Annotated in this window: 103 protein-coding genes and 3 tRNA genes (1 of these 106 running past the window's edge); 52 read left to right on the forward strand and 54 right to left on the reverse strand. The window is 64.9% G+C overall.

The features are described 5' to 3' along the window. Positions 1–529 precede the first annotated feature (529 nt). The 4 genes from sphst_RS15900 to sphst_RS15920 all read right to left on the reverse strand — a co-directional run bounded on the left by sphst_RS15900 (position 530) and on the right by sphst_RS15920 (position 3,959). Entirely contained in the window at positions 530–1,081 is a 552-nt protein-coding gene (locus tag sphst_RS15900; RefSeq protein ID WP_107045822.1) for an FxDxF family PEP-CTERM protein, read from the reverse strand. Positions 1,082–1,938: 857 nt separating this feature from the next. Beyond that, positions 1,939–2,014, reverse strand: a tRNA-Ile gene (locus tag sphst_RS15910). 123 nt (positions 2,015–2,137) lie between these two features. After that, the gene (locus sphst_RS15915) at positions 2,138–2,404 is read right to left on the reverse strand and encodes a hypothetical protein (RefSeq protein ID WP_031393308.1); all 267 of its coding nucleotides are present in this window, start codon (positions 2,402–2,404) and stop codon (positions 2,138–2,140) included. Positions 2,405–2,558: 154 nt separating this feature from the next. Then, positions 2,559–3,959, reverse strand: coding sequence for a M20/M25/M40 family metallo-hydrolase (locus tag sphst_RS15920; protein ID WP_107045824.1), 1,401 nt, complete (start codon positions 3,957–3,959; stop codon positions 2,559–2,561). Between the two features lie 104 nt (positions 3,960–4,063). On the opposite strand from sphst_RS15920, the gene ettA reads away from it, so the two are divergent. The 3 genes from ettA (at position 4,064) to sphst_RS15935 (ending at position 7,913) form a co-directional block, all read left to right on the forward strand. Beyond that, a complete protein-coding gene (gene ettA / locus sphst_RS15925; RefSeq protein ID WP_031439507.1) occupies positions 4,064–5,743 on the forward strand; it encodes an energy-dependent translational throttle protein EttA in 1,680 nt (559 codons plus the stop codon). A 196-nt stretch (positions 5,744–5,939) separates the two neighbouring features. Beyond that, a complete protein-coding gene (locus sphst_RS15930; RefSeq protein ID WP_234387710.1) occupies positions 5,940–7,133 on the forward strand; it encodes a sensor histidine kinase in 1,194 nt (397 codons plus the stop codon). An 18-nt stretch (positions 7,134–7,151) separates the two neighbouring features. After that, positions 7,152–7,913 carry a DUF3108 domain-containing protein gene (locus sphst_RS15935; RefSeq protein WP_159043682.1) on the forward strand — a complete coding sequence of 254 codons (762 nt, stop codon included), beginning with the start codon at positions 7,152–7,154 and terminating at the stop codon, positions 7,911–7,913. A gap of 17 nt (positions 7,914–7,930) precedes the next feature. On the opposite strand, the gene sphst_RS15940 is transcribed toward sphst_RS15935, so the two are convergent. The 4 genes from sphst_RS15940 to sphst_RS15955 all read right to left on the reverse strand — a co-directional run bounded on the left by sphst_RS15940 (position 7,931) and on the right by sphst_RS15955 (position 11,689). Next, entirely contained in the window at positions 7,931–8,701 is a 771-nt protein-coding gene (locus sphst_RS15940) for an NYN domain-containing protein (protein ID WP_031439510.1), read from the reverse strand. Positions 8,702–8,711: 10 nt separating this feature from the next. Next, positions 8,712–9,092 carry a DoxX family protein gene (locus sphst_RS15945; RefSeq protein ID WP_031394250.1) on the reverse strand — a complete coding sequence of 127 codons (381 nt, stop codon included), beginning with the start codon at positions 9,090–9,092 and terminating at the stop codon, positions 8,712–8,714. Positions 9,093–9,189: 97 nt separating this feature from the next. Beyond that, the gene (gene greB / locus sphst_RS15950; RefSeq protein WP_107045825.1) at positions 9,190–9,666 is read right to left on the reverse strand and encodes a transcription elongation factor GreB; all 477 of its coding nucleotides are present in this window, start codon (positions 9,664–9,666) and stop codon (positions 9,190–9,192) included. Positions 9,667–9,685: 19 nt separating this feature from the next. Continuing rightward, positions 9,686–11,689: a lytic transglycosylase domain-containing protein gene (locus sphst_RS15955; protein WP_107045826.1), complete on the reverse strand. Its 2,004-nt coding sequence runs from the start codon at positions 11,687–11,689 to the stop codon at positions 9,686–9,688. A gap of 79 nt (positions 11,690–11,768) precedes the next feature. Between sphst_RS15955 and dapA the strand changes: the two genes are divergently transcribed. From dapA to sphst_RS16010, 11 genes are all read left to right on the forward strand, one after another. Continuing rightward, positions 11,769–12,668, forward strand: coding sequence for a 4-hydroxy-tetrahydrodipicolinate synthase (dapA, locus tag sphst_RS15960; protein WP_107045827.1), 900 nt, complete (start codon positions 11,769–11,771; stop codon positions 12,666–12,668). 115 nt (positions 12,669–12,783) lie between these two features. Continuing rightward, complete coding sequence (gene smpB / locus sphst_RS15965) at positions 12,784–13,266, forward strand: SsrA-binding protein SmpB (protein WP_031395420.1); 483 nt, start codon at positions 12,784–12,786, stop codon at positions 13,264–13,266. A gap of 78 nt (positions 13,267–13,344) precedes the next feature. Continuing rightward, the gene (locus sphst_RS15970; RefSeq protein ID WP_051916534.1) at positions 13,345–13,830 is read left to right on the forward strand and encodes a DUF2062 domain-containing protein; all 486 of its coding nucleotides are present in this window, start codon (positions 13,345–13,347) and stop codon (positions 13,828–13,830) included. Between the two features lie 92 nt (positions 13,831–13,922). Next, on the forward strand, positions 13,923–16,010 hold the full coding sequence (locus tag sphst_RS15975; RefSeq protein ID WP_107045828.1) for a M13 family metallopeptidase: 2,088 nt from the start codon (positions 13,923–13,925) through the stop codon (positions 16,008–16,010). A gap of 127 nt (positions 16,011–16,137) precedes the next feature. Continuing rightward, positions 16,138–18,189, forward strand: a complete 2,052-nt coding sequence (locus sphst_RS15980) for a M13 family metallopeptidase (protein WP_107045829.1) — start codon at positions 16,138–16,140, stop codon at positions 18,187–18,189. 80 nt (positions 18,190–18,269) lie between these two features. Further along, positions 18,270–20,654 carry a hybrid sensor histidine kinase/response regulator gene (locus tag sphst_RS15985; RefSeq protein ID WP_056408362.1) on the forward strand — a complete coding sequence of 795 codons (2,385 nt, stop codon included), beginning with the start codon at positions 18,270–18,272 and terminating at the stop codon, positions 20,652–20,654. A gap of 48 nt (positions 20,655–20,702) precedes the next feature. Then, on the forward strand, positions 20,703–21,053 hold the full coding sequence (locus sphst_RS15990; RefSeq protein ID WP_031396103.1) for a response regulator: 351 nt from the start codon (positions 20,703–20,705) through the stop codon (positions 21,051–21,053). Positions 21,054–21,170: 117 nt separating this feature from the next. Beyond that, entirely contained in the window at positions 21,171–22,892 is a 1,722-nt protein-coding gene (gene ilvD, locus sphst_RS15995; RefSeq protein WP_031440068.1) for a dihydroxy-acid dehydratase, read from the forward strand. Between the two features lie 106 nt (positions 22,893–22,998). Then, on the forward strand, positions 22,999–23,274 hold the full coding sequence (locus sphst_RS16000) for a hypothetical protein (protein WP_234387711.1): 276 nt from the start codon (positions 22,999–23,001) through the stop codon (positions 23,272–23,274). Further along, positions 23,271–24,755, forward strand: a complete 1,485-nt coding sequence (locus tag sphst_RS16005) for an NAD(P)H-hydrate dehydratase (protein ID WP_107045831.1) — start codon at positions 23,271–23,273, stop codon at positions 24,753–24,755. The genes sphst_RS16000 and sphst_RS16005 overlap by 4 nt, the downstream gene beginning before the upstream one ends. Continuing rightward, positions 24,752–25,948, forward strand: coding sequence for a class I SAM-dependent RNA methyltransferase (locus sphst_RS16010; RefSeq protein ID WP_107045832.1), 1,197 nt, complete (start codon positions 24,752–24,754; stop codon positions 25,946–25,948). Before sphst_RS16005 ends, sphst_RS16010 begins: the two co-directional genes overlap by 4 nt. A 12-nt stretch (positions 25,949–25,960) precedes the next feature. Here the strand turns inward: sphst_RS16010 and truA are convergent, their stop codons facing one another. Both truA and fmt read right to left on the reverse strand, forming a co-directional pair. Next, the gene (gene truA, locus sphst_RS16015; RefSeq protein WP_107045833.1) at positions 25,961–26,701 is read right to left on the reverse strand and encodes a tRNA pseudouridine(38-40) synthase TruA; all 741 of its coding nucleotides are present in this window, start codon (positions 26,699–26,701) and stop codon (positions 25,961–25,963) included. Further along, positions 26,698–27,624: a methionyl-tRNA formyltransferase gene (fmt, locus tag sphst_RS16020; protein WP_107045834.1), complete on the reverse strand. Its 927-nt coding sequence runs from the start codon at positions 27,622–27,624 to the stop codon at positions 26,698–26,700. Before fmt ends, truA begins: the two co-directional genes overlap by 4 nt. 52 nt (positions 27,625–27,676) lie before the next feature. Between fmt and recR the strand changes: the two genes are divergently transcribed. The 3 genes from recR to rmuC all read left to right on the forward strand — a co-directional run bounded on the left by recR (position 27,677) and on the right by rmuC (position 30,786). Continuing rightward, entirely contained in the window at positions 27,677–28,273 is a 597-nt protein-coding gene (recR, locus tag sphst_RS16025; RefSeq protein ID WP_031393413.1) for a recombination mediator RecR, read from the forward strand. A 58-nt stretch (positions 28,274–28,331) separates the two neighbouring features. Continuing rightward, positions 28,332–28,856, forward strand: coding sequence for a peptide deformylase (gene def, locus sphst_RS16030; protein WP_031393412.1), 525 nt, complete (start codon positions 28,332–28,334; stop codon positions 28,854–28,856). A 466-nt stretch (positions 28,857–29,322) separates the two neighbouring features. Further along, on the forward strand, positions 29,323–30,786 hold the full coding sequence (gene rmuC, locus sphst_RS16035; RefSeq protein WP_031393411.1) for a DNA recombination protein RmuC: 1,464 nt from the start codon (positions 29,323–29,325) through the stop codon (positions 30,784–30,786). A gap of 9 nt (positions 30,787–30,795) precedes the next feature. Here rmuC and sphst_RS16040 read toward each other — a convergent pair whose 3' ends face one another. From sphst_RS16040 to sphst_RS16070, 7 genes are all read right to left on the reverse strand, one after another. Next, positions 30,796–31,593: a TrmH family RNA methyltransferase gene (locus sphst_RS16040; protein ID WP_031393410.1), complete on the reverse strand. Its 798-nt coding sequence runs from the start codon at positions 31,591–31,593 to the stop codon at positions 30,796–30,798. 99 nt (positions 31,594–31,692) lie between these two features. Then, positions 31,693–31,968, reverse strand: a complete 276-nt coding sequence (locus tag sphst_RS16045) for an HPr family phosphocarrier protein (RefSeq protein WP_031393409.1) — start codon at positions 31,966–31,968, stop codon at positions 31,693–31,695. Further along, the gene (locus sphst_RS16050) at positions 31,965–32,372 is read right to left on the reverse strand and encodes a PTS sugar transporter subunit IIA (protein ID WP_031393408.1); all 408 of its coding nucleotides are present in this window, start codon (positions 32,370–32,372) and stop codon (positions 31,965–31,967) included. The genes sphst_RS16045 and sphst_RS16050 overlap by 4 nt, the downstream gene beginning before the upstream one ends. A gap of 16 nt (positions 32,373–32,388) precedes the next feature. Further along, entirely contained in the window at positions 32,389–33,306 is a 918-nt protein-coding gene (rapZ, locus tag sphst_RS16055) for an RNase adapter RapZ (RefSeq protein ID WP_031393407.1), read from the reverse strand. Then, positions 33,303–33,770, reverse strand: coding sequence for an HPr kinase/phosphorylase (locus sphst_RS16060; protein ID WP_325049507.1), 468 nt, complete (start codon positions 33,768–33,770; stop codon positions 33,303–33,305). The genes rapZ and sphst_RS16060 overlap by 4 nt, the downstream gene beginning before the upstream one ends. After that, positions 33,748–35,331: a sensor histidine kinase gene (locus sphst_RS16065; protein ID WP_051916274.1), complete on the reverse strand. Its 1,584-nt coding sequence runs from the start codon at positions 35,329–35,331 to the stop codon at positions 33,748–33,750. Before sphst_RS16065 ends, sphst_RS16060 begins: the two co-directional genes overlap by 23 nt. Before the next feature lies 1 nt (position 35,332). Beyond that, a complete protein-coding gene (locus sphst_RS16070; RefSeq protein ID WP_031393404.1) occupies positions 35,333–36,040 on the reverse strand; it encodes a response regulator transcription factor in 708 nt (235 codons plus the stop codon). A gap of 202 nt (positions 36,041–36,242) precedes the next feature. On the opposite strand from sphst_RS16070, the gene sphst_RS16075 reads away from it, so the two are divergent. Then, positions 36,243–37,853, forward strand: a complete 1,611-nt coding sequence (locus sphst_RS16075; RefSeq protein ID WP_031393403.1) for a phosphoenolpyruvate carboxykinase — start codon at positions 36,243–36,245, stop codon at positions 37,851–37,853. 112 nt (positions 37,854–37,965) lie between these two features. On the opposite strand, the gene sphst_RS16080 is transcribed toward sphst_RS16075, so the two are convergent. Further along, a complete protein-coding gene (locus sphst_RS16080; protein WP_031393402.1) occupies positions 37,966–38,403 on the reverse strand; it encodes an NfeD family protein in 438 nt (145 codons plus the stop codon). Then, a complete protein-coding gene (locus tag sphst_RS16085) occupies positions 38,403–39,395 on the reverse strand; it encodes an SPFH domain-containing protein (RefSeq protein WP_031393401.1) in 993 nt (330 codons plus the stop codon). The genes sphst_RS16080 and sphst_RS16085 overlap by 1 nt, the downstream gene beginning before the upstream one ends. A gap of 120 nt (positions 39,396–39,515) precedes the next feature. On the opposite strand from sphst_RS16085, the gene guaB reads away from it, so the two are divergent. The 3 genes from guaB to sphst_RS16100 all read left to right on the forward strand — a co-directional run bounded on the left by guaB (position 39,516) and on the right by sphst_RS16100 (position 42,867). Beyond that, the gene (guaB, locus tag sphst_RS16090; protein WP_031393400.1) at positions 39,516–40,973 is read left to right on the forward strand and encodes an IMP dehydrogenase; all 1,458 of its coding nucleotides are present in this window, start codon (positions 39,516–39,518) and stop codon (positions 40,971–40,973) included. A gap of 173 nt (positions 40,974–41,146) precedes the next feature. After that, positions 41,147–42,334 carry an RsmB/NOP family class I SAM-dependent RNA methyltransferase gene (locus sphst_RS16095; RefSeq protein ID WP_031393399.1) on the forward strand — a complete coding sequence of 396 codons (1,188 nt, stop codon included), beginning with the start codon at positions 41,147–41,149 and terminating at the stop codon, positions 42,332–42,334. Positions 42,335–42,366: 32 nt separating this feature from the next. Then, positions 42,367–42,867: a tetratricopeptide repeat protein gene (locus tag sphst_RS16100; RefSeq protein WP_031393398.1), complete on the forward strand. Its 501-nt coding sequence runs from the start codon at positions 42,367–42,369 to the stop codon at positions 42,865–42,867. A gap of 11 nt (positions 42,868–42,878) precedes the next feature. Here the strand turns inward: sphst_RS16100 and rsmA are convergent, their stop codons facing one another. The 4 genes from rsmA to sphst_RS16120 all read right to left on the reverse strand — a co-directional run bounded on the left by rsmA (position 42,879) and on the right by sphst_RS16120 (position 48,470). After that, positions 42,879–43,730, reverse strand: a complete 852-nt coding sequence (rsmA, locus tag sphst_RS16105) for a 16S rRNA (adenine(1518)-N(6)/adenine(1519)-N(6))-dimethyltransferase RsmA (protein ID WP_031393397.1) — start codon at positions 43,728–43,730, stop codon at positions 42,879–42,881. Beyond that, positions 43,727–44,737, reverse strand: coding sequence for a 4-hydroxythreonine-4-phosphate dehydrogenase PdxA (gene pdxA / locus sphst_RS16110; protein WP_031393396.1), 1,011 nt, complete (start codon positions 44,735–44,737; stop codon positions 43,727–43,729). Before pdxA ends, rsmA begins: the two co-directional genes overlap by 4 nt. Positions 44,738–44,744: 7 nt before the next feature. Beyond that, positions 44,745–46,088 carry a peptidylprolyl isomerase gene (locus tag sphst_RS16115; RefSeq protein WP_414711869.1) on the reverse strand — a complete coding sequence of 448 codons (1,344 nt, stop codon included), beginning with the start codon at positions 46,086–46,088 and terminating at the stop codon, positions 44,745–44,747. 138 nt (positions 46,089–46,226) lie between these two features. Beyond that, entirely contained in the window at positions 46,227–48,470 is a 2,244-nt protein-coding gene (locus sphst_RS16120) for an LPS-assembly protein LptD (RefSeq protein WP_031393394.1), read from the reverse strand. A 221-nt stretch (positions 48,471–48,691) separates the two neighbouring features. Here sphst_RS16120 and sphst_RS16125 point away from each other — a divergent pair, with 221 nt between their 5' ends. The 4 genes from sphst_RS16125 to sphst_RS16140 all read left to right on the forward strand — a co-directional run bounded on the left by sphst_RS16125 (position 48,692) and on the right by sphst_RS16140 (position 51,721). Further along, entirely contained in the window at positions 48,692–50,170 is a 1,479-nt protein-coding gene (locus tag sphst_RS16125) for a leucyl aminopeptidase (RefSeq protein ID WP_031393393.1), read from the forward strand. Positions 50,171–50,253: 83 nt separating this feature from the next. Next, on the forward strand, positions 50,254–50,691 hold the full coding sequence (locus sphst_RS16130) for a DNA polymerase III subunit chi (protein WP_031393392.1): 438 nt from the start codon (positions 50,254–50,256) through the stop codon (positions 50,689–50,691). A gap of 89 nt (positions 50,692–50,780) precedes the next feature. After that, a complete protein-coding gene (gene ndk / locus sphst_RS16135) occupies positions 50,781–51,203 on the forward strand; it encodes a nucleoside-diphosphate kinase (RefSeq protein WP_031393391.1) in 423 nt (140 codons plus the stop codon). After that, positions 51,203–51,721 carry a GNAT family N-acetyltransferase gene (locus sphst_RS16140; protein ID WP_031393390.1) on the forward strand — a complete coding sequence of 173 codons (519 nt, stop codon included), beginning with the start codon at positions 51,203–51,205 and terminating at the stop codon, positions 51,719–51,721. The genes ndk and sphst_RS16140 overlap by 1 nt, the downstream gene beginning before the upstream one ends. A gap of 24 nt (positions 51,722–51,745) precedes the next feature. On the opposite strand, the gene sphst_RS16145 is transcribed toward sphst_RS16140, so the two are convergent. From sphst_RS16145 to purM, 3 genes are read right to left on the reverse strand one after another with little or no spacing between them, the layout of a single operon-like run. Further along, positions 51,746–52,348, reverse strand: a complete 603-nt coding sequence (locus sphst_RS16145) for a hypothetical protein (RefSeq protein WP_031393389.1) — start codon at positions 52,346–52,348, stop codon at positions 51,746–51,748. 25 nt (positions 52,349–52,373) lie between these two features. Next, complete coding sequence (gene purN, locus sphst_RS16150) at positions 52,374–52,946, reverse strand: phosphoribosylglycinamide formyltransferase (protein ID WP_031393388.1); 573 nt, start codon at positions 52,944–52,946, stop codon at positions 52,374–52,376. After that, the gene (purM, locus tag sphst_RS16155; protein WP_031393387.1) at positions 52,939–54,042 is read right to left on the reverse strand and encodes a phosphoribosylformylglycinamidine cyclo-ligase; all 1,104 of its coding nucleotides are present in this window, start codon (positions 54,040–54,042) and stop codon (positions 52,939–52,941) included. The genes purN and purM overlap by 8 nt, the downstream gene beginning before the upstream one ends. Positions 54,043–54,106: 64 nt before the next feature. Between purM and sphst_RS16160 the strand changes: the two genes are divergently transcribed. The 4 genes from sphst_RS16160 to sphst_RS16175 are packed head-to-tail and all read left to right on the forward strand — an operon-like array spanning position 54,107 to position 59,696. Continuing rightward, entirely contained in the window at positions 54,107–55,351 is a 1,245-nt protein-coding gene (locus sphst_RS16160) for a heavy-metal-associated domain-containing protein (protein WP_031393386.1), read from the forward strand. Between the two features lie 11 nt (positions 55,352–55,362). Continuing rightward, on the forward strand, positions 55,363–56,007 hold the full coding sequence (locus tag sphst_RS16165) for a DnaA ATPase domain-containing protein (RefSeq protein ID WP_031393385.1): 645 nt from the start codon (positions 55,363–55,365) through the stop codon (positions 56,005–56,007). 15 nt (positions 56,008–56,022) lie between these two features. Then, positions 56,023–58,188, forward strand: coding sequence for an RNA degradosome polyphosphate kinase (locus sphst_RS16170; protein WP_031393384.1), 2,166 nt, complete (start codon positions 56,023–56,025; stop codon positions 58,186–58,188). Further along, a complete protein-coding gene (locus tag sphst_RS16175; RefSeq protein WP_056408315.1) occupies positions 58,185–59,696 on the forward strand; it encodes a Ppx/GppA family phosphatase in 1,512 nt (503 codons plus the stop codon). The genes sphst_RS16170 and sphst_RS16175 overlap by 4 nt, the downstream gene beginning before the upstream one ends. Positions 59,697–59,720: 24 nt before the next feature. On the opposite strand, the gene sphst_RS16180 is transcribed toward sphst_RS16175, so the two are convergent. Together sphst_RS16180 and rnd are read right to left on the reverse strand one after the other, a co-directional pair. Continuing rightward, positions 59,721–60,026 carry an I78 family peptidase inhibitor gene (locus tag sphst_RS16180; RefSeq protein ID WP_031393381.1) on the reverse strand — a complete coding sequence of 102 codons (306 nt, stop codon included), beginning with the start codon at positions 60,024–60,026 and terminating at the stop codon, positions 59,721–59,723. After that, complete coding sequence (rnd, locus tag sphst_RS16185; protein ID WP_031393380.1) at positions 60,023–61,198, reverse strand: ribonuclease D; 1,176 nt, start codon at positions 61,196–61,198, stop codon at positions 60,023–60,025. The genes sphst_RS16180 and rnd overlap by 4 nt, the downstream gene beginning before the upstream one ends. Positions 61,199–61,385: 187 nt before the next feature. On the opposite strand from rnd, the gene aspS reads away from it, so the two are divergent. The 5 genes from aspS (at position 61,386) to sphst_RS16210 (ending at position 66,495) form a co-directional block, all read left to right on the forward strand. Beyond that, entirely contained in the window at positions 61,386–63,209 is a 1,824-nt protein-coding gene (aspS, locus tag sphst_RS16190; RefSeq protein ID WP_056408312.1) for an aspartate--tRNA ligase, read from the forward strand. A 74-nt stretch (positions 63,210–63,283) separates the two neighbouring features. Continuing rightward, positions 63,284–64,057, forward strand: a complete 774-nt coding sequence (locus sphst_RS16195) for a polyphosphate kinase 2 family protein (protein WP_031393379.1) — start codon at positions 63,284–63,286, stop codon at positions 64,055–64,057. Positions 64,058–64,238: 181 nt separating this feature from the next. Further along, positions 64,239–64,943: a PAS domain-containing protein gene (locus tag sphst_RS16200; RefSeq protein WP_081877460.1), complete on the forward strand. Its 705-nt coding sequence runs from the start codon at positions 64,239–64,241 to the stop codon at positions 64,941–64,943. A gap of 152 nt (positions 64,944–65,095) precedes the next feature. Further along, positions 65,096–66,019 (forward strand): lipoyl synthase, encoded by a 924-nt coding sequence (gene lipA / locus sphst_RS16205; protein ID WP_031393377.1) that lies wholly within the window; start codon positions 65,096–65,098, stop codon positions 66,017–66,019. After that, positions 66,019–66,495, forward strand: a complete 477-nt coding sequence (locus tag sphst_RS16210; RefSeq protein WP_031393376.1) for a type II toxin-antitoxin system RatA family toxin — start codon at positions 66,019–66,021, stop codon at positions 66,493–66,495. Before lipA ends, sphst_RS16210 begins: the two co-directional genes overlap by 1 nt. On the opposite strand, the gene sphst_RS16215 is transcribed toward sphst_RS16210, so the two are convergent. From sphst_RS16215 to sphst_RS16225, 3 genes are read right to left on the reverse strand one after another with little or no spacing between them, the layout of a single operon-like run. Next, on the reverse strand, positions 66,438–66,956 hold the full coding sequence (locus sphst_RS16215) for a CinA family protein (RefSeq protein WP_031393375.1): 519 nt from the start codon (positions 66,954–66,956) through the stop codon (positions 66,438–66,440). The genes sphst_RS16210 and sphst_RS16215 overlap by 58 nt on opposite strands. Next, positions 66,956–67,483: a hypothetical protein gene (locus sphst_RS16220; RefSeq protein ID WP_031393374.1), complete on the reverse strand. Its 528-nt coding sequence runs from the start codon at positions 67,481–67,483 to the stop codon at positions 66,956–66,958. The genes sphst_RS16215 and sphst_RS16220 overlap by 1 nt, the downstream gene beginning before the upstream one ends. Next, entirely contained in the window at positions 67,480–68,667 is a 1,188-nt protein-coding gene (locus sphst_RS16225; protein WP_031393373.1) for a bifunctional 2-C-methyl-D-erythritol 4-phosphate cytidylyltransferase/2-C-methyl-D-erythritol 2,4-cyclodiphosphate synthase, read from the reverse strand. Before sphst_RS16225 ends, sphst_RS16220 begins: the two co-directional genes overlap by 4 nt. Positions 68,668–68,808: 141 nt before the next feature. Between sphst_RS16225 and dusB the strand changes: the two genes are divergently transcribed. From dusB to hflX, 7 genes are read left to right on the forward strand one after another with little or no spacing between them, the layout of a single operon-like run. Continuing rightward, a complete protein-coding gene (gene dusB, locus sphst_RS16230) occupies positions 68,809–69,807 on the forward strand; it encodes a tRNA dihydrouridine synthase DusB (RefSeq protein ID WP_056408302.1) in 999 nt (332 codons plus the stop codon). Further along, positions 69,794–70,858, forward strand: coding sequence for a two-component system sensor histidine kinase NtrB (locus sphst_RS16235; RefSeq protein WP_031393371.1), 1,065 nt, complete (start codon positions 69,794–69,796; stop codon positions 70,856–70,858). Before dusB ends, sphst_RS16235 begins: the two co-directional genes overlap by 14 nt. Next, a complete protein-coding gene (gene ntrC, locus sphst_RS16240; RefSeq protein WP_031393370.1) occupies positions 70,855–72,300 on the forward strand; it encodes a nitrogen regulation protein NR(I) in 1,446 nt (481 codons plus the stop codon). The genes sphst_RS16235 and ntrC overlap by 4 nt, the downstream gene beginning before the upstream one ends. A 52-nt stretch (positions 72,301–72,352) precedes the next feature. After that, positions 72,353–74,602 (forward strand): sensor histidine kinase, encoded by a 2,250-nt coding sequence (locus sphst_RS16245; protein WP_043156502.1) that lies wholly within the window; start codon positions 72,353–72,355, stop codon positions 74,600–74,602. A gap of 4 nt (positions 74,603–74,606) precedes the next feature. Beyond that, positions 74,607–75,983, forward strand: coding sequence for a nitrogen assimilation response regulator NtrX (ntrX, locus tag sphst_RS16250; protein WP_031393368.1), 1,377 nt, complete (start codon positions 74,607–74,609; stop codon positions 75,981–75,983). A gap of 50 nt (positions 75,984–76,033) precedes the next feature. After that, positions 76,034–76,633 carry an RNA chaperone Hfq gene (gene hfq, locus sphst_RS16255; RefSeq protein WP_442800411.1) on the forward strand — a complete coding sequence of 200 codons (600 nt, stop codon included), beginning with the start codon at positions 76,034–76,036 and terminating at the stop codon, positions 76,631–76,633. Positions 76,634–76,657: 24 nt separating this feature from the next. After that, positions 76,658–77,950 carry a GTPase HflX gene (gene hflX / locus sphst_RS16260; RefSeq protein ID WP_107045835.1) on the forward strand — a complete coding sequence of 431 codons (1,293 nt, stop codon included), beginning with the start codon at positions 76,658–76,660 and terminating at the stop codon, positions 77,948–77,950. On the opposite strand, the gene mazG is transcribed toward hflX, so the two are convergent. From mazG to sphst_RS16295, 7 genes are all read right to left on the reverse strand, one after another. Then, complete coding sequence (gene mazG, locus sphst_RS16265; RefSeq protein WP_107045934.1) at positions 77,931–78,665, reverse strand: nucleoside triphosphate pyrophosphohydrolase; 735 nt, start codon at positions 78,663–78,665, stop codon at positions 77,931–77,933. The two genes, hflX and mazG, sit on opposite strands and share 20 nt — an antisense overlap. 133 nt (positions 78,666–78,798) lie before the next feature. Then, positions 78,799–79,563, reverse strand: a complete 765-nt coding sequence (locus sphst_RS16270) for an MBL fold metallo-hydrolase (protein ID WP_031393365.1) — start codon at positions 79,561–79,563, stop codon at positions 78,799–78,801. Then, positions 79,560–80,366: a TatD family hydrolase gene (locus sphst_RS16275; protein ID WP_031393364.1), complete on the reverse strand. Its 807-nt coding sequence runs from the start codon at positions 80,364–80,366 to the stop codon at positions 79,560–79,562. The genes sphst_RS16270 and sphst_RS16275 overlap by 4 nt, the downstream gene beginning before the upstream one ends. Further along, positions 80,366–81,928 carry a methionine--tRNA ligase gene (metG, locus tag sphst_RS16280; protein WP_031393363.1) on the reverse strand — a complete coding sequence of 521 codons (1,563 nt, stop codon included), beginning with the start codon at positions 81,926–81,928 and terminating at the stop codon, positions 80,366–80,368. The genes sphst_RS16275 and metG overlap by 1 nt, the downstream gene beginning before the upstream one ends. A 55-nt stretch (positions 81,929–81,983) precedes the next feature. Continuing rightward, entirely contained in the window at positions 81,984–82,961 is a 978-nt protein-coding gene (locus sphst_RS16285) for an AAA family ATPase (protein ID WP_107045836.1), read from the reverse strand. Between the two features lie 52 nt (positions 82,962–83,013). Then, positions 83,014–84,183: a D-alanyl-D-alanine carboxypeptidase family protein gene (locus sphst_RS16290; protein ID WP_031393360.1), complete on the reverse strand. Its 1,170-nt coding sequence runs from the start codon at positions 84,181–84,183 to the stop codon at positions 83,014–83,016. Between the two features lie 166 nt (positions 84,184–84,349). Further along, positions 84,350–85,396: a lytic murein transglycosylase gene (locus tag sphst_RS16295; RefSeq protein ID WP_056408273.1), complete on the reverse strand. Its 1,047-nt coding sequence runs from the start codon at positions 85,394–85,396 to the stop codon at positions 84,350–84,352. 213 nt (positions 85,397–85,609) lie between these two features. On the opposite strand from sphst_RS16295, the gene sphst_RS16300 reads away from it, so the two are divergent. Beyond that, positions 85,610–85,686: transfer RNA gene (locus tag sphst_RS16300), tRNA-Pro, on the forward strand. Positions 85,687–85,723: 37 nt separating this feature from the next. On the opposite strand, the gene sphst_RS16305 is transcribed toward sphst_RS16300, so the two are convergent. Together sphst_RS16305 and sphst_RS16310 are read right to left on the reverse strand one after the other, a co-directional pair. Then, positions 85,724–86,428: a DUF4893 domain-containing protein gene (locus tag sphst_RS16305; protein ID WP_081877464.1), complete on the reverse strand. Its 705-nt coding sequence runs from the start codon at positions 86,426–86,428 to the stop codon at positions 85,724–85,726. Beyond that, positions 86,425–87,210 (reverse strand): 3-hydroxybutyrate dehydrogenase, encoded by a 786-nt coding sequence (locus sphst_RS16310; RefSeq protein ID WP_031393357.1) that lies wholly within the window; start codon positions 87,208–87,210, stop codon positions 86,425–86,427. Before sphst_RS16310 ends, sphst_RS16305 begins: the two co-directional genes overlap by 4 nt. Positions 87,211–87,379: 169 nt before the next feature. Here sphst_RS16310 and ypfJ point away from each other — a divergent pair, with 169 nt between their 5' ends. Continuing rightward, on the forward strand, positions 87,380–88,312 hold the full coding sequence (gene ypfJ / locus sphst_RS16315; protein WP_031393356.1) for a KPN_02809 family neutral zinc metallopeptidase: 933 nt from the start codon (positions 87,380–87,382) through the stop codon (positions 88,310–88,312). 41 nt (positions 88,313–88,353) lie between these two features. Here the strand turns inward: ypfJ and sphst_RS16320 are convergent, their stop codons facing one another. Next, a complete protein-coding gene (locus sphst_RS16320; protein WP_031393355.1) occupies positions 88,354–89,355 on the reverse strand; it encodes an NADP-dependent oxidoreductase in 1,002 nt (333 codons plus the stop codon). Between the two features lie 281 nt (positions 89,356–89,636). Here sphst_RS16320 and sphst_RS16325 point away from each other — a divergent pair. After that, a tRNA-Ala gene (locus tag sphst_RS16325) sits at positions 89,637–89,712 on the forward strand. A 33-nt stretch (positions 89,713–89,745) separates the two neighbouring features. Continuing rightward, positions 89,746–91,347 (forward strand): site-specific integrase, encoded by a 1,602-nt coding sequence (locus sphst_RS16330; RefSeq protein ID WP_159043683.1) that lies wholly within the window; start codon positions 89,746–89,748, stop codon positions 91,345–91,347. Positions 91,348–91,667: 320 nt separating this feature from the next. Here sphst_RS16330 and sphst_RS16335 read toward each other — a convergent pair whose 3' ends face one another. From sphst_RS16335 to sphst_RS16350, 7 genes are all read right to left on the reverse strand, one after another. After that, positions 91,668–92,501, reverse strand: a complete 834-nt coding sequence (locus sphst_RS16335; RefSeq protein WP_159043684.1) for a hypothetical protein — start codon at positions 92,499–92,501, stop codon at positions 91,668–91,670. A gap of 556 nt (positions 92,502–93,057) precedes the next feature. Then, the gene (locus sphst_RS16340; RefSeq protein WP_031393352.1) at positions 93,058–93,570 is read right to left on the reverse strand and encodes a hypothetical protein; all 513 of its coding nucleotides are present in this window, start codon (positions 93,568–93,570) and stop codon (positions 93,058–93,060) included. Positions 93,571–93,606: 36 nt separating this feature from the next. Further along, positions 93,607–93,876 carry a hypothetical protein gene (locus sphst_RS20750; protein WP_159043685.1) on the reverse strand — a complete coding sequence of 90 codons (270 nt, stop codon included), beginning with the start codon at positions 93,874–93,876 and terminating at the stop codon, positions 93,607–93,609. 1,164 nt (positions 93,877–95,040) lie between these two features. Further along, positions 95,041–95,616 carry a recombinase family protein gene (locus sphst_RS16345; RefSeq protein WP_031393351.1) on the reverse strand — a complete coding sequence of 192 codons (576 nt, stop codon included), beginning with the start codon at positions 95,614–95,616 and terminating at the stop codon, positions 95,041–95,043. Between the two features lie 333 nt (positions 95,617–95,949). Beyond that, positions 95,950–96,330 (reverse strand): hypothetical protein, encoded by a 381-nt coding sequence (locus sphst_RS20755; RefSeq protein ID WP_159043686.1) that lies wholly within the window; start codon positions 96,328–96,330, stop codon positions 95,950–95,952. Continuing rightward, positions 96,327–96,866 (reverse strand): hypothetical protein, encoded by a 540-nt coding sequence (locus tag sphst_RS21380; protein ID WP_234387712.1) that lies wholly within the window; start codon positions 96,864–96,866, stop codon positions 96,327–96,329. Before sphst_RS21380 ends, sphst_RS20755 begins: the two co-directional genes overlap by 4 nt. Before the next feature lie 442 nt (positions 96,867–97,308). Then, positions 97,309–98,607, reverse strand: a complete 1,299-nt coding sequence (locus sphst_RS16350; protein ID WP_051916269.1) for a DUF4153 domain-containing protein — start codon at positions 98,605–98,607, stop codon at positions 97,309–97,311. 322 nt (positions 98,608–98,929) lie between these two features. Between sphst_RS16350 and sphst_RS16355 the strand changes: the two genes are divergently transcribed. The 3 genes from sphst_RS16355 (at position 98,930) to sphst_RS16365 (ending at position 101,936) form a co-directional block, all read left to right on the forward strand. Further along, the gene (locus tag sphst_RS16355) at positions 98,930–99,547 is read left to right on the forward strand and encodes an OB-fold-containig protein (RefSeq protein ID WP_031393350.1); all 618 of its coding nucleotides are present in this window, start codon (positions 98,930–98,932) and stop codon (positions 99,545–99,547) included. A gap of 26 nt (positions 99,548–99,573) precedes the next feature. Next, on the forward strand, positions 99,574–101,310 hold the full coding sequence (locus sphst_RS16360; protein WP_234387713.1) for a flotillin family protein: 1,737 nt from the start codon (positions 99,574–99,576) through the stop codon (positions 101,308–101,310). Between the two features lie 362 nt (positions 101,311–101,672). Next, positions 101,673–101,936, forward strand: coding sequence for a hypothetical protein (locus sphst_RS16365; RefSeq protein WP_159043687.1), 264 nt, complete (start codon positions 101,673–101,675; stop codon positions 101,934–101,936). 17 nt (positions 101,937–101,953) lie between these two features. Here sphst_RS16365 and sphst_RS16370 read toward each other — a convergent pair whose 3' ends face one another. Continuing rightward, positions 101,954–102,166 (reverse strand): hypothetical protein, encoded by a 213-nt coding sequence (locus tag sphst_RS16370; protein WP_159043688.1) that lies wholly within the window; start codon positions 102,164–102,166, stop codon positions 101,954–101,956. A 235-nt stretch (positions 102,167–102,401) separates the two neighbouring features. Between sphst_RS16370 and sphst_RS16375 the strand changes: the two genes are divergently transcribed. The 3 genes from sphst_RS16375 (at position 102,402) to sphst_RS16385 (ending at position 103,935) form a co-directional block, all read left to right on the forward strand. Beyond that, positions 102,402–102,695, forward strand: a complete 294-nt coding sequence (locus tag sphst_RS16375; RefSeq protein ID WP_051916268.1) for a hypothetical protein — start codon at positions 102,402–102,404, stop codon at positions 102,693–102,695. Positions 102,696–102,743: 48 nt separating this feature from the next. Continuing rightward, complete coding sequence (locus sphst_RS16380) at positions 102,744–103,160, forward strand: secondary thiamine-phosphate synthase enzyme YjbQ (protein WP_031393345.1); 417 nt, start codon at positions 102,744–102,746, stop codon at positions 103,158–103,160. A gap of 154 nt (positions 103,161–103,314) precedes the next feature. Further along, positions 103,315–103,935 carry a CC0125/CC1285 family lipoprotein gene (locus sphst_RS16385; protein ID WP_183937588.1) on the forward strand — a complete coding sequence of 207 codons (621 nt, stop codon included), beginning with the start codon at positions 103,315–103,317 and terminating at the stop codon, positions 103,933–103,935. Between the two features lie 139 nt (positions 103,936–104,074). Here the strand turns inward: sphst_RS16385 and secA are convergent, their stop codons facing one another. Next, positions 104,075–106,813: a preprotein translocase subunit SecA gene (gene secA, locus sphst_RS16390; RefSeq protein ID WP_031393343.1), complete on the reverse strand. Its 2,739-nt coding sequence runs from the start codon at positions 106,811–106,813 to the stop codon at positions 104,075–104,077. A 97-nt stretch (positions 106,814–106,910) separates the two neighbouring features. Next, positions 106,911–107,162, reverse strand: a complete 252-nt coding sequence (locus tag sphst_RS16395; RefSeq protein WP_031393342.1) for a hypothetical protein — start codon at positions 107,160–107,162, stop codon at positions 106,911–106,913. Positions 107,163–107,417: 255 nt separating this feature from the next. Between sphst_RS16395 and argJ the strand changes: the two genes are divergently transcribed. Then, positions 107,418–108,638, forward strand: a complete 1,221-nt coding sequence (argJ, locus tag sphst_RS16400) for a bifunctional glutamate N-acetyltransferase/amino-acid acetyltransferase ArgJ (protein WP_031393341.1) — start codon at positions 107,418–107,420, stop codon at positions 108,636–108,638. Between the two features lie 59 nt (positions 108,639–108,697). On the opposite strand, the gene trxA is transcribed toward argJ, so the two are convergent. From trxA to addB, 3 genes are all read right to left on the reverse strand, one after another. Continuing rightward, positions 108,698–109,021 (reverse strand): thioredoxin TrxA, encoded by a 324-nt coding sequence (gene trxA, locus sphst_RS16405; RefSeq protein ID WP_031393340.1) that lies wholly within the window; start codon positions 109,019–109,021, stop codon positions 108,698–108,700. Between the two features lie 65 nt (positions 109,022–109,086). Further along, entirely contained in the window at positions 109,087–112,515 is a 3,429-nt protein-coding gene (addA, locus tag sphst_RS16410) for a double-strand break repair helicase AddA (RefSeq protein WP_199849020.1), read from the reverse strand. After that, positions 112,502–115,343, reverse strand: partial view of a double-strand break repair protein AddB gene (addB, locus tag sphst_RS16415; protein ID WP_107045838.1) — the 3' portion only. Its footprint extends 101 nt past the window's final position; only the last 2,842 of its 2,943 coding nucleotides appear in the window; its start codon lies off the right edge, out of view; the stop codon is at positions 112,502–112,504. Before addB ends, addA begins: the two co-directional genes overlap by 14 nt.

Genomic DNA, 115,343 nt, shown 5'->3' on the forward strand with positions numbered 1-115,343 from the left:
ATGGGTCCTGACCCTAGCCCGCGCATTGCCGACTACGGTATATGCGCCGGATCGACGCAGCTGCCGAGGCCGTCACACTCTGGCACCGACCGATTTCGCTATCCTGCTGCGCGGCTTCCCAAAAAAACACGAGGGGCCGGCGCTCGGGGCAGTGATGTCAGAGACAGCGCAGGGTTAGGCGGACCGCTGGTGTGTCTACGCGACCGTTGACGGTCTCGCGAAGCGCGGCTCTTATTGGATTTTCTGCATTGTCACTCCGTCGACGTTTGACCACTTAAACCCGACCCATGCCGTCCCCGGGTATCCGGACCATAGATGTGATCCGTGGCTGTGGACGACATAAGGAAGTCGACTTCGACCAGTTCGCGCCTGACCGTACGCTTAGGTGTCGGTCAATGGCGGTCGTCGCGCCACATCAATCCCTCCGCAGCCTCAATCGCGCTGGATTCAAATGAAAACAGCCGCCAACCTCGAAAGGTTGGCGGCTGCCTTCACACGGCCGGACACTGGGACCGGCTGTGAAATCTCCTTAGGCGAATGCGATCTTCGCCTGGCGACGACGAACGCGCATCGATGAGCCGATACCGCCGATACCGAACAGCATGATTGCCCAAGTACCGGCCTCGGGAACTGCTGCCGTCGGCTCAAAGGTTGCGGTGCCGGCATAGGAACCGTTACCACGCGAGAGGCCGTTCACGACGATCTGGTTCGTCGCACCTTTTGCGATCGCCACGTTGTTGATCTCGAAAAACTCGGCCTTGCCGACAACAGTCTTCGACGCTGCGAAGCCATTGATGAACACCGACAGGATATCAAGATCTGTCGGGCTGAAGAACCGCGTCGTGCTCGTGCTGAGCGTACCGCTAGCCAGACCGGCCTGATCGATGATGAAATTGAACGTATCCGTGAATGCACCACGCTTGATGCCCGCCCGGCCGAAATCTGCCGAAACGGTACCATTCTTTATATCGCCGCTGACGGTGAACTCCGGGTCGTTCGGAGTGAAGTTAACTGCGTGAGCCGCTGGGGCCATCGCGAATGCAGATACGAATGCCATTGTCGAAAGAAGTAAGCGCTTCATGATGGTCCCTTTTTACGTGTTCCTTGGAAAAAAAGTAAAGGGGGCCAGAGAGTTATGCAATTGCCTGAAAACGGCCACCACCCAACCATTGTGTGGTTTCGGGACAATCGTGCATCGTGAGCGGAGTGCGATGAGCGTCATGAATTCGCGCGGCCGGATCGTTTGCATCCGGGGGCATTTTCCACGGTAGAAGCGTGCAATAGGCCCTGCTCAAAATTGGTTAACAAGACAAGAAGAATGACCTAAATCTTCAATAGTTGTTGACGGGCACACTGTTCTTCCAGCGACATTCAAACCCCCCCGAGTTACGAGGTTTTCCGAACTATCCCGTGCCTCGTTCCGCCCGGCGATGGCAGGCAGGTTGAGAACAAAAAAGGAGCAGTATAGCTCGGGCGCTACCCTGATTCGTTGTTTGGATGCGCCCAATGAGTATGCAAACGCCGCGAGTTCGACTGCCGAGCTCGCCAAAGAGCAAGGCAGGAGCCTCGCTAGCCTCTCTACGATGATAGGGCGTAACGCCGCCGATCTAAAGCGGTTCGTCACTCGCGGTTCGCCGCGACTTGCACCGCGGCGTGCGCTGCGGCGGGCATTGCCGAGATCATCGTCGCAATGCCGCCCAGCATGATCATCGACACCCTCAAACCAGGTGCTTCCGCCGAAGCCGGAGCGGCTCCGCAAGCCGCAGAAATCCGGGCCGAATCATGACATCTGGGGGGCAGAAAATACCATTTGAAAAATACCCCCAAATATCCCGCACTCTCAGTTCGCCGTATGGAACGTGTGAGAAGGAAAACCCCCACAAACGACGCAATTCTGCGCATTCCTGACGAGGTAAGGTTAGTCACTATTTTAGATATTGGTGGGCCCGGCAGGAATCGAACCCGCAACCTAGCCGTTATGAGCGGCCAGCTCTAACCGTTGAGCTACAGGCCCCACCGCCGCCTGCGTTAGCGCAAGCGTTTCCAAAGAAAAAGGGTGCCAAAGAAAAAGGGCGCTCCCGAAGGAACGCCCTTTCCGACTCCAAAACGCTGTCGAGCGCAAGCGCCCGACAAGGTCTTAGTTCATGTTGTCGGTCTTCTCGTCGGCAGCATCGCGGACGTTGTCTGCTGCTGCGTTCATGTTGTCGGCTGCGTTCTCGAGCACGTCGGTTGCGACAGCGTTCGAGGTGTTGTCCGCCATGGCGTCCATGTTGTCAGCCTGCATTTCCATGTTGTCAGCCAGCATGTCCGCGTTGTTCTCAACTGCGGCGGCTTCTGGCGACTTGCTGCAGGCTGCGACGGACATCAGGCCGGCGGCAGCAGCGATCAGAACGATCTTCTTCATTCGAATGCTCCCAAGCATAGTTTCACTCGCGGCCGACCCGATTGCCGTCGCGAAGCCCCGTCAAATAGCGGCCCCCGACCGGCGGTCAATCCGCTAAATTCATCGCCCAGCAAGCTTTGCGACAGTCCGATGACGGGCGGGTTGCCGCAACTGGTCACTTTCTTGGCACGACCGAGCCGATTTCCTCGGGCGCATTGGCCACGATCGCCAGCATCGTCGTCCACGCCGCGACGTTCTGGCGAAGCTGCTCGGGATCGACCCGGTCGAGCGTGTCGTCAGGCGTGTGATGCGTATCGAAATAGCGCGTACCCGACTGGTTGAGGTCGATCGCCGCGACGCCAAGCGCCATCGTCGGGCCGACATCGGTGCCGTCACCGCCGACCCCTGCGCCGCGCGCGATGCCGAGCGGGGCGAGCGCGGAGGCGAGGCGATCGGCGACCGGCTTCGCGCTGTCGGGCAGGTTGGTCTCGAACCGCCAGACGCGATCCGCGCCGAAATCGGATTCGCCCGCGGTCGCGTGCCGCTCGGTCTTGTGCGCCTCGGCATAGGCCTTGCCGCCAAAACCGCCGACTTCCTCGGCACCGAACCAGACGACGCGGATCGTCCGCCGCGGGCGCGGGCCGTCGAGGATCCGCTTGGCCGCCGCCGCGGTGATCGCCACGCCGCTCGCATCGTCGATCGCGCCCGTGCCGAGATCCCAGCTGTCGAGATGCCCGCCGACCAGTACGATCCCCGCCTTGGGATCGGTCCCCGGCACTTCGGCGATCACGTTCCCCGATTCGTGCGTGCCGGTCATCCGCGGGGTCAGGACGAGCGTCATCGTGATCGGCTTGCCGCGCATCGTGATCCGTTCGATCAGCTCGGCATCGGGCACCGACAGCGCCGCCGCCGGGATCGGCGTGACGCCCTCGGGGAAGTTGGTCGTGCCGGTATGCGGATTGCGGTGATGATCGGTACCGATCGAGCGGATCACGATCGCGGCCGCGCCCTTGCTCGCCGCCATCGCCGGCCCCACGAACCGTGCAGGCCCGAACGCGCCATAGCTCGACCCGTCCTGCGTCGGCTCCATCGCATTGCCGACATAGGCGATCTTGCCGGCGAGGCTCCCGGCAGGCGCCGCGGCCAGGTCGCCATAGGTCTTGAACACCACCACCTGCGCGGTCAGGCCGCCTACGGGCGTCGCGCCCGAATTGCCGAGCGCGGTCAGCTTCAGCGCCTGCGGGAAGGGCGACAGGATCGAGCCCGTCTCGACGCCGCGCACCCAGACGGGCATCTGGTACGGCTCGATCCGCACGTTCTTGAACCCCAGCGCCTTCAGCTTGGTCACCGACCAGGCACGCGCACGCGCCTCCGCCTCAGTCCCCGCCAGCCTGGGGCCGATCTCGGTCGTCATCCCCTCGACGATGTCATAGGCGACGTCGTCCTTGAGCGCGGCATCGCGGAGGGCTGCGACCTTCGCATCGACCGGGGCAGGGGCGGGTGGTGCGGTCCGCTGTGCCATGAGAGGAACGGACAGGGTGGAGGCGGCCAATACCGCGAGCGTGTGCTTCATCATCCGCGACAGCCTATGTCGCCGCTCCCCGTTTGCCAACGGCCCGCCGCATCGCTATCTGCGCACGTCAAATCCCGCCTCATTCAAGCATGGAGCTCGGCACCCACATGGCCGTCCAGTATACCTACGTCATGAAGGGTCTGACCAAGACCTTCCCCGGTGCCGCAAAGCCCGTCCTCAACAACATCCACCTCCAGTTCATTCCGTCCGCCAAGATCGCGATCATCGGCCCCAACGGGTCGGGCAAGTCGACGCTGATGAAGATCATGGCGGGCATGGACCCTGATTTCACCGGCGAGGCCTGGGCGGCCGAGGGCGTCAATGTCGGCTATCTCGCGCAGGAGCCGCAGCTCGATCCGACCAAGGACGTGATGGGCAACGTCAAGGACGGCGTCCGCCCCGTCGCCGACCTCGTCGACCGGTTCAACGCGATCTCGGCCGAGATGGGCGATCCGAAGGACGACACCGATTTCGACGCGCTGATGGAGGAGATGGGCGATCTCCAGGCCAAGATCGACGCGGTCGACGGCTGGGCGCTCGACAGCCAGCTCGAACAGGCGATGGAAGCCCTGCGCTGCCCGCCGGGCGATGCATCGGTCGAGAATCTCTCGGGCGGCGAGAAGCGCCGCGTCGCGCTCTGCAAGCTGCTGCTCGAGAAGCCGCAGATCCTGCTGCTCGACGAGCCGACCAACCATCTCGACGCCGAAAGCGTGTCGTGGCTTGAGAACTACCTCAAGGAATATACCGGCAACGTCATCCTCGTGACGCATGACCGCTATTTCCTCGACAATGTCGTCAACTGGGTGCTCGAGCTCGATCGCGGCCGCTACTACACCTATGAGAGCAACTATTCGGGCTATCTGGAGAAGAAGGCCCAGCGCCTCAGCCAGGAAGAGCGCGAAGAGGCCGGCAAGCAGAAGGCGATCGCCGACGAGCTCGCTTGGATGCGCCAGACCCCCAAGGCGCGCCAGACCAAGTCCAAGGCCCGTATCCGCGCGTTCGACGAGCTGATGGAGAAGCAGGAGAACCGCGTCGCCGGCAAGGCCGCGATCCTCATCCAGCTGCCGTCGCGTCTCGGCGGCAAGGTGATCGAGGCGAAGGGCCTGACCAAGTCGTACGGCGACAAGCTGCTGTTCGACGGTCTCGACTTCACACTGCCGCCGGGCGGCATCGTCGGCGTGATCGGCCCCAACGGCGCGGGCAAGTCGACGCTGTTCAAGCTCATCACCGGTCAGGAAACCCCGGACACGGGCACGATCGAGGTCGGCTCGACCGTCAAGCTCGGCTATGTCGACCAGAGCCGCGACGATCTCGATCCGAACAAGAACGTCTGGCAGGAAATCTCCGACGAGCTCGAGATCTTCCGCTTCGGCAAGCAGGAGATGGGCACGCGCGCCTATGTCGGCGCGTTCAACTTCCGCGGGCAGGACCAGCAGAAGAAGGTCGGCCAGCTGTCGGGCGGCGAGCGCAACCGCGTCCACATGGCCAAGATGCTCAAGGAGGGTGGCAACGTCCTCCTGCTCGACGAGCCGACCAACGATCTCGACGTCGAGACGCTGCGTGCGCTCGAAGAGGCGCTCGAGACGTTCGCCGGCTGCGCGGTGGTCATCAGCCATGACCGCTTCTTCCTCGATCGCCTCGCCACGCACATCCTCGCGTTCGAGGGCGACAGCCATGTCGAGTGGTTCGAGGGCAATTACGCGTCGTACGAGGAGGACAAGCGCCGCCGCCTCGGCGACGCCGCCGACCGCCCGACGCGCCTGGCGTACAAGAAGCTCACACGCTGAGCGTCTGAGACCCGCCGCGGCCCATGTTCCCGGGCTGCGGCGGACGTGCACCTACCATCCAAACTCCGTCATCCTGACGTTCGTCAGGATGACGAGGGCGGTGTAGGACCGAGCTGGTGCCTGCCACGCAAGCGCCATGTTGATCCCCTAACCGGGGTCGGTAGGAGACATATTGGTCCCCACGAACGGAGCAGGCGTGACAGTCATCGAACACTCCCCCGGTGGAGATGCCCCCCCGGGTGCGGGGGAGCTGCAATACCGGCTTCGCCAGCAATCGATACTGGCCGATTTCGGGATCGAGGCGCTGCGCGCGCGCGATCTCGAACCGATGCTCCAGCGCGCTACCGAATTGTGCGGCGAGGGGATGCGCTCGAAATACTGCAAGTTCCTCGAATATCGCCCCGAACAGGACAGCCTACTCGTGCGCGCGGGGATCGGCTGGGCGCCGGGCGTGGTTGGATCGGCCGAGATGCGCACCGATCTCGCCTCGCCCGCGGGCTTCGCGCTTGAGACCGGCCAGCCGGTGATCTCCAACCATCTCGAGAATGAGGAGCGGTTCCGTACGCCCGCCTTCATGGCCGAGCACCATATCCGCCGCGCGATCAACGTGCTGGTCGAGACGTCGGGCAAGCGCTTCGGCGTGCTCGAGGTCGACAGCCCCGACGAGGGCAAGTTCGAGCCCGCCGACCTCGCCTTCATGCAGGGGTTCGCCAATCTGATCGGCGTCGCGATCGAGCGGCAACAGGCCGAACAGCGCTTGAGCGACGCGATGGAGCATCAGGAGCTGCTCACGCGCGAGGCGAGTCACCGCGTCAAGAACAGCCTCGCGCTCGTCTCGGCGATGCTCAACCTCCAGATGCAGGAGGATGACGACCCGCGCATCACGCGGCTGCTCGGCGACGCGCAGGCGCGCATCACCGCGATCGCACAGACGCACGACCAGCTCTGGCGCGGCGAACAGGTCGGGATCGTCGCGCTCGACGACCTGGTCTGCGGAATCGCGACGGGGCTTGCCGAACAGGCGCCGCTGCACCGGATCGACTGCGACATCGACGCGATCCGGATCAGCGCGGATACCGCGATCCCGCTCGGCCTACTCGTCACCGAGCTTGTCACCAACGCGATCAAATATGCGTATGGCGAGGGTGGCGGCGTCATCGCGGTGACGATTCGCAACGCCGACGGCCGGATCCTGCTGACCGTGTCCGACGACGGCGTCGGGCTGCCCGCCGATTTCGACCTCAAGGCCGCCTCGCGCAAAAGCCTCGGCATGCGGATGATCGGCAGCCTTGCCCGGCAGTTGCGCGGCACGATCGCGATCGAGAATGCCGCGCGCGGCACCTGCGCGGTCCTCGACATTCCCGATCCGAGGATCGTGCTTCCGGACTGATCGCTTGACGCGTGTATGATGTCCGTAGCACACCTCTCCTACAACGACGGGGTGGGGATGATGGACATGCTGATGATGCTAGCGGCCGCGGCGGCTGCGGTGACCGCGCCGCAGGGCGACAGGGTCAAGCCGATCGACCAGTGTTTCGCGATCTACCGCCCCGGCTCCCCCGCAGGCACGCAGGCCGCCGGAGCACCATCCGACCAGCCCGTCATCGGCGCAACCCGCCAGGTCATCCGCGCCATCCGCGTCGGCGGTCGGCCGGCCTGGGATATCGTCGTCCATCAGCGCGTACCGATGGCGAATTTCGCGATGCGCGATCACTTCGTCCTGAACCGCGACGATCTGACGCCGATCACCTTCGACAACAGCCGGAGCGGGGTCGAGCATGTCGCGCTGCGCTACAGCCCCGGTCGCATCGTCGGAACGAAGACCGACAAGGCCGTCATCACGCCGATCGACGTCGCGGTGGCGGGACCGATCTGGGAGGGCAATCTCTGGGGCGTGACGTTCGGCGCGTTGCCGCTCGCGATGGGCAAGAGCTTCTCGCTGCCCTTCTACCAGTATGACGGCGGCATCGGCCGCTTCACGCTGACCGTCACCGGCAGTCAGAGCGTCGCGACCCCGACAGGGCCCGTCGATGCCTGGACCGTCGCGGTTCTCAAGGACGGCAAGCCCAGCGCCACCACGCTCATCGCGAAACGCGACGCGCGCGAACTGGGCAGCTTCGCCGCGCGGGGCGGGACGAAGCTTGGCGGCGACTGCACCGGTCTCGACTGAGCGACCGGCGCCCCCGCTCAGCGCACCCGCTTGACGTAGATCCGACCGCCGTCACGGCGTTCGGTCTGGAAATTGGGCACCGCCTCGATCAGCTCGGACAGATGGTTGAAGCCATAGTTGCGCGCATCGAAGCTCGACCGGTTGCCCGCACGCTGCCCGAGCTCTGTCAGGCTCTGATAGCCCTTCTCGTCGCGCTTGCCCGCATTGTACGCGTCGATCAGCAGTTTGATCAGGTCCGACCCGATCGGCTCGCCGCCGCGCGACCGGCGCGCGGCCGGCGCGGCGGGGGCAGGGGCCTTCTCGCCACCGATCGCGGGCGGCAGCGACAGCGGCATCGGCTCGGATTCGTCGTCGAGCGCGCTGACGTCGATGAAGCGCGTGCACGCCTGGCGGAACCCCTCGGGCGTGCGGCTGGTGCCAAAGCCATAGACCGGCACGCCGTCCTGGCGGATCCGCATCGCCAGTGGCATGAAGTCGCTGTCCGACGACATGATCCCGAACCCGTCGATCCGGCCGCGGAACAGCAGGTCCATCGCGTCGATCGTCATCTTCATGTCGGTCGCGTTCTTGCCCTTGGTCAGGTCGAACTGCTGCTGCGGCTCGATGCCGTGCTTGATCGACATGTCGCGCCAGCCTTTCAGCGCGGGCTTGGACCAGTTGCCATAGACGCGCCGGACGTTGACCGTCCCGAGCTCGGCAAGAACGGTCAGCACCGGGTCGAGCGTCGCCGACGAGGCGTTGTCGGCGTCGATGAGAAGGGCGACGTTGCGGGTTGTGGTATCGGCCATACCGCCGGGATTAGCCGCGCCCGCGCCCGGCGTCCACGCTCCACGCGCCGCCACCCGCTGCAGCGAGATAGAGGAACACGAAACAATAGAGCACCGCCGCCTCGCCGCCATTGGCGATCGGGAAGGGCCCCTGCGGTGCGTGCGCAAGGAAATAGGCCGCCGCCGACATGCCCGACAGCAGGAACGCCACCGGCCGCGTGAACAGCCCGACGATCAGCAACGCGCCGCCCACAACCTCGATTATGCCCGCGACGTACAGCAACGGGGTCATCGCCATCGGGAAGGGCGGCAGCCCGAAGAACTTGGAAATACCGTGGCTGAAAAAGACCAGCGCCACGACGATGCGCATCACGCTGAGCAGGCGGGGGGACCAGGTGGCGGGTATCGGCATGGGATCATCCTGAACGTCGTTGCGGTCCCGCTACGTCCTATGCGCGCGTGTCTGCGTCAACGCGCCGGATCGAAACGGATCGTTCAGCGATGGGATGTCAGGGATAGGCGATCGCCACGACCTCATATTCGCGCTCGCCCGCGGGCAGGTCGACGCGGCGGACATCACCGATCGCGGCACCCCGCAGCGCGCGGGCGAACGGCGAATTCCAGCCGATCCGCCCGTTGCCCGCATCGGTCTCGTCGTCGCCGACCAGCGTGAGCACGCGTTCCACATCCTCCTCGTCCGCCACCGTCACGCACGCGCCGAACCAGACGCGGCTGTGGTCCTCCTGTGCGGCGGGATCGACGACCTTGGCCGCCTTCATCCGCCGCGACAGCCAGCCAAGCCGCCGGTCGATCTCGCGCAGCCGTTTGCGCCCATAGATATAGTCGCCATTCTCCGACCGGTCGCCATTGCCCGCCGCCCAGGAAATCACCTCGACCAGCTTCGGCCGCTCGCTGCCGAGCAACAGCTCATATTCCTCGCGCAGCACCGTATAGCCTGCCGGGGTGATGTAATTGGGCCGATCCATCCGCGCCGTCTCGTCCGGTTCAGCCGGGCCGGGTCTTGCCGAGATACCAGGACGTGCGCGCCACGCTGTGGCTCTTGGCGCGGGCGGGGTTCATCAGGTCGTAGACGACCGCATTCTCGATCACGCGCTGCACATAGTTGCGCGTCTCCTGATACGGGATCGCCTCGATCCAGTCGATGATGTCGACCGCCCCGGTCCGCGGGTCGCCATTGGCGCGCAGCCACTTGTTCACATTGCCGCCGCCCGCATTATAGGCAGCGATTGCAAGCGGATAGCTGCCATAGTTCGCATAGATTCGCTGGAAGTAACTCGACCCCAGCATGATCGACAGATTGGGATCCGTCGTCAGCGACGCCTGGTTGTAGGCCAGCCCGATCTTGCCCGACTGCTCGCGCGCGGTCGCAGGCATCAGCTGCATCAGCCCGCGCGCACCGGCATGGCTGACCGCGGCGCGATCGAACTGGCTTTCCTGCCGCGAGATCGCGTGGATGATCGTCCAGTTGTCCTCATAGCCCGCCGGCACGCTGACGGTCGGGAAGCCCGCTGCGGAATAGTCGCTGAGCCCGTTCGCCCGCGCGCTGCGCCCGACCATCACGCCCAGATCGGGGCGGTTGATCCGCGTCGACAGTTCGGCGGCGAGCGCGTGGTCGGTGTCGGTCGTCGCATCCGCGGCGATCTGGCGGACGAACGCGGTCTGGTCCTGCCAGTCGGCGATCTGGCCGAGGAACTTGACCGCGCGCACCGTCTCGCGCTGCTCGAACGCGGCGCGCACCGCAGGCGCGATCGCAAGGCTGGCCATCGGCGGTGGCGGGGTCAGCGCGCGGCCCATCCGCTCGGTCGCGAGCTGCCCGTAATATTGATCGCGGTAGCCGGCCGCCTGCGTGTAGAAGGCGGTGGCATCGGCCTGCCGGCCCGCCGCCTCGGCCGCGCGTCCCGCCCAGTAATAGCCTCGCGCCCGCACCACCGGCGAATTCGACCCACGCGCATAGCGGTCGAACAGCGTCATCGCATCCGCCGGCCGCCCGAGCTGCTTCATCGCCGCCTGCCCGCCGAGCCAGGCGAGATTGGTATATTCGTCGCGCTCGGCATAGGATTTGGCCGAGATGTTCGCCCCCGCCGGATAGGCATCGTCGATCTGCCGCGCGATGTCATAGGCGACCTGCCACTGGCCGTCATTCGCCGCGCCGCGCGCATTGGTCACCAGGATCTCGTACCATTCGCCCGCATTGCCCGGCCGGGTGGTCAGCGCCCGCGGCCGCGCGAGCCAGGCGCGCGCGCTCGGGCTCGCGCCGCTGTTGCGCAACCACACCGCGCGGTCGGCGACATAGCCGGCGTCGCCGCGATAGGTCTCCATCGTCGCCGCGGACAGATCGGACGCGTTCGGTGCATTGGTCCGGAAGGCGAGCCGCGCCTCGAACAGCGCGCGCTTGGCGGGACTGACCAGCAGGATCTGGCGCTGCGCTGCGCTCGTCTGCCCCGACCAGAGCAGCGCGTCCATCCGCGCATCCTGATCGTCCGGCGACAGCGCGCCGGGAAAGCCCGTCGTCACCGCGACCTGATCGATCGGCGTCAGCCCGCCCGATCGCCAAGCGGTGCGCACCGCGGCATAGGCGCGGTCGCGCTGCCCGGTTGCCTGCAATGCGCGCGCATAGGCAAGATTGCCCGCCGCGGACTGCGGCGGATAGCGCGTGAAGAACGCGACGACGCTGCCCGCCGCACCGCTGCCGATCGCCGCCTGCCGCTCCGCCGCGCGGCGATTGGCGGTCTCGTTGGGCCAGCCGGGATGCGCCATCAGGAACCCGGCATAGCTGTCGAACGGCAGTGCGTCGGTCTGTTGCAGCGCGCGCCACTGCGCGATCGTCGAGGCGATCGCGCCGTCGCTCGCCATCGGCTGCGCCTGCGGGCCGATATTCGAAAGCTGCGTCCGGTACCGGTCGAGCGTTTCCTGTCCGACCCCTGAAGATACCGCCGTGCCGGCCAAAGCCGCCAGGACGATGCTCGATTTGAACGCCAATGCTACCATGTGGACAGAATAGCAGTTCAACCCGTATCTGTCCTGAACGAAACTCCCGAATTCAGCGCGGCAGGAGCGCAATATACCGATGTTTGCAGGTTTTTCCTTTGCCGGGTCGATCCCGGCGCTCGTCACGCCGTTCGCCGCGGACGGCAGTTTCGACGAGCAGGCCTATCGCGATTTCGTCGAGTGGCAGATCGCCGAGGGCTCGTCCGCGCTGGTCGCGTGCGGCACCACCGGCGAGGCAGCGACCCTGTCCTATGACGAGCATTTCCACGTCGTCCGCGTCTGCGTCGATCAGGCGAAGGGCCGCGTCCCCGTGATCGCCGGGGCAGGGTCGAACGACACCCGCGTCGCCTCGGCCAATCTGCGTGCGGCACGCGAGGCTGGCGCCGATGCCGCGCTGATGGTCCCGCCCTATTACAACCGCCCGAGCCAGGAGGGGATCTTCCGGCATTTCGAGGCGCTCGCCGCCGACGCGCCGCTGCCGATCATCCTCTACAACGTGCCCGGCCGCACCGTCACCGACATCCAGCCCGCGACGCTGGCGCGGGTCGTCACCGCCTTTCCAAAGGTGTTCGTCGGCGTGAAGGACGCCAGCGGCGTGCTCGCGCGCGTCTCGCAGCACCGCGAAGCCTGCGGGCCAGACTTCTGCCAGCTGTCGGGCAATGACGACCTCGCGCTCGCGTTCAACGTGATGGGCGGCACCGGCTGCATCTCGGTCACCGCCAACGTCGCGCCGAAGCTCTGCGCCGAGTTTCAGGCGGCCTGCCAGGCGGGCGATTTCGTCACCGCGCTCGCCTATCAGGACCGTCTCTATCCCCTGCACGACGCGCTGTTCACCGACGCGTCGCCGGGCCCGGTCAAATACGCCATGGCGCGGGTACGGGCCGGCTTCCCCGAGACGCTGCGCCTGCCGATGACCCCCGCGGGCGACGCCTCGCGCGCCGCGGTCGACGCGGCGCTGGCACACGCCGGCCTGGTCTGATCCCCGTCCGTCATCCTGACGCACGTCAGGATGACGGGGGGACCGACAATTAACGTCCAACGCGATACGACGCCCGCTTCCCCTTCGCCCTCCGACCTCCTACATCGCGCATCCCATGGCACGCCCCAAACCCCCGACCTTCGAAAAGACCAAGATCGTCGCCGAGAACCGGCGCGCGCGGTACGACTATTATATCGAGCAGGTGTTCGAGGCGGGGATCGCGCTGACCGGCACCGAGGTGAAGGCACTGCGCGGGGGCGAAGGCTCGATCGCGGAGGCCTATGCCGAGGTGAAGGGCAGCACGGTCCAGCTCGTCAATTCGAACATCCCCGAATTCAGCCACGGCAACCGCTTCAACCATGAGCCCAAGCGGCCGCGCAAGCTGCTGCTGCACGAGCGCGAGATCAACAAGATGTTCGGCGCGGTCGCGCGTCAGGGCATGACGCTCGTGCCCTTGATGATCTATTTCAATTCCAAGGGCCGCGCGAAGGTCGAACTCGCGCTCGCCAAGGGCAAGCAGAACCACGACAAGCGCGATTCGGTGAAGGAACAGGACTGGAAGCGCGAGCAGGGCCGGATCATGCGGGATCGTGGATAGGCCGTGACCAGGGCGCCGGTCGGTCTCTTCGGGCGCCTCGCGGCGTGGTCGCATCGCAATCTGCCGACCCGCGATTCGATGGAGCGCAACCGCCTGTTGCGCCCCGTCGCGCACCGCGTGCTCGCGCCCGAACTGTGGCGCTTCACGCGGCGCTCGGTGCCGCGCGGCGTTGCGCTCGGCATGGTCGCGGGGATCCTCGTGCCGGTCGCACAGACCCCCGTCGCCGCGTTGTTCGCGCTGCCGTTCCGCGCCAATGTGCCGACCGCTGCGCTGACCACCTTCATCACCAATCCGCTGACGACTCCGCCGCTCTGGATCGCCGCCTATTGGATCGGGTCGTGGATGCTGCGGATCGACGCGCATGTCCCCGGCCAGCCGGTCGCCGAAGCCGCCGCGCAGGCCGACTGGATCCCCTGGCTGATGCAGGCCGGCCCCGCCACCGCGCTCGGCCTCCTTGCCATCACCATCGTCGCCTCGATCGGCGGCTATGCGCTCAGCGCGCTCGGCTGGCGGCTTTGGATTGCCCGCAAGTGGCGGCACCGCCACGATAATCGCGGATCGTAACAATCGTCACTATCTGTCGCCCGACGAATTGACGGAGCGTCTTATCGGCGTAGAACACACCGCATCCTGAAGTTCTTCCCCGAGGGTCCTTGATGCGTACGTCGATTGTCACCGCCATTCTGCTCGCCTCCGCCGCAACGGTCTCGGCCCAGACCAGTCAGACCCCGGCCCGACCGCCCGCCCCGTCGCCCGCGCTCGCAGGCGCGGCCAGCGGTCCTGTCGCGCCGAAGGATGCGAACAAGCCGCAGATCGGCGATTTCGGCTTCGACATGGCCGGGCGCGATACCGCGGTGAAGCCCGGCACCGACTTTTTCGACTATGCCAATGGCGGCTGGGAGAAGGCGACGCCGATCCCCGCCGATCGCTCGTCCTACGGCATGTTCCACGTCCTCCAGGACCTGTCGCTCGAGCGCACCCGGACGATCCTCGACGCCGCGACCGCGAAGCCCGGCGACAAGGTCGGTGACTTCTACGCGAGCTTCATGGACGAGGCTGCGGTCAACGCGAAGGGTGCGGGGCCGGTGAAGCCGATGCTCGCCGCGCTGAAGACGACCACCGACAAGACCGCGCTCGTCACCCAGATTGCGAAGCTGCAGCGCCAGGGGGTCGGCGGGCTCGTCGGCGTCGGCGTCCAGCAGGACGACAAGGACCCGACCACCTATGTCGTCGGCTTCGGCCAGAGCGGCCTCGGGCTGCCCGACCGCGATTATTATCTGAAGGACGATGCCAAGCTCGCCGCGGTCCGCACCGCCTATCAGGCGTATCTCGCGCAGATGCTGACGCTCGCGGGTGAGCCCAACGCGGCCGCGCGCGCCGCGGCTGTCTTCGCGATGGAGAAGGGCCTCGCCACCGCGCACTGGACGCGGATCGAGAGCCGCGACGCGGACAAAACCTACAACAAATGGACCGCCGCCGACTTCGCCGCCAAGGCGCCGGGCTTCCCCTGGGCGCAGTACATGACCGCGATGGGCGTCACCGGCCGTCCCTTCTACCTCGTCGCGCAGCCGAGCGCGCTGACCGGCGAGGCGAAGGTCTTTGCCGACACGCCGGTGAACGTCCTTCAGGACTATGCGATGCTCAAGGTGCTGCGCGCCTATGCGCCCTATCTCTCGAGCGATTTCGACAAGGCCAATTTCGGCTTCTACGGCACCACCCTGTCGGGCACGCCCGAGCAGCAGGTCCGCTGGAAGCGCGGCGTCTCGACCGTGTCGGGCGCGATGGGTGAGGCGATCGGCGAGCAGTATGTCGCGAAATATTTCCCGCCGGAATCGAAGGCGGCCGCCGATCAGCTCGTCAAGAACGTCATCGCGGCGATGGGCGACCGGTTGCGAAACCTCGCCTGGATGGCGCCCGAGACCAAGACCAAGGCGCTCGCCAAGCTCGCCGCCTTCACCCCCAAGATCGGCTATCCTGATACATGGCGCGACTATTCCGCGCTCCAGGTCCAGCGCGGCGACCTCGTCGGTAACGTCGGGCGCGCCAACGCCTTCGACTATGATCGCGACCTCAAGAAGCTCGGCCAGCCGATCGATCGCGGCGAATGGTTCATGACGCCGATGACGATCAACGCCTATGCCAATCCGACGATGAACGAGGTCGTCTTCCCCGCCGCGATCCTTCAGCCGCCCTTCTTCGATCCGAAGGCGGACCCCGCGATCAACTATGGCGGCATCGGCGCGGTGATCGGTCATGAGATCAGCCATCATTTCGACGATCAGGGCCGCAAATACGATCAGAACGGCAAGCTGACCGACTGGTGGACGCCGCAGGACGTCGCGCGCTTCAAGGTCTTCACCGACGCGCTGGTCAAGCAGTACGACGCCTATGAGCCCTTGCCCGGGCTGCACGTCCAGGGCGGCCTGACGCTCGGCGAGAACATCGCCGATCTCGCCGGGCTGACGGTCGCCTATGACGCCTATCATCGCTCGCTCGGCGGCAAGCCCGCGCCGGTGATCGACGGCACCACCGGCGACCAGCGCTTCTATTATGGCTGGGCCGGCGTCTGGCGCAGCAAGTTCCGCGAACCCGCACTGCGCCAGACCTTGCTGTCTGATCCGCACTCGCCGGGTCACCAGCGCGTCCTCACCGTCCGTAACCTCGACCCCTGGTACGCGGCGTTCGGCGTGAAGCCCGGCGAAGCCAGCTACCTCGCCCCCGCAACCCGCGTCCGCATCTGGTAAGCTGCACGCCTACCGCCCCACATAGCCCCGTCATCCTGGACTCGACCCAGGATCCAGAGCCACGCGCGCGGACGCCGGTGGCTCTGGATCCTGACTTTCGTCAGGATGACGTAGTTTGGAGAGAAACATGAAGACCTACATCGCCGCCGGCCTGCTCGCCGCCACCGCGATCACCGGCGTCACCGCCGCAATCTCGCAGACCGCCGAACCAACCGCCGCGCCCGCCGCGCCCGCCTCGACCGGCGCGCAATATGGCAGCTTCGGTTTCGACGAGAAGGGCATGGACAAGAGCGTCCAGCCCGGTGACGATTTCTACGCCTTCGCCAATGGCAATTGGGCGAAGACCACGCCGATCCCCGCGGACAAGTCCAATTACGGCGCGTTCAACTTCCTCTCCGACCTGTCCGAGACGCGCACCCGCGGCATCCTCGACACTGCGGCCAAGGACCCGAACTCGAAGATCGGCCGCGCCTATGCAACCTTCCTCGACACCGGCACGATCGAGGCCAAGGGGCTGGCACCGATCCGCCCATGGCTCGCGAAGATCGCCGCGCTGAAGGACCGGTCGGGCTATCCCGCGCTGCTCGCCGAGGCGGATCGCGCCGGGATCGGCGGCCCGTTCGGCAGCGGCGTCGGCCAGGACGACAAGATACCCGAGCAATACGCCCTCTCGCTCGGCCAGTCGGGGCTCGGCCTGCCCGACCGCGACTATTATCTCAGCACCGACGCCAAGCTGGTCGAGGCGCGCACCGCCTACCGCGCGCACATCGCGAAGATGCTGACGCTCGCCGGCGAACCCGATGCCGAGGCGCGCGCCGCCGCTTTGCTGGCGTTTGAGACCGAGATCGCCCGGGTCAGCTGGACCCGCGTCGACAGCCGCGACGCGACCAAGACCTATAACAAGATGTCCGTCGCAGAGCTCGCCAAGCGCGCGCCCGGCTTCGACTTCGCGGGCTATTTCAAGGCGACCGGCACGCCCGTACCGACCGTCATCGTCGCACAGCCCTCGGCGATCACCGGCATTGCAAAACTCGTCGCGACCGCGCCGATCGGCGTGCTCAAGGACCAGCTGATCCTGCGTTCGCTCGACGGCTATGCGGACGTGCTGCCCAAGGCGTTCGACGCCGAACAGTTCGCCTTTTACGGCACCGTGCTCGGCGGCACCCCCGAGCAGGAGGCCCGCTGGAAACGCGGTGTCCAGTTCACCAGCGGTGCGCTCGGCGACGAGGTCAGCAAGCTCTACGTCGCACAGTATTTCCCGCCCGAGACCAAGGCGGCAGCGGACGTGCTGGTGAAGAACGTGCTCGCCGCGATGGGCCGCCGGATCGACAAGCTCGACTGGATGGCGCCCGAGACCAAGCAGAAGGCGCATGCCAAGCTCGCCGCCTTCACGCCCAAGATCGGCTATCCCAGCCAGTGGAAGGACCTGTCCGCGCTGACGATCACGTCCGGCGACGCGTTCGGCAACGAATGGCGCGCCAATGAATGGCAGCATCAGGACAATATCGCCAAGCTCGGCAAGCCCCTGCAGCGCTGGGAATGGGGCATGACGCCGATGACGGTCAACGCCTATGCCAATTTCGGCATGGTCGAGATCGTCTTCCCCGCCGCGATCCTCCAGCCGCCCTTCTTCGATCCCAAGGCCGACGACGCGGTCAATTATGGCGGCATCGGCGCGGTGATCGGCCACGAACTGAGCCATCATTTCGACGACCAGGGTTCGAAATACGATGCCAAGGGCCAGCTCACCGACTGGTGGACGCCCAAGGACATCGCCGGGTTCAACGCACTCACCGGCAAGCTCGGCGCGCAGTACGACGCCTATGAGCCATTGCTGGGCATGCATGTGAAGGGCCAGCTGACGATGGGCGAGAACATCGCCGATCTCGCCGGGCTGACGGTCGCCTATGACGCCTATCACACCGCGCTCGGCGGCAAGGCGGCCCCCGTGCTCGACGGCTTCACCGGCGACCAGCGCTTCTATCTGGGCTGGGCGCAGGTCTGGCGTCGCAACTACCGCGAGGCGAATCTGCGGCAGCGGCTGCTGACCGATCCGCATTCGCCATCGCAGCAGCGCGCCTCGGTCGTCCGCAATCTCGACCCCTGGTACGCCGCCTATCAGCCCAAGCCGACGCAGCGTCTGTATCTCGCACCCGAACAGCGCGTGCGCATCTGGTGACCGGCCGCGTCCCTGCCCGGGAAACCGGGCGGGGACATGATGCTTGACCCCAAACCCCCGAACAGCGGAAGAGGCATCGCATGGTTTCGCTTCCGCCCCAGACCGGCCTCGGGCCGAACCGCCGCGCCGCCCTCGTCGCGGCGGTGACGGGGATCGCCGCGTCGGGGCTGGTGCTCGGCATGATCGGCGACATCGTCGTCGCGGCGGCCTTTCTCGCCGCGGCGATCATCGTCATCGGCGCGGTGATCGTCTGGCGCGTGCTCGCGCGCGCCGGCAGCGCCGAACTGCGCACGATCGACTGGGACTTCACGCGCGCCGTCGCGCAGGCGAGCGGCGATGCGATCGCGGTGACCGATCGCGCGGGCCGGCTGGTCTGCGCGAACGATGCCTATGACGCGGTGTTCAGCGGCTTTCCGACCCCGCCGGGGCTGCCGCTCGACGCGAGTGGGGTCGTATTGCTCGCCGAGGCCGGACGCACCGCGTGGCGCGACGGTCACGCGCAGGCGGAGCGGCTGGTCGCCAACGGGCTGCGCATCTCGGCATCGATCACCCGCGCCGGCGACGAGGCGGACATGCTCGTCTGGCGGTTCGTCACCGCGCCCGACTATGACCTCGCGCAGACCGCCGAGCGGCTGATCGACGGGCCGACCGGCGACCGGCTCGGCGGCAGCGGGATCATGGCGGCGTTGCTCAGCGCCGACGGCCGAGTCCGCGCGACCAACCGCGTGCTCCGCGTCCGCGCGATCGGCGACGAGCATGAGGCGATCGAAGGCCGCGACTTTGCGCGCTTCCTGATCACCGACAATCGCGGCCTCGTCCGCTTCGCGCGCGAGGGCGGCGCGGGGACGCCGCTGCGCGTGGTGCAGGTGCCCTTTGTCGAGGGCGACGACGCCCCCGTCCTCGTCATCCTGCTCGACGACGAGGAGGATGCGCCCGCGATCGGCGCGTCCGCCTCCGCGCATGTCCGCAGCCTCGTCAGCCTGATGCCGTTCAGCATGGCGCTGGTCGATCGCGAGGGCCGCTTCATCCAGATGAACGATTCGTTCCTGCGCGCCGCCGGGGTCGTCGGCGCCGCGCCGCCGCTCTACCCCGGCGATCTCGTCGTGCGCGAGGACAAGACCGCGGTCGCCGATGCGATCCGCCGGTTCGCGGGCGGGCAGACCCACTCGACCGACATGGCGGTCCGGCTGAAGGATCATCCCGACGAGCCGGTCGCGCTGACCATCGCCGGCGCGCGCGGGCTCGGCGACGCCGCGGTCCTGCTCAGCCTCAAGGACAATAGCGAGGAATCGCGACTGAAACGCGAGGTGGCGCAGGCGACCAAGATGCAGGCGGTCGGCCAGCTCGCCGGCGGCGTCGCGCATGATTTCAACAACATCCTGACCGCGATCATCGGGCACTGCGACCTGATGCTGATGCGCCATTCGCCCGGCGACAGCGATTATGACGACATCCAGCAGATCCGCACCAACTCGAACCGCGCCGCCGGGCTGACCCGCCAGCTGCTCGCCTTCAGCCGCCAGCAGACGCTGCGCCCGCAGATCCTGCAGCTGCCCGACGTCGTGTCTGAGGTCTCCAACCTGCTCAAGCGACTGATGGGCGAGACCGTCCGGCTCGACATGATGCACGGCCGCAATCTGGGGCCGGTCCGCGCCGATCCGGGGCAGCTCGAACAGGTCGTCGTCAATCTCGCGGTCAACGCCCGCGACGCGATCCTGTCCGCCAACCCGCTCGGCGGCGGCACGCTGACCATCACCACGCGCTCGGTCTCGGCGACCGAAGTGCGGCAGATGGCCTCCGACATCCTGCCCGTCGCGGACTATACCGCGCTGATCGTCCAGGATACCGGCACCGGGATCCCGCCCGAGGTCCTGCCGAAGATCTTCGAGCCGTTCTTCACGACCAAGGAATTCGGCAAGGGCACCGGGCTCGGCCTCTCGACCGTCTACGGCATCGTCAAGCAGTCGGGCGGCTATATCTTCGCCGAATCGCAGCCGGGGCAGGGGGCGACCTTCACCATCTTCCTCCCCGTCCATGCCGCGCCCGCCGCGCCGCGGCTCACCGCGCCCAAGCCCGCGGCGAAACCCGCCGACCTGTGGGGCACGGGGACGATCCTGCTGGTCGAGGACGAGGACATGGTCCGCGCGGTCGCCGAACGCGCGCTCACCCGCCAGGGATATAGCGTGCTGACCGCGGAGAATGGCGAGGTCGCGCTCGAGATCATGGCGAAGAACGGCCGCCCCGATCTGTTGATCACCGACGTGGTGATGCCGACCATGGACGGCCCGACGATGGTCCGGCACGCGCGGGAGAAATATCCGGACCTGCCGATCGTCTTCATGTCGGGCTATGCCGAGGAACAGCTGCGCAAGTCGATCGACCTCGACAATGTCGAGTTTCTTCCCAAGCCTTTCTCGGTTCAGCAGCTTGCCGAAGCCGCGCGCGACGTTCTTGCGGCACGTTAAGCAACAAGATGTTGGCGCTCGGGGAAATTGCCGCCTAAGGTACAAAATATGAACGTGCCACAGCAGATCCTCATCGTAGAGGATGAACCGTTGATCGCCATGATGCTCGAGGATTTTCTCGAGGTGCTGGACAAGGGCGTGGCAGGGTCCGTCGACACCGTCGCCGATGCCCTGCACCGCATCTCGGCCGGGGGTGTCGACGCCGCGATCCTCGACGTCAACCTGCGTGGCGGTGAGAAGAGTACTCCGATCGCCGAACGGCTTGCCGAAGGCGGCATTCCCTTCGTATTCGCGACCGGCGGTGGCGATGACGGCCTCGATCCCCGTTTCCGCGACCGGCCCCGCCTGCAGAAGCCGTTCACGATGGACGGCGTCGCCAAGGCGCTCGAAAGCCTCTGACGGTCCGCCGCGCGGGCTCTGCGGTCCTCGTCGGGCCGCGGCCGCGGCGGATAAAACTGCAAATCCATACGCAACTCTCTTGCGTAAAGGCCCCGTCTCGCGACATAGGCGGTCGCCATGACCCGTATATTCGATAAATCGCGCCTGCCGAGCCGGCATGTCTCCGTCGGTCCAGAGCGTGCGCCGCACCGCAGCTATTACTACGCGATGGGTATTCCCGAAGAGGATATCGCGCGTCCGTTCGTCGCGCTCGCATCCGCCGGCAACAACTCGGCCCCCTGCAACACCACGCTCGACGCGCAGGCCGATGCCGCGCAGGCCGGCGTCATCCAGGGCGGCGGGATGCCGCGCCGCTTCAACACGATCACCGTCACCGACGGCATCGCGATGGGGCATCAGGGGATGAAGGCGAGCCTCGTCAGCCGTGAAGTCATCGCCGACTCGGTCGAACTCTCGGTCCGCGGCCATTGCTACGACGCGCTGGTCGGCTTTGCCGGCTGCGACAAGTCGCTGCCCGGCATGATGATGGCGATGCTCCGCCTCAATATCCCCTCGGTGTTCGTCTATGGCGGGTCGATCCTGCCCGGCCGCTATCAGGAGCGCGACGTCACCGTCGTCGACGTGTTCGAGATCGTCGGCAAATATGCCGCCGGTGCTTGCCCGCTGTCGGAGGTGCATGCGCTCGAGAAGGTCGCCTGCCCGGGCCACGGCGCCTGCGGCGGCCAATATACCGCCAACACCATGGCCTGCGTCGCGGAAGCGATCGGATTGTCCATTCCGAATAGCAACATGGTGCCCGCGCCTTACACGACGCGTGAACAGATCGCGGTGGCCGCGGGGGCGCAGGTCATGGAGTGCCTGGCCGACAATATCCGCCCGCGCGACATCTGCACGCGCGAGGCCTTTATCAACGCCGCGCGAGTCGTCGCCGCGACCGGCGGCTCGACCAATGCCGCGCTGCATCTGCCCGCCATGGCGTCGGAAGCGGGGATCGAGTTCGACCTGTTCGACGTCGCGGAGATCTTCAAGACGACGCCGTACATCGCCGACCTCAAACCCGGTGGGAAGTATGTCGCGAAGGACATGTATGAGGCGGGCGGCGTCTACATGCTGATGAAGACGATGCTCAGCGGCGGGTTCCTCGACGGCAGCTGCATGACCGTCACCGGCAAGACGCTGGCCGAGAATATCGATCAGGTGACGTGGAACCCCGATCAGAAGGTCATCTACGACATCAGCACCCCGCTGACCCCGACGGGTGGCGTCGTCGGCCTGCGCGGCAGTCTCGCCCCCGATGGCGCGATCGTGAAGGTCGCGGGCATGCACCGGCTTCAGTTCAGCGGCCCGGCGCGCGTGTTCGACTGCGAGGAGGACACCTTCGCCGCGGTCGAGGCGCGCGCAATCAACGAGGGCGAGGTCATCGTCATCCGCTACGAAGGTCCCAAGGGTGGCCCGGGCATGCGCGAGATGCTCTCGACCACCGCCGCGCTCTATGGCCTCGGCATGGGCGAGAGCGTCGCGCTGATCACCGACGGCCGTTTCTCGGGCGGCACGCGCGGCTTCTGCATCGGCCATGTCGGCCCCGAAGCCGCCGATGGCGGCCCGATCGCGCTCGTCGAGGATGGCGACATCATCCATATCGATGCCGAGGCGGGGACGATCGATCTTGATGTTCCCGAGGACGTGATGGCGGCACGCCGCGCGGTCTGGGTCCCGCGCAAGACCGATTACGGCTCGGGCGCGCTGTGGCGCTATGCGAAGACCGTCGGTCCGGCGTACAAGGGCGCGGTCACGCACCCGGGAGCCGCAGCCGAAACGCATGTCTACGCGGATATCTAGACGATCGCAGTATCTTGTCGGGCTTGTCTCACTCCCGCTCGCAGCCTGCGGGAGCGGCAAGCCCGACGCCGGTGACACGGCGTCGCGCCGTGAGGACGCTGCCGTCATGCATGTCCCCTGCGCCAAGGGGGCCGCCGCTTTGGCCCCCGACTGCACGATCGAGCAGGCGCGCGGCGCAGATGGCGTGATCCTGACCCTCCGCCACGCCGATGGCGGCTTCCGAAGGTTGCGCGTCGCCCCCGACGGCCGCAGCGTCATCGCCGCCGACGGGGCCGAGCGGGCGCGCGTTACGGCATCCGCGCCCGGCAGCATCGACGTCGCATTGGGCACCGACCGCTACCGCCTCCCGGCGACGGTCCAGCCGGACGCGAACGGCTCGTGATCCGGATCGAGGGCCAGCCCGTCCTGACCGCTGCCGCCATGCGCGCGGCCGAGGATGCGGTGATCGCAACCGGCGTCTCGGTCGAGACGCTGATGGACCGCGCGGGCACCGCGATCGCGCACGCGGTCCGCCGTCTGGCGGGATCGAACGCCATCCTGATCCTCTGCGGCCCCGGCAACAATGGCGGCGACGGCTATGTCGCCGCGCGCGTGCTCGCCGAACTGGGTGCAACCGTCCGCGTCGCCGCGCTGTCCCAACCCCGCACCGACGCTGCCAGGGCGGCAAGGGCAGGGTGGCCCGGCCCCGTCGAAGCTCTCGCCGAAGCGAAGCCCGCTCCCGTCCTGGTAGACGCCCTCTTCGGCACCGGCCTGAAGCGCCCTTTGGATGCTGGCATCGCCACCCCCAACGCAAGTTCCCCCGCGGAGGCGGGGGCCCAGCTGAATCCCGCGCGCGCGCCTGATGGCTCAGTCTGGGCCCCCGCCTCCGCGGGGGAACATTCGGTTGCAGACCGCCTCCACACCGTAACCACCGCCGCCACCCTCGCCATAGCCATCGACCTCCCCAGCGGCCTCGCCACCGACTCCGGCCGCGCGCTCACCACACCGCCCGTCTTCCACCTCACGCTCGCGCTCGGCGCACTCAAACCCGCGCACCTCCTCCAGCCCGCCGCACGCTATTGCGGCGAGGTCCGCCTCCTCGACATCGGCGTCCCCGTCACCAGCCAGATCGAAGTGCTCAAAAGCCCCCACCTCGCACCCCCCGGACCTGATGCGCACAAATACACCCGCGGCATGGTCGCGGTCATCGCCGGCACGATGGCAGGCGCGGCCGACCTTGCCGCGCTCGCCGCGATGCGCGCGGGCGCGGGCTATGTGACGCTGCTCGGCGACAGCGCGGGCCCGCCGCACGCACTCGTCCGCGCGGCATTCTCCGACCACGCGCTCGGCAACGACCGGATCGGCGCGCTCGTCATCGGCCCGGGCCTCGGCCGCGACGACACCGCAAGCGCCCGACTCGATGCCGCGCTCGCCGCCGGCCACCCGCTCGTCCTCGACGGCGACGCGCTCCGCCTGCTCGATCCCGACCGGATCCGCGCGCTCACCGTCCCGGTCATCCTCACCCCGCACGCCGGCGAGTTCGACGCGCTCTTCGGGCGATCGGACGACGACAAGATCACCCGCGCCCGCGACGCCGCCGCCCGCACCGGGGCGGTCGTCGTCTTCAAGGGTGCGGACACCGTCATCGCCGCGCCCGACGGCCGCGCCCGGCTCGCCCCCGGCGCGAGCGACTGGCTGTCCACCGCGGGCACCGGCGACGTCCTCGCCGGCGCGATCGGCGCGATGCTCGCCGCAGGGCTCGATCCGCTCGCCGCCGCCGGCGCGGGCGTGTGGCTTCACAGCGAGGCCGCGCGTCGATCCGGGCCGGCGTTTATCGCCGATGACTTGGCGGATGCGCTCCGGTCGGCCAGAGCGTCCTTATGACCAGTGACCCAACGACCGACACCATCGTCCGCGTCGCCGCGCGCGGCGACGGCATCACCGCCGACGGCCGCCACGCCGCCTTCACCGCGCCCGGCGACACGCTCGCGGCCGACGGCAGCGTGACCCACGGCCCGCACCACCAGACGCCGCCCTGCGTCCATTTCCCGACCTGTGGCGGCTGCCAGCTCCAGCATCTCGACGACGAAAGCTACAGCGCCTTCGTCACCGACCGGATCGCCTCCGCGCTCGACGGGCAGGGCCTGTCCGCGCCGATCCGCACCCCGCATATCTCGCCGGTCCGCAGCCGCCGCCGCGCGACGCTGCATGCCGAGGCGAAGGGCGGCAGGATCACGCTCGGCTTCACCGCCGAGAAGGCGCATCTGATCGTTGACATCAAGGAATGCTGGATCCTCGATCCGCGCCTGTTCGCGCTCGTCCAGCCGCTGCGCACCCTGCTCAAGCGCCTCAACTTCCGCCGCCGCGCCGACATCCACCTGACGCTCGCGGACCAGGGCGCCGACATCCTCATCACCGGTTTCGCGCCCGAAGGCCTCCCCGCCGCCGAAGCGCTCACCCGGTTCTGCGAGGAGCACGGCATCGCCCGCGTCGCGTTCGACGACGGGCTGGGGCCGGAGACGCGCTGGGAGCCCGATGCGGTGACGATCACGCTGGGCGGCGTCCCCGTGCCGCTGCCACCCGCCTCGTTCCTGCAGGCGACCCCCGACGGCGAGGCCGCGCTCACCGCCGCGGTGCTCGAGGCGATCGGTACGCCCGCCACCGTCGCCGACCTGTTCGCCGGGCTCGGCACCTTCACGCTCGCGATCCCGGCGAAGGTCTATGCCGCGGAGGGCGCGCGCGACGCGCTCACCGCGCTGAAGGCCGCCGCGCACCGCCTGCAACGCCCGGTCTTCCCCGAGCACCGCGACCTCTACCGCCGCCCGCTGACGGTAGCCGAGCTCGACCGGTTCGACGCGGTGGTGATCGATCCGCCCCGCTCGGGCGCGCGCGAACAGGCCGGCGCGCTCGCCGCGTCGAAGACCCCGGTGATCGTCTACGTCTCGTGCAACCCGGCGAGCTTCGCGCGCGATGCCAAGGAGCTCTGCGACGCCGGCTGGCGGATCGACTGGATCCAGCCGGTCGGCCAGTTCCTCTGGTCGACGCATGTCGAACTCGCTGCGAAGTTCGTCCGCTAAGGTGTTAATTCCTCAGGGATAAACCGCGGTCACGAAGAACAACCCATCGGGCGGTGCATTGAGCCCCAGCATCGCCCGATCCTTCGCCGCCAGCGCGTCCGCGACATCGCCGACCGCCCAGCGCCCCATGCCGACCAGCGCCAGGCACCCGACCATCGAGCGCACCTGATGATGCAGGAACGACCGCGCCGCCGCGTAGACGAACAGCCGCTCGCCCTCGCGTACCACATCCAGCCGGTCCAAAGTCCGCAACGGACTGTCCGCCTGGCAATGCGCCGACCGAAACGTCGTGAAGTCATGCCGCCCGACCAGCGCACGCGCCGCCTCCGCCATCGCCTCCGCATCCAGCGGCTGCGGCACCTGCCACGCCAGCCCCGCCTCGAAGCTCAGCGGCGCGCGCCGGTTGACGATCCGGTACTCATACGACCGCCCGATACACGAGAACCGCGCATGCCAGTCGTCAGGCACCACCTCGCACGCCAGCACCGAGACCGGCGCCGGTTTGACCAGCGCGTTCAGCCCCTCCATCAACCGAAACGCCGCCAGTGGCTTCTCGATATCGACATGCGCGCGCATTGCGATCCCGTGCACCCCCGCATCGGTCCGCCCCGCCGCCTGCACCGCCACGGTCTCGCCGGTCATCTTTAGCACCGCCGCCTCGAGCGCGGCCTGCACGCTCGGCCCATGCTTCTGTCGCTGCCAGCCCATGAACGGCCGGCCGTCAAACTCCACCGTCAGCGCGAACCGCGTCAAAGCTGGGTCCCCGAGAGGATCGCAAACCCGCGCAGCAGCTCCTCGGCCGATGTCACGCCGCGCCCGGCCCGCTGTACCAACGTCGGCCGGATCGCGCCGTCGCCGCACCCGATCGTCAGCTCGGCGTTCACGGTCAGCCCCTCGCACCCCAGGAAGCTGAACGGCAACACGTCCGCCGCGAGCACCTTCACCCGCTCGCCGGCGACCTCGAACCACGCGCCCGGCGCCGGGTTCATCGCGCGCACCAGCCGCTCGACCTCGACCGCCGACCGCTCGAAATCGATCCGCGCCTCCGCCTTGTCGATCTTGGCCGCATAGGTGACGCCCTCTTCGGGCTGCGGCCGGGCAGGGTAGGCGTCGAGATCGCCCAGCACCTCGACCATCAACCGCGCGCCCATCACCGACAGCTCGGTGGTCAGATCGCCCGCGGTCTTCCCCGCGACCGGCGTCCGCCCCTCGAGCCTGACCGGCCCGGTATCGAGCGCGGCCTCCATCTGCATGATCCCGACGCCCGTCTCGGCATCGCCCGCGAGGATCGCGCGCTGCACCGGCGCCGCCCCGCGCCACCGCGGCAACAGCGAGCCATGGACGTTGAGGCACCCGAGCCGCGGCGCATCGAGCACCGCGCGCGGCAGGATCAGGCCATAGGCGGCCACGACCGCGACATCCGCCTCCAGCGCGGCAAACGCTTCCCGCGCCTCAAGCCCCTCGGGCAGCGACGCCTTGAACGACACCGGCGTCCGAACCTCGATGCCCAGCGCCTCCGCCCGGACCTGGACCGGCGACGGCACCAGCTCGCGTCCGCGTCGCCCGCCCGGTCGTGCCGGCTGGCAATAGGCCGCCACCAATTCGTGCCCCGCCGCGACGAGGGCCTCCAGCACCGGCACCGCGAAGTCCGGCGTTCCCATGAAGATGATCCGCATGCCCCTCTCGAACACGCTGGCGGGGAGCGACGCAACCCCCTATCTGGTTGCGATGGCATCCCCCGAGATCGAGGCGCTGACGCAGGCGCTGGCCCGGCTCCCCGGCCTCGGCCCCCGGTCCGCACGCCGCGCCGTGCTGCATCTGCTCAAGAAGCGCGACGCCGCGCTGGGGCCGCTGCGCGAGGCGCTGACCGCGGTCGACGAGCGGCTGGAAAATTGCAGCGTCTGCGGTAATGTCGACACCACCAACCCGTGCGCGATTTGCGCCGACCCGCGCCGCGACCAGCGCTCGCTCTGCGTCGTCGAGGAGGTCGCCGATCTCTGGGCGCTCGATCGCTCGCGGCTGTTCCCCGGTCGCTTCCACGTGCTTGGCGGTCGCCTGTCCGCACTCGAAGGCATCCGTCCCGAGGATCTCAGCATCGACAATCTCGTCCGCCGGATCGAGGCGGGGGGGATCGACGAGGTCGTGCTCGCGATGAACGCGACGCTCGAAGGCCAGACCACCGCGCATTACATCGCCGAACGGATCGAACGCTTCCCCGTCCGCGTCACGCAGCTCGCGCACGGCCTGCCGGTGGGCGGCGAGCTCGACTATCTCGACGAGGGCACGCTCGCTCAGGCGCTGCGCGCGCGTCGCCCGATGGCCTGATCGTTGCGGCCTAACCCAAATGCTTGACGGCTCAACCCGCGGAACCTAGCTGCGCAGCATGACCGTCATGACCGTTCTCGAAGTCCCCGATCCCCGCCTGCGCCTCGTCGCGGAGCCGGTGGCGTCGGTGGACGATTCCACCCGTACGCTCGTTGCCGACATGATCGAGACGATGTACGACTTCAACGGCATCGGCCTCGCCGCGACTCAGGTCGGCGTGCAGCAGCGCGTCCTCGTCATCGACCTTCAGGAAGAGAAGGACGAAGAGGACAAGCCGATCAAAAATCCCAAGGCCTATATCAACGCCGAGATCCTTTCGGTCAGCGAAGAGATGTCGACCTATAACGAGGGCTGCCTTTCGATCCCCGAGCAATATGCCGAGGTCGTCCGCCCCGCCCGCTGCCGCGTGAAGTGGCTCGACGAGACCGGTGCCGCGCATGAGGAAGAGCTCGACGGCCTGCTCTCGACCTGCATGCAGCACGAGATCGACCATCTCGACGGCGTATTGTTCATCGACCACATCAGCCGCCTCAAGCGCGACATGGTCCTCAAGAAACTCGCCAAGGCCCGCAAGCTCGGCTGACCCGGCGCCGGTCGTTACCTCGACCGGCTAACCCACCGACTCCCCGGCGAAGGCCGGGGCTCAGGCAGGGAAGCCCCCCGTAATCGCGGGCGGCACACGCCAAGAACACTGCCCAGCAAACACCGGCGCCCACCTGCGATAGCTCCGCCGCGAGGGGCGGTGCACCCCCAAAAACACCACCCCGGCGAAGGCCGGGGCCCAGTTGGCACGTCCCCGGCGATACCTCACTACCGCCCGCAAAGCCCCGTTCGCTCCCGTAGCGACCAAGGCCAACGCCCGAAGGTAGGAAAATCCCTCTGTCCTACCCACGTCGTTCGTGCTATGTTCCAACGATGACCTTCCAGACCGTGTCCCCCCAGTCGCCCGCGCCCAAACCCTGCATGGCCGGTCCCGCGGCCGGAAATTGTACGAATCTCGGCGCAAAACCCGCTTATCGTCTCAACATTCGCAACATTGGGACGCTGGCATGACCGAACTCGTGATCGTCGCGCTGCTCGCCGCCGCCGCCGGGCTGCTGCTCGGCTGGCTGCTGGCCTCGCGTCGTGCCAGCGCACTCGCCAGCGATCTTGCGGTCGCCAGGACCCGTGCCGCTGACTTCGATCTCGTCCGTACCGCGCGCGATGCGGTCGAGCAGGAGCGCAATGCCGCGCTCCAGGATCTCGCCACGCTGCGCGCGCAGAATGCGGAACGCGCCGGGGACGCGGACCGTCTGCGCACCGATCTCGCGACGATCCGCGCCGACCGCGACGCCGCGCGCACCGAACTCGCCACCGAGCATGCCCGCAGCGAAGCGTTCGAGGCCCGGCTGGTCGAACTCCGCGACGCCAAGGACGTGATGGCCGCGCAGTTCGGCGACGTCGCCAACAAGCTGCTGAGCGACGCGCAGAAGACCTTCCTCGACCGCGCCGACGCCCGCTTCCGCCAGTCGGAGGAATCCGCCGGGCAGAACCTCAAATCGATGCTCCAGCCCGTCAGCGACCGGCTGCAGCGCTATGAAGAGGGCGTCGCCAAGGTCGAGGCGGAGCGCCGCGACGCGTTCGGCGATCTCAAAGGGCAGATCGAACAGATGCGGCTCGGCCAGGAGAAGGTCTCGACCGAAGCCGCCAAGCTCGTCAACTCGCTCCGCAATGCGCCCAAGTCGCGCGGCCGCTGGGGCGAGCAGCAGTTGAAGAACGTGCTCGAGACCTGCGGCCTCAGCGAACATACCGATTTCCAGACCGAGGTCAGCGTCGCGGTCGGGGATGCCGATGAGCGCGCCGGTGCCCGGCTGCGCCCCGATGCGATCATCCGCGTCCCCGGCGGCCGCGCACTCGTCATCGATGCCAAGGTCTCGCTCAACGCCTATCAGGATGCATTCGGTGCGGTCGACGAGGCCGAGCGGCTGGTCGGTCTGGCGGCGCACGCCGCGTCGATGCGCGCGCATGTCAACGGGCTCGGCAACAAGGCCTATTGGAACCAGTTCGCCGATACGCCCGATTATGTGATCATGTTCGTCCCCGGCGAGCATTTCCTCTCCGCCGCGCTTGAGCATGATCCGACGCTCTGGGATTTCGCGTTCGAAAAGAGGGTCTTGCTCGCCACTCCTACCAACCTGATTGCGATCGCCCGGACGGTTGCCGCGGTCTGGCGGCAGGAAAAGCTCGCCAACGAGGCGCGCAAGATCGGCGAACTCGGCAAGGAGATGCACGATCGTCTCGCCAAGGTTGCGGACGATCTGCGCAAGGTCGGGGTCGGTCTCAACAGCGCGGTGAAGAACTTCAACGGCTTCACCAACTCGTTCAACGGCCGCCTGATGGTCACCGGCCGCAAGTTCCGCGACCTCAATATCGAGACCGGCGCGCGCGATCTCGAGGACGTGTCGTCGATCGACGCGTTGGCGCTGGGCGAGGGGCCGGCATTGATCGAAAAGTCGGAGACCGCGGACGTTTAACCCGCGTTTTCAACGCTGTTGGGCAAGAACCTCATAGGCCATGACCGCGGTGGCGACTGCGGCATTGAGGCTGTCGGCCTTGCCCAGCATCGGAATCTTGACCAGCGTGTCGCACCCTTCGGCTATCTCCGCCGGCATGCCCTGCGCCTCGTTGCCGGTCAGCAGGAAGGTCGGGGCGCCGTACGTCGCGGCCCGGTAATCGGTCTCGGTGTCGAGGCTCAGCCCGACCAGCTGCCCGGGGCCGCTGCGGAGCCAGGCCTCGAACGGCGCCCACTCGGTCTTGACGACCGGAATGGTGAACAGCGCCCCCATGCTCGCCCGCACCGCCTCGACCGAGAACGGATCGACCGACTCACCAATCAGGATCAGCCCGCCCGCCCCGACGGCATCGCCGGTCCGCAGAATCGTGCCCAGATTGCCCGGGTCCCGCAGTCGCTCGGCCACCAGCCAGATCCCCGCGCTGGTCCGGTCCAGATCCTCGAGGGCCGCGTCGAACTCGTCGAACACGCCGACCACCGCCTGCGGATTGTCCTTGCCCGACAGCTTGGACAGGATGTCTGGCGTCGTCTGGATCGATTCGCCACCCGCCTCCTCGACATCCACCGACAGCGCGTGCACCAGCGGGTGGTTGGCGCTTGCGGCGGCATAAAAGAGCGTGCGGGGCAGGCGGCCGGTCTCGCGAGCCTCGGTCAAGATCCGCAATCCCTCGGCAAGAAACTGCCTTGCAGCCTTGCGATGTCGCTTGTCGCGAAGATCGCGAACATATTTGATCAACGGGTTCGAGAAGGCGGTAATTTCGCGAGGCATTTATCGGCCCTTCGGCGCGCGGAAACAGGGGAGGTCGGTCAACACGCGCCGCTCATGCCCGTCGCAACCCCGCGCGGCAAGCGCTGCGGGGAAGGGGGCTCAATCCTCGCCGAACTTGGCTTCGACAAGTTCGACCAGCCGGGCAACGGTTTCGTCCGCGCCATCGCCCGTCGCCGATATGACGATCGAATCGCCCATCGCGGCCCCGAGCATCATCAGCCCCATGATCGACGTTCCCGTCACGCTGCCCGCGCCGTCCTTTTCGACCAGCACATCGCAGGGCTGCGAGGAGGCGAGCGTAACGAACTTCGCGCTCGCCCGGGCATGCAATCCCCGGCGGTTGGTGATCAGGACAGTGCGCGCAACCGCAGTCACGCTGCCGCCTCGCCGAGAACCTCGGATGCGACGGATATATATTTCCGGCCGGCTTCACGCGCGGCAGCGACCGCCGCCACGACCGTCATCGCCTTGCGCGCCGACCCCAGACGGATCAGCATCGGCAGGTTCATTCCCGCGATCACCTCCACCCGGCCCCGCTCCATCAGCGAGATGGCAAGGTTGGACGGGGTACCGCCGAACAGGTCGGTCAGGACGATCACACCGCGCCCCGCATCGACCTCGGCGATCGCCGTCGCGATATCCGCGCGGCGTTCCTCCATATCGTCATCCGGGCCGATCGCGATTGCCGCGACACGTTCCTGCGGGCCGACGACATGGACCATTGCGGTCACGAACTCGTCGGCGAGCCGCCCGTGGGTCACCAAAACTAGGCCGATCATATCAGACGCTTCATACTCATAAGCCGACCGGTGGTCCCTCAAGCGAGTCCTGCGGCGCGGCCCCCAGGTCGCGATGGTTTACCGTGGGCGAAAAACCCTCTGCGCGCAACCGTCCGGCGATCCGTTCGGCAACATGAACCGATCGGTGTCTCCCTCCGGTACACCCGATCGCAACGCTGACATAGGACTTGCCCTCCGCCTTGTAGCGCGGCAGCAACAGGAGCAGCAGATCCTCGATGCGGCTGACAGCGGCTTCATAGGCCGGATCGGCCATGACATATTGCGCAACCTCGGCATCCAGTCCGGTCCCAGGACGCAGCTGCGGATCCCAATGCGGATTTCGCAAAAACCGCATGTCGAAGACGAGGTCAGCGTTGCGCGGTAGCCCGCGCGCGAAGCCGAAGGACTGGATCGACAGCGTCGGAGCACCCTGATCGTCCTGTGCGAAGCTGTGGCGGATCTGTTGCGCGAGTTCGTTGGCCGCCAATGTGGTCGTGTCGATCAACCGGTTCGCCCAGTCGCGCAGCGGCCGCAGCATTTCACGCTCGCGCGCGATCCCGTCGCCCGCGGGGCGATCGGGGGCTAGCGGATGACGCCGCCGCGTCTCGGAATAGCGTCGCTCGAGTTCTACCCCCGAACAGTCGAGGAACAGCGTCCCGATTTCCAGACCGTGCCGATCGCGCAGATCGCGGATGCGCCCGATGATGCGATCCGCATCGAAATCGCGCGTTTGCGAGCCAATACCAATCGCCAGGGGGGTGGAATCATCCATTTGTCCCTGTGCGCGCGGCGTATCCAGCAGCCGATCGAGCAGCAGGAGCGGCAGATTGTCGACGATCTCCCAGCCCAGATCCTCAAGCGTCTTGAGAACGGTCGATTTGCCCGCGCCCGACATGCCGGTGATCAGCAGGATCGCCTTTGATTGGCGCGTCATGCGGCGAGAATTCCGTGTGTCAGAGCCAATTCAACCTTCAGTGGAGCGGACGCCTGGAGTGGTTCGAGCAGGAGGACCGGGATGTCGACGCCGGCGATCCGCCGTGCCTCTCGCTCGGGCATCCGCGGAACCTGCCCTCCTAGCCGTACGAGCAGGGCGATGGGTATGTCGACAACATAGGGCATGGCGATAATGCCCAGACCCCGAACCTCGATCTGGCCAGCGATGGAAGCGGGCGCGTGCGCCAGCAGCCGGGTCCCCGACCGCACGACGATGGTCTGGTCGTCACTGACCAGCATCGCGCCGCGGTCGATCAGGCGGAGGGCGAGGTCGGACTTGCCGATGCCGGAAGGTCCTTCCAGCAGGACGCCCTGGCCGCCGATCGAGACGGTCGTCGCATGCAGGCGATCGGACGAGAGGACAGACAGAACTAGAGCTCCCTCATCGTGTATACAGCGGCAGATGAATCACGAACCGGGCGCCGCCCAGCCGATCCTCGCGCGATTCGACGGTGATCGTGCCCTGATGCCCCTCGACGATGGTGCGCGCAATGGCGAGCCCCAATCCGGAGTGACGCCCGAAGGCTTCGCCGTCAGGTCTGACCGAGTGGAAGCGGCGAAAGATCGCATCGCGTGCGTCTGGAGGGACGCCCGGGCCCTCATCCTCGACACGAAGGACGACCTCCTGCGCGCCGCGCATGGCGGACAGCGTGATCAGGGCACGGTCGGGCGAGAAGGATACCGCGTTATCGATTAGGTTCTCGATCACGCGCTCGAGCCGGGCGCCTTCGCCGAGCACGACAAACGGGCCATCGTCGCTGCGGTCGAAGCGAAAACGGATATCTCGCTCGACGTCGCGTGCGAGGCGCTGGGATAGCAAGCCGTTGATCAGCCTGACCATATCGATTGGTTCGAACTTTGCCCGGCTAAGCTGTGCGTCGAGTCGCGACGCGTCGGAGATGTCGGAGATCAGCCGATCGAGCCGATGGACATCGTCTCGAACGATCGCCATCAGCTGCTCCTTGAGGGCGGGATCCTGCACGCGCGACAGCCCTTCCACCGCAGACCGTAGCGACGCCAGCGGGTTCTTCATTTCATGCGTAACATCGGCAGCGAAGGCTTCGGTCGCGTCGATGCGAGCCCTGAGCGCCAGGCTCATGTCCGACAGCGCGCGGGCGAGCATCCCCAATTCATCCCGGCGCGACGGCAGCCGAGGGACAACGACCTCGCGCGCGCGTCCGAGCCGTACCCGTACCGCCGCTCGTGCCAGACGGCGGAGGGGGCGGACGATGGTTCGTGCAAGGAAGAGCGAGAGCAGCACGGAGACGATCGAGACCAGCAACAGCACCATGCTCAGGCGGAAGCGTTCGATACGCACGGTGCGCGTGATGTCGCGCGCGTTCACCGTCGTCATTACCACGCCGCCGCCTGGCACGCGGGCTGCTGCCGTTATCACCGGGGTGCGGTCAGGTGCGCGCCAGACCGTCGTGGAAATCCCATGCCGCAGCCGCACGTCCTCTACATCGGGCCAGCGTTGGCGCGGGCCGCGTTCGCGGTAAAGCGGTGCGCGGGGCGCCATCACGACCACGTCGATGACCGCGTCGAGAAAGCGCGCGGCATCCTGCCCCCAGTCTTCCTTGTCCGGGTCGTGCAGCACGAAACTGCGCAGCCCCAGTGCGCGACTGTCCTTGATGATCTGCCCGTCGCGGTCGAAGACCCGGATCTGCGAGCCCGTATCCTGCGCCAGCCGAACGATGAGCGGCTCACGCAGCGCCGGATCGACTGCGGCGATTGCCTCGCCGATCAGCCGCGCCTCGCGTGCGGCCTGCGCGACGCGGCTGTCGACAATCCGGCTGCGATAGGAATCGAGGTAGAAAAAGCCGCCTGCGAGCAGCAGGAGCGCGAAGATATTGACGGCGAGGATGCGCCGCGTGAGCGAGATCTGACCCGACCAGCGTAATGTCAGGTCGCGACCGTCATCCTCGTTACGATCGCCCACGTCGTCGCCCGGATCGCTCCGTCCCATGCTAATCTTCGGAGAACCGATAGCCTGCCCCATACAGTGTTTCGATCGCGTCGAAATCTGGATCGACCTGTCGGAATTTGCGCCGAAGCCGCTTTATGTGGCTGTCGATCGTCCGGTCGTCGACATAGATGTCGTCCTGATAGGCGGCGTCCATCAACTGGTTGCGCGTCTTGACGATACCCGGCCGCTGCGCGAGCGTTTCGAGGATCATGAACTCCGTCACCGTCAGCGTCACGGGTTCGCCAGCCCACAGGGTCCGGTGGCGCGCCGGGTCCATGCTGAGGCGCCCGCGGTCGAGCGGCCCCGCCGCTTCGGCCTCGGTTTCCGTGCCTGGCGACCGGGTCAGCTCCGCACGCCGCAAGATCGCCCGGACCCGCGCAATCAGCAATCGCTGCGAGAACGGCTTCGCGATATAGTCGTCCGCCCCCATCGCAAGACCAAGCGCCTCGTCGAGCTCGTCGTCCTTGCTGGTCAGGAAGATGACAGGAATCTGGCTCTTTTCGCGCAGCCGCCGCAACAGTTCCAGACCATCCATACGGGGCATCTTGATGTCGAAGATCGCCAGATCGGGGGGATTGTCCGTCAAGGCCTTCAGCGCGGTCTCGCCATCCGAATAGACCCGCGTGACAAACCCTTCGGTCTGAAGGGCGATCGACACGGACGTCAGGATGTTTCGGTCGTCATCGACGAGCGCGATCGTTGCCGTCATGGTCTGGCTGTCATCTTCTTGGCGCCCGCCGGGATAAATCTCGGGCTGCGTAGGGCAAAGTGCTAGCGTACTCAACCGGGGTACACCAGAACGCGGCGTGAGTTGCACGCCCTCCGGTCGAATTGACCCGGATCACAGGCCCGCCTAGATCGAGCCTCAACGACATACATACGTATGCGCAAGTGTCTTATGGAGAGATGCCGTGTCTGATTTGCGAACCCCTGCCTCAGGGCTCGATGCGCAGGGAATTGAAACACATGCGGAGGTGCACTGGAATCTGGTGACCGCGCAGCTGGTCGAAGCCGCGCTCGACCGGGGTGAGGGGCGTCTGTCCGCCGACGGGCCCCTGGTCGTCGAAACGGGCGCGCATACCGGACGTTCGGCTCAGGACAAGTTCATCGTCCGCGACGCGGAAACCGACGCGACCGTCTGGTGGGGCAAGAGCAACAAGCCGATGGCTCCGGCGCACTTTGCCGCACTGAAGGCAGATTTCTACGCCGCGCTGGCGCAGAAGAATACGCTGTTCGTTCAGGACCTATATGGCGGATCGCAACCCGATCACCGGGTGAATGTTCGCGTCGTCACGGAACTCGCCTGGCACAATCTCTTCATCCGGACGATGCTTGTCCGTCCGGAAGCGTCAGCGCTGAAAGGCTTTCAAGCCGACTATACGATCATCGATCTGCCCAGCTTCCAGGCCGATCCCGCGCGGCATGGTTGCCGCAGCGAAACCGTCATCGCGGTCAATTTCACCGATCGGCTCATCCTTATCGGGGGTACGAAATATGCCGGGGAGATGAAAAAGTCGGTCTTCGGCCTGCTCAACTACCTCCTGCCGCCGGCCGGGGTGATGCCGATGCATTGTTCGGCAAACATGGGCGCAAACGGCGATACCGCGGTGTTCTTCGGGCTTTCTGGCACCGGCAAGACGACCTTGAGTGCCGATGCCAGCCGAACGCTGATCGGCGACGATGAGCATGGCTGGTCCGATACCGCCGTCTTCAACTTCGAAGGTGGCTGCTACGCCAAGATGATCCGTTTGTCGGCCGATGCCGAGCCCGAGATCTTCGCGACGACGAAGCGGTTCGGAACGGTTCTCGAGAATGTCGTGATGGATCCCACCACGCGCCTGCTTGATCTTGACGATCACACGCTCGCGGAAAATAGCCGGGGCGCCTATCCGATCGACTTCATTCCCAACAGCTCGGCGGACAATATGGGTCCGGTTCCGCGGAACATCGTGATGTTGACCGCCGATGCCTATGGTGTGCTCCCGCCTATAGCTAAACTGACCCCGGATCAGGCAATGTATCATTTCCTGTCGGGCTATACGGCGCGCGTCGCCGGCACCGAAATCGGCGTGACCGAGCCCGATGCGACGTTCTCGACGTGTTTCGGCGCTCCGTTCATGCCGCGGCATCCTTCGGTCTATGGCAATCTCCTGAAGGCGCGGATCGCCCGCGGCGGGGTCGACTGCTGGCTGGTGAATACGGGTTGGACCGGGGGCAAATATGGTGTCGGCAGCCGGATGCCGATCAAGGCTACGCGTGCGCTTCTGAACGCTGCGCTGGACGGCAGTCTGAAGACTGCCGAATTTCGTACGGACCCTAACTTTGGGTTTCAGGTTCCGGTGAGCGTACAGGGCGTCGACGACGCCATCCTCGATCCGCGGACGACATGGGCAGATACCGATGCCTATGACGCGACAGCGGCAAAGCTGGTCGATCTGTTCGTCGAGAATTTCGCGCAGTTCTCGGAGCATGTCGATGCCAGCGTAATGCAGGCGGCGCCGAAGGTGACCGAAGCTGCGTGACAAACCGAGCGGCCCGGTAGGTTCGCGGGTGCCGGACCGGGATGGGGCGTCGAGCCCTTCTCGGTCCCGCCATCGACATTAAACGGGCCGTCCGAGACGTTGCGACGCCCGTCTACTGAGGTTCCACAGCCACCGCGCCGTCCATCACCGCGACGATCCTGACCCGCGTGCCGACCGCCGCGTCGGGCCCGCGTGCGGGCCAACTGCCGTCACCGACGAAAACGCGGCCATGGCCGTCGACGAGCCCGGTCTCGACGATCACGATCTGGCCGATCAACCGCGCCGCGCGGTCGTTCAACAGTGGATCCCCGCCTTCGACCGGATAGTCACGATACCATCGTTTGCCGATCGTGACCGTGACCACGCTCCAGACCGCAAAGGCGCCGAGCTGTACGGAGATCGGCAGGTCCGGCAGCGCGAACGCCATCACCCCGGTGAAAGCCGCGGCGATCGCCAAGAAGACCAGGAAGACTCCCGGAACAGCCAGTTCCGCGATTCCTAAGATCAGCGCAGTGATCAGCCATGCAACGGCCGGTCCGATCCCAAACATCAGCTTTTTGGCACCTCGTTGGCATTCGACAGTTCAAATGGTCCCCTAGGCGCCGGCTTCGCTGGCGACGTGGTCGACTGCACTGTGTCGCGCAGGGCATCCTTCGCAATCTCGCCAATGCCACCCAGCGTTCCCATCAACTGGGTCGCCTCGACGGGAAACAGGATTGTCTTCGCATTGGGCGACGTGGCGAATTTGCCGATTGCTTCGACATATTTCTGCGCAATGAAATAGTTGATCGCCTGCGCGCCGCCCTCCTCGATCGCTTGCGACACCGCCCGGGTCGCTGACGCTTCGGCAACGGCCGCACGCTCGCGGGCCTCGGCATCGCGAAAGGCCGATTCCTTGCGGCCCTCCGACTCCAGGATCCGGGCCTGCTTCTGACCCTCTGCCCGAAGGATTTCCGACGCGCGTGCCCCTTCCGCGTCCAGAATGTTTGCGCGCTTCTCGCGCTCGGCCTTCATCTGGCGGCCCATGGCGTTGACGATGTCGGCGGGCGGACGAATGTCCTTGATCTCCACCCGGGTGATCTTGACCCCCCAGGGCGTCGTTGCGTGGTCGACGACGCTCAGCAATCGCGCATTGATCTCGTCGCGCTTGCTCAATGTCTCGTCGAGATCCATTGAACCCATGACGGTGCGAAGATTCGTCGTCGTGAGCTGTAGCAGCGCCTGATACAGGTCCGACACCTCATAGGCGGCCTTGGCCGGATCCAGGACCTGAAAGAAGACGACCCCGTCGGTTGATATCATCGCATTGTCCTTGGTGATGATCTCCTGCCCGGGAATATCGATCACCTGTTCCATCATGTTCACCTTCCGCCCGACCCTGTAGAAAAACGCGGGATAGAAATTGAAACCGGGCCGCGCGACCGTCGTGAACCTGCCGAAGTGTTCGATCGTGTACTGATAGCCCTGACGTACGATCTTGATACTGGTCATCAAATAGAACAGCACCAGCGCTACTGCGAGCCCGGCGACAATCAACCCCATCGGAATATCCCCCATGCGTGTAGTGCCCGGCTATAGCACGCCGTTCGCAGAGGGGCCTAGCCGTACGCGCCCGCTTTGGTTACATGGCGCGCCACCCCACACCCAGGATCGGCAGCTTTCATGGATATCCGCCTCGGCCTCACTTTCGACGACGTCCTTCTGTATCCGGGGGAATCGGACGTGCTGCCAAGCCAGGCGGACACGCGGACCCAGGTTACGCGGGGGATAGCCCTCAACATTCCGATCCTGTCCTCCGCGATGGACACCGTGACCGAAGCGGACATGGCGATCGTCATGGCCCAGCTCGGCGGTATCGGCGTGCTGCACCGTAACCTGACGATCGAGGAACAGGTTGTCGCGGTCCGTCAGGTCAAGCGGTTCGAATCGGGGATGGTGGTCAACCCGATCACGATCAAGCCGACTGCCACTCTGGGCGAGGCGCAGGCGTTGATGGCTGGCCACCGGATTAGCGGCATTCCGGTCGTCGAGTCGGATGGCAAGCTGGTCGGGATCCTAACCAATCGCGATGTTCGCTTCGCCGGTAACCCGCAGCAGCCGGTCAGCGAGCTCATGACGCACGAGAATCTTGCAACCGTGTCGACCGAGGTCGGCAAGGAGGAAGCGCGCCGGCTGCTGCACCAGCGTCGCATCGAAAAGCTGCTGGTCGTCGATGCCGAGTATCGTTGCGTCGGCCTCATTACGGTTAAGGATATCGAAAAGGCCGTCATGTTCCCCGATGCGACCAAGGACGAAGCGGGCCGCCTGCGTGTCGCAGCGGCGACGACCGTCGGCGACAAGGGCTTCGATCGCACGGAACAGCTGGTCGACGCCGGATGCGACCTGATCGTCATAGACACGGCGCATGGTCATAACCGCGACGTCGGGCGTGCGGTCGAGCGGGTGAAGAAACTGTCCAACTCGGTCCAGGTCGTTGCCGGCAACGTCGCGACGGGCGACGCGACCCGCGCGCTGATCGACGCGGGCGCGGACGGCATCAAGGTCGGCATCGGCCCCGGGTCGATCTGCACCACGCGGGTGGTCGCTGGCGTGGGCGTACCGCAGTTGACGGCCGTGATGGATTGCGCCGAAGCCGGTCACAAGGCCGGCGTACCGGTGATCGCGGATGGCGGTATCCGCACGTCGGGCGACATGGCCAAGGCGCTGGCCGCGGGCGCATCGACCGTGATGATCGGGTCGCTGCTCGCCGGGACCGACGAGGCGCCGGGCGAAACCTTCCTTTACCAGGGGCGCGCGTATAAATCCTATCGTGGTATGGGTTCGGTCGGCGCGATGGGTCGCGGGTCTGCGGATCGCTACTTCCAAGGCGATATCAAGGACCAGCTGAAGTTGGTTCCCGAGGGCATCGAAGGGCAGGTTGCGTATAAGGGCCCGGCACGTGACGTCGTCCACCAGCTCGTCGGCGGGATCAAGGCGGCGATGGGCTATACAGGATCGGCAACGATCCCGGATCTGCAGGCACGCGCGGAATTCGTCCAGATCACCGGTGCCGGCCTGATGGAGAGTCATGTCCACGACGTCACGATCACGCGCGAGGCCCCGAACTACCCGACGCGCTAGCATCGACGCCTCCCGATGCCGCCACGGGATCGGTAGGGCCCGCCGGCCGGGAATGCGGCAAGCGGATACCTGAAATCATTCCCTTCTGCGTCCGGGAGGGGGTAGGGGCAGGGGATGATGATGATCCCCTACCAAATCACTACCCGATATTGCGCAGTCCCGGGAGGCCGGCCTTGACCCCGTCGGCACGGACCCAGGCCGCGATCGAACTGCTTGACCAGATCATCGCCGCTGCCCGGGAGAGCGGCGCGGCAGCCGACACGCTCATCGCCCGCTACTTCGCCACGCGTCGCTATGCGGGGTCGAAGGACCGTCGCGCCGTGCGTGAGCTCGTCTATGCGGCGATCCGCAAGGCAGGGGATCGGCCTGAGGACGGTCGTGCCGCGATGCTGCTGGTCGCTGATGCCGACCCCGCGCTGGCCGCGACCTTCGACGGCTCGACCCATGCACCAGCGCCGATCGGCAAGGACGAACCACGCGCGCGCGCTGGCGTCGCCCCGCAATGGCTGACCAAGGCGTTGCGGGCATCGGGGCTCGATGGCGCGGCGCTCACCGATCTTGCGGGGCGCGCGACGCTCGACCTGCGGGTCAACACGCTCGTCGCGGATCGTCCCGCCGTGCTCGCCGCATTGCCCGAGGCTGAGGCGACACCGCACGCTCCCGACGGAATCCGGCTGCCGACCGGCACGAACGTCGAGGCATTGCCGCTGTTCAACGAGGGAGCGCTGGAAGTCCAGGACGAGGGCAGCCAGATCGTCGGGCTCGCGATGCAGGCCAAGCCCGGCCAAAGGATCGTCGACCTCTGCGCAGGCGCTGGCGGCAAGACGCTCGCGCTCGCCGCGATGATGGCGAACACGGGTACCGTCCTTGCCTGCGATACCGATCGTAACCGGCTGTCACGGCTGGCGCCGCGCGCGACGCGTGCGGGGGCCGTGATCATCGAGACGCAGTTGCTCAACCCGACCCGTGAGATCGAGGCGTTGAGCGAATGGGCAGGCCGTGCGGACGGCGTGCTCGTTGATGCGCCTTGTTCGGGAACAGGCACGTGGCGACGCAATCCCGAGGCGCGCTGGCGCCTGACGCCCGACCGCGTGTCCAGATTGCAGTCGACCCAACAGCAGGTCCTGTCGGTCGCGGCAACGCTGGTCAAACCGGGCGGTACGTTGGTGTATATCGTCTGTTCGCTGCTCGATGCGGAAGGCACGGACCAGGTTACGTGGTTCCTGGGCGCGCATCCCGGCTGGACGACCGCGCCGCTGTCGTTGCCCGCAGGCGCTGTCCACGGCCACGGGGTTCGCCTCGAGCCAGGCCGCGACGGCACCGACGGATTTTTTGTCGCGCGCCTTATCAGCCCATGCTAGCCAAACCCGCTGTGCCCCGCCTGGAGACCATCATGCGTTTTTCGACCGTTGCCGTTGCCGCCGCGCTGACGGTCGTGTCCGTATCGACGTCACTGAGCGGCCAACGGCCCGATACGCAGATTGATGCGCGGTCGTTGCAACTGCTCGCACAGGGGCGCAGCCTGAAGGCGGCCGGCAATCTCGACGGTGCGACCGACATGCTCGAAACCGCGGTCGCGGTGGATCCGCGCAATCGCGCGGCGTTCGTTGAACTGGGCAGAGTCGCAGAGGCGCGCGAACTGCCGGGCAAGGCGATCCGCCTTTACCGCGAGGCGCTGCTGCTTGAGCCCAACGACGTCACCGCGTTGCAGGGGCAAGGCAGTGCGCTGGTGATGAAGGGCGCGGTCGTCCGGGCCCGCGACAACCTCGCCAAGATCCGCACCATCTGCAAGGGTCAGTGTCCCGAAGCCGTGCAGCTTGCCGCGATCATCGCCAAGGGTCCGCCGATCACGACTGCGCAGGTCGTAAAGCCCGCGACCCCCGCCAAGGACTGAGCGGAACGACCTCAGCCGCTGACGGTGAGCGGCCGTGTCTTCGCAGCGCGCGCCAGTGCCACGAAATCCAGCACCGACAAGGTCTCTGCGCGTCGCGTCCCATCGATCCCGATCCGCTCCAGTGCATCGAGAGCACCAGGCACCGACTTCAGGCTCTGGCGGAGCATCTTGCGACGCTGGCCAAAGGCGGCGCCGGTCAGCCGTTCGAGCAGGGCGAAGTCGACACCCTTGGGCGCAACCTGTGGCGTGATGTGGACGACTGCGGACATGACTTTGGGTGGCGGCGTAAAGGCCGACCGGTGGACCGGCATCGCAATCCTCGACGCGCTTCGCCATTGCGCGAGCACCGCAAGGCGTCCGTAATGATCGCTGTTCGTGGTCGCAACGATCCGTTCGGCGACCTCTTTCTGGAACATCAGCGTCAGCGATTGCCACCATGGTGCCCAATCCGCCGACAGCCAGCCGACCAGCAAGGCGGTACCGACGTTATAGGGCAGGTTGGAGACGATGTGAGGTCTTGTCGTGAACAACGACGGCGCGTCGATCGCCAGCGCATCGCCCTCGATGACCGTCAACTGCCCCGGGAACGCGTCGCCCAGTTCGGCCAGCGCCGGGATACAGCGATGATCCCGCTCGATCGCCGTCACGCGCGCACCCGCCGCAAGCAAAGCGCGGGTCAGTCCACCGGGACCTGGGCCGACCTCGAGGACTTCAGCGTCGTGCAGATCACCCGGCACAGCGGCGATGCGCGCCAGTAATTGCCCGTCGAACAGGAAATTTTGGCCCAGCGCTTTGCTGGCATTGAGGCCGTGCCGCGCGATCACCTCGCGCAGCGGGGGGAGAACCGTTGCCGGGGCGATCATCGACTTTCGGTGCTTTGCGCGGCACGCCGATCGGACGCCTGGCCGGCCATCGCGATCGCCGCGATCATGGCACCCGGTTCGGCAAGGTCCTTACCGGCGATCGAGAATGCTGTGCCGTGGTCAGGCGAGGTGCGCACGATAGGCAGCCCGAGCGTGATATTGACGCCTTCGTCGAAATGGATGGTCTTGAGCGGCACGAGCGCCTGGTCGTGGTAGCAGCAGAGTGCCGCGTCATAGGTCGCCCGCGCGCGCGGGTGGAACAAGGTATCTGCCGCAAAAGGCCCGGTCGCGTCGATGCCCTCCGCGCGCAGCAGATCGATTGCCGGAGCGATGATATCAATCTCCTCACGGCCGAGCGCGCCCTGTTCGCCCGCATGCGGATTGAACCCGGCAAAGGCGAGCCTCGGGGCCGCAATCCCGAAGTTGCGAGTCAACCCGCGCGCCGTCGCCCGCCCCTTTGCGACGATCAGATCGACCGACAGCAGGGAGGCGACGTCGCCGAGCGGCACATGCGTCGTGATCGGCACGACACGGAGCGACGGGCCGGCAAGCATCATCACGGCATTCTCGCCCGCGACGCCGAACCGTTCAGCGACGAACTCCGTCTGCCCGGGATGGGTGAAGCCAATCGCGTAAAGCTTTGCCTTCGATACCGGCCCCGTGACCAGTGCGCGTGCTGCTCCGGTCTTGACCAGTCCCACCGCAAGCTCGAGCGCGTGCAAGGCGCAACGGGCGCCCTCGACATCCGGATTCCCGGGCACGATCTCGCCCGCGTCTTCGACGCTCAGCACCGGGAGCGCACCGGCGAATACCGTGGCCGTTTCGGTAGGATCCGCGATCCGGACCACGGGCCCGGACCAGACCCACTCGACCGCCCGGATGTCGCCGATCGCAACGAACGGGGGCAGATCGTGCGCAACACGCGCGGACCAAGCCTTGGCGATGATTTCAGGTCCGATCCCCGCAGGGTCGCCCATCGAGACGGCGAGGGGGCGCGACTGCGGCATGTCAGAATCAGCGATATTCGACGACGGCGTCACGACGCAGATCCCGCAGCTTCTGCTGGGCGCGCAGATTGACGCGCTGCTGCTCGAGCTGTCCCTGGATCTGTTCCGAACTTGGCAGATTGCCTGACTGCGGATCGTCGCGTCCGCACAGGACGAGGGCGCGGACGCCCTGTTCGGCGGACCCGAATGGCGGGCTCGATTCGCCGACCTGTAGCTTGAGCATCACTTCCTGAAGCTGCGGCGGAAGATCGCGGATCCGGACCGTATCATTGTCGACAACGTCGGCGCCGATGCCCGCGGCGACCTTTTCGACGGTGCCGCACCCGCGCAGATCCTTCGTCGCCCTCGCGAACGCCTCGGCACGGGCTGCGGCCTGCGCCTGCGACGTATTGGGCGGGAAGCGCAACGTCAGCTGCTTCAGGCTGAGCCGCGCGTCGCGTGGGTCGGCGGTCAGCACCTGGCGCTTGTCGGTCAGGTACAGGATGGAATAGCCGCCCGACACCTCGATCGGACCGGCCACCTGGCCGACCTGCATCGACTGCGTCGCCTGGGCGAGCTCCGGCGGCAGCGTCGATGCGCGAACCCAGCCAAGGTCGCCGCCGACCGCGCGGGTCGACGCCTCGGAGAATTGCCGCGCATAGGTTTCGAACGGCTGCGTGCCCTTCTGGATTTCCTGGATCAGCTGGCGGGCATTGGCATAGACCTGTTGCCCGTTCGTCGCATTCCCGGCGAGGTAGATTTCCTTCAGGTTGAACTCGTCCGTACCTTTGGCCGCCTCGAGGCGGTCGATGATGCCTTTGACCTCCTCGTCGCCGACGTTGACGAAGGGCTCGACACGGCGCCGCAGATAGCGCTGCCAGGCCAGTTCGCCTTCGATCTGACGCTTGAGCGAGCGATCCGACGAGCCGGTCTGCCGCAGATAGGCCGCCATGGTGGCAGGGGTCCGGTTGAACCGCTTCGACACCGCGTCATAGCTCTGCGTCAGTTCGGCGGGCGTGATCGTGATGTCGGCGGTCTTTGCCTCCTGGATCTGCAGCGTCTCGTCGATCAGCTGCCGCAGGACCTGGAGCTTCAACCGATCGCGGTCTTCGGGAGAGAGCTTGGCGCCCTCATTGGCCATCGCGATCAAGGCGACGCGCTGATCGACGTCGGTGCCGGTGATCACGGAATCGTTGACGATCGCCGTCGGCTTGCGGACGTTCGGATCGACCTTGCCGAAGATCTGAAGGTTCGTCGGCAGGTTAAGCCCGGTATTGTCGGGCACGCTCTGATCGGACACGGTCTGGCCGGATCCTCCAGCGGGCGCGGGCGCAGGCGTTGGCGCGGTCTGGGCAATGGCGCTTGCGGTCAGTGCGGCAAGGACCACAGCGCCGATTACGCGGCCACCACGCGCCGTCAGTCGAACATCATGCTTCAAGGTGTCGGTATCCCATCATCGCGTATCATCGCGCGTGCCGCGCGGCCTACCCTGGCTTAGCTGAATGCGGGCTTAGCGGCCAAGATTGGTGAAGGCCAGCGTCAGCAGGAAACTGTTCCCCTTCCGCGCATCACCGGTATCGTTGTACGTCCGCCGCCACGTCGCGCCAAGCCGCAGGCAATCGTCTTCATACTGCACGCCGACGCGGTGGCGGATCGGGCTGAAACCGTCGCTGACCGACAGCGGATCTTCCGACTTGTTCGTCAAATCGACGACCCCCGATCCGAAGGCCGACCAGAACCGGGCAAACTGGACACGGCCGGCGACGCGGATCTCCTCGCGGTCGCGCAAATCCTCGATCGCGGCGTCGATGTTGCGGTTCAGCTTGAGATAGCCGACGAGCACATAGGTCGCGCGCGATCCGATCGTGGCGTCGATCTCGTTGCGGCGGATCGCCAGGCTGTCCTTGTCGAGCCGGTAGCGGTGCACCACCGAAACAAAGTCGCGGAACCGTAACTCACTGCGACCGACAATATCGGAGAACCGGTCGCTGAGCCCCGTACCGTCGGGCAGGATCGTCGGCCGCGTACCCAGGCGATAGCTCTGTCCGATATTCGTCGTGAAGGCGATCCCTGGAAGGTCGAGCGCCCACTCGCCGCCATAGGTGGCGCGTGAGGAATCCTCGAACCGGTCATACCCGGCAAAGCGGTTCAGTGCGAACAGGTTGGTATCGTCGAGGTCGACGGCGCGCGAATCCTCGTTGGGGATGCGCGTGTTGGCAATGCTCGGTGCGGCGACCAGCTGGACACGCGGCGTGAACCGCTGCGTGCCGCCGAGGAACGTGCCGATGAACGGCCATTTCACGTCCACGGCCGCTGCGCCGATCGCCCGCTTGTGAAATCCTTCGAGTCCGCGATAACTGACGATCGAGGTCGCGTCGGTGTTGTTCGTGTTATAGGCGTCGGCGCGGGCGAATGCCGTGAAGGTGACCTCCTGACCCCAGTTCGTCAGGCGCCGAAGATCCCATTGCGCGCTGGCGAACGCGCGCTGCGTGTCCTGTCCGTCGGTGCGTGTCAGCGCCAGCGTGTTGAGCTGGAGCTGGACGCGGCCCCCGACCAGTCCATCGTCGAAGCGCTTGCGATAGTCGATCTCGGGAAGCGCGATCGGCTGCTGACCCTGGCTGTCATTGACGCGCAGCGTCTGGACGTACCAGCCGGTCAGCGCGAAATAGCTGCTATCGTCGATCCGCTCGAGGCTAGCCGTGCTGCGCAACCGGTCGTCGCGCGAGATGTCGTAGCGCCGCAGGAACGTCCGGTCGGTCGTTAGGCGGAGCGAGCCGCTGACACTCCAGTTGGGCGTCAGCTGGTAGCGTGCCATGCCGTCGAGGTAGCCGCGGAACGCCATGCTGGTGTCCGCCGAATTTGCCGTGGTCAGATCGTCGCTTCGGCGGCTTTCGGTCGCATAGGCGCGCAGGCTGAACGCGCCCCTGGTGCTGAGCGCGGAATAGTCAGCCTGGAGCATCGGTAGGACGCTGGTGTAGAGGTGCGGCGTGACGACCAGGCCTTGGTTAGGCGCGAGCTTCACATAATAGGGAATGCTGACTTCGAAACCGTTGACCCGGCTATAGCCGCCATTGGGGGATAGCAGCCCGCTGTCGCTGCCTCCACCGACGGGATTGGAGAATTTGGGCAACGGTAGGCTGGGAAGGCCGAACAGGTGCAGCCGCGCGCCGGCATAGTAGATCCGCTTGCGGTCGGGGCGATAGGTGACGCTGACTGCAGTGATCTTCCAGGTCGGCTCCTTGGGGCACCCGGCCGAGTTCACGACGGCGCAGGGCGTATATGCGGCACTGCGCAGTTCGACCGTGCCATCAGCCTCGCGCGTCCCTTGCTTGGCGGCCAGCCTGCCGCCCTGTTCGAGCACGACGAGCATGTTGTCGACGACGCCGTCTTTCAGCGAGTCGGTCAGCTCGATCGAGTCGCCATAGGCAATGTCGCCCTGGGGGTTGGAGACCGCGATATTGCCCGTCGCAAGAACCTTGCCCGTCTTGCGGTTCCACACCACTTTGTCGGCGCGCAGCCGATCGCCCTGGCGGAACATGCGGACTTCGCCAGTTGCCGTGACGACGTCGGCGTTGGTGTCATATTCGAGACCGCTGGCGCTGAACTGCACCTGATCCGGGTCCGTTGGGGTCGACGATGTCGGCGGTTCCGGAAGGGGCGGCGCTGCCGGACGTGCCTGGAGATCCTGCGCGCGCGCGGACGCTGGCAGCAGTCCCGATGCGAGCAAGGCGAGCGACAGGGCGCAACCCGCCATAAGGTCGATACGCAACACGATCCGAACCAACCCCTTTTGGAACTGCGGCCGGTCGCCGCCATACCGCGCCGCCTATCGCATCGTCCGCGCGTTGCTGCAATCGCCGTGCGTCGGATCACCGCTATCCACAGGCTTGATCGGCCGCGACCTTGCTTTGCCGCCTCCGCAGCATCAGCTTAGGGGCATCTAGCCCAGTCTATTCAATGTTTTTCGAGGTCCCCATGCAGATCGATTTCACCCCCGTCGCCAAGCCCGATGCGGCCATTCTCGCCGTGCCCGTTGCCAAGGACGCACTATCCAACACGCGATGGACCGCGATCGGTGATGGCGTCGAGGCGGTAGCGATGCAGGCGGCGACCGCTGCGCGGTTCACCGGCGAAGCGGGGGCGATCATCGAGGTCTTCGTGCCGGTCGCGGACGCTGTTCGCCAAGTCTTGTTCGTTGGCGTCGGCGCTGGCAGCGACGCGGATTGGGGGAAAGCTGGCGGTGCGGTCACAGCGCGCCTGCTGACGTCGGGCGCCACCTCGGTGACGATCGACCTGGGTGCCGCCGCGACGCCCCCGAGTGCTGCGGCCGCCGCCCGGTTCGCCGCAGCGGGCCTGCAGCGGGCATGGCGTTACGACACGTATCGCACCAAGCTTGCCGAGACGTCGAAGCCCAGCTTGACGACATTCACGATCGCCGGTGCCCCCGAAGGCACCGACGCGGCATGGGCCGAGCAGGCCGCGGTAAGTGGTGGTATGGACCTGACGCGGTGGCTCGTCACATCGCCGCCAAACATCGTCTACCCCGAGAGCTTCGTCGAGAAGGTGACGAAGGACGTCGAAGGGCTGGGGCTCGAAATCACCGTCCTCGACGAAGCGCAGATGGCGGAACTCGGCATGGGTTCGCTGCTGAGCGTCAGCCAGGGCTCGCGCCGCGAGGCCCGCCTGCTGGCGCTGAAATGGAACGGAGCCGCTGCCGACGTCCCGACGCTTGCCCTTGTCGGCAAGGGCGTGACGTTCGATTCGGGTGGTATCTCGATCAAGCCGGGCGCGGGCATGGAAGACATGAAGTGGGACATGGGCGGGGCAGGGGCCGTCGCCGGCGCGATGAAGGCGCTCGCGGCACGCAAGGCCAAGGCCAATGTGGTCGGCGTGATGGGGCTGGTCGAGAACATGCCCGATGGCGCGGCGCTGCGGCCAAGCGACGTCATCACGTCGATGTCGGGCCAGACGATCGAAGTCCTGAACACCGATGCCGAAGGACGGCTGGTGCTTTGTGACTGCGTAACCTGGGTGCAGAAGACGCATCAGCCTGCGACGATCGTCGATCTCGCGACGCTGACGGGTGCGATGATCGTTGCGCTTGGCACCGAGAATGGCGGCATCTTCGCCAATGACGACGCGCTGGCGGACCAGTTGCTTGCGGCTGGTACGGCCAGCGGCGACACGCTGTGGCGTTTCCCGCTGTCGCCGGCCTACGACAAGCTGATCGACTCGCCGATCGCGGACATGAAGAATGTCGGCCCGCGCGGCGCAGGGTCGATCACTGCGGCGCAGTTCATCAAGCGCTTCGTCGACGAAGGCGTGAAATGGGCGCATCTCGACATCGCGGGCATGGTCTGGTCGGACAAGCCGGGAACCCACCACGACAAGGGCGCGACCGGTTATGGCGTGCGCCTGCTCGACCGGTTCGTTGCCGACAATTTCGAAGGCTGAATGGTCGACATACCGTCATCCTGGCAGAGGTCAGGATGACGGGGCGGCCTGGGGCGGCAGTCTGGGTTTGGGGGAGCAACAAAATGCAGGTCGATTTCTACCACCTGACCAGCCCGCTCGACCGCGTCCTTCCGCGAATCGCCGAGCGCGTAGTGCAAACTGGCGGCCGCCTGCTTATTGTCGCCGAACCCGAGGCGCAGCGTGTCGCGCTCGATCGGCTCCTCTGGTCCTATGCGCCGGAAAGCTTCCTGCCGCATGCGCATATGGGCACGGGTGACGATGCGGCACAGCCTGTACTGATCGCCAGCGACGTGACGACCGCCAATGCGGCGCGCAACGTCGCGATCGTCGATGGTCGCTGGCGGGACGCGGCGCTCGATTTCGAGCGGGTATTCCATGTTTTTGACGAAGAGGCGATTCGCGAGGCGCGGCTGGCATGGAAGGCGCTGGGTGATCGTGACGGTGTCGAGCGCCGGTACTGGAAACAGAACGATGCCGGCCGCTGGGAGCAGGCTGCCTGAAATTGGACGGCATAGGCGTTGCCTTGGGGCCGATCCGCGCCTAAGCGCCGCGCATCCAATTCCCGCCAACACAGGAGCCCGTGACCATCATGGCCGCGAACCGTACCTTTTCGATCATCAAGCCCGATGCCACCCGCCGCAACCTGACCGGTGCGGTCACCAAGATGCTCGAGGAAGCCGGCCTGCGCGTCGTCGCGTCGAAGCGCATCCAGATGACCCGCGAGCAGGCCGAAGGCTTCTACGCGGTGCACAAGGAGCGTCCCTTCTTTGGTGAGCTCGTGTCGTTCATGATCTCGGGCCCCGTCGTCGTCCAGGTTCTCGAGGGCGAGAACGCGATGCAGCGCAACCGCGACATCATGGGTGCGACCAACCCGGCGAATGCCGAGCCCGGCACGATCCGTAAGGAACTTGCCGAGTCGATCGAAGCGAATAGCGTTCACGGTTCGGATTCGGACGAGAATGCCGAGATCGAGATCGCCTATTTCTTCAAGCCCGAAGAAATCGTCGGCTGATGCTCTGGCGGCTGCGACGCGCGACGGTGGGCGATGCGCCCGCCCTCTCGCTCGTCGGAGCCGCCTCTTTTCTTGACGCCTACGCAACAGCCTTTGCGGGCGTCGACATCGTCGATCATTGTACGCGGAACAACAGTGTCGCGACTTTCGCGGCGTGGCTCGACGATCCGGCAACGATCGTGACGCTTGCGGAATATGAGCCTGGACATGCGCCGATCGGCTATTCCGTGCTCACGAAGCCTGCCTTTCCGATAGAGACCGGTCCTCGCGACATCGAACTGCGCCGCATCTACCTCATGAAGCAGGCGCAGGGATCAGGTCTAGGCGCCGCGTTGATGGACCGGGCGCTCGCTGACGCGGCCGAGCGCGATTACGCCCGTGTGTTGTTGGGTGTGTGGGGCTTGAACGCCCGCGCCCGCGCATTTTACGAACGCCAGCAATTCTCCGTGATCGGCACCCGGCCCTTCAGGATCGGGACGACGCCGTATACCGATCCGGTCTACGCCCGTGAAATCTGACGGTCGCAGGGGTAAGGTGCCTCGTTAGCGTTGTTGGCGTGTCCATAACGCGTCTAGCCTAGCCTGATCGCCGCCACGTTGCCTGAGCTTCAAGCCCTCCAGTTTCAGCGATCGGCCGAACGGAAACACACCGGCTTTCGTGCGCCAGATCACGTCGTAGATGCCGCTTGCCGAACCCGAGACATCGCCGTCGGTATAGGTGACGGCAATGAGGACCGGCAGCCGCCCGGCCTGATCGTCCGCGCCGCCGTCGGTGGCTTTCAGCAAGGCCTTTTCGAACCAGTCGCGTTGGATCTGATCCGTCAGGGCATCCTTGCGCTCGACGCTCAGCGCCGAGGGGAACGCGATCGTCGCCGTCTGGATGTCGTGCCTCTCGTCGCGCAGCAACATCAGCGAATCGCCATTCTCCGCCGCAACGGCTCGGATTTCGAAACGCCGGCTTTCGCGCTGTTCGCTGGCAAGTGCGCTCGCCTTCTCGGCCTTGTCCGCGTTGCGTTCGGACCAGTTGCTCCAGAGCGTGAGTGCCGCGATGAGCACGCCAGCGACCGCGAGGACCTCTGCCAGCGTCACCCAGCGGCGACGCGTTTCGGCGGCTTCACGCCGTTCGGTCGGTGTTTCGCGGCTCATCAGACGTCTGCTTTCGACAGGGCGTTCATCGTGTCACGAACTCGGCGAGCGTTCTGGGGTATAGCGCATGTTCCGCGGCCAGCACGCGATTCGCCAGCGCGTCCGCGTCGTCGGCTGGCAGAATCGGGACTTCGGCCTGGCCCAGCACGACGCCGCCATCGAGTTCCTCGGTAACCAGATGGACCGAGCATCCTCCGGTGGCATCGCCCGCCGCGATCGCCCTCGCATGCGTATCGAGCCCCTTATATTTGGGGAGCAACGAGGGATGGATATTGACGATCCGATCGCGCCATGCGGCGACGAATCCGTCGGAGAGCAGCCGCATATAGCCGGCCAGCGCGATGATATCGACCGCGGCGTCCCGGAGCGCCCGATCGATCGCCGCCTCAAAGGCCGGTTTACCCAACCCGCGGGGAGACAGCGCAAATGTCGCTATCCCCTCGGCCTTTGCCCATGCGATGCCGGCCGCCTCCGGCTTGTCGGACGCGACGAGCACCACCTCATAAGGGCAGTTCGCAGCGCGCGACGCCTCAACCAGCGCGATCATGTTCGATCCGCGCCCCGACAGGAGCACGCCGACGCGCGTTCTGTCAGCCATGAGTCGCGGTCCAGTCGGCGCGCGCGCTCCATGTGCCCGCCGAACCGCGCACGGTGCAGCCATGTGTCCCCGCCTCGATCCGCCCGATCGGGAATACCGTCTCGCCCGCGGCTTCCAGCGCAGCGGTGATCATTGTCACATCGTTAGCGTCGACAATAGCGACCATGCCGACGCCGCAATTGAAGGTCCGTGCCATCTCCTCGGGTTCGATAGCACCCTGCGCCTGAAGGAAGGCCATGAGCCGGGACTGCTCCCAGGCATCTGCATCGACGATCGCATGAACGCCTTGCGGCAGAACCCGTGGAATGTTTTCGAGCAAGCCACCGCCCGTGATATGCGCGAGGCCCTTGATGCGGCGCTCACGCAGAAGTGGCAGGAGGCCGGCGACGTAGATCCGAGTCGGCGCCATCAGATGGTCGATCAGCAGCTTGTCCTGATCGAACAGCGCCGGCCGGTCGAGTTTCCACCCGCGGTCGCTGGCGAGCCGGCGGACGAGCGAAAAGCCGTTCGAATGCACCCCTGACGACGCCAGCCCGAGCATGACGTCGCCTGCCGCGATATCGCGGCCGGTCAGCATGTTGGTCCGCTCGACCGCGCCGACGCAGAAGCCGGCAAGATCATAGTCGCCGTCCGCGTACATGCCCGGCATCTCCGCGGTTTCGCCGCCGATCAGCGCACAGCCGGCCGTCTTGCAACCCTCGGCGATCGACGCGACGACGCGCTCTGCAACTTCAGCGTCGAGTTTGCCGCTGGCATAATAATCCAGGAAAAACAGCGGCTCGGCGCCCTGGACGATCAGGTCGTTGACGCACATCGCGACGAGATCGATGCCGACGCCGTCATGTCGGTTCCATTCGATCGCCAGCTTCAGCTTGGTGCCCACACCATCGTTCGCCGCGACCAGCAAAGGGTCGACGAAGCCCGCCGCCTTCAGGTCGAACAGGCCACCAAAGCCGCCGAGATCGGCATCGGCGCCGGGGCGTCGCGTCGAGCGGGCAAGCGGTGCAATCGCGCGCACCAGCGCGTTGCCGGCGGCGATCGAGACCCCCGCTTGAGCGTAGGTATAGGGCGTGGCGGAGTCTGGCGTATCGGTCATGATCGGTGCTGCTAGCCACATCGCGCTTGGATTTCCACGTCTGCTTCGCCAAAAGGCCCGCGTGATGCGTATCCGTGCCCTTCCCACCGCGCTTGCCGGCGCCGCGCTGCTGCTTGGCGGCGGGGCCGTGCTCGCACAGATCGAGGGCGGCAGCCGCGGCGCAGCGCCCGTCGATAGCGGGAGTGCGTACGAGGTCAGCGGCGTCATTGTCGACGTCGCGGGCCCGTCCGCCGATGCTGCCCGCTATGGCGGCTGGCGACTGGCGCAGCGCAAGGCCTGGGTGCAATTGTCGAATCGGCTGGGCGGGGGCGGCGCGCTGGTGTCCGACGGCACGCTCGATTCGCTGGTTTCGGGTATCGTCGTCGAGAACGAACAGATCGGGCCGCAGCGTTATGTCGCCAAGCTCGGCGTCCTGTTCGATCGTACCCGGGCGGGATCGCTGCTGGGCATCTCGAGTTATGCGGATCGTTCGCAACCCATGCTTGTGATACCCGTCCAATGGTCGGGTGGCGTTGGACAGGTCTTCGAACAGCGGACGGAATGGCAGCAGGCCTGGGCACGCTACCGGACGGGCAACAGCAGCATCGACTATGTCCGCCCGTCGGGGTCGGGTCCCGACGCGCTACTGTTGAACGTCGGTCAGACGCAGCGGCCCGGCCGCGGATGGTGGCGGACGATCATCGATCAATATGGCGCCAGCGACATTCTCGTTCCGGTCGTCACGCTCTATCGCCAATGGCCGGGTGGTCCGGTCATCGGAGTGTTCGAAGCACGTCATGGCCCCGACAATGCGCTGATCGGCCGTTTCACGCTGCGTGTCGGTACCCCGGACGGGCTGCCGCAGCTTATGGACACCGGCGTCAAGCGGATCGACGACCTGTACCAGCAGGCGCGGCGGAACGGCACGCTGCGGGTTGATTACAGTCTTTCGCCGCCACCCGCGCCCGATCCGATTGCGAGCGAAACCGCCCCCGTCGACGAAACGGCCGATGCCAATACGGCCGTCCTGACGGGTGGCACCGGCCTGTCGATCACCGTTCAGTTCGATACGCCCGCAGCGGCGGCCGTTACCTCGACGGAGGTGGCGCTGCGGGCGATTCCCGGCGTCCGGTCGGCCGCGACGACCAGCCTCGCACTCGGCGGCGTGTCGCTGATGCGTGTCGCCTATGATGGTGATCCGGCAGCGCTCAAGGCGGCGCTCGAAGCGCGCGGCTATCAGGTATTCGGCTCGGGCCAGACCATCCGGATCCGCCGGACCGCACAGCTTCTTCCGCCGGACCTGCCCGCGGACAATGCGACGACAGGGTGAGCGCAGACCGAATGACTCAAATTGCGCTGCCGCTCGGTTGGCCGGCGGATCCCCTTGACGACGCCTTCCTGGTGACTCCTTCAAATGCCCGTGCCGCACAGACCCTCGAGCATTGGGCGACCTGGCCGGTCATGACCGCCATTCTTACTGGTCCGCGCAAGTCGGGTCGTAGCCTGCTCGCGCGGATCTTTGCAGCCAAGAGTGGCGGGACAATCATCGATGATGCCGAACGCGTCCCCGAGGCGCAGCTTTTCCACGCCTGGAATCGCGCGCAGGAAGAGCACAGGCCTTTGCTCATCGTCGCCGACGCGGCGCCGCCCGAATGGAAGGTCAAGCTGCCCGACCTGCGCTCCCGCCTTGCTGCGAGTCCGATCGCGACGATCGGCCCGCCTGACGACGAACTCATGCGGGTGTTGCTCGCACATTTGTTCGAGCGTCGCAACATCGATGCCCGGCCCGATCTCATTGACTGGCTCGCGTCGCGAATCGAGCGTAGTCATATTACCGTCACTCGAACCGTCGATGCGCTGGATCAGGAAACGATGGAACGCCGCAAGCGCTTGTCCATTAATCTTGCACGCACCACCCTGACCAAGGCTGGCCTGATCCTACGACCGCAACTTGCCCTTGATCTGCCGCTTTTCACGTCACCTTGAGCCCCTAGAGGACCGATGAACCGTCCAGCGCATATCGTCCGCCAAGCGGAAGACGACGACGATCCCATCGGCGCTCAGCCGAACGACCGATTTTTCAACCGTGAGCTTTCCTGGCTCGCGTTCAATCGGCGCGTGATCGAGGAGGCGTGCAATCCGGCGCATCCGTTGCTCGAACGGCTTAGGTTTCTCTCTATCTCGGGATCCAATCTCGACGAGTTCTTCATGGTGCGTGTCGCCGGACTGAAGGGTCAGCAGACGCAGGACGTTGATCGTCGCTCGGCCGACGGCTTGACTGCCGGGCAGCAGCTGACCGCGATCATCCGCGAAGCGGACGCGCTGATGGAGAGCCAGCAGGCGGTCTGGGGTGATCTTCGTGTGCTGCTCGACGAGGCGGGGCTGTTTGTCCTGCGCCGCGATGCCGTCGAGGGCGAAGCCGATGACTGGCTCGAAACACATTTTCGCGAGCAGATCTTTCCGATCCTGACCCCGCAGGCGCTCGACCCCGCCCATCCGTTCCCGTTCATTCCGAACCGCGGCCTGTCAGTGATCTTCGACCTCGTCCGCCGGTCGGACAACGAACCGGTCCGCGAACTGGTCATGTTGCCGCACACCATGACGCGCTTCGTGCGGTTGCCTGGCGAACCCGCGCGCTACGTCGCGATCGAGACGCTGCTCAAGCGGTTCGCACCCGTACTGTTCCCTGGCTATGAGGTTCTTGCCGCCGCGAGCTTCCGCGTCCTGCGCGACAGTGACATGGAGATCGAGGAGGAGGCGGAGGACCTTGTCCGCTACTTTGCCAACGCGATCAAACGCCGCCGCCGGGGCCGGGTGATCCGGCTCGAATTGGAAACCGGCATACCGGACGTGCTGGCAGCCGTGCTGAAGGACGAACTCGGCGGGGCCGAGGCAATCATCACCGAAAGCGGTAACCTGCTGGGCATCGTCGATCTCGACGGACTAGTTGAGGAGGATCGCCCCGATCTTAAATTCCCGCCCTTCACGCCGCGCTTTCCTGAGCGAATCCGTGAATTTGGCGGTGACTGCTTCGCAGCGATCAAGGCCAAGGACATCGTCGTCCACCACCCCTATGAAACGTTCGAGGTGGTGCTGGCCTTCCTGAAGCAGGCGGCGAATGATCCCGATGTCGTCGCCATCAAGCAGACGCTCTACCGCGCCGGCAAGCAACCGGCAGTCATCAACGCGCTGATAACCGCGGCCGAGGCGGGCAAATCCGTCACCGCGGTGGTCGAACTCAAGGCACGGTTCGACGAGGAGCAGAACATGGTCTGGGCCTCCGCGCTGGAACGCGCAGGGGTGCAGGTCGTCTACGGGTTCATCGACTGGAAGACCCATGCAAAGGTCTCCCTGGTCGTCCGCCGAGAGGGGCAGGCGTTCCGGACCTACTGCCATTTCGGTACCGGCAATTATCACCCCGTCACGGCCAAGATCTACACTGACCTCAGCTTCTTCACCGCCGACGCGGCGGTCGGGCGCGATGCCGCGCAGATGTTCAACTACATCACTGGCTATGTCGAACCGACGGACATGGCCCGTGTCAGCTTGAGCCCGCGGGATCTCCGTAAGAATCTGATGACTTTGATCGACGTCGAGATCGCCAATGCCCGCGCGGGGCGACCGGCAGGGGTCTGGGCGAAGATGAACTCGCTGGTCGACCCTGCGGTGATCGAAAAGCTGTACGAGGCAAGCGGAGCAGGGGTCGAAATCGACCTCATCATCCGCGGCATCTGCTGTCTCCGACCGGGTGTGCCCGGCCTGTCCGAAACGATCCGCGTCAAATCGGTGATCGGCCGGTTCCTCGAACATAGCCGTATCTGGGCTTTCGGAAACGGGAAGGCTTTGCCGAACGACGGTGCGAAGCTTTTCATCTCGTCCGCCGACTGGATGCCGCGGAATTTCGATCGGCGCGTCGAATATATGCTGCCGATCCTTAACCCGACGGTGCACGACCAGATCCTCGACCAGGTGATGGTCGCCAATCTCATCGACAACGAGCAAAGCTGGGAGCTAGGACCCGACGGCGATTATTCGCGCATCGATCCCGGCGATCGTCCGTTCAACCTGCATCGGTATTTCATGACCAATCCGTCTCTTTCCGGCCGTGGTGCATCGCTTGCCACGAGCGCAACCGTGCCGACGCTTTCGCTCCGTCGACAGCGATGAGCGTTACCAACCTCCTGTTCGGCACCGCGACGCCAAAGGTTGAGGTCGACGACCATCCGCGCACCGGGATCATCGACATCGGATCGAACTCGATCCGGCTCGTCGTCTATCAGGGGCCGCCCAGACTGCCGGCGATCCGGTTCAACGAGAAGGTGCTGGCGGGCCTCGGCCGCGGGCTAGCGGCGACGGGCACGATTGAAAAGTCGGCACTCAAGACGGCTAAGGTGGCGCTTGCGCGGTTTGCCGCGGTTGCGCGTGAGATGGAGTGTTCGACGCTACGGACGGTTGCCACGGCAGCGGTTCGCGATGCCCGGAACGGTGGTGACCTCATCGCCGCGGCAGAGGAGCTGGGGCTCAAGGTCGAGACGTTGTCGGGCGGACAGGAGGCGAGCGCTGCGGGCTATGGCGTGCTGTCTGCGATCCCTGAGGCGGATGGCATCGTCGGCGATCTCGGCGGCGGCAGCCTCGAGCTCGTACGCGTCCGCCGTGGCAAGATCGAGGACAGCGTCTCGTTCCCCCTTGGCGTCCTGCGTATCGGACCGATGCGGGCGAAGCGGGGCAAGGTGCTTGAGCGCCATGTGGCGCGGCTCGTGCGCGATGCCGGCTGGGCCGCACGCGGGCAGGGCCTGCCGTTGTATCTTGTCGGCGGGTCATGGCGGGCGCTGGCGCGGCTCGACATGGAGCTGTCGGACTATCCGCTGCCGATCATCCATCAATATCCGATGACTGCAGCGACCGTCACGCGCCTCAGCCGCACCATCCCGCAACTCTCCAAGCCGCGCCTGAAAGCCATTCCGGGCCTGTCGTCTGGCCGGATCGCGACGCTTGGGGATGCCGCCGCGTTGCTCGGCATTCTCATGCGCCAGCTTGGTAGCAAGACGACGATCGTCTCCGCCTATGGCCTTCGCGAAGGGCTGCTCTACGGCGACCTTAAGCCGGCGGCGCGGGCACTCGACCCCCTGATCGAAGCCGCACGCGAGGAGGGGCGACTGCTCGGCCGCTTTCCCGAACATGGCGATTTGCTCGATCGCTGGATCGCGCCGTTGTTCGTTACCGAACCCCATGCCGTGGCGCGCTTGCGCCACACCGCCTGCCTCCTCGCCGATGTGGGTTGGCGCGCCAATCCGGAATTTCGCGCCGAGCGCGGGGTCGAAGTCGCGTTGCACGGCAATTGGGTCGCGATCGACGCACCGGGTCGCGGCATGCTCGCCCAGGCCCTATATACCAGCCTTGGCGGTGACCTGGCCGCCGCAGATCCCGTGGAACGCCTGGCGACACCCGCAGAGATCCAGAGCGCGACGGCCTGGGGACTTGCGATGCGTCTCGGGCAGCGGATGAGCGGGGGGCTTGCAGGACCGCTCAAGCGCTCGCGCATCACCGATGACGGCGTATCGCTGACGCTTACGCTGCTACCCGCAGATCGCGGACTCTACGGGGAAGCCGTTGAGCGGCGACACGCGGCGCTTGCCGCGGCCGTCGGCCGGAAGCCTGTGCTCGCGATCGCCTGACCGGCGTCGAACGCGGGGTCAGGCTCAGGCGCAGGTGAAACGCTCGATCCTGCTCGCGCCGTCGACATAGACATTCAGGCGATCGTTCCGGAAGTCCATTGTCACCGCGTCGTTCGGCGCAATCCACCGCAGCGTACGCGCGCCCGATCGGGCCAGCATCACATCCGCGCGCGCATCGCTTGCCCGCTTGCCGACCAGATCGCCCAATGCTTCAATCTTGCACGCTGCACCGGGCGGGGCTGGCGTCGCGACATCGGGTGCTCCGTCGCGCATCTCGACCGGCATGCACCCCGCCGAAGCAAACACGACCGCGAGCAGCGCCCGCTTCATGCGGCGTCCTCCGTACGGGTCATTTTCAGCTTTCCGTTGATCACCGCGAAGGCCAGCCGGCCCTCGACCAGGTCCAGCGCGTCGCGGCCGAACTGGTCGAACCGCCACCCCTCGAGCATCGGCAAGCCCGTCCGCACGCCCGCGGCCAGCGCCTCGAGCTCGTCGGTCCTCGCAAGAAGTTTCGAAGCTACATCAATATCTCGCGAGCGAATTTTGAGAAGAAGCTTGAGCAGATCCGCGACCAGCGAGCCCTCCTTGCCAAGGCCCGGCTTGCGATCGTCGCGGGGCGGAAGCTCATCGTCGCCGAGCGGCTGGGCCTGCTCGATCGCGAGCATCAGCCGCGCCCCGATATCATTGCCCGCCCAGGTGGCGGAAAGCCCCCGGACGCGGGCGAGGTCGGACTGTTTCCGCGGCGGATGCCCCGCCATGTCGCCGAGCGTCTCATCCTTGACGATCCGCCCGCGCGGCAGATCCTTCGCCTGCGCCTCGAGTTCACGCCACCGCGCCAAGGCCTTAAGCCGTCCGAGCACGTCGGGCTTGCGCCCCGAGATCCGCACGCGCTTCCACGCCAGATCGGGATCGTTCGCATAATTGGCGATATCGCCGAGCCGCTCCATCTCCTGATCGAGCCACACGCCACGCCCGGTCTTGCGGAGCCGCTCCAGCATCTTCGGGAAGATCTTCGACAGATGCGTCACGTCGCCGATCGCATATTCGATCTGGCGTGCATCCAGCGGGCGCCGCGCCCAGTCAGTAAAACGCGCACCCTTGTCGACGGCGATCCCGAGCCAGCTGTCGACTAAGTTTGAATAGCCAATCTGTTCGCCCTGGCCGAGCGCCATCGCCGCGACCTGCGTGTCGAACAGCGGGAAGGGCGTCTTGCCCGTGAGGTTATAGACGATCTCGATATCCTGTCCGCCGGCATGGACGACTTTCAGCACGTCGTGATTCTCGACGAGAAGGTCGAGCAGCGGCTTCAGGTCGATGCCCGGGGCCATCGGGTCGATCGCGGCAGCTTCCTTGTCGTCGGCGATCTGGATCAGGCACAGCTCCGGGTAATAGGTGCTTTCGCGCATGAATTCGGTGTCGACGCACACATAGTCGGCGTCAGCCATGCGCGCGCACAGATTGGCGAGCGTGGCACTGTCGGAGATAAGCGGGTGGATATGCATCGCTCGTCCATAGCGAGGCTCCCCCATGTTGACAAAGGGGCGCCTTGACAAAGGCCGGTAGGGAAGGGAAGCGCGGGCCATCCAATTCCCGTCATCCCAGCAAACGCTGGGATCTCCCGTCGCAGGGCGCACCCTTGCTGCACGAGATCCCAGCAAACGCAGGGACGACGTATGAGAGACGAGACACATGCACGCCTATCGCACCCATAACTGCGCCGCCCTCCGCCCCGAACAGGTCGGCGAGGAGGTCCGCGTCTCGGGCTGGGTCCACAAGAAGCGCGATCATGGTGACCTGGTCTTCATCGATCTGCGCGATCATTACGGCATCACACAGATCGTCACCGACGTGTCCGGCCCCGTCTTCAAGGTCATCGAGGGCTTGAAGAGCGAGAGCGTCGTCACGATCACCGGCAAGGTGACCGCCCGCGCGCCTGAAGCGGTGAACCCCAACCTGCCGACCGGCGGGATCGAGGTCCGCGCGACCGCCGCGACCGTCCAGTCGATGGCAGCCGAGCTGCCGATGCCGGTCGCGGGCGAGGCCGAATATCCCGAGGATATCCGCCTGCGCTATCGCTACCTCGACCTGCGTCGCGAGCGGCTGCACGCGAACATCATGCTGCGCTCGAAGGTCATCACCTCGCTGCGCAACCGCATGAACGATCAGGGCTTCACCGAATTCCAGACGCCGATCCTGACCGCGTCGTCGCCAGAGGGCGCGCGCGACTATCTGGTGCCGAGCCGCGTGCATCCGGGCAAGTTCTACGCGCTGCCGCAGGCACCGCAGATGTTCAAGCAGCTGCTGATGGTCGCGGGCTTCGACCGCTATTTCCAGATCGCCCCCTGCTTCCGCGACGAGGACGCACGCGCCGATCGTTCGCCGGGCGAGTTTTACCAGCTCGATTTCGAGATGAGCTTCGTTACGCAGGACGACGTGTTCAACGCGATCGAGCCCGTGCTGCACGGCGTGTTCGAGGAGTTCGCCGATTGGCAGGGCAAGGGACGCCAGGTCTCCGCCCTGCCGTTCAAGCGCATTCCCTACCGCGAATCGATGCTGAAATACGGCAGCGACAAGCCCGATCTGCGCAACCCGATCCTGATCCACGACGTCGGCCACCACTTCGTCGACTCGGGCTTCGGCTTGTTCGCGGGCATCGTCGCCGGCGGTGACGTTGTCCGCGCGATCCCCGCGCCGAACACCGCCGAGAAGAGCCGCAAGTTCTTCACCGACATGAACGACTGGGCGCGCGCGGAAGGCCATGCCGGGCTTGGCTACATCACCCAGAAGAACGGCGAGCTCGGCGGCCCAATCGCAAAGAATCACGGCGAGGAAGCGACGCGCAAGCTGATCGCGGAGATGGGCCTCGGGCCGAACGACGGCATCTTCTTCGCCGCCGGCAAGGAACTCCCCGCCGCCAAGCTCGCCGGCGCAGCCCGCGCGCGGATCGGGGCGGATCTCGGTCTGATCGACGAGAACCGCTTCGAATTCTGCTGGATCGTCGACTTCCCGATGTTCGAATATGACGAGGACGCCAAGAAAATCGACTTCAGCCACAACCCGTTCTCGATGCCGCAGGGCGAGATGGACGCGCTGGAGAACAAGGATCCGCTCGATATCCTGGCGTATCAGTACGACATCGTCTGCAACGGCGTGGAGCTGTCGTCGGGCGCGATCCGGAACCACCGGCCTGAGATCATGTACAAGGCGTTCGAGATCGCCGGCTACACCCAGGCCGATGTCGACACGAACTTTGCCGGCATGATCAACGCGTTCAAGGTCGGCGCACCGCCGCATGGCGGCTCGGCACCCGGCATCGACCGGATGGTCATGCTACTCGCGGGCGAACCGAACATCCGCGAGGTCGTGCTGTTCCCGATGAACCAGAAGGCCGAGGACCTGATGATGGGCGCACCGAGCCCGGTCAGCCCGCGCCAGCTGAAGGAGCTCAACATCAAGCTCACCGTCGATGGGCCGAAGGACCCAGCCAAGACGGTGACGCCCGCCGCGGGCTGACGCGGGGGCGGCACTGCCGTCCTGGTTATTTCCGTCCCGCCCCTGGTGGCCGCCTGATCTTCTGGAGTTTGCTTATGCCCATCGATCTTGCCCATTTTGAAGCCGGCGACGCCTATGACGGCAAATACAAGCGCGACTTGGCTAAGCTTCAGAAGAGGCTTGAGCACATCCAAGTCGCGCATATCGTCAACAAGCGCCCCGCTGTGGTGATGTTCGAAGGGTGGGATGCGGCGGGGAAGGGCGGTATCATCCAGCGGTTGTCGGCCGAGTGGGATCCCCGTACCTACCGCGTCTGGCCGATCGCCGCCCCGAGCGCCGACGAGAAGGCACATCACTTTCTCTGGCGCTTCTGGAAACGGTTGCCGGCGGACGGGAACATCGCCGTCTTCGATCGGAGCTGGTACGGCAGGGTACTGGTCGAGCGGGTCGAGGAATTCGCCACGCGCCGCGAATGGGAGCGCGGCTATGACGCGATCAATGCTTTCGAAGCGGGGCTGATCGAGAACGACACCACGCTGATCAAGATCTTCGTCCATATCACCCAAGCGGAACAGGACCGGCGGCTAGAGGCGCGGCTGCGCGACCCTTGGAAGCATTGGAAGACCGGTCTCGACGACTATCACAACCGGTCGCGACGCGAGGACTATCTCGCCGCGATGCATGAGATGTTCGCACGCACGGATACCGCAGCAGCACCGTGGATCGTCATCGACGGGAACGACAAGAAGGCAGCGCGGATCGCTGCGCTGACCGTCGTCGCGGATCGCCTGGAGGGCGGAGTCGCGATGGTGCCCCCGCCGCTTGATCCCGCCGTCCTCAAGGTCGCGAAAAAGGCCCTCAAGCTTTAATCGTCGCAAAGCGCAACCCCGCTTTTGGTCGCGGTCCTCTGCAGCTATATCCATTTTGGTCGAAATTCTAACGCCTTCCGAACAACTTATGTTAGCGTGAACAGCTTCCGATGATGGTTAGGCTTGCCCTAAGATAATGGGCGTGTCCGAGTAGCGGACGGCCATTCAGTGGGCGTAGGTCATGACGGAACGCGGTCGAATAGGTGTCGACACCTCAGGGGCGATTGTCGAGGTGGACGCGACGTTCTGCCACACGCTCAATGCGACAGCCGCCATTTTGCTTGGCAGCAACATGCTCGATTTCACCGCGCCTGCCGACCGCGAGCGCTGCCGGCGACTGATGCGTCGCGTGGTGCATACCGGATCCCCGATCAGCACTACCAAAAGGCTTGTTAGGACCGACTCGTCGCATCTCTGGGTGCAGGGCCATTTATCAATCGCGCCGCCAGGGACCGAAGTTTGCGTGACGATGATCTTCGAGGAAACCATGCCTGGGTCCGGCGAGGTCAAACCCGAAGCCTTGTTGAAGACGGCCCAGCTGACGCTGGATGCCCGGCGCGCGCGCGGGGCAATATTCTGCCCGTCGCTATTTGCCGACAGCGCCTGGGACATCCTGCTTGCGGCCTATGTCAGCGAGGCCGAAGGCGTTCTCCTGACGCCGACCGACCTCGAACCGATGCTCGGGGTCGGACACGCCACACTGACCCGCTGGATTCGCGCGCTCGAGATTCAGGGGCTGATCGAGTTCGAGGCTGCCGGCGACGGGCGAGCGGGGGGTGCGGCGTTTCAGCTCACGTGCGATGCGCATCAACGATTTGAACGGTATCTGTCCGATCGATATGCCGTCGCCGTATCGACTGCGACGGATCTGGAACGGTTCCGCTGATCCGGTCAATGCGGTACGACGTGGCAAGCGCGCCCGCTCCGCATATGCGCCGGCGCGGGGGCGTTCTTGCCGGCTTCGCAGGATACCCGTGATATCGGGCGAAGAACCGCATGTGTGTTGTTTCATATAGCCGGGATCGCTATCTGCCTGCCATGAACGAGATGACCCCGCTCGCCGCGCCGCGCGCTCGAAAGCCCGACTGGATCCGCGTCAAGGCCCCGACATCCGCCGGCTTCGCCAAGACCCGCGAACTGATGCGCTCGAAAAGCCTGACGACGGTCTGTGAAGAGGCCGCATGCCCGAATATCGGCGAATGCTGGTCGAAGAAGCATGCAACGGTCATGATCCTCGGCGATACCTGCACCCGCGCCTGCGCCTTCTGCAACGTGAAGACCGGTATGCCCCGCGCGGTCGACCGGATGGAGCCGCAGAATGTCGCCGATGCCGCGGCGCAGATGGGGCTGAACCACATCGTCATCACATCGGTCGACCGCGACGACCTTCCCGATGGCGGCGCTTCGCAGTTTGTGAAGGTCATCCAGGCAATCCGCGCGTCGAATCCCACTACGACGATCGAAATCCTGACGCCCGATTTCCGCAACAAGGCGCAGGCCGCGATCGAGTCGATCGTCGAGGCGCGCCCCGATGTCTACAACCACAACCTCGAGACAGTTCCTCGCCTGTACCCGACGATCCGGCCTGGCGCGCGCTATTATGCCTCGTTGCGTCTGCTTGAAAGCGTGAAACGCCACGACCCGTCGATCTTCACCAAGTCGGGCGTCATGCTTGGCCTGGGCGAAGAGCGCCTCGAGATTCACCAGGTGATGGACGACATGCGCTGTGCCGACATCGATTTCCTGACGATGGGCCAGTATCTTCAGCCCACGCCACGCCATGCCAAGGTGGCCGAGTTCGTCACGCCCAAGGCCTTCGATGCCTATGCGTCGATCGCCCGGGCCAAGGGGTTCATGCTTGTCGCATCGTCGCCACTGACGCGGTCGAGCTACCATGCGGGGGACGATTTCGCGCAGCTTCGGGCGGCGCGTGATGCAAAGCTCGGGGTCGCACGGATCTGATGCCCAAGCATTCCGAAACACGCCATCTTCCCTATACACCCGAACAGATGTTCGATCTGGTCGCCGATGTCGGCCGCTACGCCGAGTTTCTGCCATGGGTCAGTGCGATGCGCGTCCGTTCGAACAGTGAGACGGAGACTCTCGCGGACATGATCGTCGGCTTCAAGGGCTTGCGCGAAACGTTCACGTCACGTGTGCAGAAGACTCGACCGACCGAGATCCTTGTCGACTATGTCGATGGTCCGCTCAAATATCTTCGCAACGAATGGCGTTTCCGCCCCGAGGAGCAGGGGTGCGCGGTCGACTTCACCGTCGACTTTGCCTTCAAGAACCGGATGTTCGAGCTGATCGCGGGTCAGGTCTTCGGTGCCGCACTGCGCAAGATGATTGGCGCGTTCGAGACTCGCGCGGCCGAGCTTTACGGTGCGACATCCTCGACCGGCAGCAAGAGTTCGAGCGCGCACAGCGCAGCCTGAAGGCGAATACCGCCGCGGCCGAGATCGCCGAAATCCTTGCGATCTGCGTCGACATCGCTGCGATCGCCGCCCTTCTCGGCACGGGCGAAGACCACCGTCCCGACCGGCTTCTTCGCCGATCCACCGCCGGGCCCGGCGATGCCGGTGATGGCGACGGCAACATCCGCGCCCGACTGCTCGAGTGCGCCCTGCGCCATGCTCCACGCGACGGCGATCGACACCGCACCGAAGGTCTCAAGCACGTCTGAGCTGATCTTGAGCAGTTTCAGCTTGGCCTCGTTCGAATAGGTCACGAACCCGATTTCGAACACGTCGGAACTGCCAGGAATTTCCGTCAGCGCCGCAGCAACAAGGCCCCCGGTACAGCTTTCAGCAACCGCGACGCGTCGTCCGAGCGCGCGATTTGCCTCGATGACCTTGCGTGCCGCGTCGATCAGCTCGGGAGGGAGAAGGGTATCCATCAGCGGCTCTCCGTCGCGGTGCAGAGCGGAAGGTCGGGCGTCGATCGATCCCCGCGGCGTGCCTTGTCAGCCTTCAAATAGCGCAGCGTCTCGACAACGATGCCAGCGGTGTTCCGCGGCGGCAGCGGCTGGAGCAGCGTCACGAGCCGATCGATCGTCCCACAGTCGCGCGCGACGATGCGCCCAACGATCTGCGGGACGAGCAGGCTCGTAAGCAACGGCCGGGCATAGTCCGACTGGAGAAGCGCATCGACCGCGGGGTCGCTAAGCTTGACGATCGCGGCCCGGGCGGACGGCCAGGCGCGGTCCGCTTCGATCTGATAGCGCGAGATGAGCGTACTGGACTGGTTGCGCACGAGGCTGGTCGCTGGCAGCCTTGCCGCGCAGACCCGGCCCGTTTCACGGATGATGTCGGGCAGCGCGACGAGCGTCATCGCCTCCGCCTCGGGGCCGGTGATGCACGGGGACTGTGCCGATACCGGCGTTGCGACGAGTGCGGCGAGCGTCAGTGCGGCAGCGAACTTCATGCGCCGCCACGGCCACGATTCGAGGGGAGGCTGATCGTCGCGACCGCCTGCGCGGCAATGCCCTCGCCCCGTCCCGTGAAGCCAAGTCGCTCGGTCGTCGTGGCCTTCACGCTCACCCGGTCCGTGGTGAGGTCGAGCAGATCGGCGATCCGGTTCGTCATCGCCGCGCGGTGCGGTCCGATCTTGGGCATCTCGCACAGGATGGTCAGGTCGACGAAATCGATCCGACCGCCCTTGGCGGCGATCAGTTGCGCGGCATGCTGCAGGAACTGCGCGGAGTCGGCACCTTTCCACTGAGGATCGCTCGGGGGGAAATGCGTGCCGATATCACCCGCGGCGATCGTGCCGAGCAGCGCGTCGGTCAGCGCATGCAGCACGACATCGGCATCGCTATGGCCGGAAAGCCCCTTGTCGTGCGGGATCCGGACGCCGCCAAGCCATAATTCCTCGCCCGTTTCCAGCCGATGGACGTCGAAGCCCATCGCGGTTCGGTTTTCATAGGGCGCGCGCGCTTCAGCGGCGGCAAAATCGTCGGGGTGAGTCACTTTGTCGAGCATCGGATCGCCCTGCACCAACGCGACGCTGCCGCCAACCCGTCGCACCATCTGGGCATCGTCGCTGGCATCTTCATCGGCCGGCCAGGCAGCGTGCGCGGCCCGCAGCTTCGCGATCCGGAAGCCCTGCGGCGTCTGGACCCGGTACACGGCCTCGCGCGGAACGACTTCGCCGAGCATGCGACCGGTCAGCGTCGTCGCGCCGCGCGCCAGCGTGTCCGCTACCGGCAGCACAGGCACCGCAGCTTCGCTGTTCGCCAGCGCTGCCACCACCGCGCTGATGACCCCGGCAGGAAGGAACGGCCGGGCGGCATCGTGAACGAGAACATGATCCAATTCGGACAGGGCAGCGATTCCCCTCAGTACCGAATCCCGGCGGGTACTGCCCCCGACGATGACCGTCGCGTCCGTAACGCCTCCTGCTGCCAGTACCGCCTTTGCATGGTCTAGCTGACCTTCGGCAACGACGACCGTCACGGCGTCGATCGCCGGGTGCGCGGACATTGCGGTAACCGCATGCATGAGCATCGGCCTTCCCGCGACGGTCGCGAATTGCTTGGGGAGGGTGCCGCCAGCGCGGGTGCCGGACCCGGCTGCGACGATCAGGGCGACGGTGCGGCGCTTTGTCATGGGCGCCGATTAGCGTCTTGAGCGCGGCATCGCCAGTGCAGGCAGTCGTTCTTCATGACGTCGCGCACGACGGGACCAGCTGGACCAGCCTTGCCAGTTCCGGCATCGCGGCCTATGTTCTGCCTCTTTTTTGGGCAGCTTATGCGTAATCTCTCACCTATCCAGATCGGCACCGTGCGGATTGAAAGTCCGGTTGTCCTCGCACCCATGACGGGTGTGACGGATATGCCCTTCCGCACGCTCGTGCGGCGATATGGATCAGGGCTCAACGTTACCGAGATGGTTGCGAGCCAGGCTGCGATCCGCGAGACCCGCCAGTCGATCCAGAAGGCTGCGTGGGATCGGCTCGAAGAGCCGGTGTCGATGCAACTGGTCGGGTGCACGCCCTATGAAATGGGCGAGGCCGCGCGGCTGAGTCAGGATCGCGGTGCCGCGATCGTCGACATCAACATGGGATGTCCGGTCCGCAAGATCGTCAATGGGGATGCCGGGTCCGCGCTGATGCGTGACGTCAAGCTGGCGACGGCGATCATATCCGCGACGGTCAAGGCGGTCGATGTCCCGGTCACGTTGAAGATGCGCATGGGCTGGTGCCACGACAGTCTCAACGCACCCGAATTGTCGCGGATCGCAGAAGATCTCGGTGTGAAGCTGATCACCGTGCATGGCCGGACGCGGAACCAGATGTACAAGGGAAGCGCCGATTGGGGCTTCGTGCGCCGGGTGAAGGATGCGGTGTCGATCCCCGTAATCGTCAATGGCGACATTTGTTCGATCGAGGATGCCGAAGCGGCGCTCGACCAGTCGGGTGCGGACGGCGTGATGATCGGACGCGGCGCCTATGGACGGCCGTGGCTGCTCAATCAGGTCATGACCTGGTTCGCGACCGGCCGCCGCGTAGCCGATCCGTCGATCAACGAACAATATGAAGCGATCGCAGGGCATTACGAAGCGATGCTCGAGCACTATGGGATCGAGACGGGTGTCAACATGGCCCGCAAGCATATCGGCTGGTACACTAAGGGCCTGCATGGTTCGGCCGAGTTTCGGAACCGGGTGAACCAGGTGGCGGACCCGAACGAGGTCAAGGCGATGCTGGCGGAGTTCTACGCGCCCTGGCGTCATCTTGAAGCCGCCTGAGCCGGATCGGCACGGCCGTCCGGGGTTCAACGACGTCTTCGCGGCGCTGCCGGTGGCGGTGGTGGTGGTCGATCCCGACGACAGGATAGCCCATGCCAATGCACTGGCTGAGCAATTGCTCAACCTCTCGGAGCGCCTCATGGTCGGGCAGCCGATCGCGGCGATACTCCCGCCCCCTGACGAATCCCGCAAGCACGACAATCGCGGCCTTGCCGTCTTCGATACCGAGATCGCGACCGCCCGCGGTGTGAAGATCCGCGTCGACTTTGCCGAGACGATCATGCCCGATCATCCCGGCTGGCGCGCGATCACACTGCACGTTCCTGCCATCTCGCGACGGCTGGGCTATTCGGCGGACCGTACCGCGGGAGCGCGCGCCGCGGTCGGTGCGGCGGCGATGCTCGCGCACGAGATCAAGAATCCCTTGTCCGGCATCCGCGGGGCCGCGCAGCTGCTCGATGCCGGCGAACTGACCACGCTGATCACGACCGAGGTGGACCGGATCGCGGCGCTGATCGATCGGATGCAGGACTTCAGCGATACGCGTCCGCTCCCGCTCGCCAGCGAGAATATCTACCCGTTGTTGACGCACGCGCGTCGCCTCGCGCTCGCCGGTTTTGCGCGCGGAATCGCGATCGAGGAGCGGTTCGATCCCTCGCTACCGCCCGCGCATATCAATCGCGACGCGCTCCTTCAGATCGTCATCAACCTTCTGAAGAACGCACGTGAAGCCGTTGCAGATCAACCAAATCCCCTGATCATCATGACCACGGCCTATCGCCACGGGATCACCGTCAGCAGCGCGCCGGGCAAACCGCGTCTCCCGTTGCCGATCGAGATCTGTGTGTTCGACAATGGCCCCGGCGCGCCGCCCGATATCGCCGACCACCTGTTCGATCCCTTCGTATCGGGGCGCCGTGAAGGGCAGGGGCTGGGCCTCGCCCTGGTCGACAAGCTGACCCGCGATATGGGCGGGATCGTGCAATATGCGCGTGAGGGGATTCCTGAAATGACCGTTCTTCGCCTGCTGCTGCCAAGAGCCACTTCATGAGCACTGTGCTGGTCGTCGATGACGACGCCGCAATCCGCACCGTCGTCGCACAGGCGTTGCGGCGCAGCGGCCACGACGTAACCGTCGCCGACAGCCTCGGCCAGCTCGAACGTGCCTTGGCGGTCGCTATCCCCGACGTGCTGATCACGGACGTGGTGCTGCCCGACGGCGACGGCATCGACCATGTCCGCAATGTCGCCGAACGCCACCCGACGCTGCCGATCATCGTCCTGTCGGCGCAGAACACGCTGACCACCGCCGTACGCGCGGCGGAGGTCGGTGCGTATGAATATCTGCCCAAGCCCTTTGATCTCGACGTCTTGTCGCGTGCGGTGACGGGGGCGCTGGCGCGGGGCGGGGTGCTGTCCGATGACCGGATCGGCGACGAGGATCGTGCACTGCCGCTGATCGGCCGGTCCGCGGCGATGCAGGACGTCTACCGGGTCATCGCACGCGTCATCTCGAACGATCTGACCGTGCTGATATCCGGCGAATCGGGCACCGGCAAGGAACTGGTCGCCCGGGCTATCCACGACCTCGGCCAGCGGAGCGCCGCGCCGTTCATCGCGATCAACATGGCCGCCATCCCGCGCGAATTGATCGAGGCCGAACTGTTCGGGCATGAGCGCGGCGCCTTTACCGGCGCCGCAACGCGAAATGCCGGTCGTTTCGAGCAGGCGACGGGCGGCACGCTGTTCCTCGACGAAATCGGCGACATGCCGATGGAGGCGCAGACCCGGCTGCTTCGCGTGCTGCAGTCGGGCGAGTTCACGAGCGTTGGTGGGGCGCGCACGATCCGGGTCGATGTCCGCATCCTGGCCGCAACCAACCGCGATCTGGCGGCGCAGGTGGCAGCCGGGCATTTCCGGGAAGACCTGTTCTACCGTCTCAACGTCGTGCCGGTCACCTTGCCACCGCTCCGCGAGCGACGGCAGGACGTCGCCTTACTCGCACGACATTTTCTCGATCATGCGGCGATCCAGGGTCTGCCGCGACGTCAACTGGCGGGCGATGCGATCACCGTGCTCGGCGCGTATGACTGGCCGGGCAATGTTCGCGAACTCGAAAACCTGATGCGCAGACTCGCGGTGCTCGCGCGCGACGAAATCATCGGCGCGGACGCGATTCACGCGATGCTGGGTGCGCGAATGCCGACCAGCACTGCAACCGACCTCGACATAGCCGGCGCGGTGAAGGCGCTGATCGGGCGGATCGAGCGCGAAAACCCGGCAGCGCTCGACGATGGCAGTCTGTACGACCGCGTCATCGGTGAGGTCGAGCGTCCGTTGATCGAATTGATGCTTGCCCGGCATGGGCAGAACCAGCTTCGCGCCGCGCGTGCGATGGGGATTAATCGCAACACGCTGCGCAAGCGTCTCGACACGCTCGGGATCGATATCAGCGGCGACATGACCGAGATGGACGCGGCAGGGTTACGCTGACCCGGCCATTATGTGGTTTCCCGGCAACAATTGTCGTTGTATCACGGCAACGATGATCGCCCCCGCGACGCTTGCCATCGAAGACGACGTGCCACCGCACCGGTTCGCAGTGACGCCTGCGCTTGAGACGCTGGTGGTCGCGCTGGCGATTACCGTCGCGGTCGCGAGCTATGTGCTCATCAGCGGCGCCAATTCACCCCAGCGTTTGATGCCGCCACCGCTGATCGCGCTACTGCTGATCGCCAATCTCGTCCCCGGCATCGCATTGCTGATGCTGCTCGGCCGGCGGGTAGCGATGCGACGCGCTGCGCGGTCCCCGGTTGGCGGTGGCGGCCGCCTGCACGTCCGGCTCGTCGCCCTGTTCTCGATCGTTGCCGCGGTGCCGATGCTGCTGGTGACGATCTTCGCGTCGCTGCTGTTTCAATATGGCGTGCAATTCTGGTATTCTGACCAAGCACGCGGGATGCTGGAAAACGCGACCGAACTCGCCCAGTCGTCCTACGCGCGTCAGCTCAGCCGCTGGGAAGAGGCGAGCGTCACGATGGCTGCGGACATGTCCAATTACCTGCGGGAGCGATCGCTGCAGAGCCCGGATTTCTCCGGGTATTTCTATCAACAGGTCTATTATCGCAGCCTGTCCGAAGCCGCGCTGTTCAAGGTCACGCCACAAAACGAGATCCAGACCTTCGCCGTCGTGAACCCCTATGAAATCGACTTTACACGACAGGTGACGCCCGAGGCGATCCGCGAACTCCGGAGCGGCAAGCCCGCCGCAGTATCGGTGACGGGGGATCGTATCCGCACGATCACGATGCTGCCCGGCGCCGACGAACTCTTTCTCTATGCCGGCCGCGTCGAGGATACCAAGCTCCTGTCGGAGCAGACGACGCGCGCCAACGCCGTGCTGGCAAGCTATCGGCAGTTGCTTGCCCGGTCACGCAGCCTCCAGCTCCTGTTCAACGCGGCCTTGCTGGGCATTTCCCTGCTCATCGTTGGCGTTGCTGTCTGGATCGCGCTGGCTGTCGCGGATCGTCTGGTACGCCCCGTCGGCGAACTGGTCGATGCAGCGCGGCGGGTAGCCGAGGGTGATCTGACCGCGCGCGTGCCCGATCCGCGCAGCCGCGACGAGGTCGGCACACTGGCGCGCGCGTTCAACCAGATGACCGGTCGGCTGCAGGAGCAGAATAGCGATCTGATGACCGCGAACGACCAACTCGAGACGCGCCGTGCGCTGATCGAGGCGGTGATGGCGGATGTTTCGGCGGGCGTCGTCGCGACCGCGAAGGACCGCGTTATCCGGATCGCAAATCGCTCTGCGATCCAGCTGCTCGGCGCGGACGGTCTGGTTGGCAAGCCGTTGCACGAGGTTGCGCCCGAACTCGACGCGCTCGTGCAGGAGGGAGGGCGCGAAGCAATCGTCCAGGTCGGCCAGGCCGGTGATGCGCGGACACTCGCCGTCCGGATCGCGCATGCGCCGACCGGTCCGATCCTCACCTTCGACGATATCACGCAGCAACTGCTCGACCAGCGCCGCGCCGCTTGGTCCGACGTCGCCCGCCGGATCGCGCACGAGATCAAGAACCCGCTGACGCCGATCCAGCTCGCCGCGGAGCGACTGCAGCGGCGCTATGGGGGCAAGATCCCCGCGGAGGACGGGACATTTGCGCGGCTCACCGACACGATCATCCGCCAGGTCGCGGACCTGCGCCGGATGGTCGATGAATTCTCCTCGTTCGCACGCATGCCCAAACCCGTCTTCCGTGAGGAATCGCTGCTAGATGCCGCCCGCCAGGCGATGTTCCTGCACGAGGTGGCGCATCCGGGGATCCGGTTCCTGCTCGTCCACGACGACCCGGGTCCGATGCTCGTGTGCGATCGCCGGCAGATCGGGCAGGCTCTGACGAACATCGTCAAGAACGCGGTCGAGGCAATCGAGACGCGGGGCGACGACGAGGGCGGGGCGGTTACCATGACCCTGACCGAGACGCGCCACGATGGAACGGCGCACTGCGTCGCGATCGAAGTCGCCGACACCGGGATCGGTCTGCCGGTCGAACGCGACCGGATCATCGAACCCTATATGACGACGCGCGCGCGCGGGACGGGGCTCGGGCTTGCCATCGTCAAGAAGATCATCGAGGAACATTGCGGGACGATCGCATTTTCGGATCGCCCCGGTGGTGGCACCATCGTCACCATGAACTTCGACGCCAGAGCGCTGGTCGCGCTTGATCAGGGGGCATCCGCACCCGAGCCGGCAGGGGATGGCCAGCTCGTCGCAATGACTCGCAATCGGACATGAATTGATGGCGCTCGATATTCTCGTCGTGGACGACGAACGTGACATTCGCGAACTGGTGGCCGGCGTCCTGGAGGACGAGGGCTATCAGACGCGCGATGCGGGCGACAGCGACGCCGCGCTCGAAGCGATCGCGGCGCGGCGGCCGTCGCTCGTGCTGCTCGACGTCTGGCTGCAGGGGTCGCGCCTCGACGGGCTCGAGCTGCTCGACGAGATCAAACGGCGCGATCCGTCGATCCCGGTGCTGGTGATATCGGGTCACGGCAATCTCGACACCGCGGTCGCGGCGATCCGGCGTGGCGCGTCGGACTTCATCGAGAAACCGTTCGAAGCCGAGCGACTGCTGCTCATGGTGGCGCGCGCGACCGAAACCGAACGGCTGCGCCGCGAGGTCGCCTCGCTGCGGGCCACGGTCGGCCGCGAGACCGATCTCACCGGCAATTCGGGAGCGATCAACGGCGTCCGGGCAACGCTCAAGCGCGTCGCCGCGACCGGCAGCCGCGTGCTGATCATGGGTGGGGCAGGGGTCGGCAAGGAGGTCGCTGCACGCCTCCTGCACGGCTGGAGCCTGCGCACCGATGCGCCGTTCGTGATCGTCAGCGCCGCGATGATGACCCCCGAACGTGTCGACGAAGAGTTATTCGGCGCGGAGGAGGGCGGGGACAAGATCCGCCCCGGGCTGCTCGAGCAGGCGCATGGCGGAACACTGTTCCTCGACGAGATCGCCGACATGCCGATCACGACGCAAGCGCGGATCTTGCGGGTCCTGACCGACCAGAGCTTTACGCGGATCGGCGGTACCAGGGTCGTGAAGGTCGATGTGCGTGTGGTGTCCGCGACGGCGCGCGACCTCGTCCACGAGATTGCCGAGGGTCGGTTTCGCGAGGACCTCTATTACCGGTTGAACGTCGTGCCGGTGGCTATCCCGCCGCTCGCGGATCGCCGCGAGGACATTCCTGCGCTGGTCCAGCATTTCATCGCGCATTATGCGGCAGAACGCCGGGTCCGGACACCGGAAATCGCGCCCGATGCGATGGTTGCGCTGCAATCCTACGACTGGCCGGGAAATGTGCGCCAGCTTCGCAACGTGGTCGAACGGACGATCATCCTTGCGCCGGGCGACCGACTGGGACGCATCGATCTCGACCTGCTGCCGGCCGAAGTCCTGGGCGATCAGGGCGACATGGGCAGCGCCGGGGGGACCGCGATCATGGGCTCGCCGCTCCGCGAGGCGCGTGAAACCTTCGAACGGGAGTATCTGCGTGTTCAGATCCGTCGGTTCTCCGGCAACATCTCGCGCACCGCGAGCTTTATCGGGATGGAGCGATCGGCGCTGCACCGGAAGCTGAAGCTGCTCGGGATCACCGAGACGCGCGACGATTGATCGCATATCTGTCGCCCGCCCCTATGGACGAAGCGGTACCGGGAACATAGATTAGACGCTCGCCCGGCAATCGGGTGATCTCCGACGCCGGGAAACGGCGCCACGCGGGCAAAGTCCCGCCAAAAACAAGGGTTATCCCATTGGCCGAAAAAATTGGCTCGCTCCAGGACCTGTTCCTCAACGCACTGCGCCGCACCAAGACCCCCGTCACGATGTTCCTCGTCAAGGGCGTCAAGCTCCAGGGTATCGTCACCTGGTTCGATAATTTCTCGGTGCTGCTACGTCGCGACGGTCAGTCCCAGCTCATCTACAAGCACGCGATTTCGACGATCATGCCCGCGGGACCGATGGACGTCGCCGCGATCGTGAACGCCGTCGCAGAAACGCAGAAGAAGCAGTCGCTTCTGCAGGAAATTTTCCTGAACGCGGTCCGCAAGTCGGAAGACAGCGTGACCATGTTCCTGATCAACGGCGTCATGCTCCAGGGCCAGATTGCCGGCTTCGACCTGTTCTGCATGCTGCTCCAGCGCGAAGGCATGGCGCAGCTCGTCTACAAGCACGCGGTGTCGACGATCCAGCCTGCGCGGCCCCTGAACCTTGCCGAGGATCCCGACGACAGCGACGAGACGGATGCGGTGGACGACGCATGATCATGACGGCCTGGGGCAATACGCATGAGTAGTGGTTTCGACCGTGACCGCGACGAGTTCGCCCGCGGCACGAAAGCGATCGTCGTCTTGCCCGATCAGGGCGATGCGACACGCGATGTCGACGCACGGCTCGAAGAGACGGCGGGCCTCGCTGCCGCCATTGGCGTGGAGGTGGTCGAGCGGATCGCCTATCGCGTTCGCCAGGCCAAGCCCGCAACGTTGATCGGCAGCGGGCAGGTCGAGCTCCTCGCGACACAGGTGCGAATGGAGGAGGCGGGGCTCGTCGTGTTCGATGCGAGCCTGAGCCCGATCCAGCAGCGCAATCTCGAAAAGGCGCTGGAGACGAAGGTCATCGACCGCACCGGGCTGATCCTCGAAATCTTCGGGGAGCGCGCGGCGACGGCCGAAGGGCGGCTGCAGGTTGAACTCGCGCATCTCGACTACCAGGCCGGCCGGCTCGTTCGGAGCTGGACTCATCTCGAGCGTCAGCGCGGCGGGTTCGGCTTTCTCGGCGGGCCTGGTGAAACCCAGATCGAGGCGGATCGCCGGCTTATCCGGGACCGGATGGCGCGGCTCCGGCGCGAACTCGAACAGGTCAGCCGCACCCGCGGCCTGCACCGCGAGCGACGCCAACGAGCCCCTTGGCCCGTCATCGCGCTCGTGGGCTATACCAATGCCGGAAAGTCGACGCTGTTCAATCGGTTGACCGGTGCCGACGTCATGGCCGAAGACCTGCTGTTCGCGACGCTGGATCCGACGCTTCGGCAAATCCGGTTGCCCGGTATCGACAAGGCGATCCTCTCCGACACGGTGGGGTTCGTCTCGGACCTGCCGACCCAGCTCGTCGCGGCGTTCAAGGCGACGCTGGAGGAAGTGGTGTCTGCCGATCTGCTGATCCACGTCCGTGACATCGCGCATCCCGATACTGAGGCGCAACGTGCCGATGTCGAGGCGGTGCTGGCGGACATAGGCGTCGACGATATGACCCCGCGGTTCGAAGTCTGGAACAAGCTGGATCTGCTCGATCCTGCCGACCATGACGAGATTGCCGGGGAGGCTGCGCATCGCGAGGATGTCGTGGCGATCTCGGCGCTGAGTGGGGAGGGGGTGGACCATCTCGTCGAGCAGGTCGCTGCCAAACTGACGGATGCGCATCGCCGCTATCACATCACGCTCGATGCGACCGACGGTGCGGGGGCGGCGTGGTTGCACGCGCATGGCGAGGTGCTCAGCCGTCTCGCAGACGGATTGGCCACCACCTATGACGTCCGGTTGTCCGACACCGATTACGACCGGTTCAGCCGCCGCGACGTTTGACCGCCTGCCAAAGCGCTTCCTTTTTCTCGAGCGACAAGGCTTCGAAGCCGGGACCGGCCATGTGTTCCATCGCGCGAAACCGGGCTTCGAACTTTGCATTGCCCGCGCGTAACGCCACCTCGGGATCGACACCGAGGTGGCGGGCATAATTGGTCACCGAGAACAGAAGGTCGCCGACCTCTTCGGCCAGTGTGTCGGCGGTCGCTGTCGCAATCTCGTCGAGTTCTTCGTGTACCTTGGCCACGGAGCCGGCTGAATCGGGCCAGTCGAACCCGACCCGCGCAGCACGTTTTTGCAGCTTGTCGGCACGCGCCAGCGAAGGCAGCGCGGTGGCGACGCCGGCGAGGGCACTCTGGTCAGGCTTCCTCGCGCGTTCGGTCGCCTTGATCGTTTCCCAACCGGGCGATGTCTCCGCCGGACCGAAGATATGCGGGTGTCGGCGCTCCATCTTGTCGCTGATCGCGTCGATGACGTCGGGCAGGGCGAACGCGCCGGCTTCTTCTGCGATGCGGGCATGGAACACCACCTGCAACAACAGGTCGCCGAGTTCGTCCTTCAGATCGGCAAGATCGCCGCGTTCGATCGCGTCGACGACCTCATAGGCCTCTTCGATCGTGTAGCGGGCAATTGTCTTCGATGTTTGAACACGGTCCCATTCGCATCCCGTATCCGGATCGCGCAGTCGCGCCATGATGGTCGTGAGGCGGTCAATCATGGCGGCGCTCCGCATAAAGTGAGAATGACGTGGAGATCACCGACGCTACGATGAAATCAAAAGGTTCATAACGTACCACGCCCGATCCGATAATATACATTATGTAAAATATACTAGGATATGTATGTACGTGTCAGGCTTCCAGGATCTGCCCATCAAAGCCAGGCTCCACTGTGTCAGGCAGTTCCGCCCTCAAGGCTGCATAGTCCATGCTGTTGTCCATATGGATAAGCGCGGTCCGCCGCGGCTTGAACGCATCGACCCAGCCCAAAACGGCTGAGAGTTGCGGATGCGTCGGGTGCGGACGACGGCGCAGTGCATCGACGACCCAGACGTCCAGCCCCGTATACATCGCGGCCATATCGTCGGTCATGATGTTGAAATCGGTCGCATAGCCGATCGCCTTGCCATCGGCCTCGAAGCGCAGCCCGGCGGCGTGGATCGATCCGTGCGGCTGATCGGTAACATGAATGTCGATCGCGCCGATCGTCAGCCGATCCGGCAAGACCGCCCCGGCGATCGTCGACGGATAACCGCTGCGGCCCCGGAACGCATAGGTGAAGCGATCCTCAAGCGCGGCGAGCGTGGCCGGCCGCGCAAAGCCGATCACGGGCGTGCCCATCGCGTGATAGAGCTGCCGGAGGTCATCAATGCCGTGGCAGTGATCAGCGTGATCGTGCGTCCAGATGACCGCATCCACCTCGGAGACGTTCGCCGCGAGCAACTGCTCACGCATGTCTGGCCCTGTATCGATCAGGATGCGGGTGCCGGCATGCTCGACGAGCGCGGAGACGCGGGTGCGGCGGTTGCGCGGCTCGGCGGGATCGCATGCGCCCCAGTCATTGCCGATCCGGGGCACGCCCGACGACGTCCCCGAACCGAGGATCGTGATCTTCACGCGCGATGCGCCACGACCGGCGTATCGCCGGGCCGCGTCTTGGCGAACAAAGTATGGAAGTTTTCGGCGGTCTGCTGAGATAACTCGTCGACAGAGACGCCGCGCAGGTCCGCCACGAACTGCGCGGTATCCGCGACAAAGCCCGGCTCCCCCGTCTTGCCCCGATTGGGCACGGGCGCAAGAAAAGGCGCGTCGGTTTCGATCAGCAGCCGTTCGATCGGCAAGCGCGCAGCGATCGCCTGAAGGTCGCGCGCGTTCTTGAACGTGACGATCCCGGACAGCGATATATAGAGGCCAAGTTCCAGTGCCTTGTCGGCAAATGCTGCGCTTGCTGTGAAACAGTGGATGACGCCGCCATAGGCCCCCTTCCCCATCTCGTCCGAAAGGATCGCCGCGGTGTCCTCTTCGGCATCGCGGGTATGCACGACGATCGGCAAGCCGGTCTCGCGCGCCGCGTCGATATGCGCGCGGAAGCTCAGCGCCTGGCGCGCGCGGTCGGAAGTCTCGCGGTAATAATCGAGCCCGGTCTCACCCAGGCCCACGACCCGCGGGTGACGTGCGCGCTCGACCAAACGCGTCGCGTCGATCGCGGGATGGGCATCGGCTTCATTTGGGTGGATGCCGACCGTCGCCCATACATCGGCCTCACGGTCCGCGGTGGCGATCACCGCATCCCATTCACTTTCACGCGTCGAAATGTTGAGCATCGCCGTCACACCGCGCGCCCGCGCGCGATCAAGGACCGCCGGCTGATCCTCGATCAAGCCGGGGTAATTCAGGTGGCAATGACTGTCTGCAAGCATCAGGCGTCGGTCTCCGCGGGCATCTCCAGCCGTGGAAACGCGCCGGTCGGCGCGACGATCCGGAAGTCGCTCGCGGACTGCCGGTCATACCAGCCGTCATCGTCAAGCGCGGCATGGTCGCGGCCCTCTGCACCGATCTGGTCGAGGACCTTGCCCGCTGCGCTCGGCACGACCGGAAGAATCGTGATGGCGAGCATCCGGATTGCGCGCACCAATGTCGCCAGCACCGTGTTCATCCGTGCCGGGTCGGTCTTGCGCAACGCCCAGGGCGCCTGCACGTCGATATACTGGTTGCAGGCAAAGACGCCCCGCATCCACGCCTCGATGGCGTGCGACAGTGCGAGCTCCGAAAAGCCGGACCTGAACGCGGCGCAGGCCGCGGTGGCGTCTTCGAGCAGCGCCGCGTCGGCCGGTTCGATCGCAGTCGTCATGGGCAATGCACCGTCCAGGTTCTTGGCAATGAACGACAATGTCCGCTGGGCCAGATTGCCGAAGCTGTTCGCGAGCTCGGCGTTGACCCGCGTCACGATCGCCTCGGCCGAATAACTCCCATCCTGACCGAAGCTGACGTCCCGAAGGAAGAAGTAGCGCAGGCCGTCGACGCCGAACGCATCCGCCAGCACCATCGGATCGACGACATTACCAACCGACTTCGACATCTTCTCGCCGCGGGTCAGGAGAAAGCCGTGGCCAAAGACGCTCTTGGGCAGCGGGATGTTCGCGGACATCAGGAAAGCGGGCCAGAACACGGCATGGAAGCGAACGATGTCCTTGCCGATCAGGTGAAGGTCCGCCGGCCAGAAACGCGCCAGATTTGCGTCATCTGACCCGGTGTTCGGATAGCCCGTCCCCGTAAGGTAATTTGTGAGCGCGTCGACCCAGACATACATGACGTGGCCCGGGCTTCCCGGCACGGGCACACCCCAGTCGAAGCTCGTCCGCGACACCGAGAGGTCAGACAGGCCGCCTTCGACAAAGCGCATGACCTCGTTGCGGCGGCTCTCGGGACGGATGAAGTCGGGGTTCGCGGCGTAAAGGTCGAGCAGCGGCTGCTGGTATTTCGACAGCCGGAAAAACCAGGTTTCCTCGGCGGTCCATTCGACCGGCGTACCTTGCGGAGACCGCCGATCGGCGCCCTCCCCCGTCAGTTCGGACTCGTCGTAAAAGGCTTCGTCGCGAACTGAATACCAGCCCTCATAACGATCGAGATAAAGGTCCCCGGCATCCGCCATCGCCTCCCAGATCGCCTGGCTCGCCGCGTAATGATCAGTATCGACGGTCCGGATAAACCGATCATAGGAGATATCAAGACGATCGGCCATACCACTGAAATACGATGACATTTCATCCGCAAATTCGCGGACGGGGACGCCGCGGTCGCGTGCGGCCTGAACCATCTTCAGGCCGTGTTCGTCGGTACCGGTCTGGAACAGCACGTCGCGTCCCGCCTGGCGCTGAAAGCGGGCGATCGCGTCGGCTGCAACCATCTCATAGGCATGACCAATATGCGGTCGGCCATTGGGATAATGGATTGCGGTGGTGATGTAGTAAGGGTCGGCCATGTCGGCGCTCCTAGAGCATCCCCCCGAGGAGGTGAAGCCCATGCCGCCCGCTTCGTCAGGTACGCAGTGTCGCGAGAATTCCCGCCAGCTCGAAGACGGTCGCCTGCGCATCGAGCGACAGGCCGATGGCGGCGGCCGACAGATCACGCGCTGCGGCATGCGCGTCGAGGGCGGTCTTGAGCCGGCCCCCCGACCTGTCCCGCGCCGCACGCGCGATGAACGCCGGCACGCGATCGAGAAACGCCTCGTACCGGGGTTGCGACGCCTTGCCAGCTAGGGACTTCGCCAGCCGGAGCCGATGCCCGTTATCGCGATCGCCTTCGTCGGCGATCCGCGCAATCGCTTCGTCGAGGCTCGCAATATCGAGACCCGCGTAGCGCAGCGCCCTGCCCGGCGCTCCCTCACTCGCACGTACGAGGGCAGATATCTCGTCGTGGTCGAGGTCCGGCTGCGCCAGTCGCAACGTCACCGCGACCTCGTCGGGCGTCAGTGCCTCGAACCGTAAGACCCGGCACCGCGACCGGATCGTCGGCAACAACCGTCCCGGCGCATGGCTGACCAAGAGGAAGATCGTGCCGGCGGGTGGTTCCTCAAGATTCTTGAGCAACGCATTGCTGCCGCCGCGCTCCAGATCGTCGATCGCGTCGATCATGACGACCCGGCGCGGGCTCATCGATGGCGTCGTCGCAAAGAGCGGCTGGAGCGTACGGACCTGCGCGATCGTGATACTGCGCGCCAGATCCTGGTCGGGCTTGTCAGGATCCTTGGGCAGACGCGTCAGCAGCCGGAAATCGGGATGCGAACCCGCTTCGATCAGCGCGCGGGTGGGGTCGCCGGCCGGCACGGCAAACCCGCGCGACGCGGTCGACCCGCTGCGCGCATCCGCCAGCATGCGCATCGCCGCCAGCCGTGCGAAACTTGCCTTGCCAACGCCCTGCGGGCCGGTGAACAGCCACGCATGGTGAAGCGCGCCGCTGTGCATCGCCGCGGCGAAAGCGGACTGCGCCGCGGCATTGCCGATTATGTCGGTCATGCCGGCGACGGGCTCACCCGAACGGTAAACACGCGCGCCGGCACGCCAAGCCTCAACCGAACAGCCCGGTCAGCCCAGACCAGGCGCGCCCGAAGAATCCGGCTTCGGCAACGTCCTTTTCCGCGACCAGTGGCATACGCTGCTCGACCCCGTCCGGCATCGACACGACGAGATCCGCGATGTGCTGGCCCGCCTTGATCGGCGCCTTGACCGGCCCCTGATAGACGACCTTGGCGTTCAGGTTCGGCGATGTCCCCGCCGGCACGGTGACGGTCAGCGCCTTGGGCGCGATGAGGCCGACGCTCGATGAGCCGCCCATCTGCACGCTGGCCTCCTCGACCTTTCGACCCTTCGCGACGATCGGCTTGGACTGCCACGCGCGGAAGCCCCAGTCCATGAATCGTACGGACTCGTTCGCGCGCTCTGTCGAGCTCTTCAGGCCTGCGACGACCAATACCAGACGGCGACCATTCTGCTCGGCCGACCCGGTGAATCCGTATCCGGCTTCTTCGGTATGTCCGGTCTTCAACCCATCGGCACCCGCGACGCGGCCGAGCAGCGGATCACGATTGGCCTGGGTGATCGCGGTGCCGCCCATGGTCTTGCCCCAGGTAAAATCGCGCTTTGCATAGAATTGCTTGTAGAGCTGGGGATGGTTGGTGATCGTCGCCGATGCCAGCTTGGCCAGGTCATGCGCAGTGACATAGGTCACGCCGTTGTCGGGCCACCCGTTCGAGGTGCCGAAATGACTGTCCTTGAGGCCGAGCTGCGCAGCGACGCGGTTCATGCGCTCGGTGAAGGCGGGCTCCGAGCCCGAGATCGATTCCGCAAGAACGACGCAGGCGTCATTGCCCGACAATGTCACGATGCCATACAGCAGATTGGCCACGCTGACGCTCTCGTTCGCCGACAGGAACATCGTCGAACCTGCTGACGGACCATGCCATTTTGCCCAGGTCTCCGGCCGGACGGTGACCATGTGATCGAGCTTGAGCTCGCCCTTTTTGAGCATGTCGAACGCGACATAGACCGTCATCATCTTCGCCATCGACGCCGGCGGCATACGGCGATCGGCATCGCGTGCGAACAGGACCGCGCCCGACGACAGATCTTCCATATAGGCGATCGGTGCGCTGGTCTGGAACTGTGGCGCAGCGGCGATAGACGGCGTCGCAAGCGCGATCATTGCCAGCGGCGCGACGGCGATGCGGCGCCGGACCATTTGAGTAAAGGGCAGCGTGTTCATGGGCAGCTTCTTCATGATATCCGTTACGTCAAAGAGGAACGCGATGGGAGGTAGGCTCGCGGCGCCGCCGGGACCTTATCGAAGTCATAGCCGCGCTTGGCAACCGCGTCACGCCTGGCTTTGAGTCTATCGGGCACGCCGGTCAGCGCTCGACTGCATCCGCCAGCAACCCCACCGACAGCGCATAAAAATTCGAGCAATTATAGTCGAGGATCACGCGGTAATTACTCGTGAGCAGATACGCCGTGGCGCCGGGACCGTCGGGTTCGAGCAGCGTCGCCATGACATTGTCGGCCGGCCATGAGGCGCCTTGCGTCATCACCCCCAGACCGCGCCACTCGGCGATCGTTCGCCAGCCGCTATGCCGTTCGAACACGCGCGGGCACCGCGGCGATACAAGCCGATTGCGTACCTGCGACCGATCGAATCCCTGCGGCACGGAGACCGCAACGCCCCAGGGTTGCCCGCTGCGCCAGCCGGCATTGGTGAAATAATTGCCGATTGACGCCAGCGTATCGGCCGGACTGTTCCAGATATCCGCGCGGCCGTCGCCATCCCCGTCACGGGCCAGTCGAAGATAGATGGACGGCAGAAATTGCGGATTGCCCATCGCGCCTGCCCAACTGCCCTTGAGTTGTTCGCGGGAAATGCCCCGGTCGACGATCTTCAAGCCGGCAATGAACTCGCCCGCAAACAGCGATCGCCGACGCCCCTCATAGGCGAGGCTCGCGAGTGACCGCAGAATGTCGAAATTTCCGGTGTAGCTGCCGTAATTGGTCTCATGCCCCCAGATCGCGACCATGATCGATTCGGGCACACCTGTTTCGCGCTCGATACGCTGCAGCCTGCCCCGCTGCGCCCGATAGGTTTCCCGACCGCGTCCGATCCGCGCCGCGTCGACATGCTGCGCCTTGTACGGCGCGAAGGCCGGAATGGCGCTGCTCGTGCCGCCGCCCGGCTGTGCACGATCGAGCGCGATGACACGCTCGTTCAGCGTCAACGTGGGAAAGACGGAGTCCACCGTACGCGCCGTGACTCCAGCCGCCAGCGCCTGCGTGCGAAGTTGGGCGAGATAGGCCTGAAACCCCGCCTCGTCCTGCGCACATGCGGGGGTGGTGACCGCGGTCATCGCCGCGATGGTCAAAGCGCCACGTCGCAACGCACTCGATAGGATAGATTTTGCCCACATGCCGACCGCTCTGCCATAGGGGCGTCCGCATCGGAACCTCGCCCTGACGCAAGCATGGCTCGCACCGACGCGTGGACCGCCCGCAGCGCAGCTACCCTTCCCCGCCAAGCTATCGTTCGGGTGCTGGCCCCGTCCTTCAGTGACGACTTTCCCTGCCCGCCGACACGAAGCTGCTTGCCTTTCGTCAACCGCACCCGCTAAGGGCTGCGGCGTCGGGGAGTGGCGCAGGCTGGTAGCGCACCTGGTTTGGGACCAGGGGGTCGCAGGTTCGAATCCTGTCTCCCCGACCATGTTGCGTCTGATCGCGACGAACCCGATAGTCCGGGATTATTCCATCGGTATGATCTCGACGATGTCGAGCAGGGATTCGAAGCGCGGACGGGGCAGTATCAGCCGCCAGCGCCGGTCACCGATACGCTCCATCACACCCGCCAAGTCGCGATTTGCGTCGGTGCCGTAGCGCATTGGACGCTGTTCGTCACCCAACGCCATGCTGCCGAGGAAGATCGCACGCGGTCGCGGAGCCGAATCTGCCCGCGATTCGCGGTATAGCGTCCCGGACGGACGTTGCGATCCCCCCAGCCGCTTGAACGTCAGTTCCCCGTCTCCCCCCGTGCGTGCAGGCTGTTCGATGCGGCACGAGAACCAGCCATAGGCAATGAAGCGTGACACGCCCGCTCCCGGCGCCCCGAGCTTGATCGTGCGACACCGATAGGTGCCGATCGGTGGCAACGGCTCGGGGAGTGCCCGGTCCGGATCGAACAATTGAGGATCCGCGGCAATCTCACGCTGCGGGATCTGCGCAAGCGCATCCATCCACGCATCGCGCCAGTCGCGCAGCCTTGCGCGGTCGGCAACCGTTGCTGCCGTGCGCCATCCTGCCCCTCGTCCGGTGGGATCGGTTCGCTCGACTTCGGGGGGCGGCGCGCTGGCGATCCGTTTTCCGCCCCCGCAGGCGACGAGCAAGACGCATGTCGCCAACGCCCCGATCGCGCGTCGCGCGTCGACACGGGCACCGCCGACACCTGTCATGCTGCCGTCCAACCGCCGTCCATCGACAGATTTGCGCCGGTCATCGCGCTAGCCTCGTCGCGGCACAGGAAGAGTGCGAGCGCTGCGACCTGCTCCGGCGTGACGAAGGCCTTGGTCGGTTGCGCGGCGAGCAGAATGTCGTTCACGACCTGCTCGCGTGTCATCCCCCGCGCCGCCATCGTATCCGGAATCTGATCCTCGACCAGCGGCGTCCAGACATAGCCGGGCGAGATGCAGTTGACCGTGATGTTGTCGGTCGCGGTTTCGAGTGCGATCGTCTTGGTCAGTCCGGCGATGGCATGCTTTGCCATGACATAGGCCGACTTGTTCGGGCTAGCGACCAGCGAATGCGCCGACGCGGTCGAGATGATCCGGCCCCAGCCTCGGCGCCGCATATGCGGAATCGCCGCCCGCATCATGTGCCAGGCCGACGCCATGTTGATCGCGATGATCCTATCGAAGGTCGCGACGGGAAAATCCGCAATTCCCGCGACATGCTGGATGCCCGCATTGTTGACGACGATATCGCAATTCCCCGTTTCCGCGACCGCGCGCTCGACCAGTGCGGCAATCTCGTCGGGGCGGGTCATGTCAGCGGCATCGTAAAGCGCGGTCGCGCCGCTGATCGTGCTCAGCGCCACACGCTCCGCCTCGATCGTCGCGGCGTCGCCAAAGCCGTTGAGAACGACGCAGGCCCCCTCCCCCGCAAAGGCTCGCGCATAGGCAAGACCGATCCCCGATGTGGATCCGGTGATGACCGCCGTCCTGCCCGCCAGAAACATTGTCTCGTCCCCCATCTTGACGCGGCCGGAACGCCCCGCTCGCCGTACAACGCTTTGTCATGCCTTCCAAAGGTCGGCAGAATACGATTAGACCCGGCAAGCCAATCGGATGCAACTCCGCATCGTCCCATGCATTTCGTTACCACTCCAGAATGAAAGTCTTAAGACCATGCGGCTCGATGATTTCGACCCTAACATCAACGTCGAGGATCAGGGCCGCGGCGGCGGTTCGGGCGGCGGAGGCGGCGGCCTTCTGTTCGGCCTTCTGCCGCTGATCGGCAGCCGTTTCGGGTGCGGCGGCATCGTCGTCGTGTTGATCGTGATGGCGCTGTTCGGCGGCCTCGGCAATATCGGTGGCATGCTGGGTGGCGGCTCGTCGCCCAGCGCACCCTCCGGGCAGATAACGCAAGGTGGGGCCGGTCGCGGCGGCGAACAGGGTTCCGGCACCGACGCGCAGTCGATCTGCACGCTGAACCCCGAGCGACGCGCCGCGTGCAACGCCTTCAGCTCGGCGCAGAAGACCTGGGCCGCGATCTTCGCGAAGAACGGCGAGCAATTCCAGGCGCCCAAGCTCAGCTTCTTCGACGACAATGGCCGTTCAGGCTGCGGCGCGGCACAAGCGGCGATGGGGCCCTTCTACTGCCCGACCGACAACGGAATCTTTCTCGACACCAGCTTCTTCGATGAGTTGGCCAACCGGTTCGGCGCACGCGGTGACTTTGCGCAGGATTACGTCATCGCGCATGAATTCGGTCACCACATCCAGAATCTGGTCGGCACGTCGAGCCAGGTTTCACGCGCGCAGCAGCGCGCTGGTTCAAGCGAGGGTAATGCGCTGTCGGTTCGTCTGGAGCTCCAGGCGGACTGTTTCGCCGGTGTCTGGGCGGCCGCCAATCGCGATCGTCTCGAACCCGGTGACATCGAGGAGGGCATGACCGCTGCGCAGGCGATCGGCGACGACACGCTTCAGAAGCAGGCTCAGGGCCGGGTCGTGCCGGACAGCTTCACGCACGGCACCTCGGCGCAGCGTCAGACCTGGCTTCGCCGTGGTCTAGACAGCGGGGACCCGAAGGTGTGCGACACCTTCTCCGGCGCGATCTGAATGAATGCCCCCTCCCGCACTACCGGGAGGGGGCTAAATGCTCAGAGCTTGACGAGCATCTTGCCGGTATTTCCACCCGAAAACAGTCCGAGAAACGCGTCGGGCATTGCGTCGAGGCCATCATGCACGGTTTCCTGCCGCTGCAACGTGCCCGCCTTCAGCAGGGCGCCCATGTCCGTATAGAACTCCGCAGCCCGATCCATGAAATCGCTGACGATGAAGCCGCGGATCTGGATACGGTTACCGATCAGCCTTGCGAGATAGCGCAGTTCAGTCGCCGCGCCGCTGTTGTAGACGTCGATCATGCCACAGATCGCGAACCGGGCGTGCAGCTTGGCGTGCGCCAATGCCGCATCGAGATGTTCGCCGCCGACATTATCAAAATACACGTCAATGCCGCCCGACCCGAGCGCGGCCACAGCTTCGCCTAGAGCTTTCACGACCGGCGTACCGGACTTGTAGTCGATCACGGCATCAACGCCGAGCGACTTGACCCAGGCGCATTTGTCCGCGCCGCCTGCCGAGCCGATCACCGTCATGCCTTTGGCCTTGGCGACCTGGACAACGGTCGAGCCCACCGCGCCCGCCGCGGCCGAAACGAAGACGGTATCGCCGGACTTGGCAGCGGCAACCTCGAGCAAACCGAAATAGGCGGTCATGCCCGGCATGCCGAGCTGCCCCAAAAATGCCTGTGGATCGACCGCCAGATCCGGCAGCTTCTGGACTTGGTTTGCGGGCAGCGTCGCTTCGTCGCGCCACCCCGCCATATGCTGAACGAGATCGCCCGCCTTCAGACCCTTGGCCCGGCTCTCGACGACTTCGCCGATCGCACCACCCTGCATCGGCTTGCCCAGCTCGAACGGCGGGGTGTAACTTTTCACGTCGTTCATGCGACCGCGCATATAGGGATCGACCGAGAGCCAGCGGTTGGCGATGCGCACCTCGCCATCGGCCAGTTCGGACTGTGCAACATCGATCATCTCAAAGTCGGTATGCTTGGGCATGCCTTGTGGACGCGTCTTCAGGCTCCATGCACGGGACATTCTTCACTCCTGTCGTTGAGGTTTCATGACTCGGGTATGGCGCAGAACGGATCCCGCGCCAAGCGGCAGAGGCACGAATGACGTGCTCGTCTGCAGCGAGCCTGCCCGTCAATCGCCTGCGCCCTGATTGAAGTTCCGTCCGCCGCCGCCGGGTGCGTCCGTGCGAGCCACGTTCGGGATGAATGTCCCGTGTCCAAAACGTGACGGGCGAGCGCGGCGGTGGATTGCAAGCCGGCGGCGCCATCGCTAATATCGCAAGATCCGGCGTCGCCGGACCGCGCGGGGCCGTAGCTCAGATGGGAGAGCGCTGCAATCGCACTGCAGAGGTCAGGGGTTCGATTCCCCTCGGCTCCACCACGCGGACTAAGCTGTTGAAAAGACAGCAAACTGTTGAAAAGCAAAGACTTTTTACAAGCGTCTAGTACAACCGTGCTAGGACGAAAGCCTATGTGTTCCTACCTGCATCGTGCTCCCAACGGGGTCTATTACTTCCGCATGGCGATCCCTGCGGACCTGCGCCCCTTCATGGCTGGCAAGCGGGAGATAAAGCATTCTCTAGGGCTAAAAGACCGGGAGGCCGCTAAGGCTCGAATACCGGACATGACGAAGGCTGCTCATGCCCTGCTCGATCAAGCCAAGCGGGATAGGGATACAACGAGAAAGCCCGCCCCCTCCCCTGCTAAGCCGAATCCTGCCGCCCAGATCGACCGGGACCGGCAACGGTGGGAGGCTGAGCAAGAACGGGTCGAGCACTCCGCCGATGCGAACTTTGCTGCTCACATGGAAATTGAGCGCCTAGAGCCAATCATGGATGCCCTTGCTGGCGGTATCGAGGTTGAGGGTTCCCCGGCTGACATAGCTAGGGCTGGTCGCCTCCTAGTCCTGCATGAGCGGGAGAAGGCCGATAGCTTGGTCGCTGCTCTTCATGCTCGATACGGCAACGGACAAAATGCCCGCGCATCGGAAAGCCAAAATCAATCCGTTGAATGCGAGCCTGCTACCGGGGCCGGTCTGTATCTCGACAAGGATATTCTTGATCGCTGGGCTACGGAACGCGGCGTCGTAGCGAAGGGCAAGGATACTCATAAGGCCGTAGCCGAATGGTTCTATGCCCGCACTGAGCGCAAGCCGGTTGAGCAAGTGACCCGGCAGGACGTGCTGGCCTTCAAGGACAAGCTGCTTGCAGAGGGTCAATCGGTTTCCAATACAAATACGAAGCTGTCTCGCCTGCGGACCTTGCTAGGCTGGGCCTATCAGAACGATCTAACTGCATCGAACGTAGCCGAGCGGATTAGCGTCAAGGTGGCGGACGGCGGTAAGAACAAGCGCCTACCGTTCTCCCTGCCCGAGCTACAGGCCATCTTTGCTAGCCCGGTCTATGCGAATGGGGAGCGTCCCGCTCAAGGCCGTGCCGAAGCTGCATATTGGCTACCGTTGCTGGGGCTATTCACAGGGGCGCGACTAGAGGAAATTGGACAGCTTCGCGTGGCGGACGTGCAGCGCCACAGGTACTCCGATCAAGATGGCAATATGCTATCGGGATGGTTCCTGAATATCACTGAGACGACAGACGAGAAGGGCCAAGAGAACCGGCTTAAGAATGCGGCAAGCGAGCGGCTTGTCCCGTTGCACCCGGAGATAGAACGGCTTGGGTTCATCGCCTACGTCGAGAAGCTTAAGGATCCAACGGGCCGGGTATTCCCCGAGCTAAAGCCTAACGTCTATGGCAGGCTAACCGCTAAGTGGGGCGAATGGTTTGGCCCATATCTTCGCAAAGTCTGCGGCGTTACCGACACCCGCAAGGTTTTCCATTCCTTCCGCCATACCTTCAAGGACTATACCCGTAGGGCTAGGATGCCTGAGGGAGTACAGCGGCAGATCATGGGCCATGCCGGTAAAGACGTAGCGGACGATTACGGTAGCGGCTATGATCTACACAGCTTGGCGGAAGCAATGGCAACGTATCGGGTGCCGGGGCTAGTTATCGGCTAGAGCGACTGCATATCTCCCCGGCATTGATACGGGGAATTGATATGGCAACCTGAGCGCGAACGCAGGACTGAAATGGCGAGAAGTAGATATGTCCTGCCATTGATAGCAGTATTGCTAGAGCGATTATTATTGCGCCTTTGACGATATCGCTCACGTTCTGCCTTTGCCTCCGTGCCAACTGCTCAGCCCTACAACGGAGCCGAACATACAGATACCCCATTTGCGCCCGTCTCAGCCCCTTGGGGAATCAATTGGATGCAGTCGGGTATCTGTATGGCCGGATTAGCTATCGCCTCTCAGCGACTCTCCTAGCCTGCCTATCAGGCATCATAGCCAAGCGGGACGCCAGCCTCTCGGCGGGCAGCTTCCCCGGTCGGCGTAACGCGGTATCCCGTGTCAGTCTGGAAACCGGCAACATCGCCTACCGGGGTGCCGTGGGTCTGACGGGCTCGCACCCCGGTCTGAGCTACCCGAATGCCGGTCACGTCCTGTCCGCCCTTGAAGGGATCATAGCCGGTCATGCTCTGCCCCGTCTGTGGGCCGGTAGGAGCCTGATTGACGAGGGTATAGCCGGTCGGACCCATGATCCACTGCGGGCCGGTCTGCTGCGCTTGAGCGGGCGCTACAGGAGCTTTTGGAGCAACGCCGGGAGGGGCATTGAAAGCGAATGAGCTATTGACCGTTTCACCGGGCGGGATCGAGGATGCCTCGGGAACATCAGGTGTTTCTGCATAGGCTTCGACAGTGCTACCTAGAGCATCGTCAACGGTCCAGTTAGCTGCATCGGCCTCGGTTACTTCGCCCTTGCTGATAGCCAAAGCCTTTGCGTCCTCAAGGATCATCGGGGCAAGGTTATCCAGATGGCTTTCGTCACCGCTGTTATTGTATGCAGTGAGAGCCTTATCGTACAATGATACCGTAGCATCATCACTGTTGTGAATAAGATCGACAGCAATCTCTAGCGTATCCTTCAATGCAGGAACGCGGGCCGTGAAGGCATCAATAGCATTCTTGTAGGCGACATTGGCAGGCAAGCCCTTAGCCAACGCGGCATTGGCCTGCTGCTGTACAGTACGGGGATTATGCCCATGCACTGCAATTAGCGAAAGAGCGGCTTTCACCTTGATCGTTTGACGGGGAGTTAGTGCGGTCATTGGTTTTCCTTGAACATATTTAGAATGTGGGGCGGTGCCGGTTTGGCTGGGGCGGTAGGTGTCACGTCGCCAATCGTCGGGACGGGAGGGATCACGCCGGAGCGGATACAGGCGATTAGGTATTGGAAGGCCCACTTGCAGTCGGACGCCCGAAGGTACGGACGGCCATTGGCTTCCCAGATAGCGCGGGCCTCAGCAGCAGAACGGCGGGCTTCGCATTGGCTATCCTCAGAATAGCCGTAGATTGCCGGGGTTACGATGATACCGGATAGCGAAGGCCAGCCCGCTTCCCGTTCCTCAGCAGCCCTTGTGAGGAAGACTGCTAGGTTAGCGACAGCGGAGGGAAGGCCAGCGGCAACTACTGCTGTGTCACCTTCCTTCATTAGCCATACTGTTACAGCGGACCATTCCAGATTGGCTTTGGCAGCATCGGCATACGGGCCTACTCGCTGCATCAAATCGTCAAGGGTCTGCGGGACTAGGGCGACCTTGGGGACATAATCAGGGCGGGATGGCCTTGGCGCATCCCCTGTTCCCCGATCATCAAGGCTAGACATTAGGCCGCTACCGCCGCGCCCTTAACATAGCCCCGCTGCTTACCGACAAAGTACAGCATGAATGCCTCCTGCGGATTGCCCGGTGCCAGCGCGATAATCTCGGCAGGGATCAGATGCGGCTTCACCGTTAATAGATATTCGTATGCAGCATCATCCAACTCAGCAAACCCCCTGCATTCATGCACCTTGGGCAGAGATTCCTTGGCGTCGTTATCCCACGTCTTACGGGTGTAATAGATCGTATAGGAAGTACTCAGCAGGTTGTGACCGAGGGAAGCGACAATGCGGATATCGGTAAAGTTCTTAAGCCGCTCCTCTCGCGCTACCGTTGCCTGATTAGCAAGAGCCTCAGCAAACCGCTCCTTTGCCTCTTCCAAGGCTTTAGCTACTTCATCTGCCTTAACGATTGCAGGCTTGCCGATTAGCTCAACAAGGTCCTTAATCTTGCCCAACTGAGCTTTGTACGTTTCAATCTCATTAGCGATATCTGCAAGCGTGGTATTATGTGTCATTGGTTTTCTTTCTTATGTATTGATAGGGATTAAAGATTAGCGCTGTGGAGTAGGAGCAAAGACGCCAATCTTAAGCCTCTCATGTCGATAGGTTGCAATGGTGCCTGTATCGGCATCGACTGCGGCCATTAGAGCGGCCCGTCCCGGGCGACCCGCTGGCTTACGGCAGAGGAAGTCAGGCAACTCGATGCCAAGGGCTTCCAAGGTAAAGCGAACGCCAATCGTTACACGGCGGTCAGTAGATGCGAGGTAATCAGCAACCGGCTTGTTATTGATGCGGTCGATATTAACGGTGACAATATTCACAGGTTATCCTTTCATAGTGTGTAGGAACTTGTCCCAATGCAAAAGAGAGATAGCCCCCTTGCGTGCAGCAAACGGGAACGGGTAAATTGATCGTATGGAAAGGGTTGGCCCGCCAGCTACCAACAGGGGCAATGCACTAGCTGACGGGCCTAGTATCCGACTCTATCACGGGCACAGCTTGACGGGCTTTGATTGGTCCGGGATGATAGATTATGGATACTATAGGGAGAGGAGCGGCTAGCCTATGCGCCGTACATATTGCTAGCCATGAAGCGGACCTGTTAAGGTTCAACACTCCTACATTCCTCAGGTAATATCAGTAGGCATGATTATTTGGATAACCAATGACGACAACCGAGTAATCATATGCCGTTGCAATACAAAGACTAGGGAAGCCTCGATACTGCATACTGATATTATCTGAAGGATGCTTATGAGAGATACGGATTAGAGCCGTAGAGTACGGGAGATTGATCCGGCGTATCATAAATAATACTATGGTATCATCTTAGATTAGAGAATATTAAGCTGTATCCTAGCGTCCCCCCCTACCCCCCAAGCCTCCGAAACCGGATGCTACCCGGAAGACGGATATGAGGATAATCGACTACATAGGGAGAGACGGAATGTCTCAGCTACAGTCAGTGGGCAGCAAATACAGCAGCATCATCTTGAGTTAGATCATACGTCGCTTGTAGAGCCTAGCGTCCGATACCGTGCGTCAAACTGTTAAAGTCGGCACACCCCTTCGCCCTACGGCTAACCCTCGCGGGCTGTGGTATCTACAGCTTAAGGCTGTCAATCTTCCAAGGGCTAACCTTGCTTGGGCGGTAAATCATTAGTGTTCTACCCGCGAGTAATTCGGGGCAGGCTGGTTCATTGCTATACGGTACTGGATTGTACCGGGCCGGATTGCTTCATTGCACTACGGTACTGAATAGGACCGAATGAGAGAGCGATGTTCTCTATTCTAGACGGTCCCGAAATGCGTCCCGGTACGCCGCCGCCCTTGCATGATCCCCGAATAAGCCCCTCTCAGACTCATTCCGGCAATCAGGCTGGGCAAGTACCCGGACCCTCCCTAATCGAGTCTGACGGGGCTGAGGCGGCGGATACGCGCCCCTTCCCGTCGCCTGCCCGGTATCAGCTTGGGGAGTACCCGGATCATGCAGCGCAATACCGGGATACCGTGGCCTTCGAGATACCGAAGTGCGCCATCGTCTGACTGATCGTGGCCCCGTTCGCCTTACGCCAATCGGCTACCTCCTTAGCATCAGCAGCGAACGGACGGCCCAGCCCAGCCTTGCCCCGATGCGTAAGGCCCGTTGCCTCTATCGAAGCCCTTGCAGCTACCCGGCCACTGTCACACCGCTCCTTGATCCGATGCCGTTCCATGTCAGCCATCTGGGCTAGGACAGCTACGATCAACTCCCCAACGCCACGGCCAATAGGTCCAAGGCCCTTCACGTCCAAGGTAACGCCACGGTCGAGCAGCTTCCGCACCGTGGCCTGTACGTCCAAGGCATCACGGCCCAGCCGGTCCAAGGCATAGACGTAGAGCGTATCTCTCTCCCGTATGTACTCTAGCAGCTTGGCAAAGCCGGGACGGTCAGCAGCAAGGATCGCCCCGCTTACGCCTTCATCGGTAAACTCACGGTCGAAGCTGCTACCTAACGCTTGGCGCTGGGCTTCAATGCTCTGGGCTTCGGTCGATACGCGGAAGTAGGCAACGCGGCTCATGGCTTCATCCTCACAAGGTATGCCCGATATGTGAGGCATCCTCTAAACTCTGTCAAGTATGTTGTGAGGCAAAGTGATGATACCGCTGAGTCATGACTCACAAGCTACAACATGAGAGGCAGGGTATCGGCAGGGCTATTGATCCGCTGGGCTAGAGCTTGGCAACTGTGACACGTCATGCAGGGATGGAGAACCACGCGCGATAATGCAGGTCGCGCTAGGCGTGTCATAATCGTGTGAGGGGCTAGCCGGGTATACGGGGTAAAACCCCCTCACTCTTGTCAGAATTGCCCTCTCGCAAATCTCTATCAAAAATAGGTCGAAGGCCAATCCCTAAAATGGAACTTCGTCGTCTAATTCATCGATCATTGCATCAAGAGCGTCATCGGCCCCGGATGCCTGCCTCCTTGCTATTTCAAGTAGGGCTGCACATAACAAGTACCAGTTTTCAAAAGAAGACGGTGCAATATTATCATGCTTAATATCCTCGTCCGTGAACTGGTCTGAAACCGTGTCTTCCGATCCAAACAATACGAACGTGATAAGATCCTCTCCGTCTGCATTGAGTTGCGAGTAAGCATATAGCAATCTACCTGCTATTTTAGCATATATTTGTTTGTGCTCGTTCGTGGCCCAATTAATCTCTCGACTCAAAGTCTTTTTATAAAGTAGCTCGACAAACCTTCTTTGTTTATCGCGAGTGTGTTGGATCATATCATGTCTCTCTGAATTGATGAAGTAATTGCAGCTATAAGTTCGTCATGCCTTCTTAACATTCCACGAGTTTTAGACACGTCGATTGAAACGGGGGGTTTTTCAAGCGCCCTCTCAATGCGAGCGCAGAGCTTCTCGATATGCTCCGATGCAGTAGATATTTGGAGTAATAGCTCCTGATCGGTGACATGACCGCTACCTTTGACCTGCACAAGACCGCGCCTTACGTCTTCGTAACTGTCAGTTACGTCTTGCCATGATCCGTTACTAAGATAACGCCGAGTAGCGTTTAGGGCATAACCAGCTTTAGCAATGTCTTGAGCCGCATCATACTTAGATAACGAGTCCCGTATTCGTGCGACCTCATCCTTTACAGCTGTGGCAGCACCCTTCGCTTTAGCAAGCTGGATCAAAGTTATACCGAAGCCCACGAGCGTTAAAACTAAGCCTGCAATGGCAAGCCAAAACCCCCAGCCTGCAACGAGAAGTGTACTTTCCGCTTTAAAAGGCCAGTTTAACAGGACGCGGACTCCCACCTCTAGCCGATGACACTAAACCGCGGTGCGAACGGCCTGTCACGCTATCATCGTTCCACCCTAGCTACACCTCGGATATCGTCAATGCAGCGTTCGCCGAAGTCCGGCAGATCATCCCGAGCCTTGCCCCAGCTAGTACAAAGGGCTAACACAACGGTCCAGACGCCGAAATAAAAAGCATTTGTTTATCAGTAGTTAGCGTGTTTGCCGGGGCTTCCCCTCGGCTCCACCAGCGCGACCTATTCAATACTGTTACCGTCTTCGACAAAGCGGCAAGTGAGGGCGTGTTCGGCGCTGGCGTGTTCGGCGTCGGAGCGGACGGCGGCGCTGATAGAATCTCTATCCTGGGCGGCGGCAGGATCAGCCCGTAACAGCGGGGTCCACAGACGCCAATCGGCCTGCGCATCTGCCGTTTCGGTCTGACGTTCCCACCGCAGATACGTCAGACGATCGCGCAGCCGCGGCTCGCGTGCATGCTGCTCCAGCGTCGCCAGCGAGACGAGCGACGATGGCCCCAGCCGCCCCATATAGCAAAGGTCGAGCGGCGGCCCCGCCTTACCCCTTGCGAGCGCTGTGCGGACATTCCAAGCCGCCGCAACCGCGCCAAGATCCACACGCTCGCCGCCACCAACACAGTCACAACCGCCGGCGCATTGGCGTTGATCAGCCACGCCGCCGACCTATCGACAAGCAATCGCCAGCCGATCAGCGCCAGGCCCGTGGCCACGAGCCCCATCCGTGCGAGTGCCGACAGTCGCAGCACCGTTATCCCGTAGGCGTCCACATAATCGAGTGTTCGCAATGCACTCGACGCGACCAGCAGCAGGTTCTGGCCGAGCCAGACGGTTACCAGCCGCCGCACCCGCGTTCTTGCCGCCGCTGCACTGCCCAAACGTAACGCCAGCAGCACGAACACGCCGGCGAGGAGTGCTGTCACGATTAACGAATACGCGCCACGGTGCGCATAGTCCGCCATCGTCACGCCCGAGGGCCGTCCCGCGCCTCTCCACAGGAATACAATGTCGAGCACATTCTCAACCGCGAAGATCGTATTGAATGTCACGAGCGACAGGATCAGCGTCACCGCGCCTGGCTCGAACACCGTACCGATCGAGCGATCGCCGAAACGCGATGGACCCGTCGTATAAGGACTTGGCCGCAGGCTTGCCCAGATGGTGATCAACACGCAGAGGCCGAACAGCGTGCGCCAGGTCGTCGCCCACGGATCCGGCAGCACAATTTGCGAAAACGCCCGACCGATCAGCGGGTTGGCGCTTGCGAACAGCCCAAGGAACGTCGCGCCGCCTGCCAAAGGCAACGCGACGACGGCCCCGATAGCGCGGAAGCCGCTGGAGGGCAGTCCTCGACGCTGGCGGACTATCGACAGCCGCGCCGCATCCTTCAACGGCGTAGTGGCCACGGACAGCGCGTGCCAGCCGAGCCTGCGCGCCCAGGCGAGCGCATCGTCGAACCGGTGCCGCAGCAGGAGTGCGGCAAGCGAGACAGCCGTCCAGAATAGAACCCAGCCGAGGAGGCTTGGATCGTCGACGAGTACCACCGCCAATCCGGCGCCGGAAATCAACGCCAATCGTGCCGATCCATCCTTCCAGATCGCCCGTCGCGTCAGCAATAGGGCGGTAATCCAGGCGAACGCGAAACCACCCACCACCGCGCCATTGCCGTCGTCGATCAGTATCTCCGCCAGGACGATCAGCGCCAAGGCAGCGCTGATCTTGGCCATCAGTCTTCCATGACGATTCATCGTCGCGCTCCCCGATTGTCGAGGTTCTGCTTTGCAGCGGTCCCGTGAGCGTCAGATCGCGAGGTCCGCGTACGATCCGTTCGCTTGTCGTGCAGATCCCGTGCAGATGATGAATCCAAACCCGGGCGGTGTACTCAGCGCGCGTTGCGAATGTCTTGGTGCAGGGCTAGCCTCCCTTCGGGGAGCATCGACACATGGAGTTCAAAAACCGGATCGGCCGGCGTTTCGTAACGAAGCGTTGTCGTCTGTCCGATACCAGTTCGCCGATGCACAAGCAGAGCCCCCAACATTGCGACGGCTTATGTTCGCGATCTTCCTGACGCCCGCTTACGCGCCGTTCGCGATCGCGTTCGTCATAATGGTCGGGATCGGGCTGATCGAGGCGATCGGCCTTGGGCTCGGCCATCTCGATCTCGACGCGGACGTTTATGCCGAAACCGATAGCGGCGTGCTTGATTGGCTCGGCCTCGGTCACGAACTGCCGATCCTGATCTGGCTGACCTCATTACTCGGCTGCTTCACGCTCACCGGGATAGCCATTCAGCAGGGCGCGACCGCGTTGACCGGCGGCCCACTGCACTGGGGTCTCGCCTCGGGTGGTGCGCTGGCCGCTGGCAGCCTGCTCAACACTCTGGCCGCCAACGGGCTTGCCCGGATCATGCCCGGCTTCGAAACCAGCGTGATCTCCACTGACGACTTTCTCCGCCGCCGCGGCACCATCCTCGAAGGCACCGCCCGCCGGGGATCGCCGGCCCGTGCAAAGATCGTCGATCAGCATGGTCAGGCGCACTTCATCATGGTCGAGCCGCACGACGACGCCGACGTGATCGCCACCGGCGAGACCGCGCTGATCGTCCGCCGAGACGGCAAACTCTTCTACGCGCTGCCCGACGCCAACGCGCTCCTGCAGTCGATCTGACCACAATCATAACCGGGGAGGGTTTCATGCCCGCACAGCTTCTGAACGTCCTGATCTACGCCGGCATCGTGCTGTTCGCGCTGGTGGTGATCGGCATCATCCTGACCCGGCTCTATCGCCGCGCAACCAAGGACGTTGCGCTGATCCGCACGGGTTTCGGCGGCGAGAAGGTCGTGCTCAACGGCGGCATCATGGTAATCCCGGTGCTGCATGAGCTCATGCAGGTCCGGCTGACGACGGTGAAGCTGGAGGTCTCGCGCCTCAACAAGGATGCGCTGATCACGCTCGACAAGCTGCGCGTCGATGTCGTCGGGCTGTTCCACATCAAGGTGAAGCCTGACGCGGAGTCGATCGCTGCGGCCGCGCAGACGCTCGGTGATTCGGTCAACAGCCCCGACGCGGTGAAGTCGCTGCTCGACGGCAAGCTCGTGTCCGCTCTGCGATCCGTGGCCGCGACGATGACGATGGAGCACCTCCACGCCAACCGCGCCGACTTCATCCAGAAGGTGCAGGAGGCGCTGATGACCGATCTGGACATGAACGGCTTTCAGCTCGAATCGGTCAGCATCACGCATTTCGACCAGACCGCGTTCGAGCATTTCAACGAGAACAACGCGTTCGATGCCGAGGGGCTGACCGTGCTCACGCGGACGATCGAGGAGCGCAAGAAGATCCGCAACGACATCGTCGCGACCAACCGCGTCGAGATCGAGCAGCGGAACCTCGACGCGAACAACCAGTCGCTCGAGATCGCGCAGGCCGCCGAACAGGCGCGCCTGACACAGGAGCAAACGCTGTCCGCGCGCCGTGCGGAACAAGCCACCGCAATTGCCACCGCCGAGGCCGAGCAGACCCGCCTCGCCGAGATCGCCCGCATCACCGCGGGCCAGGCGCAGACCGTAGCGCAGACCGAAGCCGACAAGGTGATCCAGACCGCCACGATTGCCCGTGACGGCGCGATCCAGACCGCAACGATCGAGCGCGACAGGACGATCGAGATCGCACGTATCACAACTGCAGTGCAGACCGCACAGAAGTCCGAGGAGGAGTCGACCGCCACTGCCGCGGCCAACGAAGCCCGTGCGCTCGCCGTCCGAGCCGAGGAAAGCGTCGCTACTGCCAAGGCGACCGAGATCGCCAACCGGAACAAGAATGTAGCGGTGATCGCCGCCACCCAGCGCGCGCAGGAAGAGGCCGTTGGCATCACCGTCGCTGCGACCGCCGAGAAGGAAGCCGCGGAAGCTCGTGCGAGCGCCCTGCGTACTGAAGCAACCGCCGAAGCAGATGCAGAGAAGGCACGCGCGGAAGGCCGCGAGGCGGCCTTCAAGGTCGACGCGGCAGGTCAGGCTTCGCTGAACGAGGCGACCAACCTGCTGAGTGACTCGCAGACCGCACTGCTGATCCGCCGCGCGATGCTCGAAGCGTTGCCCGCGATCATCACTGCGGCGAGCAAGCCGATGGAGAACATCGACAAGATCAGCATCCTGGATGCCCGGGGCCTGCACGGTGAAACTGGCAACGATGGCGCGTCCGGGGGCGGCCAGGGCAATCTTGCCGATGCCGCGGTCGCGGCGGCGATGCGTTACCGCGTCGGCGGGCCGCTGATCGATGGCCTGATGGCGGAACTCGGCATGACTGGCAGTTCGTTGAACGGCATGCTCGCCGGGAGCAGCGCGGAAGCGGCGCCTGCCCGAGCCTCTTCCAACGATGCCCACAAGCATTCCGCTTCACTTAATGGTGGGACGAGCAACCCGCCGGCCTGATCGGAGGCACTCGAAGGCCCAGCCCTTGAAATTCGATCTGCGCTTCGAAGAAGACGGGGCGCAGATCTTTGCTAGAGACGTCCTGAGTGTAAGGAGCGGGTCCGCCCCTGCCCTGCGTCCCATGCGCGCGATCGACGGCCCATTGGCAACATTACCGCACGGCCTTGGGCTCTACCGCGGGTGCCGTTATAGACGTGCTGTTCGACCCCAGTCCGCAACGACAACGCCAAACTCGCCCGTATCGGACGGATCGTGCGATTCGTCGCGTGAGATGCTGCGATCGGCGCAGGCATGCGGCGATGGTCTAGACCATTGGCGCAACCTGCGGCATCGCGGTCGTGCCAGGGGGCTGGAGCGTAAACGTGTTCAAGACAATGTGGAAAATGCCGGCAAAACTGCTCCGACGCGCGGCTGCCGAAAGCCCTGTCGACGGCGAGGATGCGGTGCCGGTCGCGGATGAGCAGCTCGCTACAGGCTCGCTGGAAGACATGATAAAAGCCGCGGACGAACTGTCCGCCGAAGATGCCGACTCATTGATCATCGAATGCGTCGGTCGTGACCGGCCCATCACTTGGGCGGAAATTCAGGGACTGCGCCATGCGACGACCTTCCCGATCGACGCGTAGCTATCAGTCGACCCCTTTTAGCGGCGAAACTTGCCGAGCAGTCGTTCGAGCAGGCTTGGCTGCATCGCGATCAGCTGCTGCTGGCGAAACCGGTCACGATCGGCCGCGGCACGCCGGTAAAGGGCGTCAAGCCGGTCTGCGCCATAGCGGTCTGACAGGCGTGGCGGAGACTGATCGACGCGGTGAAACGCGGGCTGGTCGCGCTCGGGTCGGTGGGACATAACAGGCATTGATCGGGTTCCGGTGACAGTATGGCAGTCAAAATACACACGCTTTTTACCACCTTTTCAACACGCTTGGTCGTGAGCGGTTCCCGAAAGCGTGCTGAATCGAGGCGTTTTGGCGAAAACCGGCGGAACTTTCCAGCCTTCCACAAGACCCGTTTCCTGGGTCGAGACTCCGGCATTCGGGACCATCGGCAACGTCTGCTGTACAATCACGACGCAGGTCGGGTAGGCGCCGACCATGGGTGAAATCGACAGACTCGTTCCTTCCGGCGTCATCGAACAATGGGTATTCCATCTGCGGCGGCAGCGGGCCCGTGCGGCGGATACCATCTGGTTGATCGATCAGGGTTTCACGCTTCACGATGGCAAGTGCGGCACACCGACGCACGACGCGACGGCACGCTGGCGCGCCGAGCAGGAAACCGTCATCGCGGAGGTCAGCGATCTTCTCAAACTCTATGACGAGATCAATTTGGGTCGCGACGTCCCGGCGGATGCCGATAGCGACCAAGGCCGTGACGACAGGCGTTGAGCATCGTCACGGACCTGACCGGCTAGGCAGTTACATAGGAGCGCAGCGATGCGGCAGTCCACGACCCAGATCACGATCGATACCCGCCGGCAGGGGCTGGTCGACATTACCGCCCCGATCCGGCGCTGGGTCGATGCGCAGGCGATGCAGTCCGGGTTATTGACGGTGTTTTGTCGCCATACCTCCGCATCGCTGCTCATCCAGGAAAATGCCGCGCCCGAGGTCCGAACGGATATCGAGGCTTATTTCGAGCGCATCGCACCGGAATCAAGTTCGTATCTGCACGATGACGAAGGGCCCGACGACATGCCGGCGCATCTGCGCGCCGCTCTCACGCAGGTACAATTGTCGATCCCAGTGATCGACGCCACGCTCGCGCTCGGTACGTGGCAGGGAGTCTACTTGTTCGAGCATCGCCGTCGTCCCCATGGTCGCTCGCTGGCGCTTCATCTGATCGGGGACTGATTCTGCGTCGCGGACGACGGCCTATGACGGCGCCGGGGTGGTTTATTCAATCACCGTCATAGACCCGTGGACCAATCCCGTTCATCAACCGTTCCACCACTGAAGGCTAATGTAAGGCGTTTCGCCGCATTCGCCGCGAACGGAGACGACAATCATGTTCATCATGCCTGGTCGCAAGGTCCTGCTGGCAGCTCTCGCCACGAGCACGTTGCTGGTCGCGGGTTGTGCGACCGAAACCACCTACCGCCCGGCCACTGGCCAGGGGTTCAACCGTACCGGCTATAGCGATCGCCGGATCGAGGATAACCGCTTCCTCGTCAGCTTCGCGGGCAACAGCGTCACGTCGCGCGACACCGTCGAACGCTATCTCTTCTTCCGCGCGGCCGAACTCACGCTCCAGCAGGGCTATGATTATTTCCTGATGGCGGACCGCGATACCAATCTTCAGTCGCGCACCTATTCGACCCCGGGGATCGGCGGCGGGTTCGGTTATGGCGGCTTTGGTGGCTATTGGGGCCCGTCGTGGCGCTATCGCGGCCGCGGCTTCGGCTGGCGGAGCTGGGATCCCTATATCGGTGGCGGCTTCGGTGGCTTTGGCGGCGGCGGTTTCGGCGGCCCATGGGGCAACGATTTCGACGTGCGCACGATTGACCGCTACGAGGCGACGGCCGAGATCGTGATGCGCAAGGGGCCGATCCCACGCGACAATATCCGTGCGTTCAACGCCAAGCAGGTCGTCGACAATATCGGGCCGAGCGTCATCCTGCCAAAGTAAGCAGCGTCGCGGCCGCACTGCCGCAACCAAGCCTACAAGCAAAAGCCGGACCGTCCATATGGGACGGCCCGGCTTTTTATTGCCTGCTATGCTGCCAACCGGGCGCGGCCGCTAAACGGCCGGCCCGTCAAAGCAGCGTTCAGACCGCGCCGTGGCACTGCTTGTATTTGCGCCCCGACCCGCATGGGCATGGCGCGTTGCGGCTGACCACACCTTCCCAATTCGCCGGATCCTCGCCGATATCCGCAGCCTGGGGCTGCGGGATCTGCATCGGCGGGAGCTGCGACGTGATGTGCCCCGACATGCCCCGCGCCTGGTCGAGGCTGTCATTCTCGCCGGTGAACGGGTCGAAATGCGTCGTGATGAAATCGGGCAGTTCGGGCAGGCCGACCGGTGCCTGGATCTGGAACTGCGCGTGTGCGATCGTCTTCGTCACGTCCTCGCGAATCGTCTCAAGCATCCGCTGGAATAGCGAGAACGCCTCCTGCTTATACTCGTTGATCGGCGTCTTCTGCGCATAGGCGCGCAGATGGACGACCTGGCGCAGCGCGTCGAGCGTTGCCAGATGCTCCTTCCAGTGATGGTCGAGATTCTGCAGCAGGATCGACTTCTCAACCGACGTCCACGTCTCGGTGTCGAGATCTGCGGATTTGTCCGCGATCGCCTCGTCCGCCATCGCGCGGATGCGTTCCTCGACGATCTCGGGATCGATCGCCTCTTCGAGCAGCCATGCCTCGATCTGCGGCTTGAGGTTGAGCACCTCGGCAAGCCGCGTCTTCATCCCCGCAATGTCCCACTGTTCGGGATAGGAATTGGGCGGGCAGGCTTCGCCGACGATGACGTTGACCGTCTCCGCGCGCATGTCCGTCACCACGTCGCCGACGGTATCGGCATCCATGATGTCCGCGCGCTGCTCGTAGATGACCTTGCGCTGCTCGTTCATCACGTCATCATATTCAACGACCTGCTTGCGGATATCGTAGTTGCGCGCCTCGACCTTTTTCTGCGCGGTCTCGATCGCCTTCGACAGCCACTTGCTGCCAATCGCCTCGCCGTCCTCAATATTGTTGCGCATCATCTTGGCGAACAGCGTGTCCGGCCCGAAGATGCGCAGCAGATCGTCGTCGAGGCTGAGGTAGAAACGCGACAGGCCCGGATCGCCCTGACGACCCGAGCGCCCGCGCAGCTGGTTGTCGATACGCCGGCTCTCGTGACGCTCGGTACCAAGCACGAACAGGCCACCCGCGGCGAGCACCGCCTGCTTCTCGGCCTCGATCTCGGTCTCGATCCGCGCCGCCTCGGCGGCATATTCGGGCGTGCCCTCGACCAGATCGGGATGCTCGTCGAGCATGCGGAATTCGAGATTGCCACCGAGTTTGATGTCGGTGCCGCGGCCCGCCATGTTAGTCGCGATCGTCACCGCGGACTTGCGTCCGGCCTGCGCAACGATGTGCGCCTCCATCTCGTGGAAGCGCGCGTTCAGCACCTTGTGCTCGACCGCCTCGCCGACGAGGAACTCGCTCAGCAGCTCGGACTTCTCGATCGATACCGTGCCGACGAGCACCGGCTGGCCGAGATCGGCGTGATGCTTGATCTTCTTGGCGATCGCGGCGAACTTGTCCTTGGTGTCCTTGTAGAACTCATCTTCCTCGTCGACGCGCTTGACCGTGACGTTGGTCGGGATGCTGACGACGTTGATCTTGTAGATGTCGTAGAACTCGGCCGCCTCGGTCGCCGCCGTACCGGTCATGCCGCCGATCTTGGGGTACATGCGGAAATAGTTCTGGAACGTGATCGAGGCCATCGTCTGGTTCTCAGGCTCGATCTGGACGCCTTCCTTGGCCTCGACCGCCTGGTGAAGGCCGTCCGACCAGCGCCGGCCGTCCATCATGCGACCGGTGAACTCGTCGATGATGATGACCTTGCCGTCCTTGACGATGTAATCGATGTCCGACTTGAACATCACGATCGCGCGCAGCGCCTGGTTGAGGTGGTGGACGACCTGCGTGTTCTCGAAGTCGTACAGGTTGGCGCCTTCAAGCAGCCCTGCCGCCTCGAGCATCCGCTCGACCTTCTCGGTGCCGTCCTCGGTGAGGATGATCGTCTTCTGCTTCTCGTCCTTGTCATAGTCACCGGGGACGAGCTGCTTCACGACCGCATCGACCTGGATATACAGCTCGGACTTGTCGTCGGTCGGCCCCGAGATGATCAGCGGCGTACGCGCTTCGTCGATCAGGACCGAATCGACCTCGTCGACCACCGCGAAGTTGAAGCGGCGCTGCACCATCGAACTGCGCTCGTACTTCATGTTGTCGCGCAGATAGTCGAAGCCGAACTCGTTGTTCGTGCCGTAGGTGATGTCGGCGGCATAGGCGGCGCGACGCTCCTCGTCCGACAGGTTCGGCACGATCACGCCGATCGTCATGCCAAGGAAGGTATAGACCTGCCCCATCCACTCCGCGTCGCGCGCCGCCAGATAGTCGTTGACCGTGACGACGTGGACGCCGTCGCCCGGCAGGGCGTTCAGGTAGGTCGCAAGCGTCGCGACGAGCGTCTTGCCCTCGCCGGTACGCATCTCGGCGATCTCGCCGCGGTGAAGGACGATGCCGCCCACCATCTGCACGTCGTAATGCCGCTGGCCAAGCACGCGCTTGGCCGCCTCGCGCACCGTGGCAAATGCCTCTGGAAGCAAGTCGTCGAGCTTCTCGCCGTTAGCGAGTCGGGCACGGAACTTCGCGGTCTGCCCGGACAATTCCTCGTCCGACATCGCAACGAGCGAAGGCTCGAACGATGCGATCTTCGCGAGGATCGGGTTGAGCGATTTGACGTAACGGTCGTTGGACGATCCGAACAGCGATTTGGCAAAGCCACCGAACATGGGCTGATTTCCTGATTATAGGGCGCGACGGCACGCGGGGGCACGCACGCGCAAAGAGGAGGAGTGGCCCGCAGGCCGAGAGATCAGGCGCGCGACGCTATTCGCGCCGACGGTCCGTCCAGATAGGGGCCGTGATGATCGCGACGACGGGCAGCGTCGCCGAGGTGGCAACCTCGTCGAGCGAAGCGAGCGCGGCGACCGGTCGTACCGCGACCTTTGCCACCGCCACCGCCGCGGTCTGCGCGCAAATGCTGCCCTGCGCCACTGCCTGTGCGGACTGCCCACGCACACCCGGCACCGCGCCGGTCAGCGCGGACAGGAGGGCAGAAAGGAGAAGCAGCAGGTTCATGCGGGACCGGCTGTATGCGAGCTTGCGTGTAAAATCTACCATTCGTCGGAGGGAAGCACCCGGCGAACGCGCGGACGTTCGATCCGTAAGGGACGGCGTCGTGCGTAGGAACGACGACCCTGACGGAGCTCGCCGACCGCCGAAGCACGCCGATGTCATTCTATAGCCCCAACCGCACGGGACACCGGTCAACGGGCGGCCGTCAGACGCAACCCGCGATCTTGCGGGCCGGACCGCAGCGACTATGAAGGCAGGATGCAGATCTCGCCGCTCGCCTTGCCCTTCCCCGCCGCCCCTTTGATCGACGGGGTCGTGCCGCATGTCGCGCGTGCCGGCTACAAGGCCTGGGATCGGTGTGACCTGACGTTCGTGACGCTCGATCCGGGCACGGTCGTTGCGGGCGTGCTCACGCAGAGCAAATGTCCGTCGCCCGAGGTCGAGTGGTGCCGCGCGGCGCTGACGCTCGGGCAGGCGCGCGCGCTCGTCGTCAACGCGGGCAATTCGAACGCCTTTACTGGTGCGCGTGGCCGTGCGGCGGTCGAGGCGATCGCCGCACGAACGGCCGCGCATCTCGGCTGCCAGCCCTCGGACGTGTTCGTCGCCTCGACCGGCGTGATCGGCGTGCCGTTGCCGATCGACAAGGCCGAAGCAGGGATCGACGCCGCGTTCGCCGCCGCACCGTGCGGCTGGGAGGACGCCGCCGCGACGATCATGACCACCGATACATTCACCAAGGGCGCGGTGACGACCGCGGTGATCGGCGATCGGACCGTCACTTTGGTCGGCATCATCAAGGGCTCGGGGATGATCGCACCGGACATGGCGACGATGCTCGGCTTCATCTTCACGGATGCCGCGATCGAGCCCGCGTTTCTCCAGGCCGCACTGTCCAAGGCCAATGCGCCGAGCTTCTCGTGCATCACCGTCGACAGCGACACCTCGACCAGCGACACGGTGCTCGCATTCGCGACGGGCAAGGCCGGCAACGCCCCGCTCGGCGACGACGACAGCATCGGCGCGGACGCGTTCCGCGCGGCGCTGGCCGATCTATGCCATCAGCTCGCCCTCCTCGTCGTCCGCGACGGCGAAGGCGCGCAGAAGCTTATCGAGATCCAGGTAACCGGCGCGGACAGCGACCGCAGCGCACACCGCATCGCGATGAGCATCGCCAACTCGCCTCTGGTCAAGACGGCGGTCGCCGGCGAGGACGCCAATTGGGGGCGTGTCGTGATGGCCGTCGGCAAGGCGGGAGAGCCAGCCGACCGCGACACATTGTCGATCCGCTTCGGCAATACGCAAGTGGCTGAGGGCGGGCTCGCGCTCAGCGGCTATGACGAGGCGCCCGTTGCGGACCATCTGAAGGGGCAGGACATCGAGATCGGCGTCGATCTCGCGCTGGGCGACGGTGCGGCCACGGTGTGGACCTGCGACCTGACGCACGGATATATCTCGATCAACGCCGACTATCGAAGCTGAGCTCACTACGAACCGTCACCTCAGCGAAAGCTGGGTAACGGTCGCAGCAGCGTATCGTCTTACGCAAGTTCGCCCTCAAGCCACGCCTTGAGCTGACCCTTGGGTGCCGCACCAACCTTGGTTGCTGCCGGGGCGCCGCCCTTGAACAGGATCATCGTCGGGATTCCGCGCACGCCATACTGACCCGGCGCATCGGGGTTCTCATCGATGTTGAGCTTGGCGATCGTCACCTTCTCGCCCAATTCCTCGGACAGCTCCTCGAGGCTCGGCCCGATCATCTTGCACGGCCCGCACCACTCGGCCCAGAAATCGACGAGCACGGGGCCGTCGGCGTTCAGCACGTCGGCATTGAAGCTCGCATCGGTGATCTGCTTGGTCGCCACTGAAATATCTCCTTCGTTATACCGTAATTTAGGGTTCGGCTGCACGCGTCTCAACCGTCGACAGCCTAGCTTTGCTCCGTCATCGCATAGCGCGGCTTGTGCCTGTCGAGCATATCGGCCGAGATCTCGATCAATCGGGGTGCCGCGGTGTACAGCAACGCCGCCTCGATCGTCCGCCCCGGAAAGATCACCCGCAACGCCGCCGCATAGGCCGCCATCTGCTTGAGATGATAGTCCGGCACCTCGTCGAGCCCGCGCGGCGCACGCCGCCCGGTCTTGAAGTCGATCACCCGGATGGTCTCCGCGCCGATCAGCAGCCGGTCGACCGTTCCAGACACCACGATGCCGTCCGCCAGCGTGGCCGCGATCGGCGCTTCGGCAAGCGAGTCGATACCGAACAGGTCTGCGAAGCGCGGATCCTCGATCACGCCGATCGCGCTTGCTGCGATTTCCGCTCGCGCGGCGGGATCGAGAACGCCACTGGCCTGGCCGAGCCAGCGATCCGCCGCCGCCGCCCGCGAACCGCCGTCGACAGCGGGAAGGCGCTCGAGCAGCTTGTGGATCAACGCGCCGCGTTCGGCCGCAAGCCGCATCTCCGGAGTCGGCGGCGGGTCGGACACCGCATCCTCGCCGAGCGCAGATGGCGACAACGGGCGCGACGGTCGTGATTCCTTCGGTGCCGCGTGCCGGGCCCAGTTGGGTATCGTCTGGGACGGCACGGCCACGTCGTTAGCAGCGGGCTTGACCGGTACCGGAGACTCCGTCCCGTCGCCGACGAAGACCCGCTCGCCCTCGGCATCCACCACGCCCAACGCCGTCAGTGCACGATCCGCGGTGCCATACCAGCTCGTCACCGGCGCAACGCCCTGCGCCCGCGTACCGAGCGCGCCCGCGATGACCAGACGTTCCTCGGCGCGGGTCGCCGCGACATAAAACAGCCGCCAATGCTCCTCCAGTTCGCGCCGCTCGGCTGCCGTCACCACGGCATCGAGGGGGCCACCCCGCTCGCTGCTGCGCGGACGGAACACCGGCAACGGGGCGACCATGTCCTCGGGAGTCCATTTCAGGATCGATCGCGGTGCGGCGGCGGGGTCGGCGGTCGCATCGGCAAGGATCACCAAGGGTGCCTGCAGGCCTTTGGCGCCGTGGGCGGTCATCACGCGCACTGCATCGAGCGGCGCCGATGGATCGCGGACGATGTCGACATCGCCGCGATCGAACCAGTCGAGGAAGCGCTGCAGCGACGGCGTCGTGTTGCTCTCGAACGTCAGTGCTGCGTTGAGCAGTTCCTCGATCGGATCGCGCGCTTCGGTCCCCAGCCGCAGGATCAGCTTGCGCCGTCCGTCGAGCGGCCCGGACAGGAGCTCCTCCAGAAACTGATATGGCGTTGCGATGTCCGCACGTGCGAGCATCGCGAGCAGCGGCGCGAGGCGCTCGGCGGACTGCGTCCGCTGAAGATGCCGCCACAACGGGCCGGCCTCACGTGGCGCCGCCGCCATCAGCTCGTCCTGCGTCCAGCCGATCAGCGGCGAGACGAGCAGCGATGCCAGGCTCAGATCGTCTTCCGGCTGCAACACGAAGCGGATCGTCGCGAGCAGATCCTGGACCGCGAGCGGCGCGTTCAGACGCAGCCGGTCGACACCCGCGACGGGCACGCCCTCGGCATAGAGCCGCGCGACGATCAGCGACGCGAGATCGCCGCGCCGCTTCACGAGGATCATCACGTCCTCGGGGCGCAGCCGTCGCCCCTTGCTCTCGAGCATCAGCCCATCGGGCGCGAGCCAGCGTCGGACCGCCTTGGCGATATCACCCGCGAGCTTGCGGACCGCATCGTCGACCCAGCCCTCCTCGTCGTCCTCGCTCCCCCCTGCGATGACCGGTGGCCACAACGTCACGCTGCCCGGGCCCTTGACCTCGCTCGCATGGACCTCGAGCTCGCCGATCGCGCCAAGCCCCGGCTCGCCCGCCGCGGCGACCGCGGCATCGACAAACGCGAGGATCGGCCGGGTCGACCGGAAGGAGTGGGTCAGCGACAGCCGCTCGAGCGGCAGGCCCCGCTCCGCCTCCGGCCATTCGTCGTCGCCCGCGACCTCGAGCGCGCGCCGCCCGAAATGCAGCTCTGCGGCAGCGAAGTTAAACGGGTCGGTCCCCTGAAAGCCGAAGATCGCCTGCTTCCAGTCGCCGACCGTGAACAGCGTGCGCGTCGATGGGGCATAGATGCCGCGCCCGACAAAGAATTCGTCGGCGAGCGCCCGCACGATCCGCCACTGGTCGGCATTCGTGTCCTGCGCCTCGTCGATCAGGACATGCTCGGTCGCCTGATCGAGCTTGTAGCGGACCCATTCGCCGATGCCGGGCTGGTCGAGCAAGGCAACGGTCGTCGCGATCAGATCGTCGAAATCGACCCCGCCGACGCGCCGTTTCGCGAGTGCATAAGCGCGCGCATAATCGCGCCCGACGTCCAGCCCATCCGCGAGAAGATCGGCATAGGCCACGCGCTGGATCATCGATGCAATATCCGCACAGGCCGCGCCGACATCCTGTGCCAGAATCTCATAGTCAGGTTCGAGATCGATCAGCTTCTTCTGCGCCTTGCGCGGCTCGCCCTTGGCCGTCAGCACGACGCCTGCGAGGTCGGGAAGCATCGCCGCACGGTCCGGCGACGCGAGCCACCCCTCGACCATCGCCGCCTGCTTCAGCCCTGTCGCGGTTCCCCACGCCCGGTTGGCCGCGCCGATCCGCGTGATCGCGTCGATATCCAGCGCCTCGCACCAGTCCGCGACCGCCTCGTCGATATCGCCGGCGGGTAGTTCGAGCGTCCGGCGCAACCAGGGCCTGATACCCGACGGCAACGCCTCAAGCGCGGGCAGCGCGCGGGCGCAGGCCATCAGGAACCCCTCGGCACCGCCCTCCCCCATCCGCAGGGACAAGCGGCCGACGATCTCGACCGGACGTTCCCGCCCCTCACGCTCGGCGTCCGCGAGCATCCCCGCCAGCGCCTCGCGTGCAAGCCCGGCTTCCTCGCGTGCCTCCAGAGGGCGAAAACCCGGGGTCAGCCCAGCTTCGACCGGAAACGCCGCCAGCAGGCCCTGACAGAAACCGTGGATCGTCTGGATCCGCAACCCGCCCCCCGGGGCGTCGAGCACCTTGGCGAACAGCGTCCGCGCACGATCCTGCAACGCCTGGTCGGGCACCTCCCCCAGGGCGATCAGATCGGCACCCAGCGCGGGACCGGGCATCCGCACCCAGGCGGCGAGCCGCCCGTTGATCCGCTGCGCCATTTCGGCGGCGCCCGCCTTGGTGAAGGTCAGGCACAAAATCGCGCCCGGATCGACGCCGCGCAACAACAGGCGGAAGACGCGCGCCGCGAGGACCTGGGTCTTGCCGGTTCCCGCCGATGCGGACAGCCAGACATGAGCGCGGGGGTCACTAGCTGCGGCCTGCGCGCCCTTGAGCCTGGGTAAGGTGCGAAGCTCGCCGCTATTCACGACCATACCATTCATCGCGGCGCATCAGCTGGTCATACTCGGCATAGGGGGCGTATTCCGGCACGAGCTTGGCGGTGAAGGCAGCGCTGCCGGTGAGCCAGTTTCCCGCGACCTCGGTAAAGTTGTGTGCCGCCGTCGCGGTGAAATCCGCGGTCGGGATCTTGTCGCGTTTGCCTTCGGGATCGACCGGACTCTCGACATAGCCAAACGCATCGCGCTTCTTGCCAAGCGACCAATATTCGAACGCACCCGCCTTGCCCGCGACATCGGCAAAGCCGCCGCGCTCGGCGATCAGCCCCAGCAACCCCAGCTGCAGGCTATAGCCCGCGCGCACCGCGGTCGCGGAGGGTGGCTTGCCGGTCTTGTAGTCGATGATCGCCAGTTCCCCGCCCGGCAGCCGGTCGACACGGTCGTACCGTCCCCGCAGCGTCACCCCCGCAATCGCGATCTCGCCCTTGCCTTCCGCGCTGGCGACGACCCGGCCATCGACGGCCTGCGCCGCGATCGTGCCCGCGATCCAGTCGATCGCCTCGAGCAGCCGCGGCTGCCAGAGCGCACGCATCATCGGGTGCGTCCGCTCGTCGCGCAGCATCGCCTCGGCCCGCGGCCGCAATGCATCAATCGCGCAGGCGTCGTGCTTCCACCATTGCTCGAGAATGTCGTGGACCGCGGTGCCACGCCACGCCGCGCTCGGATCCGCATCGACCGGGTCGAGCGCGATCAGACCGAGCACCCGGCGCGCATAGAAGGCATAGGGGTCGGCCTTCAACCGGTCGACCTCGGTCACCGAAATCAGCCTTGGCCGCAGCGCGGCGATCGGTGACGGTGCCGGACGGTCGGAGGGTCGGTGCGCCCGGGGATCGTCGAGGTCGCGTGTCCACGCCTCGAGCGCCTCGGCCCGCTCGAACCTGTCCCCCGCAAGTGCCTGCAGTCGCAGCCACAGTCGCGACGCCAATGCCGGCGATTTGGCGTCGCGGCGCGCACGCGTGACGATCGCCCGCGGCGCGCCGAGCGCCTGGGCGAAATCATGCGCCGACGTCCCCACCTGCCGCTCCAGGCCCGGCAGCCCGAGTTCGGCGCGGATCCGCGGCGCAAGCCACGGATCCGGCGCGGGACGCCCCGGCCACATGCCTTCGTTCAGTCCGCCCAGGACCATCAGGTCGGCGGTCTGCAATCGCGCCTCGAGCAGACCATAGATCGCCAGACGCGGATGCGCGCCCTGCAATGGCCGCACCGCAACCTCGTCGAGCAAGGTCCGCAAGAGCTGCGCAAGTTCGCCGGGATCGACAAGCGGTGGGCCGGCATCGGCTTCGATTTCGAGATCCGCAAGGCATTGCGCCGCGGCACGCCCTGCGGGGCCGGCCCAGAGTTCATCGCCGCACAGCGCCGCGGCCGTCTCGCGGACGATCGCCAGCAACGGGCCGAGCGGCTGGGCGCCGCGTTCGAAAACCGCGGCGATCGGCGTGAGCAGCGCTTGCGCCTCGGGCCACCAGCGCTTCGCCGTTCCGGCGCGTAGATGCGCATCGACAGCATCAAGACCTGCTGCGGGCCGTGGTCCACGCAACGCGCGATCGAGCGCACGAACGCCGTCGAGCCACGCCAGCCGGGTATCGCCACTGCGGACCAGCGGGTGCTTCAGCAGCGCCAGCAAGGCGAGCGGTGCGAAACGCTGTGCCGCCGCCTCGACCAGCGCGAGGATCAGGGTCCCGGGCGGGAGGATCGACAAGGGCCGGCCCGCGCTGTCGTCGATCAGGATCTGCCAGCGCCCGAGATGCGCCGCGACACGCCGCGCCAGTGCGCGATCGGGCGTGACGAGCGCCGCTGTCCGTCCCGGCTCCTCCAGTACGCCGCGCAGGGCCAGTGCGATCGCCTGCGCCTCCTCGGCGGGGGTTGCCAGTTCGGCGACCGTCACCCCCTTCAGGCGGCGATCCTCCGCGCCCAGCCGGGTCCACTTTCCGGTGAAGTCGGCGGGGGACAAGGCATTGGCGATCGCGCGGCTTCGCGTCGTGTCGGCGTCATGGCCACCGCCCTCGCGCCAGGTCGCGACCTCGGCGCGCCCGACGCCCATGCGTTCGAGCAGGAGTTTCAGATGGAATTGCGGATGCGTTTCGATCGACCGCCGCGTCAGCCCGGTCTCCGCGTTTCGCGGGTGGGGCCCCAGCGCATCCCATTCCTCGTCGGGCAGGTGCAGATCGAGATCCGCGAACACCACCATGCCGCCTGGCAGATCCGCGACGCAACGCAGGGCGCGCGCGACCGACGGCGCGGAGTCGGTTACGCCCGCGGCGCAAACCAGCCCGGCCGGCGGCGTCGCACGCCATCGCACCACCAATCTGTCGAGCAGCGCGGCGCGCCGGGTCGCCGCGTCGATCCGCCCCAGGCGGGCCAGCTCGCCCGGCCATCGCTGCAGCACGACGTCGAACGTCGACAATGCGCGCTGCCAGTGTTCGGTCAGTTCGGGACCGAGCTCGATCTCGTGCAGGCGCGTCGGCGCGACCTCCTCGACGAGCAACTGGTCGAGCGTCTTGGCGAGTTCGCCGGCAAGTCGGACCGCCTCGGCGGCATCGATCGGATGCCCCCCACGCCGCCGTTCTTCCGACACCAGCCGCGCAAGGATCATCCGCCGCTGATAGGGCGGCACTGCTGGCAGCGGCGGATCGGCATCGTCCGCCGGATCGAGCGCGGCGCCGACCGCTTCGCCCAGCCCCGTGTCGCCCAGCGCGATCATCCGCGGCAGAACCAGCCCCCCGCCGCTCGCCCGCACGAAAGCATCGGTCACGGCCCGGATCGCGCGGTTGTTCGGCAACAGGATCAGCGCGCGGGCGAGCGCCAGC

This window comes from Sphingomonas sp. STIS6.2, from assembly GCF_000732685.2.
Taxonomy (GTDB): Bacteria; Pseudomonadota; Alphaproteobacteria; order Sphingomonadales; family Sphingomonadaceae; genus Sphingomonas; species Sphingomonas aerolata.

Coding starts and splice junctions, on each gene's coding strand:
- sphst_RS16290 (WP_031393360.1), bottom strand. CDS start 84,183: ATGGTCCGGCGCCGCATCGCCGTCGCGCCGCTGGCAATGATCGCGCTT.
- aspS (WP_056408312.1), top strand. CDS start 61,386: ATGCACGCCTATCGCACCCATAACTGCGCCGCCCTCCGCCCCGAACAG.
- sphst_RS16080 (WP_031393402.1), bottom strand. CDS start 38,403: ATGTTTGGGATCGGACCGGCCGTTGCATGGCTGATCACTGCGCTGATC.
- sphst_RS15915 (WP_031393308.1), bottom strand. CDS start 2,404: ATGAAGAAGATCGTTCTGATCGCTGCTGCCGCCGGCCTGATGTCCGTC.
- sphst_RS16085 (WP_031393401.1), bottom strand. CDS start 39,395: ATGGGGTTGATTGTCGCCGGGCTCGCAGTAGCGCTGGTGCTGTTCTAT.
- rapZ (WP_031393407.1), bottom strand. CDS start 33,306: ATGACGCGCCAATCAAAGGCGATCCTGCTGATCACCGGCATGTCGGGC.
- sphst_RS16010 (WP_107045832.1), top strand. CDS start 24,752: ATGACCAGTGACCCAACGACCGACACCATCGTCCGCGTCGCCGCGCGC.
- sphst_RS16320 (WP_031393355.1), bottom strand. CDS start 89,355: ATGTCCCGTGCATGGAGCCTGAAGACGCGTCCACAAGGCATGCCCAAG.
- sphst_RS16170 (WP_031393384.1), top strand. CDS start 56,023: ATGAACCGTCCAGCGCATATCGTCCGCCAAGCGGAAGACGACGACGAT.
- sphst_RS16285 (WP_107045836.1), bottom strand. CDS start 82,961: ATGACCGACATAATCGGCAATGCCGCGGCGCAGTCCGCTTTCGCCGCG.
- greB (WP_107045825.1), bottom strand. CDS start 9,666: ATGGATCGGCCCAATTACATCACCCCGGCAGGCTATACGGTGCTGCGC.
- sphst_RS16000 (WP_234387711.1), top strand. CDS start 22,999: ATGCATGTCCCCTGCGCCAAGGGGGCCGCCGCTTTGGCCCCCGACTGC.
- sphst_RS16220 (WP_031393374.1), bottom strand. CDS start 67,483: ATGAAGTTCGCTGCCGCACTGACGCTCGCCGCACTCGTCGCAACGCCG.
- argJ (WP_031393341.1), top strand. CDS start 107,418: ATGCAGATCTCGCCGCTCGCCTTGCCCTTCCCCGCCGCCCCTTTGATC.
- sphst_RS16395 (WP_031393342.1), bottom strand. CDS start 107,162: ATGAACCTGCTGCTTCTCCTTTCTGCCCTCCTGTCCGCGCTGACCGGC.
- sphst_RS15990 (WP_031396103.1), top strand. CDS start 20,703: ATGAACGTGCCACAGCAGATCCTCATCGTAGAGGATGAACCGTTGATC.
- sphst_RS16120 (WP_031393394.1), bottom strand. CDS start 48,470: ATGGCGGGTTGCGCCCTGTCGCTCGCCTTGCTCGCATCGGGACTGCTG.
- sphst_RS16275 (WP_031393364.1), bottom strand. CDS start 80,366: ATGCTTGCAGACAGTCATTGCCACCTGAATTACCCCGGCTTGATCGAG.
- rnd (WP_031393380.1), bottom strand. CDS start 61,198: ATGCATATCCACCCGCTTATCTCCGACAGTGCCACGCTCGCCAATCTG.
- sphst_RS16345 (WP_031393351.1), bottom strand. CDS start 95,616: ATGAGCCGCGTTGCCTACTTCCGCGTATCGACCGAAGCCCAGAGCATT.
- sphst_RS15955 (WP_107045826.1), bottom strand. CDS start 11,689: ATGGTAGCATTGGCGTTCAAATCGAGCATCGTCCTGGCGGCTTTGGCC.
- sphst_RS16140 (WP_031393390.1), top strand. CDS start 51,203: ATGCTCTGGCGGCTGCGACGCGCGACGGTGGGCGATGCGCCCGCCCTC.
- sphst_RS16210 (WP_031393376.1), top strand. CDS start 66,019: ATGCCCAAGCATTCCGAAACACGCCATCTTCCCTATACACCCGAACAG.
- sphst_RS16355 (WP_031393350.1), top strand. CDS start 98,930: ATGTTCGCGATCTTCCTGACGCCCGCTTACGCGCCGTTCGCGATCGCG.
- metG (WP_031393363.1), bottom strand. CDS start 81,928: ATGGCCGACCCTTACTACATCACCACCGCAATCCATTATCCCAATGGC.
- mazG (WP_107045934.1), bottom strand. CDS start 78,665: ATGATTGACCGCCTCACGACCATCATGGCGCGACTGCGCGATCCGGAT.
- recR (WP_031393413.1), top strand. CDS start 27,677: ATGGCATCCCCCGAGATCGAGGCGCTGACGCAGGCGCTGGCCCGGCTC.
- sphst_RS16380 (WP_031393345.1), top strand. CDS start 102,744: ATGCGGCAGTCCACGACCCAGATCACGATCGATACCCGCCGGCAGGGG.
- sphst_RS16100 (WP_031393398.1), top strand. CDS start 42,367: ATGCGTTTTTCGACCGTTGCCGTTGCCGCCGCGCTGACGGTCGTGTCC.
- sphst_RS16130 (WP_031393392.1), top strand. CDS start 50,254: ATGCAGGTCGATTTCTACCACCTGACCAGCCCGCTCGACCGCGTCCTT.
- sphst_RS16375 (WP_051916268.1), top strand. CDS start 102,402: ATGGGTGAAATCGACAGACTCGTTCCTTCCGGCGTCATCGAACAATGG.
- rmuC (WP_031393411.1), top strand. CDS start 29,323: ATGACCGAACTCGTGATCGTCGCGCTGCTCGCCGCCGCCGCCGGGCTG.
- sphst_RS16160 (WP_031393386.1), top strand. CDS start 54,107: ATGCGTATCCGTGCCCTTCCCACCGCGCTTGCCGGCGCCGCGCTGCTG.
- lipA (WP_031393377.1), top strand. CDS start 65,096: ATGAACGAGATGACCCCGCTCGCCGCGCCGCGCGCTCGAAAGCCCGAC.
- sphst_RS16065 (WP_051916274.1), bottom strand. CDS start 35,331: ATGGGACGGAGCGATCCGGGCGACGACGTGGGCGATCGTAACGAGGAT.
- sphst_RS16145 (WP_031393389.1), bottom strand. CDS start 52,348: ATGAGCCGCGAAACACCGACCGAACGGCGTGAAGCCGCCGAAACGCGT.
- sphst_RS16070 (WP_031393404.1), bottom strand. CDS start 36,040: ATGACGGCAACGATCGCGCTCGTCGATGACGACCGAAACATCCTGACG.
- sphst_RS16305 (WP_081877464.1), bottom strand. CDS start 86,428: ATGACAGGTGTCGGCGGTGCCCGTGTCGACGCGCGACGCGCGATCGGG.
- def (WP_031393412.1), top strand. CDS start 28,332: ATGACCGTCATGACCGTTCTCGAAGTCCCCGATCCCCGCCTGCGCCTC.
- sphst_RS15920 (WP_107045824.1), bottom strand. CDS start 3,959: ATGATGAAGCACACGCTCGCGGTATTGGCCGCCTCCACCCTGTCCGTT.
- sphst_RS15900 (WP_107045822.1), bottom strand. CDS start 1,081: ATGAAGCGCTTACTTCTTTCGACAATGGCATTCGTATCTGCATTCGCG.
- sphst_RS16245 (WP_043156502.1), top strand. CDS start 72,353: ATGATCGCCCCCGCGACGCTTGCCATCGAAGACGACGTGCCACCGCAC.
- fmt (WP_107045834.1), bottom strand. CDS start 27,624: ATGCGGATCATCTTCATGGGAACGCCGGACTTCGCGGTGCCGGTGCTG.
- ndk (WP_031393391.1), top strand. CDS start 50,781: ATGGCCGCGAACCGTACCTTTTCGATCATCAAGCCCGATGCCACCCGC.
- sphst_RS16050 (WP_031393408.1), bottom strand. CDS start 32,372: ATGATCGGCCTAGTTTTGGTGACCCACGGGCGGCTCGCCGACGAGTTC.
- sphst_RS16225 (WP_031393373.1), bottom strand. CDS start 68,667: ATGACAAAGCGCCGCACCGTCGCCCTGATCGTCGCAGCCGGGTCCGGC.
- pdxA (WP_031393396.1), bottom strand. CDS start 44,737: ATGCCGCAGTCGCGCCCCCTCGCCGTCTCGATGGGCGACCCTGCGGGG.
- sphst_RS16340 (WP_031393352.1), bottom strand. CDS start 93,570: ATGACACATAATACCACGCTTGCAGATATCGCTAATGAGATTGAAACG.
- sphst_RS15940 (WP_031439510.1), bottom strand. CDS start 8,701: ATGGCCGATACCACAACCCGCAACGTCGCCCTTCTCATCGACGCCGAC.
- ettA (WP_031439507.1), top strand. CDS start 4,064: ATGGCCGTCCAGTATACCTACGTCATGAAGGGTCTGACCAAGACCTTC.
- sphst_RS15975 (WP_107045828.1), top strand. CDS start 13,923: ATGCGTACGTCGATTGTCACCGCCATTCTGCTCGCCTCCGCCGCAACG.
- dusB (WP_056408302.1), top strand. CDS start 68,809: ATGCGTAATCTCTCACCTATCCAGATCGGCACCGTGCGGATTGAAAGT.
- ilvD (WP_031440068.1), top strand. CDS start 21,171: ATGACCCGTATATTCGATAAATCGCGCCTGCCGAGCCGGCATGTCTCC.
- sphst_RS16350 (WP_051916269.1), bottom strand. CDS start 98,607: ATGGCCAAGATCAGCGCTGCCTTGGCGCTGATCGTCCTGGCGGAGATA.
- sphst_RS16040 (WP_031393410.1), bottom strand. CDS start 31,593: ATGCCTCGCGAAATTACCGCCTTCTCGAACCCGTTGATCAAATATGTT.
- guaB (WP_031393400.1), top strand. CDS start 39,516: ATGGATATCCGCCTCGGCCTCACTTTCGACGACGTCCTTCTGTATCCG.
- secA (WP_031393343.1), bottom strand. CDS start 106,813: ATGTTCGGTGGCTTTGCCAAATCGCTGTTCGGATCGTCCAACGACCGT.
- sphst_RS16195 (WP_031393379.1), top strand. CDS start 63,284: ATGCCCATCGATCTTGCCCATTTTGAAGCCGGCGACGCCTATGACGGC.
- sphst_RS15945 (WP_031394250.1), bottom strand. CDS start 9,092: ATGCCGATACCCGCCACCTGGTCCCCCCGCCTGCTCAGCGTGATGCGC.
- sphst_RS16125 (WP_031393393.1), top strand. CDS start 48,692: ATGCAGATCGATTTCACCCCCGTCGCCAAGCCCGATGCGGCCATTCTC.
- ntrC (WP_031393370.1), top strand. CDS start 70,855: ATGAGCACTGTGCTGGTCGTCGATGACGACGCCGCAATCCGCACCGTC.
- sphst_RS16360 (WP_234387713.1), top strand. CDS start 99,574: ATGCCCGCACAGCTTCTGAACGTCCTGATCTACGCCGGCATCGTGCTG.
- sphst_RS16215 (WP_031393375.1), bottom strand. CDS start 66,956: ATGGATACCCTTCTCCCTCCCGAGCTGATCGACGCGGCACGCAAGGTC.
- sphst_RS16295 (WP_056408273.1), bottom strand. CDS start 85,396: ATGTGGGCAAAATCTATCCTATCGAGTGCGTTGCGACGTGGCGCTTTG.
- sphst_RS16165 (WP_031393385.1), top strand. CDS start 55,363: ATGACTCAAATTGCGCTGCCGCTCGGTTGGCCGGCGGATCCCCTTGAC.
- ypfJ (WP_031393356.1), top strand. CDS start 87,380: ATGCGGCTCGATGATTTCGACCCTAACATCAACGTCGAGGATCAGGGC.
- sphst_RS16200 (WP_081877460.1), top strand. CDS start 64,239: ATGACGGAACGCGGTCGAATAGGTGTCGACACCTCAGGGGCGATTGTC.
- sphst_RS15935 (WP_159043682.1), top strand. CDS start 7,152: ATGTCCGTAGCACACCTCTCCTACAACGACGGGGTGGGGATGATGGAC.
- sphst_RS16335 (WP_159043684.1), bottom strand. CDS start 92,501: ATGACCGCACTAACTCCCCGTCAAACGATCAAGGTGAAAGCCGCTCTT.
- sphst_RS20755 (WP_159043686.1), bottom strand. CDS start 96,330: ATGATCCAACACACTCGCGATAAACAAAGAAGGTTTGTCGAGCTACTT.
- ntrX (WP_031393368.1), top strand. CDS start 74,607: ATGGCGCTCGATATTCTCGTCGTGGACGACGAACGTGACATTCGCGAA.
- sphst_RS16370 (WP_159043688.1), bottom strand. CDS start 102,166: ATGCCTGTTATGTCCCACCGACCCGAGCGCGACCAGCCCGCGTTTCAC.
- addA (WP_199849020.1), bottom strand. CDS start 112,515: ATGGTCGTGAATAGCGGCGAGCTTCGCACCTTACCCAGGCTCAAGGGC.
- sphst_RS16310 (WP_031393357.1), bottom strand. CDS start 87,210: ATGTTTCTGGCGGGCAGGACGGCGGTCATCACCGGATCCACATCGGGG.
- rsmA (WP_031393397.1), bottom strand. CDS start 43,730: ATGATCGCCCCGGCAACGGTTCTCCCCCCGCTGCGCGAGGTGATCGCG.
- dapA (WP_107045827.1), top strand. CDS start 11,769: ATGTTTGCAGGTTTTTCCTTTGCCGGGTCGATCCCGGCGCTCGTCACG.
- sphst_RS16180 (WP_031393381.1), bottom strand. CDS start 60,026: ATGAAGCGGGCGCTGCTCGCGGTCGTGTTTGCTTCGGCGGGGTGCATG.
- sphst_RS15985 (WP_056408362.1), top strand. CDS start 18,270: ATGGTTTCGCTTCCGCCCCAGACCGGCCTCGGGCCGAACCGCCGCGCC.
- purN (WP_031393388.1), bottom strand. CDS start 52,946: ATGGCTGACAGAACGCGCGTCGGCGTGCTCCTGTCGGGGCGCGGATCG.
- sphst_RS16385 (WP_183937588.1), top strand. CDS start 103,315: ATGTTCATCATGCCTGGTCGCAAGGTCCTGCTGGCAGCTCTCGCCACG.
- sphst_RS15980 (WP_107045829.1), top strand. CDS start 16,138: ATGAAGACCTACATCGCCGCCGGCCTGCTCGCCGCCACCGCGATCACC.
- sphst_RS15970 (WP_051916534.1), top strand. CDS start 13,345: ATGGAGCGCAACCGCCTGTTGCGCCCCGTCGCGCACCGCGTGCTCGCG.
- smpB (WP_031395420.1), top strand. CDS start 12,784: ATGGCACGCCCCAAACCCCCGACCTTCGAAAAGACCAAGATCGTCGCC.
- hflX (WP_107045835.1), top strand. CDS start 76,658: ATGAGTAGTGGTTTCGACCGTGACCGCGACGAGTTCGCCCGCGGCACG.
- sphst_RS16175 (WP_056408315.1), top strand. CDS start 58,185: ATGAGCGTTACCAACCTCCTGTTCGGCACCGCGACGCCAAAGGTTGAG.
- purM (WP_031393387.1), bottom strand. CDS start 54,042: ATGACCGATACGCCAGACTCCGCCACGCCCTATACCTACGCTCAAGCG.